Raw genomic sequence first — 115,343 nt, 5'->3', positions numbered from 1 at the left:
GGTACTGCAGGCAATGGCTGACCAGGGATCGATTGTGGCTAATAAAAATGTGACTTCAGATGATGCAAACTATCAGCTGTACAGCAGGGATGCGGATAAAGTATATCCGGATGAGGTGATCAATCTTTCTTCTGAAATATTTGATAATCTTGTTTATAATGAGCCCGCTAATTACCTCTTTAATGGAGAGTCAGCATTAGATGAACTGGAAGCACTGAGGGAGGCTGCGGCAGCAAAATAGAGCAGCCTGATGTTAAAAGCAGACGGGGACGGGGAGGATTCTTCCGTCCCTGTTTTGAATTAGGAGGTACTGCGTGAAGAATAGGAAAAAACAATCAGGTGTAAACCGGAAAGTAGTCATCGCGGGGCTTTTTTTCATGCTTCCCGCATTTGTGGTGATACTTATCACCATACTGATCCCTTTAATATGGAACATATACCTATCCTTTTGTGACTGGAAGGGCGGCGGGAGCATCTCTTTTGTAGGGATGCAGAATTATATCCAGTCATTCACCACAGCTGCAACAAGAGATGCCATTCTGCATTCTGTATTTATTGGAATCATTTCCACACTAGTATCAGTCGTGCTGGGGGTTCTGCTGGCTCTTGCCCTGTACAGGATCCAGGGAAGGCTGGGGGGAGTTGCCAGAGTCATCTTTTACAGCCCGAGTATGATGCCCATGACAGTACTGGGCCTGCTTTTTACATTTATATTTGCCGCGTCGGACAAGGGACTGCTCAATGCCCTCCTGGGGGCCATGGGGCTGGGAACCCTGCAGCATGCCTGGCTGTCTGATAAGGGGACGGTGCTGTGGGTGATCGCAATGATACAGGGCTGGAGGGCCAGCGGCACGATCATGATGCTCAGCTATACTGCCATGCTGAATATCCCCCACTCGCTTTTTGAAAGTGCAGAGCTGGAGGGATGCAATTTCAGGAAAAAGGCATGTCATATCATACTGCCGCTGATCAAGCCCACTGTACGTCTTGCCCTGTCCATGACGCTTGTTTGGGCTTTTAAGACATATGACCTTGTATGGACCATGACAAAGGGCGGTCCGGCAAATATGTCTATGACTGCCCCTATTATGATGATCAAGACAGGCTTCTCTTATAATCAGTACGGATATGCCGCTGCCATCGGAATGATCTCTACTGTTTTGATCGGCATCTGTATCCTTTCAGGCAGATTTATACTAAGGGGGGAAAGCTATGAATATTAAGACGAAAAAGAAAATTCCCGCCGGGTATATCCTGCTGTGCCTTGCAGTAGTCCTCTGTCTTGCAGTATACATATTTCCCGTAGCATTTGCGGCAATAACATCGCTGAAATCCACAGATGAATTCTATGCCAGCATATGGGCGCTTCCAAAAGAATTTCTCGTCAGCAACTATGCAAAGGCTTTCAGTGTTGGAAAAATAGGCACATATATGATGAACAGCGTGATCATCAGCGCGGCATCCCTGGTGAGCATCCAGGTTCTGGCCCTGCTGGCTGCCTATGCGCTGTCAAGGCTTAAGATCCCCCATGTGGAGATATTTCTTATGGCTCTCCTGCTGATGCAGGTGCTGCCTACAGAGTCCATGATCATCCCGCTGTATATAATCGTGTCAAAGCTGCATCTTTTAAATATTCCTTACATCTCTACGATACTGGGATATGTAGGATGGTCCCTTCCTGGTACTATTATTATACTGAAGAATTTCTTCGACACAGTGCCCTCTGATCTGCTGGAGGCTGCCAGGATAGACGGGAGCGGTGAGCTGAATACTATGGGACGGATCATACTGCCTCTGATGAAAGGGCCTATGGTGACATGCCTGATCATGAATTTTACATATGTATGGGGGGAACTGATGTGGGCCCAGGTAACTACGCTGTTGACAGACAAGGGAGTGACGATCACGGTAGGACTCCTAAACTTCCAGGGGCAGTACGGGACAAACTGGCCGCTTCTCACCGCGGCGATCGTAATGATCTTAGTGCCGCTGATAGTGATCTTTGTAGTGCTGCAGAAATATTTTGTGGCAGGACTGACGGCAGGAGGAGTAAAAGGATAGAATGGAGAATACAGAAAATATGGAAAATTTCCAAAAAATCAAAGAATTATTTGCAGAACCCACGTCCAGATACAGGACGGCCCCTCTGTGGGTATGGAATTCTGATATGACAGATTCAGAGATAGAAAAGTCCTTAACGGAACTGAAGACACACGGTTTCGGGGGCGCCTTTGTCCATCCAAGGCCGGGCATGCGCGTATCTTATATGGATGAGAACTGGTTCCGGGTCTGGGGAAAAGCATTAAAGAAGGCAAAAGAACTGGGACTCAAGCTGAATATATATGATGAGAACTCTTATCCATCAGGCTTTGGAGGAGGTCATGTGTCTGCCCAGCTTCCTGACTGCCTGGCAGAATCTGTGGGATACAGGGTGGTTTCTGCAGATGAGATGGATTATACAGATGAAGAAGAGTCCTGGATGGGAAATAAGAAAACAATTGCTGTATATGCCTGCGACAGGAAAGACGGCAGGATGAGTCTTACCCGGGAGGTGACGGATCTGCCGAGGAGCAGATGGAGGGGGACTGGCAGTTACTTTGCCATTCTGGAGCATCAGCCCTCCCAGACAGAGGGGTGGCTGGCGGGCTTTGCAAATGTGGATCTGCTGAGACCGGAGGTGACAAAGAAATTTCTGGAGATAGTATACGATGGGTATGCCAGCCATTTTCAGGAGGATTTTGGAGATACCATCCAGGCCATTTTCACGGATGAACCGTCCCTTCCGGGCAGCTCAGTTTACGGGCGTGACGGTGCAGTCAATATCCCAGTGAATCACTGGTTTGGATATGAGTTCCAAAAGAGGAAGGGGTATGACCTGATGGGATGCCTTCCTGCTCTGTTTGAAGACTGGGATAACCTGGACAATGAAAAGATCAGGCATGATTATTATGAGGTAGCCCAGGAGTTATGGGCTGAAAATTATCTGACACCCGTGCAGGAATGGTGCCGCAGACATCATCTGCCGTTCACGGGTCATTTTATGGAGGATGGCTGGCCTAAGCCTTTCTATGATGTGGTATCGCCGAGTGTGATGTCCAGCTATGAATATCAGGACTGGCCGGGAATTGACCTGCTCCAGTCAGGCAGGCTTAAAGGCCAGGCCAGCGAAGTGCAGCAGATCAGTATGCTGGAGGTCATGAGCGCAGCCCACCAGTTTGGCAAGGAGAGGGTATTCTGTGAGGCATATGGAGCGGGAGGATACGATTCAGGTCTGGAGGATTATAAAAGAATAGGGGATTATCTGCTGGTCAACGGAGTGAACTTTATTAACGAACATCTGAGTTACACCTCATATATCGGCGCCAGGAAGCGTGACCATCCCCAATCCTTTGACTGGAGGCAGCCATGGTGGGATGAATATACAGAGCTGAATGATTATCTGGGACGTCTGTCAGCAGTCTTAAGCCAGGGAGAGACAAGAGAGAGGATACTTGTGTTAAATCCCACGATGACAGGCTATCTCTATCCAAGGAACAAGGATACTTCTCAGCTGGTCCACAATAAGATAGCACAGGAGCCGGACACAACAGGCTACCTGCAGATGATACAGGATTTCCGCCGTCTGCAGTGGGATATCAGCCTGGGTGATGAGGTTATTATGAAACGTCACGGGAAGGCAGAGAAAGGAAAGTTGAGGATTGTAAGACAGGAATATGACACGGTCATCCTCCATAAATGTATGGGCAACATGCTTCCCTCTACGCTGCAGCTGCTCTCAGACTATATGGAGCAGGGAGGTCTCGTTTTGAGTGTAGGAAAGCCTGGTCCCTGCGTGGCCGGAGTGAGGAAAAAGGAGGAGTACGAAAAGCTCACTCTGTCCCCTGGATTTATGGAATTTAAGGATGAGCAGGAAATGCTCAGTTATCTGAAACATGTAAGGAAACCATACTTTACTACAGACAGAGAGCTGCCTGAGGGAGTAGAAAGTATAAGACGGATGCTGCCGGGAGGAAGAGAGCTGTATTTCATAGTAAATCACAGTACAAAAGATATATCGGTAAGAGCATTCTTTAACGGAAGAATGGCAGAGAACTGGGACCCGTGGACAGGCAGGATAAGCAGGCTGCCGCAGGAAGACTGCAATGGACAGATCAGTCTTTTGCTGGAATTGAAGGACGGAGGCTCTGTACTGCTCTGTATCTGTCAGGATGAGAGTCAGGCATGCTGCACGGATGGGGCATCTGAAACGGGTAAGGAGGCCGGAGCTGCCGGGTCAGAAGAAGAAAATAAAGTATGTGAAAACTGCGGTAGTTCTGCAGAAGAACTGCAGATAGGAAGCATCAGGGCAGAGGAGTGCAACGTGTGGCCTCTTGAATATTGTGACCTGTATATTGATGGTGAGATCTATCAGGACTGCTCTGCCATAGCGGCAGGAAATAAAGTATTTAAGAAAAGGGGATTCCTTGCAAATCCCTGGGATAATGAGGTACAGTTTAAGACGAGGACATATGAAAGGAATCAATTCTATACTGAGAACAGCGGATTTGCCGCTGTGTACCATTTTGAGGCCGCTCCGGGGTTCAGGCCCGGGAAGGTAAGCCTGGCGGTAGAGTATGGGAGCCGTTATGATATTACAGTGAATGGAAAGAAGCCTCAGCCTGCAGAGGGAGAATACTTTCTGGATGAGCTTATTAAGTCGTATGATATTGGCTGTCTTATACAGGAGGGCAGAAACGAGATCAGGATAGAAGCAGCTAAATTTGATGTGGAATTAGAAGTAGAGCCGGTGACCCTCAGAGGTGATTTCGGGGTATATGCGCGGGATGACTGCTGGGTGATGGATACACTGCGTCCTCTGGAGATGGGAAGCTGGAAAGGGCAGGGATATCCATTCTACTATGGCGCAGTCTTATATAAAGGAAAATATGACTATGACGGCAAGGGTGAGGTAAAGGTACATGTGGCTAAGGAAGAGGCGACTGCTGTCTCACTTCGTATAAACGGTGAGTATGCAGGGGCGCTCAACCTAAACGGGGAACAGGGAAAACTTATCACCTCCTTACTAAAGACAGGAGAAAACAAGCTGTCTGTCAGAGTCTGCGGCAGCATGAAAAACTGCCTGGGTCCCCATTTTGACCCTTCACGCCCACGCAGGACAGCCTGGCCGGATATGTGGAGAAGGGCGCTTAAGCAGGGCAGCCCCCGCCCGGAGGAATATGATCTGATCGATTATGGGATGACAAAGCCGATGATAATAGAAAGAGCATAATTAAACAGGCATTTAAAAAAGGTCTGCTGCCAGATTCGCAGCAGACCTTTTGAATATGGAAAAGGAGCATTGTTGCTTGTCACACGGCGGACAGCAACAGAGTATTTTCGATGAGATTAAAAGACAGAATATGGAATGTCCATCAGCTCTGCCACTTTTGAAAACAGGCCTGCATTATGGCCTGTGGACAGGGCAAAATGATGGGTAGGAGCCTCAGCAAACCAGCGGTCCATATACTGTACAGGTTTTTCGCTGAATCGGATATGTGTGGAGGTATTGCCGTTTAAAAGTATGGGTGCGTCAATAGCCTCACCCTCACTGATATTGAATTTCAGCCGTCCGTCCCCAGTCTGGGTGACACCCAGCGTGGTGACTGCACCCGGGCGAACCTTTGCCTCCACAGATACCCCGCTGCCCCGTTTGCCATGGTAAACGCCCATACCTCTTAGGATGGGCTTTCCTTTGGAGATGGCAAAGTGGAAGGGACCGTCATGGCCCAGTATCATTGTGTCACGGTTAAAATCAGCTGCCACGATCTCACAGAAGCTGCCGCCCCTTCCCAGGATGTCACAGATCTTCATAGCCAGGGCGGTTTTGATATCACCCTCCCCGGAGCAGGCTATACCCTGGGCGTTCAGAAGAGAGAAGCCTACAATAAAACCGCTCTGGACCTCCTCAAAGTGGTCGTCATGTCCGTGGTAATAATAGGATACACTGTCCAGGTCACGGTCCAGGACCATCTTTTCCTGTGCAGCGGCAACCCGGGCTGACCAGAGGAGCTGGTCCTGAGTGGGCTTTTTGGCGATAGGGTCAGAGGGAGAGTCACCTGATATCTGGAAGAAATCTTCTATCTGTTTCAGCTTAAGGTCAATATCCTCATCTGTCACAGAACCCAGGAAGGCATCCAGATCGCTCATCTCAAGGATTTCCACATGTATGCCTGTCTGAGCCTGCAGCATGGTGAGATCACTGTACATGTCCAGCATTCCGCTGTAGTAGCCACCAAGGAAACCAAAACGGGAATTCTGGAGAGTATGCCTGACCTGGGCGGCCTGGCACCATTCCCGGATCTGCGTCCATGCGTGGACAGCTTCCGGCCTGTCACAAGTCACTTCATCTGCTTTTGCAAAATCAGGTGTCTCAGGAAGGCCAAGCAGACCGTTTACAGCCCTGTAAGTGATGCCTGCCCTGTTAAAGGCATTTGATATCTCAGGGACAGGACAGCCTACACACTGGGCCAGCCAGCGGTCGGTCCCGGTGGTCTCGTAAGACATTTCAGCAGCAGGCTGGAGGTTTAGTATGATCACAGGAGCCCTGCAGATCTGGTGGATGGGAAGCAGACATGCGCTTGTGCAGTAGGTGGCGGAATGAGAGAAGATGATATCAACGTTGTTCCGGTTAAAGTATTCTCCGGCTTCCCGGCCTTTCTCCTCTGTGTCTGCCATTCCGAAATTGTATACTTCGCCCCAGGCCTGAAGCCGGCTGCAGATAAATCTGTTGTACCCCATCAGACAGTCATAGAGCCCCTCAAACTGATCCCAGTAGGCATGCAGCCCGGCGCTGTAAAACCCAATACGCGCTTTTTTAGTTTCTTTCAACTTTTGAAGTTCACTCATAGAAATAGCTCCTTTTCTTTATTGTGTAATCTGATTTATGAAGTAACTATAATATCATTATAAATGATACAGCAGAGAAAGCATCCCAGAATTTTGTTTAAAAGTAACAGTATATTGCTGTTGAAAAAACAAAGGAGGAAATGTATGAAAGAATATCTGGAAAGGGCTTCCTACACATGGAGTTCAGACTCTGTGCGTCTGATCAATACTCCGACACAGACGGCCCGAAGCAAGTTTTTTTATGTTCAGGAGGTGGGGTATTTTAAGACTGAACCTCCATATTTTACAGAAAGAGAAAATCTGAACAGCTATCTGATCGTTTATACGATCTCAGGGAGAGGCGTTCTGGAATATGGAGGCCAGAAATATCCGATCTATCCGGGTCAGGCATTTTATATCAATTGTATTCCCCATCAATACTATGCATGTATGGGAGGAGAACACTGGGAAATACTGTGGCTGCACTTTAATGGGGGAACGGCGAGGGGATACTATGAGGAATTCGTCAAAAACAGGTTTGCGCCTGTGCGGTTACAAGATACTTTTTTTATAGAGAGCACCATGCGCAGGATACTTTCACTGACCCAGAAGAAAGATATCCATTCAGAGCTGATATCTTCTAATCTGATCGTCAACCTTCTGACAGAACTTCTGATACGCAGCAGCAGTGAAAGCCTTTCTCTGTCGGCCATGCCTGATTATCTGAAGCATCTTCTGAAGGATCTGGAAAACCGCTTTCTGGAGCCATTTTCACTGGAAGAATATGCAGGCAGGATCGGACTGAGCAAATACCACCTGTCAAGGGAATTCCGGAAATATGTGGGGACTACCATGAATGAATACGTCATTACCATGCGCCTTAACTATGCCAAGGAGCTTCTGCGCTATTCCAAAGAATCAGTGGGGGAGATCGCGTATGCCTGCGGGATGAACCATGTCAGCCACTTTATCAACCTGTTCAGAGAGCGTGAGGGGATGACTCCGCTGAAATACAGGAAGGAGTGGAACGGGGTATGAAAGAGAGGGATTGTGACAAAAATGTAAGGTGAGGTATAAAAAATGTAAGAGAAAGCGATTTCATTTTTTACTCTGCTCCTTTATGATAATACTATAAGAGAAAGGGGTATGAAAAAATGAATACAGTGTTAAAAGTAGAAAATATTGATAAGTATTATGGAAATAAAGGAAGCCTCACAAAGGCCATAGACGGGATCAGCTTCCAGATTGAAAAGGGAGAGTTCGTGGGGATCATGGGCGCTTCAGGAAGCGGGAAGACTACACTTTTAAACTGCATCTCTACAATTGACAGGGTGACAGCCGGAAATATTTTTATAAATTCGAAAAATATTACCCAGCTCAAAGGAAATAAATTAAATAAGTTCAGAAGGGAAGAGTTAGGATTTATCTTTCAGGACTTTAATCTGCTGGATACGCTGACTGCCTATGAGAATATTGCGCTGGCGCTGACCATACAGAAGGTTCCCTCAGGACAGATCGATCCCAGGGTGCAGGATGCGGCAGCAAAACTGGGCATCACAGATATACTCTGGAAATATCCGTATCAGATGTCAGGCGGACAGAGACAGAGGGTGGCATGCGCCAGGGCGATCATCACAAACCCTCAGCTGATTTTGGCGGATGAGCCTACAGGGGCGCTGGATTCCAAATCGGCAAGAATGCTTCTGGAGAGCTTCAAAGCCCTGAACGAACAAAACAGTGCGACAATCCTCATGGTGACACACGATGCATTTACCGCCAGCTATGCAGGTAGGATACTTTTCATCAAGGACGGGCAGATATTTAATGAGCTGGTAAGAGGCAGGGACAGCCGGAAAGTGTTCTTTAACAAGATCATAGAAGTGGTAAGTCTTCTGGGAGGTGAGTTAAACGATGTTATTTAAGCTTTCTGTTAAAAATATGAAGAAAAGCTTTGGGGATTATACGATTTATTTCCTGACCCTGATCCTGGGTGTGGCTATCTTCTATGTGTTTAACTCCATGGATTCCCAGCAGGCTATGATGCAGCTCTCCGCATCTACAAAGGCTATAGTGGACCTGCTGCTTCAGATGCTTGGGGGCGTGTCGGTTTTCGTATCCATCATATTGGGATTTCTGATCGTATATGCAAATAACTTCCTGATCAAGAGAAGAAAAAAGGAATTTGGCATTTATATGACCCTTGGTATGGGAAAAGGCCAGATATCCAGGATACTTTTTCTGGAAACTATAATCGTGGGGATCATGTCACTGGCAGTGGGGCTTTTGATTGGAGTATTTGCTTCGCAGGGAATGTCAGTTGTAGTGGCAAAGATGTTTGAAGCTGATATGAGCCGGTATGAATTTGTTTTTTCAAAAGCGGCCTGCATTAAGACAATAGTTTATTTTGGGATCATGTATCTGGCAGTCATTCTTATGAACATGATCTCAATCTCTAAGCTCAATCTCATTGACCTGCTGACTGCTGTTAAGAAATCGGAGAGCATAAAGGTAAAGAATGCGGCTGTGTCTGTGATCGTTTTCCTGGCATCAATAGGAATGCTGGTTTATGCCTACTATAATGTAGCATACAAAACATCGTCTATCGGTCCCGGCAGTATAATGCTCATGATCGCAATAGGTTCCTTGGGGACATTTCTGTTCTTCTGGTCACTGGCGGGCTTCTTGCTGAAGCTGGTCCAGACCAGCAGGAAGACTTACTTTAAAGGCCTGAACATGTTTATCATGAGACAGATAAACAGTAAGATAAATACCATGGTGTTCTCTATGACGATCATCTGCCTGATGCTTTTTATGACAATAGGTGTGCTGTCCTCCGGTATGTCGCTCAATACTTCTGTAAAGGAAGGCCTGAAGGAAAACGCACCGGTTGATGTAAACTTGTGGATCCCCGTAAGGGAGGATGGAAAGACGGCAGCAGATATGATAGAAGAAGCCGGGTATTCCATGGATCATTTTAAACCTGATTATGCTCTGGTGACAGAATATGCCACCAATGAACTGACCCTCAAAGATACTTTGGGGTCTGCTGTAAAAGAAATGGAGGCCGCATACACGATGCTGGATGATAGTACGGCGGAATCGGTCATGAAGGTCTCGGAGTATAATAAAATCGCAGATATGTATGGCCAGCCCAAGATAGAAGTCGGGCAGAATGAATATGCTGTTATATGTAATTATGACAATATGAGGGTATGGCGGGACAAAGGCCTTGAACAGGGCACTAAGATAAGCCTTGGGGGAGTAGAGTATTTCCCCCATTATGATAAATGCCAGGATGGATTTATTAAAATGTCTGGTAATGCCACTAATTTTGGGATCATTGTGCTGCCTGACGAAGCAGTAAATGAAGCATGGAGTGTAAAGAGCCTGCTAATTGCCAATTACAGTGCAGATGACCAGCAGGGAAAGGAAAGCATGGAAGCAGAGCTTGCCGCCCTTGATTCCCCGGCAGCCGCGGAGATAGATGCGGTAACTAAAATAAGCCTCTATGAGGGATCCGTAGGCCTGGGCGCAATTGTAACATTTATAGCCATTTACCTGGGCGTGATCTTCCTTATTTCAAGCGCAGCGATCCTGGCGCTGAAAGAGCTTTCTGACAGTTCAGACAACAGGGAGAGATATGCAGTGCTGCGGCAGATTGGTACGGATGAGAAAATGATAAACAGGGCGCTGTTCACTCAGACAGCAATATTCTTCCTGATCCCGCTGGCCTTGGCTGCTGTCCATTCTATTTTCGGCATCAAATTTGTAAATGTGATCCTGGAATCAATGGGAGCTGAGAGCAGGGGAGAATCCATTGTGGGAACTGCAATTTTCATCATAGCCATTTACGGAGGATATTTTATAGCTACTTATTTTGGAAGCAAAAGGATCATAGCGGGGAAATAAGGAAATATACACCTCCGCGCATCCACAAATTCAGATCTTTGCGGGTGGGCGTGCTTCGCAAGATAATGTGTAAATTTAGCGGTGAAGAGTCATAATTCTAAGTGATTATGGCTTTTTACCGCTATATATGCTGCTGGCCCCGGAATTTTGTACTCAAATCTATACGGAGGAAACAATTTAGGCTATAATAAAATCATGAAGATAAAAAAGCAGAGGTCCAGCATTATATTAACTAACTGTGACAATTAAAATGCCGGATTATGGCAAAAGATGTTGACAGACTCCAATAATACAGTTACAATAATAGTAATTATTACTATTATATTAAGGGAGGTCAACTATGAGCAGACATTTATCAACGGAAATAAGGGTACCTATTGACAGTGACAATCCGGCAATCATGAGACACGAGGAAAAATGCATCAAATGCGGGCAGTGTAAAAGGATGTGTGAGGATTATATCTCAGTGCTGGGAATGTATGATCTTGCAAAAACAAATGACAGAGCTATCTGTATAAACTGCGGGCAGTGTGCGAATGTCTGTCCTGTGGAAAGCATCACAGAGGTATTCGAGTACCGGCAGGTAAGAGAAGCGGTACAGGATAAGGAAAAGATCGTGATCGTCAGCACATCCCCGTCTGTCAGGGCATCTCTGGGAGAAGAATTTGGAATGGAGGACGGCAGTTTTGTAGAGGGACGTATGGTGGGACTTCTGAAAGCGCTGGGTGCAGATTATGTGCTGGACACAAATTTTGCAGCAGATCTTACGATCATGGAAGAAGCCAGCGAACTTATCTCAAGGATTACGGAAGGGAGCGGACCGCTGCCGCAGTTTACCAGCTGCTGTCCTGCATGGGTTAAGTTTGCGGAGACATACTATCCTGAAATATTGCCGAATATCTCCACTGCAAAAAGCCCGATCGGAATGCAGGGACCTACGATTAAGACTTATTTTGCACAGAAGATGGGGATCGACCCGGAGCGGATCGTAAATGTGGCATTGACCCCCTGCACTGCTAAAAAATTTGAGATCCGCAGGGACGAGATGAAGGCAGCCGGAGAGTATCTGGGAAAAGAAGGTATCAGGGATATGGACCATGTCATCACAACAAGAGAGGCTGCAATGTGGGCCAGAGAAGAAGGGATTGATTTTGCTTCTGTACAGCCGGCAGAATTTGACAGACTGATGGGACAGGGCTCCGGCGCAGGGGTCATATTCGGGAATACAGGCGGTGTTATGGAAGCGGCCCTGAGGACTGCTTATGAATACATAACAAAAGAAGAGGCTCCATCCCAGCTGTATGAATTGACTCCGGTCAGAGGAATGGACGGAGTGAAGGAGGCCAGCCTGCTGGTTGGGGATATGACAGTGAATGTAGCTGTGGTATATGGAACAGGTAATGTGCGCAGAGTAATAGAGAGTGTCAAGTCAGGAGAGAAAAACTACCATTTTATCGAAGTAATGACATGTCCGGGCGGGTGCATCGGAGGCGGCGGACAGCCCAAGGATAAAAACTTCCAGGGTGATGTGCTGCGGTATAAAAGGATTGCGAGTCTGTACAACAGGGATAGAACCATGAAGGTGAGAAAGAGCCATGAAAATGAAGAAATCCTGGCTCTTTATAAAGAATTTTACGGAAAACCGTTAAGCGGACTTGCCGAGAAGATGCTCCATACTGTATATCAGGACAGGAGCGCTGACTTGGGCTAAGTATCTGGCCTGCATGGGATTTGACAGAGTACTGCCGCAGTAACAGTTCAGCCTTTCAATGTTCCGCGAGGTGTTTTCGTGCAGAAAAAGGAGGTTTATATGAGAATATTAAAAGCAGTAGGTAAAATTGCGGCAGTACTTTTTTTAATCTGTATCTGCGTGTGCGGATATTTCGCTTACCAGGGATATCAGATGTACCATAAGGCAGAGGCCGCGCAGAGCCTGGAGGCAAAGGTGGATGAGATCAGGTCACAGCCGGGTTATACAAGTATAAAGGACATGCCCCTGACATATTTAGAGGCTGTAGTGGCAGTAGAAGACCACAGGTTTTATGACCACTTTGGAATCGATATCATAGCCATCGGAAGAGCTGTAGTCAATAATGTGAAGGCGCTCTCTTTTGTGGAGGGCGGGAGTACGATCACGCAGCAGCTGGCTAAAAACCTGTATTTTACTCAGGAAAAGGAGATGACAAGAAAGGCAGCGGAAGTATTTGCCGCTTTTGACCTGGAGAGACATTATACAAAGGATGAGATACTGGAATTATATGTAAACACCATATATTTCGGCAGCGGATATTACGGGGTGGGAGAGGCCAGCGAGGGATATTTCGGAAAAGAGCCCAGGTATCTGACAGACGATGAATGCACCATGCTGGCTGGGATACCCAACGCTCCTTCCGTCTATGACCCCAGGGTGAACCCGGAGCTGGCAAAGGAGAGGCAGCAGCAGGTGGTAAACCAGATGATTGAAAACGGATTTGTACCGGCTCAGTAGCCAGGATTTTTAAATACCTAAAAAACTTGTACAAAATACTGAATAAAATGAACTTGTAAGAAGAAAATGTGGATATTATACTAGAAACAATAGGGATAATGTGGAAAACTATGTGTAAAAGTGCATAAAGGTGTGCATTAACCGCAAAAAAATGTGGAAAAGTTTGAAGCAGAGACAGGGAGGACGAAATGAAGCATTTATCTTACAAAGAGATCATTGAAAAATACAGAGCAGAAGACCCTGAAAGCCAGGCAGAGGCAGTCAGGGAAGAACTGCAGAGGGAGATCAGAAAGAGCCCGGTAAAATTTGTGGTTCTGGATGACGATCCCACAGGAGTCCAGGCGGTGCATGATGTGGCTGTCTATACGGACTGGTCGGAGGAGAGCCTGGAAAGAGGGTTTGCAGAAAAGGAAAAGCTGTTTTATATATTAACCAATTCCAGGGGAATGACTGAGGAAGAGACCTCCAGGGTACATGAGGAAATAGCAAGGAATGTAGATAAGGCCGCCAGGAAGGCAGGTATTCCCTACGCTGTCATCAGCAGAGGGGATTCCACCCTGCGCGGTCATTTCCCGTTGGAGACAGGGATCTTAAATGATACTTTGGTGAAATGCAGCAGAAAGAGCGCTGACGGAGAGATCATGATACCCTTCTTTAAGGCAGGCGGAAGGTTCACTGTTGGAAATGTGCACTATGTAAAATATGGAGATGAGCTGGTTCCCGCGGGAGAGACTGAATTTGCAGGGGATAAGACCTTCGGGTACAGCAGTTCCGACTTAAGGGAATACATAGAAGAAAAGACAAAAGGAAAATATCCGGCAGAATCAGTGACTGCCATAACCCTTGAGGAATTGAAAAATGCAGATATAGAATCTGTTTATCAGAAACTTATGGCGGCAGAGGGATTTAGTAAAATCATAGTCAATGCCACAGAGCCTGAGGACCTGGAAGTATTCTGCACTGCCCTGTACCGGGCTATGGCTGCGGGAAAGGATTTCCTGTTCCGCACGGCAGCTGATTTTGTGAAGGCTGTTGGTGGGATCAGCAGCCGTCCTCTTCTGAAACGCCGGGAGATGACAGGGGGATCTGCAGTGCACGGAGGCATAGTAGTGATCGGCTCTCATACAGCTAAGACTACACAGCAGCTGCAGAATTTAAGAGAACTGAAAAATCTGGAATTTATGGAGTTTAACTCTGATCTTGTCCTTGAAGACGGGCTTGAACAGGAGACAGAGTCTAAGGTGGCCCGGGCGGAGGCTCTTATCAGGCAGGGCAGGAGCGTGGTGATATACACAAAACGCCGCCTGCTGACGCTGGAAAATGATACGAAGGAAGCGGCGCTCCTGCGTTCAGTGAGGATCTCGGAAGCTGTGCAGCAGCTGGTGGGAAGGCTTAGTGTGCGCCCTGCCTTTGTGGTGGCAAAGGGCGGGATCACATCAAGTGACATAGGCGTAAAGGCCCTGGGCGTGAAGCGGGCGTGGGTGTTGGGTCAGGTGCAGCCGGGCATTCCTGTGTGGAAGACAGATGAGGGCAGTAAATTTCCGGGGATACCTTATGTGATCTTCCCTGGAAATGTAGGTGAGGCAGATACTCTGAAAAAGGTGGTGAAGGAATTGAGCAGCAGCAAAAGGAAAATTATGATATCAGTAGCCCCGGTGGCAGGTCCGGAACCGCTTGTGCCGGAAGAGCTGGCGGAGGACGTGGCAAAGTGTATTGATCTTGGGGCAGGCATCTGCCATCTCCACTGTAAGACGAGGGAGGGCGTTCTGACGCCTGATATCACCAATATGACCGAGGCCCTCGACATGATACGTGCAAAGCGGGATGTCGTTATCCAGGTATCAACAGGAGGAATCTCTGACATGGACATTGTGCAGCGCTGCAATCCCCTTGACTATAAGTGGGCCGAGAGCGGGTCACTCAATGGAGGCTCCACCAACCTGGGGGAAGCTGTCTATGTAAATTCCTTTGATGATATCCGCTATTGCGCGGGCCAATGTTATGAAAAGAATGTGATTCCGGAAATAGAAGTTTTTGATATCGGCATGATCAACAATATGAAACTTGTATTTGAGGAAGTGCCCTACAGGACCCCGGTATGGTTTAACCTGGTCTTCGGCCATAAGGGAGGGATGCAGCCCACCATAGAAGCGCTTGCCGCCTTCCGTTCATTTGTGCCCGAGGGATGTCTGTGGGGTGTGACGCATTTTGGAAGGGATAACTGGACCTTCCTTGCAGCTGCCATCGCCATGGGAGCGTCTCTTGTGAGGATCGGATTCGAAGACAGCCGCTTCTTGTCAAATGACAGGGATGCAGTATATAATTATGAACTGGTAGAGAAGCTTGTAAGACTGGTGAGAGAAATGGACCTGGAAGTGGCTTCTCCTGACGAAGTGCGCGAGATCATTTCATCTGTAAAGAAGATCAGATAGCGCGGAAGGCTTTGGGAGAAGGCCTGCTTCCCGGATATGAGGGAATGATGAAAAAGTGGGTTAAAAAAATGCGTGGTCTCAGCATCAGAAATCAAATATTCTGGTCAATGGCAGTCGTGTCGATCCTGACAACGGCTGTTCTTGGCGTTGTCATATTTATCCTGTCTAAAAAAACAATGGAGAATAATTACCAGAATCTGCACCTGAATAACCTTCAGGTCTCCAGCAATATCATAGATATCCAGCTAAAGCCCATGATCGAACAGTCCAGGGGGCTTTTGACAGATGAGAGTTTTGTGGATGTTATGGAGAATGAGACGAGCACTAATGCATATTTTTCCAGCTACAACAACCTGAAGCTGGAACGCATACTGGGCGAGATCGTGTCATATGAATCAGCTATCCAGTCAGCTCTGGTGGTGAACAGTAATGGAAACATGCGCTATTATACAAAGAACAGCAGGACTACGTCGAAAGTAAACCATTACTACAGAACGGACAATATCCTGGAAGAGGACTGGGTAGAGACAGCCGGGGAGGCACGGGGAAAGGAAGTCTTCTTCGGTTATAATGTGCTCTATGATGATGAGGCGAATGACTGCTTCTCCATGGTCAAGATGCTCATCAATCCGTACAGCCACAAGACTATGGGGTATCTTGTGCTGAATACCAGGAAGACTATGTTTGAGAAGGCATTTGGCACAAAAAATGAAGGATATGTCACTAACAGGTATATGATACTTGATGTGCAGAAGACGAAATGGGATGGGGAGGCCCCTGTCCCCCTTGTCTATTATAATGGCGCCCAGGAAGCGAAGGACGATATCCTTGAAGATTATACGGAAGACAGGGAGAACAGATATCTGTACAGCGCTTACCAGAATATAACTACAGGCTGGGAGATCATAAATGTAATTGAAAAGAGCGAACTGAGCCATGACAGCAGTTATATAGGATGGATCACGCTTTTGGCGGGTATCAGCCTGATAGCTTTCAGTTTCTATGTATCAGCTGCTATCTCAAGGAGGATCATCCATCCGCTGGATGCCCTGGAGAAGACTATTGAGGCAGTGGGTGAAGGAAATTATAAGATAGAGGCGGAGTTTGACGACAGTGAGATCGGTAAGATAGGAAATAAATTCAAGGGCATGGTGACAAATAATCTGGAGCTGCGCGAACGCCTGCTGAATACTGAGATCAAGGAGAGGGAGGCGGAGCTGCTGCTCCTCCAGTCCCAGATCAATCCACATTTCCTTTATAATACTCTGGATTCACTCTATTTTATGGCGGTCATCCACAATGCTGACGATATGGCGGAGATGGTCATGGCGCTGTCTGACACCTTTAAACTGAGCCTGAACCAGGGAAACAAGCTGATCTATGTTAAGGACGAGATAGCGAAGATAAAGGCTTATATGAAGATCCAGAACATGCGTTATCACGGGAGATTTGAATTTGTGCTGGACGTGGCTGAGGACATCATGGATCTGAAGATACTCAGCTTTATCCTTCAGCCTGTTGTGGAAAACTCCATGTACCACGGCCTGGAGGCAAAACGCGGAAACGGAAGGATAAGCGTGAAGGGATACAGGGACGGTGATTCTCTGCATTTCATCCTGAGCGACAATGGTGTGGGGATAAAGGATATGGCAGAGCTGGAGAAAGGCTACGGAGTACGCAATATCAGAGAGCGCATCAGGCTGTTTTATGGGGACGGATATACGGTAAACTTTACAAGTGAGGTGAATGTGGGAACAACGGCAACCTTTATTTTGCCGATAGTAAAGGAGGAGAAAGATGCACCGGTTAGTGGTAATTGATGATGAGTATATTGTAGTGGAGGGGATAAAGGCCATTATCCAGAGGGAGAAGCTCAACTGTGAGGTGGTGGGATTTGCTTATGACGGAATAGAGGCCCTGGAAGTGATACGCAGAGAGAGGCCCGACATTGTCATTACAGATATCAGGATACCTGGTCTGGACGGATTGTCCCTCATAGAGGAGGCGAAGGAATTCCTGCCGGATACCAGTTTTATTGTGATCAGCGGGTATACAGAGTTTGAATACGCCAGAAGGGCGCTGACGCTTGGGGTAAAGAGCTATATAGACAAGCCTGTGACCATAGAGAAGGTATCAGAAGTGATCTCTATGATCGATACGGAAAATGAGAGGAAGGAAGAGAAAGAAAAAGAGAGGGATGCTGCCAGGAAATACAGGACTGCCCTGGAAGGCAGGACAGAGCTTATGATCTGCAGCATACTGGATGAGAAGGCAGGGGAATTCGCGGATGCGGTGGAGGAGAACCTGCGTCTCATAGGAAGCTACGCTTCTGATATAGATGTATATAAGAAAGAAGCCTACAGGATGATCTGCGTAGCTGTGGAGGTCTTTGTGGACCAGAGGAGTGACAGGCGCATCCATGTCTCCTACTCTGAATTTGAGAAATGTGAGAATGAGGAGCAGATAGCAGGGTATATCAGAGAGCTGGTAAAGCAGATGACAGAGGTTCTGGAATCCAGAAAGACAGCCAGCAGCCACAGGATCATCAGCAGGCTTCTGGAGTATATTGACAGCCACTATAATGAGGATTTCGGACTAAATGAGCTGGCAGAGCAGGTAAGCCTGAATCCGGCGTATCTGAGCATCCTGTTTAAATCAGAGGTGGGCATGAGTTTTGTGAAGTATCTGACGGGGATGAGGATCGAGAAGGCCAAGGGCTATCTGCTGGACGGCCATAAGGTGGCGGAAGTGAGCGAGATGGTAGGCTATAATAACTACAGGTACTTCTGCGATATCTTCAAAAAGCATGTGGGAGTGACTCCGAGTGAATTTAAGGGGATGAAGAAATAAAGGAAAATGACGGCAAAATATGTACAGAATATATAAAATCTGTACATATTATTAAAAAATCCTGACTTTAAAATAAAAAAACCATGTGATATTATACATACATAAGAAAAACCTGCGCAGGTGATTCGTGAAAATGCTTAAAAACAACGTATAATTAGGGAGGAAACAAAATGAAGAAAAAGTTACTTGCTACAATGCTTTCTGCATCTATGATTATGACAATGGCAGCCGGATCAGTATCACTTGCAGCTGAAAATACTGAGGATCCTCAGTTAGAGAAAACAATCAAGATCCTTTCAATCTGGGCAGAGGACAATGACAATGGCGTGCTCATCAAATCTATCTGTGACCAGTATAAAGAGATCAATCCGAATTTCAACTATGAGTATGAGCTGGTATCAGCAGATAACTTAAAACAGAAGGTTGCTACACTGGCAGCTTCTAATGACCTTCCTGACATCTTCGTATATGAAGCAGGCAAGCCGATCGTGGAGCTGATCGAAGCAGACAAGATCGTGGACGTGGGAGCTGAATTAAAGACACTCGGTATCGAGGACAACCTGAATCCGTCAGCAGTAGCTCTTCTGAAGAACCTTTCCGGCACAGATACGATCTATGACCTTCCTCTTGGACATAACGTAGAAGGCTTCTGGTACAACAAGGCTCTCTTTGAGGAAGCAGGCGTGGAAGTTCCAAATACATGGGATGAATTCGAAGATGTACTTAAAACTCTGAGTGATAAAGGAATCCAGCCTCTTGCAGCAGGCGGATCTGACAAATGGGGCGTTACACGTCTGATCAATGCTTACGCAGTACGTACTATGGGAGCTGACGCTCTTTCAAAAGCAGACCAGGGTGAGGCAAGCTATACAGACGAAGGATATGTTGCAGCAGCTCAGAAGATCCAGGACTGGGCAACAGCAGGATACTTCGGAGAAGGCGTTACAACAGTTGATATGAATACAGCAGGCACAATGCTTATGTCCGGTGATGCAGCGATCTTCTACAACGGCAGCTGGTTCACATCTAACCTGAACAATGAATCTGAAAACCTGGCAGGAGCAGACGGAATCGGATTCTTCAATGTACCGGTAGTAGATGAGACAATCAGCCCGGCAGATGAGTACTCCATGAACTGCGGAAACATCCTCTGCTTCAGCAAAGACAAATATGACGAAGCAAGCAGCTATTTCCTGAAATATTTCGTAGAGAATATCGGAAATGAAGCTATGGAAAAACAGGGATCTTTAAAAGGATATACATATGATGTATCTGATGATTCTGTAAGCGGATATACAAAAGTTGTCCTGGATGAAATCGGAAAAGCACAGTCTGCATTCACATGGTGGGAAGCAACTATGAACAGTGAGACATCAACAGTTGCTCAGGAAAATGTACAGACATTATTAAATGGTGATATGACAGCTCTGGAATACATGGAGTCCATCCAGGACGCACATGATATGAGCGCTCTGTAAGAGAGCATACAGTAACTGAGATGAGGCACCGGGTGTTCCCCAAACATCCGGTGCCTTTCTTAAAGAAGAAGGAAGGTAGAGAGATGAAAAATGTACTAGCAAATAAAAAGGCGATCGCGCTTTTTGTTGTCCCGGCTCTTGTTCTCTATACAGCCATCGTTGCACTGCCGGTAGTATGGTCCCTGTATTATTCCCTGTATTCCGGTTCACCGGGACTGAAGTGGGAATTCTGCGGGCTGGACAATTATAAGATGCTTTTTAATGATAAAAACTTTAAAGCAGCCCTTATTGTAAATGTTAAATACATAGCCGTGGTTATGTTTGGCCAGGTGGGCCTGGGGCTTCTTCTGGCGCTGATGTTTAAGTTCTGGCTGAAGAAATTTAAAACAATCGTCAGGACACTTGTATTCTTCCCGGTAGTATTGCCGACAGTGGCAGTAGGACAGCTGTTTGCAAAGATTTATGAGATCCAGCCAAACTATGGCCTGTTAAACAGCCTTCTGGATGGTATCGGACTTAAAAGCCTGGTACAGCCCTGGATCGGTCAGGCGTCCACAGCGCTTGGCTCCCTGTGCGTGATGGATATCTGGGTAGCTATGGGCTTTTATTCTGTTATCTTCTACGGTGCGCTGCTGGATATCTCAGAGGATGTTGTGGAGGCAGCCAGGATAGACGGGGCACACGGCTTCAGCCTGTTCCGCTATGTATTAGCGCCGCTGCTGAGACCTGTCATCATCACCTCGCTTGTATTCAGCTTCTCAGGTACAGTGAAGATGTTTGAGTCAGCCCTGGCGCTCACAAACGGCGGGCCTGGAAATGCCACCAAGTCACTATCCATGTACATGTATAATGTTTCCTTCTCCTACAGCAAGGTGGGGTACGGCAGTGTTATTGCCATTGTCATATTCCTGATCTGTGTCATTGGAGCGACAATCATAGGCAAGTTTGACAAGAAAGATTAAGGAGGCGTGAAAATGAAGAAGAAGTTTAAAGTAAGTTCTGTACTGATTAAAGTATTTATCCTGTTATTAGTGATCGTAGAAGTTTACCCCCTCTTCTGGATGCTCACAGCTTCCTTTAAGCAGGGGTTTGAGTGGAGCAGCAAGCCTGCTTACGCGCTCAATGAGGGATTTTATGTCCAGAACTATATTGATGCATGGACAAGGGGACATATGTCCACTTTCTTTAAGAACAGTTTGATCAATACCCTGGTATCTCTTGTGTTTATCGTGATCTTTGCAGTGACAGTGGGATTCGCGGTGACTAAGATGGACTGGAAGTGGAAAGACAGGGTGGCAAAATATTTCCAGCTGGGAATCATGGTGCCTGTAGCCATTGCCCTGATACCTCTGTTCCAGATCTACAATAATGTGGGGCTGATCAATACAAGAGCAAGCCTTATCCTGGCCTACATAGCATTCGGACTGTCACTGTCCATATACCTGGTGACAGGCTATCTGAGATCTCTGCCGGATGAGATCATGGAGGCGTCAGTTATCGACGGCTGCGGTATCTATAAGATGATGTGGCACGTGGTTGTGCCTCTGATGAAGAACGCGATCGTGACAGTACTCGTCCTTCAGTTCTTCTTTAAATGGAACGACCTGCTCTTCTCAATGACATTTATCAATGACACATCCCTGAAGACAGTACAGACAGGTCTGCTCTATTTCCAGAATGAGTTTGGGGCAAAGAACTGGGGAGCTATCTTCGCATCAGTATCAATGAGCGTTATGCCTATGCTTGTCATCTATATGTTCCTGAATAAAACAGTTATGGAAGGTATGGCAGCAGGGGCTGTTAAGGGCTAACACAATGGAGGGCAGTATCAAGATGGAAAAAGCTTTGCTGGAAGAATACAGAAAAAGGATATACGGCTATATAGAAGAGAACGTTGACACAGTACTGAAAAAGCCGGTGGGATTCATCCATTATCCCTTCATTGACCCGGGTTCCGTATATGATGGAAATGTGTGGGACTGGGACACCTTCTGGTCAGTTTACGGTCTGCTGAATCTGGCTAAGAAGTTAAAGGGCGGTGCGCTTGAGGATAAGATCATAGAGCACGCCAAGGGAAATGTGAGGAATTTTATGGACCACCAGCTCCCTGACGGTTATATCCCCATGATGATAGAGCTGGGGAAATGGCCTGAACCATATCTGAATATGAAGCATAAGGAAGGGATACTCATGAATATGCACAAGCCCTTCCTGTGCCAGCAGATCTGCCTTATCTCAGACTACTGCAAAGACTATGGATGGGCAGCGGGGTATATAGGCCAGCTGGAGAAATATTTCGAGTGCTATGACAAGAATTACTATTTTGAAAATCCGCAGCTCTATGTGTGGTGCGATGACATCATGATAGGGATGGATAATGACCCGGCTTCCTTTGGGCGGCCGAAATTCTCCACAGCCAATATTTTCCTGAACAGCTTCATGACGGAGGAGCTTAAATGCATGGCCAGGATCCTGGAGGCAGTGAACCAGGACCATGACAGGGCAGTCTGGTACAAGGAGAAGGCGGCAAGACTTGAGAAGGCCATACAGAGGGAATGCTATGACAAGCGTGATAAATTCTTTTATTCTGTAGATGTTGACATCAAGACTAGAAAATTCGACTGGTTCCATGAAGGGCTGGGCGTGTTCTGGAAGACACTTCCCATCAAGATACGCACATGGTCCGGCTTTCTTCCAATGTGGGCGGGATTTGCCACAGAGGAGCAGGCAGCGGAGCTGGTAAAACACTTTGAGGATGAGAGTACATTCTCCTCCCCCTGGGGGATCACCACTCTGGCAAAGGATGAGAAGATGTTTGACCTCTCAGTGACAAATAATCCCTCCAACTGGCTTGGGCCTGTATGGCTGGTAGCCAACTACATTGTTTTCAGGGGACTGCTCAACTACGGCTACAGGGAAGAGGCGGCCAGGATATGCGGGCAGAGCCTGAAGCTGCTGGGACAGGACCTGGAAAAGACAGGAAGTATGCATGAGTATTACAATCCGTTTTCAGGAGAGCCGATCATGAACGGGGGATTCATAAACTGGAATATACTTGCCCTGAACATGGCGGATGAACTGGAAGCACAGAAATAAGAAGGAGACTTAAGAATGAAAGCAGCACTTGTATATACAAGCACGACTCCGGAGCTTATAGAACTGCTGGAGTCTGAGGTCAGGAAAAATCTGGGCGAAGACGCAGAGATCCTGAGTTATCAGAATCCCGATATCCTGGCAAAGGCCAGGGAAGCGGGATATGTGACAACAGAGGCGGCCGCGCTTCTGGCGGAGCTTTTTGTGCAGGCTATGAAGGACGGGGCTGACGCTATACTGAATGTGTGCTCCTCTGTGGGCGAGGCAGCTGATTCTATGCAGGATTTTGCCAGGTATGCAGGCGTGCCCATCGTCCGCATCGATGAGGAAATGTGCAGGGACGCAGTGCGTAGGGGCAGGAGGATAGGCCTCATGGCCACGCTCCCCACAACACTGGAGCCTACAAAGAACACTGTAAAACGTGTCAGCAGGGAGCTTGGACGCCATGTGGAGATAGTGGACTGCCTTGTGGAAGGGGCTTTCGGCCTTGACCAGGAAAAGTTTAAAGAGCTTATGGTATCATATGCGGGAAAGATAGCGGAAGATGTGGATGTCATCCTGCTCTGCCAGGGGTCAATGGCTTACTGCGAGGAACTGATATCACAGACATATGGAAAAACTGTTGTCTCAAGCCCCAGATACGGGGCTGCAGAGCTGAAGAAAGCATTGGAGAATAAAGGATGTTAACAGATACCACGAGATCAAAATACGCGAAAGCCGCCCAGCTGCCCTGGAATGCGGTCAGATGGACAGCAGGCTTCTGGGCGGATTGTGAGAAGATGTGTGCACAGGGCATGGTTCCCCAGCTGAAGCACATGTTTGACAGTAAGGATATCAGCCATGTGGTTGAGAACTTTAAAATCTGTGCAGGGGAGGCAGAAGGAGATTTTGACGGCACCGTATTCGGTGACGGAGATTTCTATAAATGGATGGAGTCTGCCATCTATACGGCAGCCAGAAATAAGGATGAGTCCCTGCAAAAAGAGATAGACAGCTACATTGAGCTGATCGGGAAGGCACAGCAGGAGGACGGTTATCTGTCCACTAAGCAGATCATTGGAGAGCGCAGCGCAAACGGGATCTCCAGGATGGGTGATGTGAACGATTTTGAGGTGTATAATTTCGGGCATATGTTTACTGCAGCCTGCCTTCATAAGCGAGTTACAGGCAAAGATAATTTCCTGAATATAGCTGTAAGGACAGCTGATTACCTGAAGAATCTGTATGAAGAGGCAGCCAGGACAGGTGAAGTGCAGACAGCAGTCTGCCCGTCGCATTACATGGGGCTGGTAGAGATGTACCGCACTACGAATGACAGGAAGTACCTGGAGCTTGCCAGAATGGCCATCGAACTGAGAGATTCCGTCAAGGACGGGACAGATGACAACCAGGACAGGCTGCCGTTAAAGAAGCATGAGAAGATCGTGGGCCATGCTGTCCGCGCCAATTATCTGTATGCAGGCGTGGCTGACCTGCTGTCTGAGGAATGGGATGAGGAGTATGACGCAGTCCTGGATAAGATGTGGGACAGCTTAAATGCCCATAAGATCTATATAACAGGAGGCTGCGGCGCCCTCTATAACGGAGTGTCCCCATATGGGAATTTCTTCGTTGACCAGAAGATCCACCAGGCATACGGCTACGAGTATCAGCTGCCGAATATTACGGCTTACAATGAAACGTGCGCATCCATAGGCCTTGTCATGTGGGCCCTCAGGATGTTCAACATCAAGCGGGAAGCTAAATATTTTGACATGATCGAGAGGGCCATGCTCAATGTAAATATGGCAGCCGTCAGCCTGGACGGAAAGCGTTATTTCTATGAAAATATGCTGCGCCGTGCTAAGAAGCTGGAATATGAGATGATATGGCCGCTGACAAGGAGCGAATATATCCTGAGCTACTGCTGTCCGCCAAATCTCTCCCGTCTGCTCTCCCAGGCAAGTGAATATGCATACAGTGTGTCTGAGGATGCAGTGTGGCTGGGAATGTACGGTGCAAGTGAGGCGCAGATTGAGCTGAAAAACGGAGCTAAGTTCACCCTGAAGCAGTCTACGGGATACCCCTATGACGGCAGGATCGTGCTGGAGATCACTGATGTTGAGAAGGACGTCCCGTCAGGGTTCTGTGTGAGGATACCGGGATGGGCAGAAAAAGGCAGGATCGTGCTGCCTGACGGCTCCGAAAAGCAGATTTTAGGAGAAGATGCCTGTACATATTACAGAGTGGATGCAGAGAAGCTGGAAGGCACACGGATCGAGATCATATTTGACATGCCGGCCAGGTATACTGCCGCCAATCCCATGGTAGAGGAAGACAGCTGCCAGGTAGCAGTGGAGAGGGGGCCTCTTGTCTACTGTATGGAGACACCGGACGTGGATGTGGAGACAATGGATGACCTGCTCTTTGCCAGCAATGCAGTCTTTGAACCAGAACCCTTCGAAATACAGGGAAGGTCCATGACGGCTTTAAAAGGAAAGGCGCTGTGCCAGAACAGAGAAGGCTATGACAGAAATGCCCTCTATCAGAAATTCAGGTTTAGTGGCGTGCGGGAAGTGGATGTCAGGCTGATCCCATATTTCGCCTGGGACAACAGAGGCATGGGCGAAATGAGGATATGGATGCCCGTCATGTATGTAGAATAAGAATGCTTGTAAATGTTTTGCCTATTTGTTATAATAGAGCTCATGAATGGCATTTTCGGTTAAAATGCCGTGGAGAATGCAGATTACTGTTTAGCAAATAAGGAGGAAGAATATGAGCATCGAATTTGACAAGTCTTTGGAAACAGGTAATGAACTGATTGATACAGAACATAAAGAATTGATTGCAAGGGTAAATAAGCTGACGGATGCATGCGCGGCCGGCAAGGAAAAGAATATCGCAGTCCAGACTTTGGATTTCCTCATGGATTATACAGAATACCACTTTAGAGATGAGGAAAAGCTTCAGGAAGAGAACGGATATCCACTTCTGGAATCACACAAAGTACAGCATGGCAGATTTGTCAGGGCTGTAGAAGAATTAAAGGAAATGCTGGAGGAGGAAGAAGGCCCCAGTGATGCTTTTGTGGCAGCTGTCAAGAAAAATGTCGTAGACTGGCTGCTGAACCATATCCAGGTATGGGACAAACAGGTAGCACAGTTTATCAGGGAAAATTAAAGATATTTACAAATGACTCTTGGTGTCCTGCGGGGGACGCCGGGGTCATTTTTGCCATTTACAGGTTTCCAGACTCATACAGAAAGGGGAATGACTGCCAAAATAGCGGCAGTATACAATAAGAATGAAGACATTAGAACTGAGAAAAGGATTTTACTGGGCAGGGATAGCAGACCATGACCTGCGGGTGTTTGACATTATTATGTACACGGAATTCGGTACAACATATAATTCATATGTGATGAAAGCAGGAGACAAGGTAGTGCTTTTTGAGACTGCCAAAGTTAAATTTTTTGATGATTATATTGCTAAATTAAAAGAGCTTATAGATGTGGCAAAGATCGACTATCTTGTAGTCAGCCATACAGAGCCGGATCATGCCGGAAGCGTTGAGAAGCTGCTGGAATACAGCCCTCAGATGAAGATCATAGCTACAGGCTGTGCAATTAATTTCCTGAAAGAGATCGTCAATGGGGATTTCTGCAGCATAGCTGTCAGGGACAACCAGAGGATGCAGATCGGGGATAAAAACCTGAGGTTCTTTTTCGTGCCGAACCTGCACTGGCCGGATACGATGTATACTTATATTGAGGAGGAGCAGATCCTGGTCACATGTGATTCTTTCGGATCACATTATGCCTTTGACGATGTCCTTGTAAGTAAGGTGACAGACCATGAAGGCTACATGAGGGCAACAAAATATTATTTCGACTGTATCATCGGGCCGTTTAAGCCCTTTATGCTGAAAGCTTTGGACCGTATCAGGGATATTGATATTTCTATGATCTGCACCGGACACGGTCCTGTGCTGGATGAGAAGATAGATTTTATTATGAATACTTACCGGGAATGGTGCACAGTAGTCAACCCGAATCCCAGGAAGACCGTGATCATCCCTTACGTCAGCGCCTACGGCTACACAAAGAGCCTGGCGGAGAAAATAGCAGAGGGCATCAGGGACAGCGGCGATGTGGACGTGCGTTCATATGACCTGGTAGAAGCAGATCAGGCAGTGGTATTGGAGGAGCTGGGATTTGCCGACGGCATCCTGTTCGGGACGCCAACTATTGTAGGTGAAGCCCTGAAACCCATCTGGGACCTGACTACATCTATATTTGCCGGAACCCACGGCGGGAAGCTGGCAAGTGCCTTTGGAAGCTATGGATGGAGCGGGGAGGGCGTACCTCATATCATGGAGAGGCTGGAGCAGCTGAAGATGAAGGTTATGCCGCCTCTGAAAGTCCGGTTCAAACCAAGTGAGGCCCAGATGACAGATGCCTATGAATATGGATATAATTTTGGCTGCACTCTTCTGGAAAAAGAGAATCCAAAGAAAAAGACAGGGTCCAGGAAGCTGGTAAAGTGCCTTGTGTGCGGAGAGGTCTTTGATTCATCCCTGGATGTATGCCCTGTATGCGGAGTGGGAAAAGAGAATTTTATCCCGTGGGAGGAAGAAGAGAGCGGATACCGCAGGGATACGAACCAGGTGTACCTGATCCTGGGCAACGGGGCTGCAGGTATTTCTGCTGCGAAGGCTATACGGGAAAGAGACAAAACGGGATCTATAGTAATGGTTTCCAACGAGCCGTATCCTGCATATAACCGTCCTATGCTCACCAAATCCCTTGTGGCGGATCTGACTCCGGAGCAGGTGGCTATCGAGGAAGAGTCCTGGTATGAGGAGAATAAGATATACCAGATACTCGGCAGAACAGTTGTCTCTGTGGATGCGGCGCAGAAGGAAGTGAAGCTGGACGACGGAACTGTCCTCCAGTATGGCAGGCTGGTCTATGCCCTTGGCAGTGAATGCTTCATACCGCCGGTCACCGGACATGACAAACCGGAGGTGATCGCTATCCGCCGCCTTTCAGATACAGAAAAAATAGCTTCACTGCTTCCTGATATAAAGCAGGTGGCAGTTATAGGAGGCGGTGTCCTGGGGCTGGAGGCAGCCTGGGAGCTGAAGAAAGCTAAATGTGACGTGGCTGTACTGGAGGCAGCGCCCCAGCTCATGGGACGCCAGCTGGATGAGAGCGGCAGCAGTATGATAAAGGATATCTGTGAGTCACACGGGATCAGAGTGTATACCGGAGTCAATATACAGGAGATCGAGGGCGGTGAGCATGTGACAGGGGTGAGGCTCAGCGACGGAACGGTCTTCCCGGCCCAGATGGTGATCGTCTCAGCAGGCGTGAGGGCCAATGCCGCCCTGGCGGCGGATGCAGGCATTTCAGTGGAGCGTGCGGTGATAGTAGATGCTCAGATGAAGACAAACATAGAAGATATCTATGCCTGCGGTGACTGTGCCCAGTATGAGGGCGTCAATTATGCTATCTGGCCCCAGGCTGTGGAAGAGGGAAAGGTGGCAGGAGCCAATGCGGCGGGCGAAGAGCTTACTTATACAACAGTGCCGGCTGCTTTGACCTTCCACGGTATGAATACTGCGCTCTATGCCATAGGTGATACAGGCAAGAACCCATCTCTCATATATAAGACCCTGGAGATGAAAGACGGCAGCAAAAAGCAGTACCAGAAGTATTATTTCTTCAATAACAGACTCTGCGGAGTGATTTTGATCGGTGATATTTCCAGAATGGCGGCGCTTGCAGAAGCAGTGGAAAAGAAAATGACATTTAAAGAACTGAGCAGCGTGCTCTTCTGACATAGCGGGTAAAACAATCTGGCGGCGGCCCGGGAAGGGCCGCTGCCGTCATGAGGAGGGAAGTAAAATGAAAGACGGCAGGCAGTATCCCAGTCCGGAATATAAAACACTGTTCAACAGTATACCAGGCGGGGTACAGCAGTGTCTGAATGATGAATATTTTACCCTGATAGAAGTAAACCAGGGATTTATAGACATGTTTGGATTTGGATGGGATGAGATCGGAGAACGGTTTCAGTACCGTTTTATAGAAATGATACATCCTGATGACAGGCAGAGTGTTTTGGATGAAGTGTCAGAGCAGCTGAAGTCAGGTGAAAAGTCATCACAGAGCTACCGCGTCCTGTGCCGGGACGGGAGCTGTAAATGGGTGATGGACAATGCCCGGCTCATCAGCACAGATGGAGAAGAACAGCTCCTCTGTGTCATGATGGATGTGACAGAGACGAGAAATGCAAGAGAAGAGCTGCGCCTGTCATTAGAGCGCCACAGGATCATAATGGACCAGACAACTGACATTATTTTTGAGTGGAATATGCTGGCAGATACTATGATATATTCCGCAAACTGGGGAAAAAAATTTGGATATGAACCTGTGCACGAAAGGATCCTGGAAAGTCTTAAGCTGCGCTCTCATATCCATCCTGATGATCTGCACAGATTTCAGCAGCTCATAGCTGATGCAAGGAGCGGCAAGCCATACTCCACGGATGAGTTCAGGATACAGGATGCAAAGGGAAACTTTATCTGGTGCCGTATCCGTGCCACAGACCAGTATGATGCGTCCGGAAATCCGATCAAGGCCGTAGGTGTCATAACAGATATAGATAAAGAAAAGAGGCTGATAGATAATCTGAAGTACAGGGCAGAGAGAGACGCACTGACAGGGCTGTATAACAGGGAGGAGACTGTGACGCAGATCAGATGCCACCTCCAGGACAGGCCGGAGTGCTGCGGGGCCCTCTTCATGATCGATACTGATAATTTTAAACAGGTAAATGACAGCCAGGGGCATCTGTTTGGAGATGCCGTGCTGGCGGAACTCGCCTCGGGCATGAAAAGGCTGACACGCGGCAGTGATATTGTGGGACGCATAGGCGGGGATGAGTTTACTGTTTTCTTAAAAGATGTTCCTGACAGGAAACTGGCAAAGAGAAAGGCAGAGCTGTTTCTGGATATGTTCCGCCATCTCTTTGAGGATGAGAAGCAGAACATCGCCTTCAGCTGCAGTATAGGAGTTGCCATGTATCCGGAAGACGGCAGTGATTTTCAGTCCCTTTACCACTGTGCCGATCTCGCTTTATATCAGGCAAAGAGCAGGGGAAAGAATCAGTATGTCATCTATGAACCCGGCCAGTCAGTGCCTGTCCAGCAGTCAGCCTTCTCTTCACTGGGAGCGGCTATTGATTCGGATGAGAGGGGAACGGGTACAACGGGTGACCTGGCCAACTATGTATTTCAGATACTCTATGACACGAAAGATATAGACCAGGCAATTAATCTCATCCTGGAGATCGTGGGGAAGAGATTCGATGTCAGCAGGGCATATATATTTGAGAACAGTGATGATGGCAAATATTCCTATAATACATACGAGTGGTGTAATGCGGGGATAACTCCTGAGAAGGAAAATCTGCAGCAGATACCGTATGCTGATCTTGAAGGCTATGAAAACCTTTTTGGTGAAAATGCTATCTTCTACTGCCGTGATATACACGCGCTGGCGCCTTCACAGGTGGCACTTTTTGAAAGGCAGGGAATCAGATCCACACTGCAGTGCGCCATCAGAAGTGAGGATGAATCATTCAGGGGATTTGTGGGATTCGATGAATGTACAGGGACGAGACTGTGGACAAAGGATGAGATAGCTATCCTGTCACTTGTGTCCCAGCTGCTCACCACTTTCCTCCAGAAGAAGAGGGCAACTGACCGTGACCGTCAGCTGGCTGTTCAGCTGAACACTATACTGGATGTCCAGGATGCCTATATCTATGCGATCCGCAGGGATACTTATGAACTGCTCTATCTGAACCATAAGACGAAAGAGCTGGCTTTAAGTGCAAAGCCGGGGATGCCCTGTTACAAGGCATTTTTCAGAAAAGAAGAGCCATGTGAGAAATGTCCCCTCCGGCAGGGCGGTCCCAACGAGATCTATAATCCAATATATAATGTGTGGACAAAGGTACATGTTACTCCAATGCACTGGGGTGACAGTCCGGCGCTACTTCTGTCATGTTATGATATTACTGAATATAAAAAAATGGAAAAATAAACAGGCTGCCTGAGATCTTATCAGGCAGCCTGTTTTGCGAAATTGCGCAGATATATAATGTAATGATCTGCATTGAGTTAAATAAAATTTTCGGGCGCCTCATATGTTTTGTTAAATTCCAGGACGCGTATTACCTGCCGGCTGTCCGCCAGACCCTGTACATACAGCGCAGGATCTTCCGTATTTTCAGCAAACATGCCATAGTGGTTGGGGACTGCAGCGGCAGGACTCAGCATGCGGGTGAGGGTTACTGCCTCCCCCACATTCATATTGCCCAGCTTTCCGTTGATACAGACAAAAAGAATATCGATCCTGATGTCTTTTAATTCCCGTATGCTGCTTTCAAATTGAGGGGTAAACAGGGTATCTCCTGTGAAATAAAGAGTCAATCCCCCGTGGTTTATTATGTAGCCCACACTGTCATCAGTATGGTCTGCAAAGACAGCCCTGACCTTGAAATCACCAAAACTTCTCTCTTCGCCCCGGTCCAGGTTTATATATCTGGCAGCGGATATGCCCGCCTCTTCCAGTATTGGGAGGCCGCTTCCGGGACCTGCGAAGAGAACCTCTCTGCTCTTGATGCTTTTAACAGTATCCGGGTCCAGGTGGTCAATATGTGTATGTGTGTATAAAAGCACATCTGCAGTGATATCCTCAGGGTTGACTGGGGCTGTCACCATCCTTTTCAAGCCTTCTTCGCGCTCTACGATATCTGAGAGATATGGATCTAAAAGAATCGTAGTTGTACCGTCACTAAGTTCATATCCTGCCTGGCCAATCCAACGTATTTTCATGATGAAGCACCTCCGTATATAGTGTTTTGTGGTAATTATATCATGGGGGAGAACGAAAAGCCATATCCGCGTTTTTTTTGCTCTTTTTTCGTCCAGTTTTGCATAGAGAAAAAAATGCAGGGGGAGATTTGATATAATTTTGTGAATAGTAACTGAAAATATACCAACGACGAAAAGGGGGATTATGAAATGAAAAGAAAAATATTAATGGCAATGACAGCAATGCTCATGGCAGGTGTCCTGTTCTGCGGGGCAGATACAGATCTGCTTGCTGCCGGACCCGGGACAGGCTCTGAGACAGAAAATGCGGGGCCTGAAGCTTTAGGCTCAGAAGCAGTTGAACCGGAGGCTGAGGAAATCCCGGAAGATATTGAAATGCTTTGGGGAGTTTGGAGATATGTGTGGTATGAAAACCATGATTATGCCATTGAGGATGAAATTATATTAATGCCGGACGGAACAATTATTTTGCCGGATTTAGAAAAATCTGTTAAATTAGGCAATTATAAAATATCCGATAATAAATTTACAATCACAGATCTGAATGAAGAAACGGCCTCAGTGGCTGACAGTTTTACAGGTGAATTTCTGCCTGTTGAGAGCGGTGATCTTACTGCATATAAGCTGGATTCCTCCAATTCCAGATTTTGCCTGAATACAGATCAAGACAAAAAACTGATCATGACTGTAACTGTCACAGATACGGCAGATCCCCTTGCTCCCAAGTTAAATGAGTTTAGAACTGTTTTCATGAAAGAAAAGGTTCAGAGTGAGTTTCTGGAAGAACTGCTGCTGGGAAAGACGTGGGATATTGACGGTAAGGTTCTGACTATCACATCAGACGGCATGATGGATCTGGATAACGGATCAAGGACAGGTAAACTTGCTGTCATGCAAAATAATATTAAATTTCTTTGGGATGGAGGCGGCCGTATCAGCTATTCTGTAGAAAAAATAACAAAAGACAGTATTACACTGAGGAATGATGAGGATGCAGGACAGACAATTACTCTGACGCTGAACACTGAGGCTCCGGTCACTGAAACTGATACGAAATAACTGCGGGTATGGCCCGGCTGAAAAGGAGAGGATTATGAAACTTATGAAGAAAAACAGATTTGTTATTACGTTAACATTAATTTTGATTTTATTATGTATATCCGGATGCGGCAGAAAAGTAAAGGATGAGCAGGAGATACTAACGGATGTGCAAAATTATGAATCAGAAATAAACTTTGCGGACTTTAGTGAGACGGTAAAAATTGAAAAAAGACAGACAAATATGGATGACAAGGAAGATACGGTATATGTGACTATACGTGGTGAAAATGAGTATGCAATTCAATCATATTATTGCATTCTTTACTATAATTTTTATGACCAGGGCGGATGGATCCTTGATGACATGGAAGTAATCGATTTTTACGTGAAAGACTTAAGCACAAGGGATAATGAAGAGGTACTTGCCACTTTTAACAATGACCCGGATGCCTATGTGACGGGAACGTTTGATACAATTAATTTTACAAATGTTGAAGATGTAAATTTTGATGCTGAAACATTTTATTCCTATAAAAGGATATTCTTTGAGACGAGATGTGACAAAACATTAAAATATACCACAAAAAATACTTACGAATTAAATGAACTTTATAATCCGCAAACTGGCAAATGGGAGAATGAGTATTCCTATACCAGGATAGCAGCGCAAAGCCTTGATAATATGGATAATATAATCTGGCTTGGGACGCCTAATGAAAATGGGGTTTATTCTTATATGCAAATGCGGCCAGTTCCTGAAGGAATATACTATAACAGGGTGTCAACCCTCTATCTTTACAAAAGAGTATTTACCTCTGAAAATGAAGAAATCACAAATATTATGGGAGAAATGGATTCTGATGGCTATATTGTAGATGGAATACTTACTGAAATAGATCTGATCAATGGAACTGCTCAATATTGCCAAAACGGAAGAGAGGATGATTACCATATAGCCTATTTTGACTTTGATGCCGCAACTATTTATATTCCTGATTTTAACAGGACATATAGTATATATAATACAAATGGTGAACAGCCTCCTTTTGCGTACAAAGATTTTACAAGCGAGGAAGAGAAGCAGCTCGATTCAAGAAGGGCTCTTGATTTTGGTACACATTAAGACAGAAAATGAAAAATTGAAAATCCCGGATAATTTTTCTGTAATCTATTTGTATCAGAAGGGAGCACATATGGGAACAGTATATTTTATGGATACTATTTACAAGTATGATAATGGCATTATAAGGCACGATGAAAGAATAGGATACTGCAAATTCCGAAACGGAGGAGCAGAAGTCTATGGATATCGGGAAGGCGGGTCAAATATACTGGCAGATACAATTAGTGTCGGGTACGTAGAACAAAATGGTGAGTTATTGGATTCTCAAGGTTCTATGATTGCATATGTAGATTTCGAACGTCATGAAGTTTTAGAGAAGCGTGGATATGGAGGACGATTGGGATATTATTATCCAGATTCTTCAGATGATCAGCATGAAGGATTGCAGGCAGGCGCCGCTGTTTTACTTGGAATAGATGAACAGAAGAAAAAAAGAGAAAAAATTGGAAAAGAAGAAAGAGAATCTTATCGCCCGGTCAGAGAAGCATCTGATATTGATTCTACATTTCTAACAGTAATCTTTTTTGCATGTATAGCAGCAGTGGCGTTACTTTATAAATTTTTTGGTCCCTACATAAGAGAGTATTCATTTGAGATTATGATTGCCATCAATATAATAGTTGGTTTGTTAATGATCATAAGAAGCAAAAGTGGAATGAGGGAAAACATTGCAAGATTAATTATATTTTCTGTTTCTATTGCGCTGGGAGCATTTGCTCTTGCATATATACATGATTACTCTATTATTGAGGCTGGTGAAAAATGGATAAAATCGATAACAGACAGCTCTTTGCTTTCTCTCATAATATCCATGTCTCCTTTTGCAGCGGCATCATTAATTTGTGTAATAGCGCTCATTATTTCAGATGGAGATGATAAAGTCTTTCTTTACACGGTTACGGTTTTGCTGGCTAATGGCGCATTATATGCATTTAGCTCAGCATATATTTTTTTCACAAGCGAAACAATATTTGGAAAAACAATTGTATCTATACTGGTGTTTTTCTTTGCGGGTTTGATAATTTGTATAATGTATCTTCCATTTTGGCTGTACACATTGATTACAGACAAGAGTTTTTGAACGTTGCAAAAATCCGCCAAAATACTGGCCGTTACACCCTAAAACTGATATAATAAATAAAATGGAAAAACGACATAGTATTGAGGTGGATATATGCTGAGTGTGGCAGTGTGTGACAATGAGAAGATATTTTGCGACTATATGAAGTTATTGCTTGCAAAAACTGAGTATGTGCGGGAAACAGAATGCTATTCCAGTGTAACAGAATTGATAGAGGATATGTTGGAGGGATACCGGTTCCAGATTGTTTTTCTGGATATTGATCTGGAGGAAGAACGGGATGGGATTGATTATGCGGAAGAAATGTTCAGGATCGATCCCTCCATGAAAGTAATTTATGTAACAGGTTATAATGACCGCTATTCTCAGTTGATCTTTTTAAAGAAATCTAATCTGGCCGGATATCTGACAAAGCCTGTCAGCCAGGAATTACTTGTTAAGTATCTGCAAAAAACAGAGGAAGATATAAAAAGGGAAGAAGACGAAAAACTGGTCATATGCTCCGGAAGGAAGATCATTAATATTTTATATTCTGAAATCTACTTTATAGAGAGCCAGGGCCATAAAGTTATAATACATACAGAAAACAAAGAGTATACGGTGTATAAAAAGTTAAAAGAAATAATGGCGGGGCTTGGAGAAAGTTTTGTTCAGTGTCATAAAAGTTTTGCTGTTAATATGGATATGATAAAACGGATAGAATCAAAAACGATAATTTTAAAAGATGACACAGAAGTGGTAATCAGCAAAGCATATCTTTCTGCCGTAAAAGAGAGATATTTTTCTTACATGAGCCGCCTGATTTAAAATTGGCTGCAAAGATAAAGGAGTTTATATGTATACTGGTCTTCAGATTGGAATGTATCTGCTTAAAATTCTTGCTGTAGTTATTATTATAAAAGAAATGTATAGCGGTACAGATAAGGCGGAGAAAGAACTTCGCCTTAAAAATTCGTTGAAATATGTACAAATAACAGCCTGTGGTCTGGCAGAGTGTGCAGGCCGCTTTGTGTTTTATGGAGTTATAGAAAAATCTTATCTTCTTGCTTCAGGCACTGCGGCGGGTGAAACAAAGCTGCTCTGCTCATATCTGCCTTTCTATTTAATTATGGCTGCCGGGTGCGTGTTTTTGTATTTGTATAAACGTTATAAGAAGAAAGAAATAGTTAAAAATGCAGCGATTTATCCTGTATTTCTTGTGGGGCAGTTTTTAATCTGGCTTGGTTATATTCAGGGAGCAGGACAGCGGGCAGGGGAGTCAATTATGTTTTTTCATCTTGGCTTTCTGGCGGGTGCGGCTGCAGATGTTATTTTACTGTATATGGTATTTGAGAAAACCCGTAAGGACAGGCTGGAAAGAGAATTAAACAAGATGGAGGCGGCTCATGAACTAAAAAAGGAGCACTATGAAAATGTGACGCGTCTGCAGAGGGAAATGATATCTATAAAGCAGGAATTATCAGGCCAGCTCGACAGGCTCTGTTGGTTTATGGAGCAGCCGGACCAGCAGGAAATGGTGAAAAAGCAGCTGGAAGAAATGACACATCGTATTGAAAGCACCAGGATAACAAATTATACTCCTCTGCCGGTATTAAATGCGGTACTGGAGGAAAAGGCCCAGACGTGCAGAGAAAAGGGGATATCCCTGAAGACGGATATCCGGCTGGAGAAAGACCACGGTATTGACAAGGTCCATTTATGCAGTATTTTTTCTAATTTGCTGGACAACGCTGTTAATGCATGTGAGCTGCTTCCTGGGGAGACAGAAAAAGAAATATGGGTATATGCTGTGGTAATGCAGGACTATCTCTATATCAAAACAACGAACCCATGCGTAAATCAAAAAGTAAAAGCAAAAGTAAAAAGAAACTGGCATGGATACGGGATAAAAATCATGCAGGAAATATCCCGAAAATATAATGGCATTTATCAGGCGGATGTGAAGAATGGTGTGTACACTGCGCTTGTAACACTGCAGGTTGGGGAGAACAGCTGATGAATAGTACTGTGGTATTTTTAGCTCTTCATTTTGTTCAGATATTAACATATTATGGGTGCTTTGTATTGTCTCTTAATCTGAGATTCAGAAAAAAATATCCTTTGATTCTGGGTATTGGCGTAACTATAGCTCTGAGTATTTTGAAATGTTCGGATATAATAGCGGAACATGATGCGGCAGTCTTTTTGATCCAGGCCAACCAGCTGATCTTACTGATAAATGTTATAATATTATTTAAAGATTCTTTGAAATTAAAGCTTTTTTATTTTGTGCTTATGATAACCGCCAGTGCAGCCGCAGAATATTTAACGAGGGCGGCAGCAGTACTCAGAGGCGATAAAATTGTGTGGGATTTCACTGTCTGGCATCGGCCGGAACTGATTCCATACCATTATATGATGTGCTTCTTTTTTGTGCTGATGAATCTGGTGACAACTTATTTTTGGAATAAGAAGGTGCGTTATAAGAAGATTGTGGGAATAAATATTTATATTTTAGTCTCAATTAATTATGTATTTTTCATACTGGGTGCAGCCGTGATCGGAAGTTTACATATTTACGACAAAATTATTTATCAGCTGGGAATGATTATTTCCGGAGGCACCGGTATTTTATTATGTATATTGTGGAACTGGCAGGCGCAGAAAGAAGAGCTGCAGCGGGAAATTATGCGCGTAAGTTATTTGATGGAACAGGAGAAAGTGGAGTTTGACGATCTGGAGGAGCAGGTTGAATCCATGGCGCATCTGAGGCATGAATGGAATAATTGCCTTACTGTAGTTTACTATCTGCTGGATAATGAGGCGGACAGGGATGAGGCCCTTCAGGTACTGGATGAGCTAAAGAAAAAAATGTAACTGTGGAGAAAGGAGCACAATGGACAATAAATATTTCTGGATATATATGCTGCTTGAAGCAGTTGATGTTTTTGCAATTTGCGGCATGTGGGTCATGGTTTTGACTCCCCGGTATAAGAAGGGCTGTGTGTTTGTTGTCAGCCAGTTTATACTGATGTCTATTTGTGTCATAAAAATAGGAGTGTTTATACCCTGGGATGCATATACTGTATTAATAAGCCAGGCTGTCACACTTGCTATAGTGATATTTGGATTTAAGGATCCATTGCCTGTCAGATTGTTTGGCTTTGCAATTGTTCAGATGATAAGTTTCTGCAGTGAATTTATGGCACGGATTGTGATTATAGCAGCGGGCAAACCGTTTGACTGGGATGCTTTATTATGGAAAGGCCCCACATTAATTATGCCGATGATCATAATGGATATATTTTCTGTCTTTTTTGCTGTTACTATTTCATGGATCTGGAACAGTAATGTAAGAACAAGAAAAGTAGCAGGAATGTGGTACTATTTGTGTCTTCCGGTTTCCCAGCTGTTTTTTTTGTGCGGATTTACAGAATATAATGTTAATACGGTTATGAAGGATACAGTTATAATCCTTTTAGGACTCGCCCTCAGCAGCTGCGGGGCAATGCTTTTATGTGTTCTGTGGAAATGGCAGGCCCAGAGAGAAGAGCTGCAGAAGGAGTACGCAAGAGTCCAGAGCCTGATGGAACAGGAGCAAATATATTACCGTGATCTGGAAGACAGGATCGAAGCCTTTGCCCGTCTCAGGCATGAGTGGAATAATTATCTTTCTGCATTATATTACCTTTCTGAAAATATTGACAGTCAGGAGGAAGCATTGGGTATCTTAAGACACCTGCTAAAAGTCTGCAAAACTGATGAGTCATTTTGAACGATATATGGAGACAGTGAGCGCCAGGCTCTTCCGGACGGGAGGAGGCCTGGCGTTATTTAACAGTTACGTTTGACAAGGGACGCGGCAGGTATTAGAATGATTCCATATAAACATTTATGGAATTATACATTTAAGAAGGGGAAAAGTAACTGTGAAGGTGCCAAACAGTTGCGCGGAAAATTATGATTAAAGATATGACAGAGGGAAAGCCTTCAAGGATATTGTGGGCTTTTTCTATCCCTATGCTCATCAGCGTTATGTTCCAGCAGATATATAATATCGCGGACAGCATGATAGCAGGAAAATTTGTGGGAGAAGGGGCCCTGGCGGCCGTTGGGGCCTCTTACCCCATTACGATGATATTTATGGCGATAGCCATGGGGTGCAATATCGGCTGTTCAGTAGTGATCTCACAGCTGTTTGGAGCAAGAAAATACGGGGAAATGAAAACGGCGATCACCACCACATTTTTTTCATGCGGTGCGCTGAGTATACTCCTGACTCTTTTGGGGCTGCTGTTCTGCCATCCCATGCTGGAGATGATAAGGACGCCGGATAATATATTTTCAGATGCGGCTCTGTATCTGAACATCTATATAGGGGGCCTGGCCTTTTTGTTCCTCTATAATATATGTACAGGTATTTTTACAGCTCTGGGTGATTCCAGGACGCCCCTCTATTTTCTGATCGGTTCATCTATCGGGAATATCATATTAGATCTTGTATTTGTGATCTTTCTGAAAATGGGAGTGGCAGGCGTAGCCTGGGCGACTTTCATAGCACAGGGAATTTCATGTATCCTCTCTGCCGTTACCTTGACCAGCAGGGTCAGATCAGTCAGGACACAGGAGAAGCCGGCTCTGTTCTCACTTGCCATGCTCGGCAAGATAAGCTGGATCGCAGTGCCGAGTATCCTTCAGCAGAGCTTTATATCTGTGGGGAATATTTTTATCCAGTTTCTTGTCAATGGATTCGGGTCGGCGGCTATCGCCGGGTACTCTGCAGCTGTGAAGCTGAACACCTTTTCCATTACTTCAATTACAACTCTGGCAAACGGGCTGTCCAGCTTTACAGCACAGAATATAGGGGCAGGAAAGCTGGAAAGGGTCAGGAAGGGATTCAGGTCTTCCATTGTCATGCTGGCCTGTGTAGTGCTTCCATTCTTTATTGTCTATTTCTTCTTTGATGAACATATGCTTATGCTGTTCATGAACAAGGAAAGTGATGTGGCGATCGGGATAGGACGTGAATTCCTGCGTATCGTATCCCCATTTTATATCATAGTCGGTTTTAAGCTGATGGCAGACGGAGTGCTCCGGGGCGCAGGATCTATGAAATGCTTTATGATAGCTACATTCACAGACCTTCTGCTGAGAGTAATCCTGGCATTTGCTTTTTCAGGATCTTTTGGGACGACAGGAATCTGGATGGCATGGCCTGTAGGCTGGTCACTGGCCGCAGTTTTATCTGTAGCCTTTTACATGAAGGGCGTGTGGAAAGAAGGCATGCGGGCATAGATCCCCGCTGGAATAAGAGTATTTATTCATCACATAAAAAAAGGAGTGTAAAAATTATGAATACAACGACGCAGAAAGAAATGAAAGATCTTGTGGAAGAGCTGATGTCCAGCTATGAGCAGTACCCCGCTACCTGCAATATCGACTGCCAGAACAGGCTGAACCGTGATACGATACTGAATATCCTGGAGATGCTCAGGTGGGTCATATTTCCCGGATATTTTGAGATGAAAAACCTGAAGAGCTGTTCCATAGAATATCATGTGGGAGAACTCCTTGAGAATATCCAGTATCATCTTACAAAGCAGGTATCCAAGGCTCTGCTCCATGACCAGGAACATGCGCCCAGGACAAAGGAAGAGGCTGTGGATGCGGCTGATGATATAGTGAGCGCATTTCTTGAAAAGCTTCCAAGTCTCAGGGAGGTGCTCGCCACGGATGTACAGGCGGCATATGACGGAGACCCCGCAGCATTTAACACAGATGAAGTTATATTTTCTTATCCGGGGCTTCTGGCAATTACTGTAAACAGACTGGCTCATGAGCTGTTTCTGATGGGAGTGCCACTCATTCCGCGTATGATGACTGAGTATGCCCACAGTGTGACTGGAATAGATATCCATCCGGGAGCATCCATCGGCAGATATTTTTTCATTGACCATGGAACAGGTGTGGTAATCGGTGAGACGACTGTGATCGGTAATGGCGTGAAGCTTTACCAGGGAGTCACACTGGGTGCTTTGTCAACAAGAGGGGGGCAGAGCTTACGGCATAAGAAGCGCCATCCAACACTGGAAGATAATGTAACAGTATATTCCGGGGCGTCTATCCTGGGTGGAGAGACTGTCATAGGAACAGAGGCGGTTATCGGAAGTAACGCTTTTGTCACATCAAGTGTACCGGCCCATACCAGGGTAAGCATCAAGAATCCGGAGCTGCAGTTTAAAGACCGCTCCAGGACAGCAGAGCTTGGCCAGGAAGGCTTTTTCAACAGAAAAGAACAGGACTGATCCAGGGAGGGATCCACTATGAAAGCAATCGAAGAAATTGTCAGAGAGCAGCAGGAATTTTTTAAAAAGGGTAAGACATACAGCTATGAGTTCAGGAAGGAACAGCTGGATAAACTGCGTACTTCCATAAAGTCCCACGAACAGGAACTGCTGGATGCGCTGAAGAAGGACCTGAATAAGCCTGCTTTTGAAGCTTATGGGACTGAGATAGGGCTTGTGCTTGATGAATTGTCATTTGTGAGGCGGCATTTGAAAAATTGGATGAAGCCTGAAAGGGTACACACTTCACTGGTAAATTTTCCGTCTAAGAGCAGGATATTTAAGGATCCATACGGTGTGGCCCTGATCATGTCACCGTGGAATTATCCTGTGCTGCTCACTCTTGACCCGTTGATTGGGGCTATTGCGGCAGGAAACTGCGCGGCCGTGAAGCCGTCCAATTATTCCCCAAACGTATCTGCGCTTATTAAAAAAATGCTGGAGGAAATCTATCCGGCGGAATACGTGTCAGTGATAGAAGGAGGCCGGGAGGCCAACCAATCTCTCCTTTCCCAGAAGTTTGACTATATCTTCTTTACCGGAAGCGTAAAGGTAGGGAAGCTGGTCATGGAGTCCGCCTCCCATAACCTGACTCCGGTGAGTCTGGAACTGGGAGGAAAAAGCCCGTGTATTGTGGATGAAACGGCGGATCTGGAGCTGGCTGCCAAAAGGATAGTCTGGGGGAAATATATCAATGCCGGCCAGACATGTGTAGCTCCTGATTACCTTCTGGTACATGAGAAAGTGAAGGATGAACTGCTGGAGAAAATCGTATTTACTATCAAGAAATTTTACGGTCCTGCACCCCAGGCGTCCGAGAGCTTTCCTAAAATCGTGAACATGAAGCATTACGAAAGGCTCATGGGGCTGATGGGAAGCGGAAAGGTCATAATCGGTGGGAACGGTGATGCCAAACGTGTGCAGATCGCGCCTACAGTTCTGGATGAAGTAAGCTGGGACTCCCCGGTGATGCAGGAAGAGATATTCGGGCCTATCCTGCCGGTACTCACCTTCTCATCTATGAAGGAAGCTATGGAGCTTGTAAATGACAGGCCGAAACCCCTGGCCTGCTACTATTTCACCAGAAAGTCAGAGAGGGAAAGATCCCTTTTACAGAAGGTCTCCTTCGGCGGTGGCTGCATAAATGACACGATCATGCATCTGGTGAGCTCCCACATGCCATTCGGAGGAGTGGGGAACAGCGGGATGGGCGGTTACCACGGAAAGGACAGCTTTGACACATTCAGCCACAGAAAAAGCATCCTGAAGAAATCCAGCCTGATCGATATGCCGCTGCGCTATCCGCCTTATAAGGATTTATATTTTAAAATGATGAAGATGATAATGAAATAGGTAAATATTCAACAGGGCTGTGCATTTACCAAATAGATATTGGAAGGGGGCATTTATGGTATCGCTTGAAGAATTTGAGAATATGGCCAGGGAAATAGCAGACACATTGCCGGAGGAATTCTACAGGGAGTTAAACGGAGGCCTGATCGTACAGGAAAAGCGCAAGCTTCACCCAGCCAGTGTGGATGATAACCTGTGTATTTTGGGAGAATACCACAGGGACAAGTATCTGGGGCGTTTCATTGTACTGTACTATGGTTCCTACATGCAGATATACGGACATCTCTCCAGAAGTGACTTATCAAAAAGGCTCAGAAAGACCATCCTCCACGAATTCAGGCACCATCTGGAATCTCTGGCGGGGGAGAAGGAGCTGGAGGTGGAAGATGCTATTGAGATCGCGGAGTATAAGAGGCGGAACGGGTAGGGTTTCGCTGTATTTGCAGTAAAACAGAAAGAGGGATGAGTTATGTACAGGGTGGTCATTATAATATAATATTTTTAGATATCAACCTGCCAGGCGTCGGCGGGGTGGAGATAGGGGAAATCATAAGGCAAAAGATGGAAGATGAGATGACTCATATCGTCTATATCTCACAGCAGGCAGGGTATGCTATGGAATTGTTTAAAGTAAGGCCTCTTGATTTTCTGATCAAGTCTGTTAACAGGGAAATATTCAAAATAAAAACAATATTATATTGCTAAATCAGAAAAAGGGTTTGTCGGTTAATTATAGTTTTTAACCTTTCAACCCCGTATGTAACGGAGAGAAAGATGGTTGTCGTTAGCCATCTTTTTTTCTTTTTTGGAAAAATTTGAGGCCAGGTGTGACTATCTATTTCCCGACTGTCCCTTTCTTTTGTGTTCCAATATAAAAACAAATTTTCACATTCACATAGTGAATGAAATGTGAATTTTCACTCTGTGATATTGAAAAAAGTGAAAATCAGAGTATAATATAAGTATCAACAGGCGAACTGTTAAGAGGAGGGACAATGTATGCAATATGAAAGTGGGTGTATTGAATATAAATCTCAGATGATCGATGACATCTACAAGGAAGTCATTGCGTTTGCAAATACTGACGGCGGTGTTATCTACATCGGCATCGACGATAAAGGTAATCTGACCGGTATTGATAATGTGGATGAAACTTACACCCGCTTGACCAATGAAATCCGTGATGCTATTGCACCGGATGTTACCATGTTCGTGCGGTATGTCCTCCAAGATAATAAAGTGATTCAGATTGAAGTCGGTGAAGGCAGCTATAAGCCTTATTATCTGAAATCCAAGGGAATGAAGCCCAACGGTGTTTATGTTCGTCAGGGTGCATCCAGCGTACAGGCATCTCCGGATCAGATTCGCAGAATGATCAAAGATTCTGACGGCGATGTATTCGAGGAAATGCGTACAGCCCAGCAGGAGCTGTCCTTTGAGGAAGCAGAGCGTACCTTCAAGCGGTATAAGGTTGATTTCTCCGAAGCAAAGTACATTGCGCTCGGCCTACGAAACATCCATGACGATCAATACACCAACCTGGCTATGATCCTGTCAGACCAGTGCCAGCATACAACCAAGATTGCCGTGTTTGGTGATGATGCGAATATTACCTTCAAGGACGCAAAGGAGTTTGGTGGCTCCATCTTCAAGCAGCTGGATGACAGCTATGCATATCTGACGCTCTGCAACCGCACTGCCGCTACCTTCAAGGGTTTGGAGCGAGTGGAGCTTTCTGATTATCCTGAAGATGCTTTGCGTGAAGCATTGCTCAACGCCCTTGTCCATCGTGACTACAGTTACAGCGGCAGCATTATTATCAATGTCAACGACTCTTGCATAGAATTTATTTCTATTGGCGGCCTGCTGCCCGGTCTTTCTGCTGACGATATTCGTAATGGCATTTCTCAGCCCCGCAACCGCAAGTTGGCTGAAATCTTCCATCGTTTAAGGCTGATTGAATCCTACGGCATCGGTATCCGAAAAATCTATGCGCTCTATAAGGATTGTGCCGTGCAGCCACGCATTGAAGTGACCACCAACACATTTAAACTGGTGCTGCCTAACATGAATGCCAGTGGTTCTGTTGCCGAAAGCGTACCGGAAACAGCTGAAAAAGCACCTGTGGTAGTCACTCCGCAAATGAAAACGGTAATGGATTATTTAGCCGAGTACGGTGAAATGACCGACGAAGATCTGCAGGAGCTGCTGAATATTAAAAAGACAAGAGCATATTTGCTCGCCCGTCAGATGAGTGAATGTGGATTGATTGATATTATCGGCAGAGGTGCTGCGAAGAAGTATAAACTCAAATAGTTCAAGCACCGAAGTTTGAAAAATGATTTTATGCTCATGGCAAATTAGGAAGAGCAGCTGATTGGACTGGCGTTGAAACAGAGGAAGTAATCCATCTTCTACAAAGGAGAACATAACATGGTTGATAATGTTTTTGCCCAGTGCAATTACTGCAAAACTAAAATTCGGATGCGTTTTCAAATGGGCTTTTTCGATATTCCATTCGACTTTTGCTGCCCTGGTTGTGGTGTTCATATTCATGGATTAAGAGAACTTGAAAACGGTTTTTCTACCACTGTGAAAAATGCATCAATAATTGAATGTGAAATATGAACTGCCTTTTGTGGAGAGAGCTAAAATTATAAGCTCTCTCTTTTATAATGTCAGCTATACCAGGTGGACTGACAAATGTAACCTTTCAGGCTACAAAATAGCAGGGCAGTGTGATAGACTATATTCATAGCGGAGACAGAGGCAGGAGGAGGCGAAAATGGAAGATATAAGATATTATGACAGACTGGCCGCTGCCTATATCCGGGGCAGGGCTGAACAGAAGGGGACATCGGTATTTATAGAAAAAGAACTTTTAAGCAAAGCGCTGTCAGAGCTTACAGAAAAGGAAATTGAAGAAATTCTGGAAGCCGGCCGTAAAGCAGAAGAAAAGCTGTATGCTTTTAAAAGTATCCACAATGATATGCCCAGGGTGAAACGGGTGCTCGGTTTCCTGAAATCCGTACAGTTTCAAAGCCTGCTGGATGTAGGGAGCGGAAGGGGAGTTTTTCTCTTTCCATTTTTGGAAGAATTCCCTCAAGTACAGGTTACATCAGTGGACATTCTTCCCTACCGGGCAGAGTTCCTCCAGGCTCTGTGCGACGGCGGTATTGCACGGCTCCGTGTACTGGAAGAAAATATTTGTATGCAGCCGCTTCCAGATAAAGCTGTGGATGTGGTAACCATGCTGGAAGTGCTGGAGCATATCCCGGATGCGGAAAAGGCTGTGAAAGCGGCTGTACGGATGGCGCGGAAATATGTTGTTGTGACAGTGCCATCCAGGCCGGATAATAACCCGGAGCATATCTATCTGCTCACAAAGCAGATATTGACAGAGATGTTTGAGGCGGCAGGGTGCACCAGGCTTCACTTTGACGGTGTATCTGGACATTTGTTTATGGCTGCGGTAATGTAAAACAGAAGCCAGAAAAAGGAGTGAAAAAATGAGCGGGGAATTCAGTATCAGAAAATATCCGCGGACACCGCATTTGGAAGGCTCTCGGCTTCAGCCGGGCGATGAAGATTTATCCCAGATCCGGTTTTCAGAGATTGCAGGACGTTATCTTGTGGTGGAAGAAAAGTGTGACGGGGCTAATTCTGCCATATCCTTTTCGAAAAACGGGGAACTGCTTTTGCAGAGCAGGGGACATTATCTTACAGGAGGATACCGGGAACGGCATTATAATCTAATGAAACAGTGGGCCAATACACACAGGGATGCTTTTTACCAGGTGCTGGGGAGCAGATATATTATGTATGGGGAGTGGATGTACGCAAAGCATACAGTGTTTTATGATGCCCTGCCCCATTATTTTCTGGAGTTTGATATTTTTGACCGTGTCTATGGAATTTTTCTGGATACGCCGTCCAGAAAAAAGATGACAGAACAGATGTCGGTGGTATCTGTGCCGGTTTTGGCAGAAGGCATATTTACAGAACAGGAGAAACTATTGGCTTTATTAGGCCGGTCTTCCTATATTAGCGAGAAACATATTCAGTGTCTGCAGAAGGTATCCGCAGAAATGGGGCTGGATGTGCAGCGGCAGTGCAGGGAGACGGATGCATCCGATGCCATGGAAGGATTGTATATTAAGGAAGAAGAAGGCGGACAGGTGGTGTCAAGGATGAAATATGTAAGAGCATCGTTTTTACAGTGTGTGGACGTATCGGAGACCCACTGGCTCGACAGGCCAATAGTGCCTAATCAGCTGGCAGTGCCTGTGGAAAAACTATTTGAGGAATGAAGCTATGGAAAAATGGAAAGAACTGCTCTGCCTGGTTCCTTCGGCGCCGGAATGGCAGATTGACTGGAAGCAGATTGAAGATTCTGCATTGCCGCTTATAGTACAAAAGATGAAAATGACCATGCAGAATCCGTTATGGCACAGAGAAGGCGATGTATGGACACATACGCGCATGGTATGCGAATGTCTGCTCTCCTTTGAAGAATACAGGAAATTGGGAAGAAGAAAACAGGAAGAAGTATTCCTTGCGGCACTTTTGCATGATATAGGAAAGATTCCATGTACCCGAATAGAGGATGGCACATGGAAATCCCCCAACCATACTGCTGTGGGTGCCCGGATGGCGAGAAAAATTCTTTGGAGAGAGTATGGGTTCTGCGGGAAGAGAGAACTGCAGGAATTTCGTGAGACCGTGTGTACCCTTATACGATATCATTCAGTACCACCGCATATTCTGGAACAGAAGAACCCGGAACACCGGATTATTCAAATTGCATCCAATGGGGAGCTGATGCCTGACTTTTCTGTGGAATTGCTCTGTCTTTTGGAAAAGGCGGATATGTGCGGGCGCATATCGGATACGGAGGAAGCATCATTGGAAATGATTGAGTTATGTATTGCCCAGGCAGAAGAGTCGGGATGCCTGAAGGCTCCATTAAAATTTCCAACAGCATTTTCAGAATATGCATATCTGGAAGGGAGAAATATTATGCCGGGCCAGAAACTGTATGATGACACCTGGTGTGAAGTGATTATGATGGCAGGGCTGCCAGGAACAGGGAAGGATACCTGGATAAGGGAACACTATGGAAATTATTACTCTATTTCGTTGGATGAGATTAGAAAGCAGATGAAAATTAAACCCGCGGAGACACAGGGAGCGGTATTAAATGCCGCAAGGGAGCTTGCAAAAAGCTATATGCGAGAGAAAATGCCGTTTGTCTGGAATGCTACATGCCTGACACCGATACTACGTAGAAAACAGCTTTGTTTATTTAAAGACTACAATGCATCTGTGAAAATTGTGTTTCTGGAAACAGATTGGGAAGAACAGATGAGACGGAACCAGGGAAGAAAAGAAGAAGTTCCGGAGCAGATAATTGACGGCATGATGGGGAATATGGTACTGCCAGAGCGATTTGAAGCGCAGCGGGTGGAGTGGTACTGCATCTGAGAATATTCACGGGGACTACAGAAAACTGCCGGTTGATTTTGCAATGTATCCATATCTAAAAGAACAATTGGAAGCGGTTCAATGTGAACATTTCACTGAAGGAAGTAGGAAAGGACTTGGCAGATGGAGAATAACAAGGGATTTATGAACAGTATCCGGAGAATTTTGTTTGGAAGTACCGGCCGGTCCGGGCAGACGAAAAAGGCAAGAGACCGGAACGAAAGCTCAGATGAGGAGGCTAAACCTGTACATGACCAGCAGCTTTTTGACCCGGCGGAAATAAAGAAAAGGAACGAAGACTTTGTGAGAATTGCCGGACAATGTGCCATGGGGGACACGGAATCTATGATGGAGCTTGCAGAGTGGTTTCGTTCAGGATTTGAGCCTGGCTTAGAAGCTGTGATTTCGGCATATGAGGAAAATCCGGATGAGATAAATTGTGAGAAACTAAAAAAATATATAAATAATCTTTCAAATGGAAGTTTATCCATAGATGCATACACATTTTGGATTGGGCGCTCAGCATTGTATGGGAATGAGAAGGCCGGGGAAATGATAAAGAGATACGCATATTATGATACAAGATCGTATTCCTTTATGCCCCGCAAATTATTTTCTCCCGGAAACAGGGGATTTACAGATTACTGGTTTAGCGATGCACTGTTCCAGTTTGGGCTGGTTGAGATACCGTGGGGGGAGACAGACTGCCGGTTGTGTACCATAAAAGAGAATGGATGCTTTAATTTTTATTATGTCTCATGGTACTGCCCGGCAGATGAGGACGGCTTTGGACGGGAAATGGAATATACGGATATTTACTATGATGAATTTTTTAAACGGATCCCGGCCAGGGATGAAGAAGAAATCCAGTCGGGACTATTAAAAATAAAAGAGGAGCGGGAGCGCTATTGGCAGGTTCCGGAAAATAATGCGCAGATGAGGAAGTATAAGAAAAGTATATGCCCAGAAGCATGACATAATACATATGCGCTGCTATAGGGTTAAATGGAGGAAGGTGAAAGCATGGATTTAAAAATATTTTATGAAGCGGCTCCGGAACAGGAGGTCTTTCAGAAGGTGCTGGATAAATTTTTCCATGGAGAACGTGACAGCCGGACAATTCAGCTCCTTGGAGAAGAGTAATGCGACGGGCATATCTCTCCCTGCTATGTAGATTGATACAAATATACAATTTTTTGTGTTATTCTGTCAATTATCATTTACCTTCACTGGTCGTATAATACAGGTAAATAATATGGTCAGTTGATTCACCTAAATAATATGGCCAGGGAGGTATACTATGACATCTAGAGAACGTGTCCGGGCAGCAATCACCCACAGCAGGCCGGACCAGGTTCCGGCTGCTTTTGAAGCAGTGGGGAGCGTAACGGAAAAATTAATGAAGCATTATGGTTTTACCAGGTACAGCCAGCTTCTGGACAGATACGGGGTGGATGTGGCTCCGGTGACACCCAGATATATTGGTCCTAAATTAAAGGAATATACAAACGAAAAGGGCGAGCTGGTGAAAGAGAGTTACTGGGGCTTTGAAGAAACATATCATACAACGAATGTGGACACTTATGCAACAACCTCGTATTTTCCTTTTCATGGAGTGGAAAAAGTTGAAGACGTGGAGGCCCTTCGCTATCCTGATCCCGACTGGTTTGATTATGATTCTGTCAGAGAGCAGTGTGAACAATACCCGGATAAAGCCATTATTACAGGACATGAAGGTCCGTTTCAGATTGTTACATATCTTATTCAGATGGATGAGTTCTTTATGCTGATGATAGAGGAACCTGAAACAGCAGGGAGGCTGCTTGAGCGGATGGTGGAGTTTGAACTGGAATACTACCGCCGGATACTTGAAGCGGGGCAGGGAAGAATTGATATTATCCGGCCTCATGATGACTATGGAACTCAAATTTCCCTGCTGTTTGGTGTGGATATGTGGAAGCAGTTTTTTATGGAGAGCACGAAAAAGCTGACAGACCTGGTTCATCAGTATGGAGCCTTTTACCAGCAGCATTCCTGCGGAGCCGTCCGCCCGCTGATCCCTTATTTCATTCAGTGCGGAGTGGATGTTCTGGAGCCGGTACAGAAGGTACGCGGCCTGGAACCAGAGAGCCTGCAGAAAGAATTCGGAGGCCGGATTACTTTTCATGGCGGTATTGACACTCAGGATCTTCTGCCTCACGGAACAGCTGACGAGGTACGGGCAGAGACAGAACGCTTTATAAGGACACTTCACCGCGACGGCGGCTATATTCTGATGTCCAGCCAGGCATTTGAGGGAGACGTGCCTATAGAAAATATAGAAGCATTATATGATGTTGACAGAAGGAAATAAACCGGATACGGGACTTGAAACAGCATGATATCAAAAAGGGGGCAGAAAAATTCATCTGTCTCCTTTTTGATATCTGGAGGGAGATATGCGGAAGGCCTTTGTAAAACAGCGGTGAAAGTGGGCAGAATCATAAAACCCGGCTTTCTCCGCAATGATCTGGCAGGAAAGTTCTGTGGTTTCCAGAAGAAAGCAGGCATATTCAAGACGCTTCATAGAGATATACTGGTAAGGGGAAGTGCCCAGATATCTGCGGAATGAGGCCGTCAGATATGTATTGCTTACGTGAAGGGCTTTGGCAAGGCCGCTGACCTGGATATTTTGGGTGAAATTCTGCTGGATAAAATCCATGGCAGCTGTAATGACGGGAGAGATATCTTTGCTTGGGAGCTCCGAGGCCGTCTTCAGGAGATACATGATGAGGGCATACTGCATGGATGAGAGTTCATAGGGATCAGGATTGGAGTTATATTTTACATAGCTGAGTATTTTCAGGAGCTGTGCTGTGATTTTCTGAGTATAAAGTCCATCTATTGTCCTTATATTATTCAGACGGAGGCTGTTTAGCAGTTCCCGGCATCCATTGCCGGACAGTTCGATCCACATAAGTCCCAGACTGGAATTTTGTACATTACGGTAGCAGTGTTCCTCACCTGCTGCAATTAAAAATGCGTCTCCTTTTTTCAGGAGGTAATCGTGACCGTCAATATGGAAAAAACTGCAGCCCTCAAAAAGAATATGAAGAGTGAAATAGGGGTAGTCTTTTTCACGGACAATTTCAAAATCTCCTGAGCAGAGATCGCAGCCCATACGTGAAGAGCAGATCAGGAAAGGATTGATCTTTGAATGGGCAGGAAGATGCTGCGAGTAAGGATAGCCCAGGAGATCCTGAAATTTATATTTATCAGACATCCGTGTACACCTCCGGAAATAAAAAGTTTTCTTTTTGAAATAATGTAGCATATATAAAAGGAGAAATCAATCATCGTGTGTCGAAATATACAAAAAATAATGTAGATATGTAAATATTATCAGCAAAATCCATATGCTATAATGATTTCACAGCGGAGGTTATGGGCATTTATAGACCTGTAAAGAAGGAGGAAATGAAACATATGAAACGGAGAGTCTTAGCTGCAGGATGTGCGGCAATGGTGGCAGCGGTCAGCCTGGCGGGCTGCGGTGGGTCAGGAAGTGAACCGGAAACACCTCAGGAGAAGAATGTATCTGAAAACGTCACTGAAAAAAAGGAAGCAAGTGCAAAAAAGGAAATTGTATTAAAGGTTGCATCACGGTATTCTAATGATAATCCAGATGAGAATTTTTACAGGAAAAAGGTGCAGGAATTCAGCGATTTGGATAATGGGATCAAAATCGAGATGGATAATATTTCTACGGAGGCGGACTATTTTGACAAGATTAGAACAAGTTTTGCCAATGGTGACGTTCCTAATGTATTTCTGGAGTATGGAGGAAGCAGATGTCTGGACTATATGGAAGCCGATGCACTGGTGGATCTGCGGCCATATCTGGAGGAGAATAATAAGGAGTGGTACAATCAATTTTACGAATCAATGTGGAGAGAAACGCAGTACGAAGGATACGATGGAATCTATGCTGTACCTTTTAAGTGTTACTTTGTAGCGCTTTACTATAATAAAGAAATATTTAATGAAGCCGGGCTTGAGCCGCCCAAAAGTGTTGAAGAGATGATGGATGTTTGTGAGAAGCTTCTGGAAAAGGGTATCCAGCCCTTCCAGGTGGGAGAAAAGGATGCGTATCGTTTCGGACACTTTAATAATAATCTTATTATCAAAACATATGGCATTGAAGCGGTAGAAAAACTGGCCAGCCGGGAGCTGTCTTATGACAGTGATGAGATGAAAAGTACATATCAGGTCATTGCAGACATGGTAGCGAAAGGCTATCTGGGAAAAGATCTGCTCGCTACAGATTCGACCACTGAGAACGCTGTATTTGAGCAAGGGAAAGCAGCCATGCATTATGATGGAACATGGTATATAGCCAATAACCTGTTTGGAACAGAGTTTTATGATAAAGTAGGTGTGGTGCCTTTTCCCTATGGTGATGAATCATGCAAAAACTATGCACAGGGCGGTTCCTCAGACATGTTCTATGTAAGTAAGCTGAATAAATCAGATGAAGAGATCCAGGCGTCAATTGAATTTTTGAAATGGCTGACGGATCCATCATATTATCAGGAACTGGATCAGGTGGCCCAGACCATCCAGCCGGTGAAGTTTGAAAGAACTTCTAAGACAGAAAATCCTCTTCTGGATGAGGCGATTGCTATCCAAAGTGAAATTACAGATATGCGCACAGATGTACAGAATTATGACCCGGAATCTCATATGATGGATACAGTGAGAAGTTCTCTCCAAAGCCTGGCTATGGGTGATACACCGGAGCAGTGTGCACAGAATATAATGGATAGAATGCAAGAATATAAACAATAGGAATATATAAGATTATAAACGATAAGAAAAGAGCGTTCCAAGGGAGCGCTCTTTTCTTGAAACTATCCGGCTGTCAAACTGCCGGATAGTTTTATAACTCCGTATAATACCACATATTGCTTATCTGGTCCTTTAATCTGTCAAAACTCCAGGTCTTGCTGCTGCGTATCTTGCTGTTGGGGTCATTGACAGTAAAGCCTCCATCCTCATAACCTGTGAGCACGATAAAGTGTCCGTTAGAGGTGAAGTCTCCCGGTCCTACGCTGCAGATGATAGGATAACCGTTATTCAGTGTATTGATCATTGCATTTTCATCAAGTCCCAGCATGGTCCCTGTTATTCCAAGGCCCTCGGCCCCTGACGTCATCAGATCCCAGGAGGTATCCAGACTCTGTGTGAGATATCCGTTTTCTTCACTGTAGGCGGCTACAGCGGCAGGAGTGAGATCATCCCTGCCGGTCAGACCCGATGCCACCATGGCTATGCAGGTGGGACCGCAGCCGCTGACGGCTACCATGGAACTCCCATAAGGCGCATAGCCCCAGCGCTCGTCCCACTGGAGCAGAAGAGGGATGGTTCCCTTTGTCACAGGTCCTATTGTGGTGGCGGCCGGTGTATCCTTCTTGGAGGGGTAATCCAGCACAAAATTAAGTGTTTCAGGATTTTTTGTGAGTATTTTGAAAAGAGGCTCAGGGTATTCCTTATAATGCTCTATAAGAGAACTGATTTCAGGATAGTCGCTGACCATAGCTTTCAGATCATCTACATATTCTCCCTGTACATTTCCCACAACTGAAACGGATGATGAAGTATTTTGAAATCCGGCGTCCTCCACATTGGCAGATATGGCGGCGGGTTTATTTTCAGCTTTGCCTTCCGGGGATGTAATATTTCTGAAAAGGCAGACAGCAAAAACTATGACCAGGCAAACGCTGCCGGTTTTGATAATACGCTTAATACGCCTGATTTTTTTTAACCGCATGGCTTTCTGATGTCTGAGCTTCTTTTCACGCTGGGTCAGGTGTGCAGTCTTCTGGTTCATATAGAGTCTCCTTCTGTATAATAATATATTAATCGTGCGTATTCTGTAATAATCATTGTATACTTAAGCCGGAGCAAAGTCATAAGTGTTTTGTAAATAATTTATAAAATATATTTTAAGATAAACTTATGAAGCTGTATGTAATGGCGGAATCTTGAATTATTCTTCAGCTCATTGTATAATCTTTTGTAAGTGATAAATGTGTATATGCAGAGAAGGGAGGTACAGGCCTGATGCTTCTGATAGGGATTCTGGTGTTGGTTTTATTTGTGGCAGCAGCAAGGGGAACATTGGAAGCATTTCATATCCTGCTTCCTAAAAATATTTTCAGAAGGATAGCCGGCATTGCGCTGATAGTGGCAGCTGTGTCAGCGGGATTTTGGACAAAGCTTCCGCTTCCTCTATTTTATATGACAGTATACTTCACAGCGGGCTGTGTTTTAATATCATCACATGACAAGAGACAGAAGACTTTTTTTATTATCAATATAAGATTTTTGCTTTTTACGGCAATTCATATGATCGTGCTGGGGATTATAGCGCTGCTGAAGGACAGGGGAATTGCGGAAGTTTTAAAAGATTTTGACTTGAGAGGCATGAGTGTGTCAGCCGCTCTGGCGGTAAACACATTGACTGACTTTGTGTTTGCCAGGCTCATGCGCCGTTCCACGGCTTCCATATTAGACTATGATGGAGAAGAATTCAGTCTTCTGGCGGGATCAATGTGGTTCTGGGTAGTATTTTTGATGGTTGACAGCCTGCCTTCCATGTTCAGCCTGCCAGACGCCCTGGTATCGCTGTTCCTGATCGGAAGCAGTTTTCTGATGCTGGTCATGGTGGGATTTTATATTCTCCATGTTTACAGGATCATAAAAAACGCCTATCTGGAGGAGGAATACATTCGACTGAAGCAGGAAGAGGAGCGCCAGCGGCAGCGTGTAGCCAGAATCGAGAAGAGGGCCTGCACGGACGAGCTGACTGGTGTTTACAGCAGGGCATATGTGATGAACTGCCTGACTACTATGATGGAGGCCGGAGAAGCGTTTTCTATTGTATATATCGATATCAATTCTTTGAAGCATATAAATGATACAAAGGGGCACCGCGCTGGTGATGAATATCTGAAGACATTTGCAGCTGAATTCGGAAGTCATCTTCGAGGAAGCGATATCTTTGGACGGATCGGCGGGGATGAGTTCCTGGTAGCCATGCCGGACTGCCCGGCAGAAACGGCTGCCAGGCGGCTGAAGGAGATAAGGGATACAGTGGCCGGGCAGGATCAGTCTAAAGGCCCTTTCAGCTATGGCATCGTTTATGTTCCGGCGCATACAGAAAAGAAGATAAAGGAATATCTGTCTGAAGCTGACAGTCTCATGTACGAGGACAAGAAAGCAGGACGCCGGTAATAAAAAGGAGATGACGCCATGGTTGTGATCATAGTTTCTATTGCTTATTTTTACTACAATTGGTATTTTTTTAAATACGCTGAAGATATTCTTGAAAAGCCGGGAACAAGGACAAGAGATATAGTGCTATCTTTTTTTATTAACTATGCCCTGTTTTATGTATGCACCATACTTCAGTTCCATCTTATTGTAAACTGGAGTATTTTTTTCTTTTTCCTGCTGGCGGAAACTGTCTTTATCTACCGGGGGAGGTGGCTTCCCGATGCGGCGGCAGCTCTTGGGGGAACGCTGATAGGGCTTGCATTAAATATATTATTCCGTGATGTACTTGCCATTCTTATGAATGTGCCTCTGGCCGCTTTCGATAATAATACTGCAAGTCCGGGCAATTATAAAAGGTATCCCATCATCCTGGGATTTGCCGCAGCTGGTCTTGTATTTCAGGCTGCGCACAGGAGAAGTGACAGGAGCAGGGTGAAGGTCATCCTGAAGGATCAGAAGAATCTTCATTTTCTGGCAGGTCTCATGGTTGTTATGTACGCATATCTCTGTCTGAACCTTCTGGTGTATTATGCCCCGGGCAATTCACTTGTTCTCAAGCTCTGGACAATAAAATCAAGTGCTGCAGTGCTCATCGGCTTCGGACTTGCCGCTGTATTTACATACAGAATGTGTATGCTGGATAAGTACCGCAGAGAAAATCTGGAGACAAGGCAGGCGCTGGAGAATGAAAAGAAGGAAGAGCAGGAGCTTCGGTCAGTGATCTATCAGGATCCGCTGACAGGCTGCGGGAACAGGCTGGGAGCAAGAAAGGCGATACTGAATGCCATCAGGGAGAAACGGGATTTCTGCCTGTGCTTTGTGGACCTGAACGGACTAAAGCCAGTCAACGATAATCTGGGACACAGCAGGGGAGATGATTATCTGTTGGCGGCAGTGAGGCATCTGCGCTCGCAGTGCAGAAAAGACTGTGATGAAATCTTCCGGTACGGGGGAGATGAGTTTATTGTCATTTACTATGATACCGGTCTGAAGACGGCAGAAGAGCGTATGCGCCGGGCTGCAGACGCCCTGTCGGCAGAGGGAGATTCTGAAGCTTATCCGTTTCCCATGTCCATCAGTGCGGGCATAGTTGAGGGCAGGGGAAGGAATGATCTGGACGGGCTTATAGAGGAGGCGGACAGGAGGATGTATAAGGAGAAAAAGGCATTTTCAGAAAAAGTATAGGAATCTGGCAGAAAAATACTTGACGAATGGGCCTCATAGTAATAAAATAGCAGTTAGCAAACAAATATGTTTGTCAGACGCACAAATGTATTTGATATGAAGACAACAGTGAAATGAGGAGGAACATTATGCCAGCGTACAGGGATTTGAGCAAAGAGGAGCTATTAGAAGAAAAAGCAAGTTTAGAAGCAAAGTTTCAGGAAGTTAAAGAAAAAGGAATGAAACTGGATATGACCCGCGGAAAGCCATCAGCAGCACAGCTTGATCTGGCTATGGGAATGATGGATGTCCTGAACAGTACATCTGACCTGAAGTGTATAGAAGGTGTGGACTGCAGGAATTACGGTGTATTAGACGGTATCAGAGAAGCAAAACAGCTTTTGGCGGATATGACAGAGGTGGCTCCTGATAATATTATTATCTATGGCAATTCTAGCTTGAATGTAATGTTCGATACGGTATCACGTTCTATGACTCATGGTGTTATGGGCAGCACTCCATGGTGCAAATTGGATAAGGTAAAATTCCTCTGTCCGGTACCGGGCTATGACAGGCATTTTAAGATCACAGAATATTTTGGCATTGAGATGGTAAATATCCCTATGACGGCAGACGGTCCGGATATGGATATGGTAGAGAAATATGTCAATGAGGATCCTACTGTAAAAGGAATCTGGTGTGTGCCTAAATATTCCAATCCTCAGGGGCTTACGTATTCAGATGAGACTGTCAGAAGATTTGCCCGCCTGAACCCGGCGGCAGAGGATTTCAGGATTTATTGGGATAATGCATATGGGATCCATCATCTTTATGATGATAAGCAGGACCATCTGATCGAGATCCTTATGGAGTGCAAAAAGGAAGGCCATCCGGATATGGTATATAAATTCTGCTCCACATCCAAAGTAAGCTTCCCGGGCTCAGGTGTTGCGGCCATCGCGGCGTCTGAGGCAAACTTAAAGTATATCAGGAAGCATATGACCATCCAGACGATCGGACATGACAAGTTAAACCAGCTGAGGCATGTGCGCTTCTTCAAGGATATCCATGGGATGGTAGAGCACATGAGAAAGCATGCTGATATCATCCGCCCCAAATTCGAAGCGGTTCTTTCAAGCATGGAGAAGAATCTGGAAGGGCTGGAGATCGGTTCCTGGATACAGCCAAGAGGAGGATATTTTATTTCCTTTGATGCTCTGCCCGGATGCGCTAAAGCTATCGTTGCAAAGGCAAAAGAAGCAGGCCTTGTTATGACAGAGGCGGGAGCTACTTTCCCATACGGAAAGGACCCTGAAGACAGCAATATCCGTATTGCGCCTACATTCCCCACGCTGGATGAAGTGAAGACAGCTATGGAGATATTTATCCTCAGTGTAAAGCTTGTAAGTATTGATAAAATATTAATGGAAAAATAGTAACGAAAAGCAGGTCTGTGCATTTACTGCACAGATGCAGATAAGGTGAAGGCTGTGCTTTAGGGCACAGCCTTTTATGTCTGGGTATGCCGGAAAGCAGTAATATGGGGCATGAAGGGGGATAATATGTTTACAAATAAGGAACTAAAGAGGCTGATAGTACCTCTTATCATTGAGCAGATCCTGGCAGTGACAGTGGGGATGGCAGATGTGATCATGGTATCAAGAGTGGGGGAGGCGGCTGTCTCAGGCGTCTCTCTGGTGGATATGATCAATGTACTTATCATCAATATCTTTGCAGCGTTGGCTACAGGGGGCGCTGTGATAACAGCCCAGTTTATAGGGAAGCAGAAGAGGGAGCTGGCCTGCCGTTCAGTGAACCAGCTGTTCTTCTCCACGGCGGTAATTTCGATGACGGTCATGGCTGTGGTCCTGCTGTTCAGGCATGGGCTGCTCAGGCTGTTTTTTGGCAGTATAGATGATGATGTCATGGGGAATGCACTTGTCTATCTTGTGCTGTCAGCATGCTCATACCCGTTCTTGGCTGTCTACAATTCCGGGGCGGCAGTTTTCAGGTCCATGGGGAATTCCAAGGTCCCCATGCTGATCTCACTCATGATGAATATTGTAAATATAGGCGGAAACGCTGTCTTTATCTTCGGATTCAGGATGGGGGTGGCAGGCGCTGCCACAGCATCACTGATATCCAGAATGATGGCTGCAGCTGTTGTCTTTATTCTGCTGAGACAGCAGAAGCATGAGGTCCATCTGGCAAGAGGCATCAGCGAATGGAAACCTGACTTTTACCTGATAAAGAAAATACTGTATATAGGAATCCCAAATGGTCTAGAAAACAGCTTTTTCCAGCTGGGACGTGTTCTGGTAGTCAGTATCATATCATGCTTTGGCACAGTGCAGATAGCTGCAAATGCTGTGGCAAATAATATTGACTCCTTAGGAGTGCTGCCAGGACAGGCGATCAGCTACGCTATGATCACTGTAGTCGGGCAGTGTGTCGGCGCAGGTGATTTTAAACAGGCCAGGGAATATGGAAAGAAGCTGCTGGGTATCACCTACGCAGTTACTTTTGGCCTGGGAGCCGTTGTGCTCACGGCGCTTCCGTGGATCCTGAAGATATACAATCTGTCACCGGAGACGCTAAAGCTGGCTACGGTCCTGATCTTTATACATAATGGCTGTGCCATGCTTATGTGGCCGGCTTCCTTTGTGCTGCCAAATGCCCTGCGTGCAGCAAATGATGTGAATTATACCATGGGTGTGTCCATCTTTTCCATGCTTGTTTTCAGGATACTGTTCAGCTATATCATAGGACTGAAGATGGGATATGGAGCAGTTGGCGTATGGATCGCCATGATCATGGACTGGATATTCAGGATGACTATGTTCCTCATCAGATTCTCAGGAAATAAATGGCAGACTCACAGGATCTAATATCCAAATGCTTAAATAGTAACCTTAAATATTTCAAAAGAATTTACAATTTTTCCGGAGCTTATTTACATTTTGACAAGACGTGTTAAAATATAACATGTATATTGAAGAGTAACATGTTGACGAAGGAATAAGCAAAGGATAAATAAATGATATGAGGAAATCCACAAAGATAACTTTAATAAGCCTGATCACCCTGCTGGCCGCTATGGCGGCGCTGTATATCGGGGTAGGCATATATTTCGGCACCCATTTTATGCCCGGCTCCGTGATCAATGGGATCGACTGTTCCAGGAAAACCGTGGAGGAGGCGGAGAAACTGATCGCTGAGAAGGTACAGGACTATTCTATTACGCTGGCAGAGCTGAATGGGGTGACTGAGACAATATCAGGAAACCAGATTGGGTTTGAATATGTCTCAGACGGTGAGGTACAGAAGCTCAAGGATGATCAGAGTCCTTTTCTCTGGATCGTGTCGTATTTTAAGTCAGAGAATTATACGATGACAGCCAGGACTACATATAATAAGGACATGTTAAAGCAGGCCATGCTTGCACTTGATTGTTTTGACCCGGGTAAGGTCACAAAACCTCAGGACGCCTACATCAGTGAAACAGCCTCAGGTTACAGCCTGGTGCCCGAAGTGACGGGAAATGAGCTGGATCAGGACAAGACATACACCCTTCTCACAGAAGCTGTTGACAGGGGGGACAGGAGCGTGGACCTTGCCTCAGGGGACTGCTACAAAAAGCCCGCTGTATATTCAAATGATACAAGCCTTAATGCAAAGCTGGCCACATTGCAGAAGTATGCCCGGATGTCAGTGACATATGATATGGGAAACCAGCAGGAGGTTCTTGACAGTGTGACCATCCGGGAGTGGATGGATGTAAAAGAGGACGGCAGCGTATCCTTCGACTGGGACAAAGCGTCTGAGTTCGTGGCATCGCTGGCCGGCAAGTACGATACAATAGGCACTGAGGAGCCGTTCACCACATCTCTTGGCGAATACATCACGGTGCTTTCCAGGACTTATGGATGGATGATCAACCAGGAGGAAGAGCTCTATGCGCTGATGGATGTCCTGGAACAGGGAGAGTCTGTCACGCGTACACCGGTCTATTCTGAGACTGCCATGACCCGGGGTGAAAATGATATAGGCGATACATATGTGGAGATAGACTATACAAATCAGAGAATGTGGTACTATAAAGACGGACAGCTGATGGTGGATACACCAATAGTTACCGGCAATGTGAGCGCCGATATGGCATCGCCGGAGGGGCTGTTCTGTCTCGTGGGCAAGGAAGAGGATGCCACCCTTGTGGGGGAAGGCTACAGGACGCCTGTGGATTACTGGATGCCGTTCTTTGACGGCGTGGGCATCCATGATGCCAATACATGGAGAAATGCCTACGGCGGTGATATCTACCAGACAAACGGATCACACGGATGTATCAACACGCCGACAGATAAGGCAGCCATCATATTTGCAAATATAGATGTTGGGACTCCTATCGTGTGTTACAGCAGCTCTTTCAGGCAGGGTGATAACACGATCTATACAGGAGGACAGCCCACGGAGCAGACGGATGCCGGCACGGGAGACTCATCCCAGACATCAGGCGGTGAAGACGGGACTCAGACATCAGGCGGTGAAGGCACAGGTTCGGATGAGGCGCCGGAGGGTACTGACGGCGGGAACGGAGAGGATCCGGGAAATGGCGAAGCTGATCAGGGTGACGCCCAGGACTATCAGGAGTAACACAAAATAAGCCGTATCATGGTCGCAGAGCATGTCCGGTGAATATAAATAAGTAAATAATACAAGGGGCGGCAGAACCCTTGAGTTTTAGAGGAGGAGCATTATGAATATCGTAGTTTTGGCAGGAGGGATCAGCACAGAGAGGGAGATATCCATTGTATCGGGGACTCAGGTATGCAAAGCCCTCAGAGAAAAGGGACACCGTGCCATACTTATGGACGTATATTTTGGCAATGTGGAGATACAGCCGGCGAATGCATTTCCGGAGAATTATGATACAGATGCGGCAGCTGCATACATGAGAGGCTTTGATGGAAACATAGAGGCGGCGAAGGCAGCCCAGAAGGAATTCTTCGGCCCCAAGGTACTGGAGATATGCAGGGAAGCAGATGTTGTATTCCTGGCACTGCACGGTGAAAACGGTGAGAACGGTAAAGTCCAGGCGGCATTTGACCTGCTGGGAATTGTCTATACAGGTTCAGGATATTTAGGAAGTGCGCTGGCTATGGATAAGGCTCTCTCTAAGAAGCTGTTCAGGGAAGGCGGGGTTCCCACTCCTGGCGGAGTGACCCTGCATCAGGGTGAGACGGTCAAAAGTACAGCAGGGTATAACGTGGGCCTGCCATGTGTGGTGAAGCCCAGCTGCGGAGGGTCAAGTGTGGGAGTGTTCATAGCGGAGACAGAAGAGGCATTTCAGGCAGCTGTGGCGGAGGCTTTTTCCTATGAGAGTGAAATAGTGGTAGAATCGTACATTAAGGGCAGGGAGTTCTCTGTGGGAGTAGTGGATGGAGAAGCATATCCTGTCATTGAGATTGCCCCTATAGAAGGCTTTTACGACTATAAAAATAAATATCAGGCCGGAAGCACCATAGAGACATGTCCGGCCGAAATCAGTGCCGAACAGACAGCCAGAATGCAGGAATATGCTGTGCTTGCCTATAATGTGCTGAAGCTGGAGAATTATGCGAGAGTAGATTTTATGATGGATGATAATGGAGACATGTACTGTCTGGAAGCCAATACCCTGCCGGGAATGACCCCCACCAGCCTTCTGCCCCAGGAAGCAGCCGCTCTGGGAATGACATTTGCTGATCTCTGTGAAAAGCTGATTCAGGTATCACTTAAAAAGTAAGGTACCGTAACAGCAGACGGCTGACCTATAACAAAATACCCGCTGCCCTCCGGGCCGGGAATACAGAGTGAGGATAGGTGATTAATATGAAAAATATGTCTCTGGAAAATATAGCTGCTGCGTGCGGCGGACGCTATTATGGGGATGAAAATAAAAAGAAGCAGATAGTCACATCAATCACGACAGACAGCCGTAAAGCAGAAAACGGCTGTCTGTTTGTGGCAATAAAGGGCGAACGTGTGGATGGGCATGACTTTGTCTCTCAGGTGTACCGGGAGGGAGCGCTGTGCGTGCTCTCCGAGAGAGAGCTTACAGGTGATGAGCTGGGAGGCAGTTATATCCTTGTGGAATCATCCCTTCAGGCTGTGAAGGATATAGCTGAGTTTTACAGGCAGCAGCTGGATGTAAAGGTGGTAGGCATCACAGGCAGTGTGGGCAAGACAAGTACAAAGGAAATGATCGCGTCTGTCCTCTCAGAGAAGTACAATGTACTGAAGACAATAGGAAATTTTAATAATGAGCTTGGCCTTCCGCTGACTATCTTCCGGCTCAGGGAAGAGCATGAGATCGCAGTCCTGGAAATGGGGATCAGTGATTTTGGCGAGATGCACCGTCTCAGCAAGATAGCGCGGCCGGATATCTGTGTCATAACGAATATTGGCCAGTGCCACCTGGAATTTTTAAAGAGCAGGGACGGCATTCTGAAGGCCAAGTCAGAGATATTCGACTTCATCGCCGGGGACGGCAGCATCGTGCTGAATGGAGATGATGATAAGCTGGCGGGGATCAGCAGTGTGAAGGGAATACGCCCTGTGTTTTTCGGCATTGAGAGCGGACGGGAGATATATGCTGACAATATTGAAAGCAGAGGACTGTCCGGAATACAGTGTACCATCCATGTATGTGAAGAGAAGAGTGAGGAGAGCTTTACGGTGCTCATTCCCATACCGGGACGCCATATGGTTTTGAATGCCATGGCAGGAACAGCTGTGGGGCGCCTTCTGGGGCTTGGCCTGGAAGAGATCAGGAACGGCATCGGGAAACTGGAATCCCTGAAGGGCAGATTCCATATCATAGAGCATGCGGGCCGGACAATTGTGGATGACTGCTATAATGCAAGTCCGGCAGCCATGAAGGCGTCACTTGATGTGCTGTCAGAGGCGCAGGGACGAAGGGTTGCCATACTGGGAGACATGTTTGAACTGGGGGAGGATTCTGCTCTGCTCCATGCGGGAGTGGGGGAGCATGCCTCTGACAACAGGATAGATCTTCTGATCTGCGTGGGAGATATGTGCCGTCACATGGCTGAAGCTGCGTTTAACAGCGGAGGCTGCCGGGAGGTGCTTCAGGTCCCAACACTTGAGGCGCTGCTTCAGACGCTGCCAAAGCTGACGGAGGAGGGCGACACGATTCTTGTAAAAGCATCCCACGGTATGCATTTTGAGAAGGTTATAGAGAAATTACAGGAGCTTTAAATAAGATGACAGAAAAACTATTTTATAAAGATCCATATGCCAGGAAATTTGAAGGCAGGGTCATTTCATGTGAGGAAGGAAAGAAGGGCTGGGAGGTCGTGCTGGATAAGACTGTTTTTTATCCGGAGGGAGGCGGACAGCCCGGAGATACGGGATATCTGGGTAAAACCAGGGTGCTTGATACGATCGAAAGAGAGGGTCAGCTGATCCATATCTGTGATTCTCCTCTGGAAAAGGGGAGCGCTGCAGAGGGCAGGATCGACTGGGAGCGCCGTTTCATGCTGATGCAGCAGCATACAGGGGAGCATATCTATTCCGGAATCGTACACAGGATATACGGCTATGACAATGTGGGATTCCACATGGGAAAGGACTGTATAACTGTTGATTTTAATGGGGCGCTTACCTGGGAGCAGGCTATTTGTGTGGAAAAGGAGGCCAATGCCGTAATTTTCGCAGATGAGGCGGTTTCTGTGAGCTTTCCTGACAGGCAGGAGCTGGAGAAAACAGAATACCGCAGCAAGAAGGAACTGGAAGGACAGGTGCGGATCGTGACAGTTCCGGGCGCTGATGTATGTGCCTGCTGCGGGCTCCATGTGGCGGGGACAGGGGAGGCCGGGTGTATCAAAACAGTTTCTCTCATTAATTATAAAGGCGGGGTGCGTATTGGCCTGTTGATAGGATGGAGCGCTCTGTATGATTATGAAGAGAAGACAGAGGGTATCCGCAGGATATCTAACCTGCTTTCTTCTAAGCCGCAGGCTGTGCCTGAAGCTGTGGAAAAGCTTTACCAGACATGCCAGGAGCAGAAGCAGGAGATCAACGGCCTGAAAAGACAGATATTTGCCATGAGGGCAGAGCAGGTGGAGAAAGGCACTCCGCTTATATATTTCATTGAGGATGGGATGACTCCCGTGGAAGCGCGCCAGTTCTGCGATATGCTGGCAGAGCGCGCAGTGGTGGCGGCAGTGTTCTCAGGAAATGATGAGAATGGATATAAGTATGCCGTAGTCAGCCACAGCAGTGATGTGCGTCCCATTGGGAAGGCGCTGGCTCAGCGGTGTATGGGACGGGGAGGCGGCAGTGCAGAGCTTGTTCAGGGCTCTGCCTCTGGTGATTCTGGTTCCATCGAAGAGTGCATGAGGCTGTTTTCATAATTTCGTTTCATCCAGTAGAATTGACTGGCTGTAAGCCCCAGATGCTGCATTGCATCTGCGGGCTTAAACTTTTTCATTTTCCAGAGTCTGTAGTAGTCCGGGAACTGAGGCGGTACCTGCAGGGGAGGGCGTCCGAAACGAACTCCTCTGCTTTTTGCCGCAGCTATGCCCTCGGCCTGGCGCTGGCGTATATTCTCACGTTCTACCTGGGCTACATAGGAAAGCAGCTGGAGGACAATGTCCGAGATCAGTGTGCCTATGAGATCCCTGTCCCGCCGTGTATCCAGCAGAGGCATATCCAGGATCAGGATGTCCACCTGTTTTTTCTTAGTTAGAAATCCCCACTCAGCAATAATGTCATTATAATTCCTCCCAAGCCGGTCCAGGCTTTTTACCACCAGCAGATCACCAGGACGGCATTTGCGGCGCAGCTTCTGGTAGCCGGGCCTGTTAAAATCCTTGCCTGACATCTTATCCATGTAGATATTTTCGTCAGCCACACCAAATTTTCTGAGTTCGATCAGCTGCCGGTCTTCATTTTGATCTATTGAGGATACTCTCATATAACCATAGATAATTGACATAAAAAAACCTCCCGTTGTATATTCTGCAAAACAGGAGATAATTATAATCAATTTTTTGGAAATGTACACTTTTACAAATCTTCCATTGTATTCCATACTTTCCAAGAACCGTTTGCTTTTTAAGGTTCTTTATTATATAATTAATATTATAAATTTTCATTTTATTGTTTTGTAAAAGTGTACCTTTCTAAAATTGGAGAATAATATGGAGCGTTCAAAGGATAAAATAATCGTTTTAAAAGGGAAAGACAGCGGTACAGATGCAATGCTTAAAATTTACCAGGGATGCACTGAGATCATAGAAGTATATGAGGAGGAGGAGATCTGCAGCCTGCTCAGGGAGTATGGCGGCCAGATCAAAATGATAGTTGCCGATGCCGGCAGAGCGGAGCAGGAAACCGGGAAATTTTTGGAAAGGCTTAGGGAAAGCGGCTACAGGGAGGATTATCCTGTCATAGGAGTGGCAGTAGAAGAATCTAATCTCATACGTGTCCTGAAAAATGAAGCGGACACAGATCCGCTCACAAAGCTCTATAACAGAAGAGCTTTCAAACGTCTTGTCCAGAAAGAATTAGAAAAGGAGCCTGTGAAGGCAGCGTTTGGAATTGTTGATATTGATGATTTTAAAGTATTGAATGACAAGTTCGGACACAAATTTGGAGATGAGATACTCTTCCAGCTCTCAAAACAGCTTCGGGAATGTCTGGGGAAAGATGTACTGGCAGGCAGATTCGGAGGAGATGAATTCGTACTTTTCTGGACGAATCTGGAATCCCGGCAGGATGAGAGGGTTATAATGGAGGAGGCTGAGCACATCTGCGGTGTCATGAGGCAGGAATTTATGGGCATAAGGATCACAGGCAGCCTTGGGATAGCATGTTTCCCATATGACGGGGAGACATATGATGAGCTGTTCAGGCTGGCTGACAAAGCGCTCTATCTGGCAAAGGACAGAGGAAAAGACAGGTTTGTGATATATGGAAGGGAGCTTGTATAGTGACTATACAAGCTCCGCATTTTTGTCCAGCATTTCCTGGATAATATTCTGCGTGTAGGCCCCGAGAAATTTTCTGTCCTCTTTGGGGAGTTCTTTTGGGTAAATAGGTTTGCCGTATTCCAGAATGATATGTCTGGAACGGATCTTTGGGAACTGGTCCTCAAAAATAGCGGATGTGTTAGTCAGCGCCATAGGTATGATGGCGCATCCGGTCTTCTCAGCCATCTTAAGGCTTCCCTCCTTGAAGGGACGCATAGGAGCCTTGGGGTCCTTGTTTCTTGTGCCTTCAGGGAAGATGCACATTGAGATCCCGGCCTTTATCTGGTCGATTCCTTTTAAAATGGTCTTCAGTCCCTCTTTAATATCATCCCTGTTCAGGAAAAGACAGTAGAGGCGTTTCATCCAGTGAGACAGAAGGGGGATCTTGATCATCCCGTCCTTAGCCACATAACCGGTCAGGTCAGGGCAGCGGGAATATGTAATCAGAATATCGAAGAAGCTTCTGTGGTTCCCGACATAGAGAACAGCTTCACCCTTTGGCACGTTCTCTTCCCCGATGACAGTTGTTTTGACTCCGGAAATGAACATAACAAGTTTAAATACATACTGGACCAGGCGCAGGGATGTGATATCCCTGAACCTGGGGGCAAATTTACCGATCAGCCATTCCAGGATCAGAATGGGGATGGAAAGGATCAGAAATCCTACAACTACAATAACGACAAGTATAAACCGTATCATAACAATCTCTTTTCTGTATTTAATTTATATTTATTTTACCTTCCAAAAAGCTCTGTGGTAGCCTTCAGCCAGCCAATCCGCCATGCAGCCAGATCTGAGGCCTCATACCTGAACATCCAGTTGCCTTCTGCAGCTCCGGGAGTGTTCATGCGGGCTTCACTGCCCAGCTGGAGCAGGTCCTGGATAGGAAAGATGGCATACCTGGCGATGGATCCCATGCAGAAACGGATGAAATCAAGACTTACAGAACCCCCGTCTGTGTTGCCGTAGCGGCGTATCTTATCACGGCATTCTTCCGGGAGGCCCGCATACCAGCCGGCTGTGGTATCATTGTCATGTGTGCCTGTGTAGCAGATGCAGTTTGTTGTAGTAAACTGGTGGGGCAGATAAGTACTCTCACCTGTTCCCTGGAAGGCGAACTGAAGGACCTTCATACCCGGAAAGCCGAACATATCCCGGAGCCATTCTACTTCAGGCGTTATGATCCCCAGATCTTCCGCAAAGATAGGCAGGTTTTTCCCGAATTCTTTCTGCAGGGCCAGGAAAAAGTCTTCTCTTGGTCCCTTTACCCATTTTCCGTTTATGGCAGTCTCCTCATCCGCTGGAACAGCCCAGTATGCCTCAAGTCCGCGGAAGTGGTCGATCCTGAGGTAATCTACGAGCTCCATCTGGGAGCGGATACGGGATATCCACCAGCTGTAACCGTCCTTCTTGTGGGCTGCCCAGTCATAGAGCGGGTTGCCCCAGAGCTGTCCGGTGGCGCTGAAATAATCAGGCGGGACTCCTGCTACAGAAGTGGGATGTCCTGTCTCATCCAGCTGGAACAGCTTCTGGTGGGACCAGACATCTGCGCTGTCAAGGGACATGAAAATAGGGATATCTCCGATGATCTCAATTTCCCTCTCATTAGCATATGCCTTTAATTTCAGCCACTGGCGGCGGAACATAAACTGAAGGAATTTATAATACTTGATTTCTTCTGAAAGCTTTTTAGTCCATTTTTTCCGGGAAATGGCATCCGGAGTCTGAAGGTCATCCTCCCAGTCAAGCCAGCATTTTCCTTCATGGGCGTCTTTCCCTGCCATAAAGAGGGCATAATCGTCCAGCCAGAAAGAATTTTCTGCACAGAATGCCTCATATTCTTCCAGAAGCATGATATCGGGAGATGTGGGAAATGCGGCAAAGGCCAGATGGAACAGCTCGTTCTTATAATTGAGGACAGCGCCGTAGTCCACCTGGCGGGGGTCCCACTTGGGGGCAGGAACGCTGTTGAGGTCCTCTTCAGTTAAAAGCTTCAGTTCAAGAAGATCCTCGATGCTGATAATAAGAGGCTGTCCGGCAAAGGCAGAAAAACCCTGATAGGGGGAATCGCCGAACCCGGTAGGCCCAAGGGGGAGTACCTGCCAGAGATGCTGGCCGCTGGCCTCCAGAAAATCGATGAATTCATATGCGCCTGTGCCAAGCTCGCCGATTCCATAAGGTGATGGAAAGGATGTGGGATGGACAAGGATGCCTGACAGGCGTTCTTTTGCAGTGTTCATAATTGTGTCTCCTTTGATTGGATTGTACCAAAATATGTATTATTATTATACCGAATAGTACACAAGGATTCAAGAAGAATTAAACGATTGACATCTCATAAAAATCCGTTAAAATAGAATCATGCAAGTTACGGACCCGCAGGCGTGGGATTAACGACTTTCGTATAACACTAAAATGTTGATGAGAAAGCGAGGGAAGCCTGTGTATGTAATGATCGATAATTATGATTCTTTTGTCTATAACCTGTCCTCTTATTTTCTGGAATTCGGGCGGGACATCCTTGTCAGGCGGTGTGATACACTGTCAATTGAAGAAATAGAAGAGACAGCGCCTGAGGGGATCATCATTTCCCCAGGACCGGGGCGGCCGGAGGAGGCAGCGCTGTCAATGGAGGCTGTAAAGCGGTTTAAGGGAAGGATCCCCATACTTGGAGTGTGCCTGGGCCATCAGGTCATAGGGAAAGCCTTTGGTGCGGACGTGCACAAAGGAGGAAGGCCCATGCACGGAAAGGTGACAAAGGCCTTCCATGACGGACAGGGTCTGTTTGAAGGGCTGCCGGATGGGATGGAAGTGACCAGATATCATTCACTTGTAGTGGAGGAGAAGAATCTGCCTGAATGTCTGAGGGTAGATGCCAGGGCCGGTGACGGAGCTGTGATGGCTGTCACACATAAGGAATATCCCATCTATGGAGTGCAGTTTCACCCGGAAGCAGTGCTCAGCCAGTGGGGACATGAACTCCTGATGAATTTTGACAGAATCTGCAGAGACTGGAGGGATGGACATGCGCCGGATAAGAGAGCTTAAAGACTATATACCTGTACATGAGATTTTTTCTCTGTTTGCACATGAGGAGGACGCTGTATTTCTGGATTCTTCACTGGAGAATGAGCTTGGCCGCCATTCAGTCATAGCGCGGAGAAGTTACCTGAAGCTGGTGAACGGGAAGCATTTCACAGTGAATGGGGTCAGGCAGGAGATATCCTTTGAAGAATATCTGAAGACATATTTAAATGAAAACAAAGAGGAAAACCCCACAGATCTGCCAATCGTATCAGGTGCGGTCGGGTATTTCTCTTATGATTACGGCATGCGCAAGGAAGGGATCCTGTCAGAGAAGGAGGCCGGTCCGGCAGAGATACCGGATTGTATCATTAATTTCTATGATGAATTCATAGTGGAGGATTTGAGGGCCAGAAAAGTATGGCTCATTGCAAACGGACACCTGGAGGAGGCAGGGGCAGCTCTTGACCGTCTGGAAGAGGAAATTAAAAATAGAGGGGAACAGCCTGCCGCGCGGACTGCAGCAGGGAATAGCCATACTTCAGACTTTACGAAAGAGGAGTATTTAAAAGCGATCCAGGATATGATAGACTATATTGTGGAGGGTGATATTTATATTGCCAACATGACAAGGCAGCTGATGGCGGCAGGGAACAGGAGTCCCTATGAGGTATTTAAAAGGCTGAGGAAGGCGAATCCGTCCCCGTTCGGAGGATACCTGAACTATGGTGAGTTCCAGGTTGTCTGCGCTTCTCCTGAACGTTTTCTGAGAATGAAAAATGGAATAGCAGAGACACGGCCCATTAAAGGTACCAGGAAAAGAGGGTGTACAGCCGAAGAGGATGAAAGCCTCAGGCAGGAGCTGTCAGACTCCCAAAAGGACAGGAGTGAGCTTCTGATGATCGTGGATCTGGAGCGCAATGACCTGAATAAGGTGTGCAGGCCTGGAAGCGTGAAAGTTACTGAGCTGTTTTCAGTGGAGACGTATGCCACAGTATTCCACCTGTCAGCAAATATCAGAGGTGAACTGGAAAATGGAAGGAATGCCGTGGATCTGATAGAGGCGGCATTTCCGGGAGGTTCTATCACGGGAGCGCCAAAGCGGAGAGCCATGGAGATCATAGAAGAGCTGGAACACTCAAGGCGCGGCCTTTATACAGGCACCATTGGCTATATCAGCCTGGATGGAGCCTGCGATTTTAATATTGTTATCAGGACTGCTGTATTCTGCCGGGGCAGGTACACTCTTGGGGCAGGCGGCGGGATAACATGTGAATCAGAGCTGGAATTTGAATATGAAGAGACGCTCCAGAAGGCAAGGGCTGTGCTGGAGGCAATCTGTTAAAAAGTTACAGTTCTGCCGTCTGCCCTGTTACGTTAAAAAGTCAGTGCCGCTAAACAGCGGCGGAATGGAGATAAAATGTTAAATAAACAAGTTTTTTTATTTGATTTAGACGGGACATTGACCGATCCGGAGATGGGTATAACAAATTCTGTGGCGTATGCCCTGGAATATTATGGAATACATGTGGAAGAGAGAAAAACGCTTCATCCCTTTATAGGTCCGCCTCTGCGGGATTCATTCCAGAAGTATTACAATTTTTCGGAAGAGCAGGCCGGGGAAGCTGTCTGGAAGTACAGAGAGTATTTCAGCACAAAAGGTTTGTTTGAAAACGAAGTATATGAGGGAATTGCATCTATGTTAAAAAAACTGAAGGATGCAGGCAGGACTCTGATCGTGGCGACTTCCAAGCCAACTGTTTATTCCGGACAGATACTGGAGCATTTTGGGCTTTCTGAGTATTTTGATGATATACAGGGCAGCTGCCTGGACGGGACGAGAGACGCCAAGGACGAGGTGATCGCCTATGCACTTGAACAGAACTGTGTGACAGACCTGGATTCGGCAGTTATGATCGGCGACAGATGCTATGACATTGCAGGGGCAAAAAAATGCGGCCTGGAATCTATAGGGGTCCTCTATGGCTATGGGGACAGGCAGGAGCTGGAATCAGCCGGAGCTGATCACATAGTAAATACCGTGGCGGAGCTGGAAAAGCTTTTGCTGGAGTAAATGCTGCGGGAGGATGGGACAGGAATGAAGATTGAACTTGACGAAGGATATATGTTTGGGCTGGGGGCTTTTGAGACAGCAGCTGTAGAAGATGGAAAGCCTGTATTTCTGGAAGAGCATCTGATGCGGCTTGAAAATACGCTGCTTTTTCTGGGAATCCGGCCCAGTGTGAATAAAGATGAGATATATGAGTATCTGGAAAGCCATTATATGGAGCACGGAGCCCTGAAGATCATGGCATCCCAGGATAACCTGGTATTTACGGTGAGAGAAAACCCTTATAAAGAAGAAGACTATGCCAGAGGCTTTGATCTTGGCTTTTCTATGACAAGGCGCAATGAGACGTCAAAGCTGACTTATCACAAGACACTTAATTACGGGGACAGCATTATGGCCAGGCGTGAGGCTAAGGATCAGGGACTTGATGACCTTGTCTTTGTGAATTCAAAAGGCGCCGTCTGTGAGAGCTCCGCAGCAAATCTCTTTTTTGTAAAGGATGATATATTGTATTCACCCCAGGTAAACTGCGGACTGCTTCATGGAATTGTAAGGGATTATGTATACAGGACGGAAAGAGTTGAGGATTCAGTCATATATCCGGCTGACCTGATACACTTTGACGAGTGCTTTCTGACGAATTCCCTGATGGGGATCATGCCTGTGAGAAGGCTTGGCAACAGGGTATTTGAAGGCAGGAAAACGGCAGAACGGCTGCTTTGCAGATATAAGAAAGAGGTTTTGGGCATAAAAGGGGAAGCCTGGAAATAAAAATGGAATAAAGAAGACACAGGCGGTGTCCTATGAAAAGGATTATTGCGTTGTTAATCGGAATCTGCTGTTTCCTGACAGGCTGCAGCGTGACGGATACAAATGAAGAAAAGATAAAAGACCTGGAATTTACAGTGGTGGAAAATGAAAAGGTACCGGAAGAACTGAAAGCGATCATCGAGAAGAACAAGGAGAGTGAAATCAAGATGACCTATCAGATCGGCCAGTACCTTTATGTTATCCGGGGATATGCCATGCAGAAGACAGGAGGATACAGTATCTCCGTAAACCAGTGCTTTCTCACAGAGGATGCCATTCATGTTGAGACAAACCTGATCGGTCCGGATTCGGAAAAGAAAACGGCAAATGAACCTTCTTATCCTGTAATTGTGCTTAAGCTGCAATATATGGATAAACCTGTGGTATTTGACTGAGCATCTGCATAAAATGATAATGGTAATGTGTAACTGTTCAGTACCTCACAGATATGCTGACTGGTTACGGCAATATTAACTGATTATGGGAGGGGTGTACCATGGAATTATTAAAGAAAAATATCCATATGAACCGTCAGAAGAGCCAGGCTGTCATGCAGGTAACGCTGGAAGAAGATTTTAATGTTCCTGACAGCAAGGCCGATGTGGGAAGCATCATTCAAGACGAGGCAGGAGTAAAGATCGAAGATATGAAGGTGGCAAACGGCCAGGTAATGGTTACTGGCGCCATGGAGGTTGAAGTCCTGTATGTGGCTGACAACAAAGAGAGGAAGGTACATAGGCTCACTGAGCGCCTGCCTTTTGAGGAACAGATCAACATGGAAGGGGCGGAGACAGGTGACAATGTCCAGCTGAAGTGGGACATAGAAGACTTGTCTGTTTCACTGATCAATTCCAGGAAACTGAGCACGAGGGCCCTGCTGACATTTTCAGCGGCTGTGGAGGAGATATATGATGTATCAGCAGCTGTGGAGATCCATGGGGACGGGGAGATCAGCAGCCTTTCCAAGAATCTGGATATGCTGCAGCTCACAGTCCAGAAAAAAGATATTCTAAGGATAAAGGATGAGATAACCCTGGCGTCTAATAAGCCTAACATTCAGGAAGTTCTGTGGAAGAGCATACAGCTGCGCGGCACTGATATCCGCATTTTGGACGGTCAGCTGGATGTTAAGGGAGAGTTCTTTATATTTGTGCTGTATGCCGGAGATGATGAGAACGGCACTATGCAGTGGGTGGAGACAGCGCTGCCTTTTGCAGGGACTGTGGACTGTTCAGGCTGCAGCCCGTCCATGGTAGATGACGTAGAGCTGTCGGTGGCCTCTGTGAGCCTGGAACCCAGGCCAGACTATGACGGCGAGGAGAGGATACTTGCCCTGGAGATCGTCCTGGATCTGGACATAAAGCTTTATGAAGAAGATAAGGTGGAGATCCTGGAGGATGTCTATTCCCCGGCAAAGGAATTGAAGCCGGTCACGATGCAGCAGGTGTATGAGAGCCTTGTAATGAAAAACTTTGCCAAGTGCCGGAGCAGTGAGCGGGTCAGGATGGAGAATAACCAGCCAAGGATGCTTCAGATCTGCCATAGCAGGGGAGATGTGAAGATCGATGATACACAGGTTGTGGAAAACGGCCTTAAGGTAGAAGGTGCGGTATTTGCGGATATCCTGTATATCACTTCTGACGATACCCTGCCGTTTGCGCTGATGCATGGTGTAGTGCCATTTTCTCATGTGATAGAGGTTCCGGGGATAGACGGCACGTGCAGGTATTCTCTGAAGACACAGCTGGAGCAGCTCTCCACAACTATGATCGACAGCGAAGAGCTGGAGGTCAAGGTGGGAATAAACCTGAATGCCTTGGTTGTGCGTGTGCATAAAGAGGACTGCATCGTGGATATGGAGGAGGCACAGCTGGATATGAAAAAGCTTGCCGAGCTGCCGGGTATCGTGGGATATATCGTACAGCCGGGCGACAGCCTGTGGAGTATCGCGAAGCAGTATTATACCACACCGGACAGGATATGCAGGCTGAATAATCTGGAGTCAGAGGATGTGCAGGCAGGCAATAAGCTGATAATAATGAAAACGGTAGAAATTACAGATTGACTTTTGTATTTTTAGTGATACAATAGGAAGGAAAACAAAATACTGTATACAAAGTGCAAATGAGGTAAGCAATGAGAGAGGTACGTTTAAAAGCCATGGCCAAGATCAATCTGGGGCTTGACGTGGTGAGGAAAAGAGAGGATGGGTATCATGAGGTGCGCATGATCATGCAGACCATACGCATGTATGATCAGATCCGGTTAAGGGCTGTTAGCGAAGCGGGAATTAAGGTGCGGACTAATCTGAGCTATCTGCCCTGCAATGAGGATAATCTTGTGCACAAAGCGGCAAAACTCCTTATGGAGGAATTTGAGGTCAGGGAAGGATTATCGATTGAACTGAAAAAATATATACCTGTAGCGGCAGGCATGGCCGGCGGCAGTTCTGATGCGGCGGCTGTCATGGTTGGAGTCAACAGGATGTTTGGCCTGGGCCTGACGAAGGCACAGCTGATGGAGCGGGGAGTGAAGATCGGCGCAGATGTCCCGTACTGTATTATGAGGGGAACCGTCCTTGCGGAAGGAATCGGGGAAATACTGACTCCGCTGCCTCCCATGCCGAAGTGCCATGTGCTCATCGCCAAGCCGGGCATCCATGTCTCCACAAAATTTGTCTATGGAGGCCTTCATCTGGATGAGGTGACGGTGCATCCTGACATCGACGGCCAGGCAGCGGCTATTAAAGCAGGTGATTTAAATGAAGCGGCCAGACTTATGGGGAATGTGCTGGAGAGCGTGACTGTCAGCACTTATCCTGTCATTGATGAGATTAAAGAATTTATGGTACAGCATGGGGCCCTGGGGGCCATGATGAGCGGGAGCGGCCCGACAGTTTTTGGATTGTTTGAAGATGAGAGGACTGCAAAACGTGCATATGAGAAACTGAGGAGAGGGAAACTGGCAAAACAGGTTTTTCTTACCAGCATTTTTAATATCGGAGGGAATACAAATGAAAGATGAATTTCAGATACAGATGAACGAATACCTGCCTCTTCGTGATGTAGTGTTTAATACGCTGCGCCAGGCTATCCTGAAAGGTGAACTCAGGCCGGGAGAAAGGCTTATGGAGATCCAGCTGGCACAGAGGCTGGGGGTGAGCCGCACTCCTGTCAGAGAAGCGATCAGGAAGCTGGAGCTGGAAGGCCTGGTCCTGATGGTGCCCAGAAAAGGCGCTGAGGTTGCGGAGATCACCGTGAAAGACCTGGAGGATGTTCTGGAAGTGAGAGCTGCTTTAGAAGAACTGGCTGCAAAGATCGCATGCGATCATATCACAGATGAACAGCTGCAGGAATTAAAAAGGGCAGCAGGTGATTTTAAGAAGGTGCTGGATACAGATGACCTGACTTCATGTGTCCAGGCGGATATGAGGTTCCACGAGATTATTTATAATGCCACAGACAATGCCAGACTTCTGCAGATATTAAATAATCTGAGGGAGCAGATGTACCGCTACCGCATGGAATATCTGAAAGACAAGAGTATGCACAAAACTCTGGTAGAGGAACACGATGCGATCAGAAGGGCGCTTAAAAAGAGAGATAAAGAGAAGGCAGCCCAGGCAATCTGCGTACATATTGAAAACCAGAAGCAGTCCATAATCGACAGCCTTGTAGAAAGATAGATGGCTGAGTTAAGCGGGCATGGATTTGGCCCGCAGCCCGAGTGAATAAAGATTCCAGAAACTGCATATGCTAGGACAAAGAAAGGATAGGCAAAAGCCTATCCTTATTTTTGTCCCACAAACAAGATCTTCCTGTGGGACAAAACATTCCGCGCAGGAATGCGCAGCTGCGAAAAGCTTCTGCCGGATAAGAGGAGGTGCCTGGTAATGAATGAAAAAGCAGAAAATAAGAAAGAGGATCCTAAAGCCATATCCCGCAGCCTGAGGGACTCCGAACAGATACTTGGAAAACTGTGCGAAGGCTGCGATGATATCCTGCTCAGGAAGATGAGGCTGGGGCAGGGTGAGGGGATAGACTGCCTGATCGTATATATAGAGACAGCCGTGAGCAATATGATGCTGCAGGATTCTATGATCGGAAAGATGATAAACAGCCTTCAGGCTTCCCGGCCTGAAGAAATCTACAGAGAGTTAAAAGAGAACAGCCTTGGCATATCAGACGCAAAAGATCTGATGACCATGGATGAGGCCCTGGCCGCTATGCTGGCCGGAAATGCTGTATTTTTTATCGACGGGTTTGACAGGGCTCTGAAGATAAGCAGCAAAGGATACCCTGCCATGGGAGTGTCAAAGGCGGAAACGGAAAAGGCCATGCGCGGTTCCCGGGAAGCCTTCAGTGAATCAGTAAAGGTAAACACTGCCCTGGTCAGGAAACGTATAAGGGATACACGTCTGAAGGTAAAGGAAAAGATGGTGGGGGAGGCTTCCCATACAATGACTGCAGTCGTATATATGGAAGGAGTGGCATACCCCTCCATGGTGGAAAAATTCCAGGAGCGTCTTGATTCTTTTGTGATCGATGGCTTTATGGACAGCGGAGTCATAGAACAGCTGACAGAAGACACATGGTACTCACCCTTCCCCCAGTTCCAGACGACAGAAAGGCCGGACAGGGCGGCCATGGCTGTGCTGGAGGGCAGGGTGGTGTTCTTCAGCGACAACTCCCCTGAGGCGATCATCCTGCCGGCCACATATAACAGCCTGTTCCAGACAAGTGATGACTATTTCAGGCATTTTGGGATCGTGTCGTTTCTCAGGATCATCAGATATATTGCTGCATTTCTGGCAGTATCTCTTCCGGGGCTTTATATAGCTGTGACGAATTTTCAGACTCAGATCCTTCCAACTAACCTGATCATATCTTTGGCAAAGGCCAGGGAAGGCGTTCCATTTCCCGGTGTCCTGGAGATCCTGCTGCTGGAGCTTTCCTTTGAGCTGCTCCGGGAGGCGGGTGTGAGGATGCCCGGCACCATAGGAAACACCATAGGCATAGTGGGGGGACTGATCATAGGACAGGCAGCCGTGAGTGCGAATATTGTAAGTCCCATAGTGGTGGTCATAGTGGCGCTCACAGCCTTGGGATCCTTCTCAGTGCCCAGTGAAGAATTATCTGAAGCCTTCAGGCTATTAAAGTACGGGATGATCCTGCTGTGCTCTGTCTTTGGCATACTGGGTCTGGCGCTGGGCTGGATGCTGGTGCTGATACACCTCTCCGGGCTGAAAAGCTTTGGCATCCCTTACCTGATGCCATTTAGCGGGAATGACATGAACAGGCGGCAGGATGGCAAAGACAGCATTATCAGGATGCCCCTGTGGATGATAAGAAAACGACCTGTCTTTGCCAGAAGGGACAACAGAACAAAACTCAGATGGAAGGAGTGAGACTATGTTTTCAGATAATCACAAGATATCGGCGAGACAGCTTAACCGGCTGCTCGTTCTGGATCTGATAGGCAAGGTGAGCCTTCTGCTGCCTGCTTTCGCGGGAGTGAGCTCCGGGCGCGACTTTATGGTGAGCCTGATAGGGGGGCTCATACTGTCCATGCTTTATGTATTCTCAGTGGGGTATCTGGCAAAATACGTGGAAAATGATTTCGGAGGGTTTGTAGAAGCAAGGCTGGGCCATGTCTGCGCTTATCTGCTGAGATTCTTCTATCTGGCATATGTATTTATAAACCTGACATACCTGTGCTGGCTTTTTGCCGCTGTGACAAAGAACTTCCTGCTTCCTGAAATGAATGTGGCGGCGCTTGCGGCAGTGATGCTCCTGTGCGGATATTACGGCGCATCCAAGGGGATCGAAGGAAGAGGCAGGACTGCTGAGGTCCTTTATAAGCTGATTCTTATACCGCTCCTTGTCATGCTGCTCTTTGGCGCCTTTTCCATTGATTCTAAATACCTGGCTCCGGGAACGGCAGATATAAGCTCTATGACCCTGAAACAGGGATTTCTGGTGTTCACAGCCTTTGGCGGGGCAGGGCTGCTGCTGTATGAAGCCCCCATGTGCAGCCAGAAGGAAAGGCTTAAGCGGACAGTCCTGCACGGTACGGGCCTTGTGGCAGGCAGCGTATTTGCAGCTTTTGTTGTAATGATAGGGGCTTTTGGAGAGGAAGGGCTGAGGGCTCTGCCCTGGCCGGCTGTCACCCTCATGAGCAATGTGAATCTGCCGGGGGATTTCCTTCAGAGATGGGATGCCATCTTTCTTTCTCTGCTGCTTCTCAGTTTTTTTGTGGCTGCATCCACACAGATATATTATATGGGATTTCTGGCTCAGGGCTTTTTCTCTGCCGAAGAGAAAGAAGCAAAAAAGAGAAGGGGACGGTGCCAGAGCATCTGCATGGCTGCCGGCGCTCTGCTGGTTTTTATGGCATTTAATTTTTCCGGGACATATGATACAGCTTTTTATCTGTTCAGGATATTGAACTGCTATATCCTGGTGCCTCTCACGGCAGGATTTACTCTGCTCCTCTGCGTGATAGAGAGAGTGAGGCAGGGGAGGAAGCTGAAGAAAAGAACAGCCGCTGCTGCTCTGTTGCTGTGCATGGGAGCCTTCTGTTCCGTGTTTGCCAGCGGATGCGGGAGAGAGCTGGAGGACAGGACATTTCCTTCCATGCTTATTGTCCGGGGCGGAAATATGGATGAGGTTCTGAAAGGGTGGCAGCAGGAAGAAGATAAATATACAGACTTCGGCCATGTCAAGGCTGTTGTTTTTGACGAGAAGTATGCTGAAGACAGGCCCTTACTCAAGGAAGTGCTCCGGTATATGGAGCAGGATCCTGTATTTGCCAGGAATATGCTTGTCTTTTTTGCAGACGATACAGCGCTGGATTCCATTACCTATAAGTCCAGCTCCTTTGGGTCCTACCTGGCGGACAGATATAAAAACGGGACGGCTAAGGAAGAAAAGGCAAAATCAAAACAGGCCAGAAAGAAGGGAAAAGAAGGGGAGGTCACTTTGGGAGACCTGCTGAATTTCCTCCATAACAAGGAGGATGAGATCAGTGTCCCGAGACTGGTAAGGACAGAGGACGGCTATTCCCTGGCTGAAAGCATCAGCCTGACAAATGGGGATGAGAAAGAAGCGGAGTAAAAGTAATCAGGCCCTGCATAAATACGGCGGGGCTGTCAATACTCCTGATAGAAAAGTATGGAGCCTGCCGTTTCAGTTCAATCTGTTTGAACGCAGGGCAGAGATCAGAATATCAGGAGGTTACATAAAGTGAAAATCAGAGTATTCAGAGACAGAGCTCTGGACAGAGTCAGAGCATGGATCATAAACAATCAAAGAAAGGCAGCAGGGATGCTCACCGTTCTCACCATCCTGGGCTTCTGGACGGCGGCATCGCTTATGGGCAGAGCGGCGGAGCCTGTCCATGTTCAGGAAGGGATAGCAAAAGAGATCATCCGGTTCCACGTGATCGCAAACAGCGACAGTGAAGAAGACCAGGCGTTAAAATTAGAAGTCAAAGACGAGATGGTGGATTATCTGAAGGGCATCCTGGAAGGCGCTGATACAGTGGAGGCTGTAAAGGAAGCCATAGAGGAGAATCTTGAGATCATAGAATCAAGGGCGGGGGAGGCAGTGCGCTCCCGCGGCTGCGGGTACCAGGTCAGAGCGGAAATGACAAACTGTTATTTTCCTGTCAAGACCTACGGGGACTGTACGTTCCCGGCAGGTTATTACGATGCACTGAGGATTACTATCGGAAAGGCCGAAGGTAAAAACTGGTGGTGCGTGCTCTTCCCTAATCTGTGCTTTATCGATTCCATACACGGCATTGTGCCGGAGGAAGAAAAAGAAGAACTGAAGAATGTGCTCACAGAAGATGAGTATGACAGCCTTTTTACCAGGGATAAAGAGTACAGGGTAAAATGGAGATTTCTGAACTGTAACTTCCTGGGCATGGATTGACTTTTTGCTGCAAACCTTTTATCATGATAACAGATGAAGATCGTAACTATTCAGCAGGTCTGTGCATTTACTGCACAGACCGTAAGATCATAATTCAGCGGCTATACAGACTAAATTAAATAAGCAGGAGGATAGTATATGAATCAGGCATATGAGAAATTATTGCGTTGTTATGAGAGCTTTAAGAGCAGGATAGATTTCAAACCGGAGGTGGCTCTGATACTGGGTTCGGGCCTCGGGGACTACGGCGAGAGCATACAGATAGAAGCCGTACTGGATTATCACGATATTGAGGGCTTCCCGGTGTCCACTGTGCCGGGACATAAGGGGCGTTTCCTGTTTGGGTATGTGGGTGAGGTGCCTGTAGTTATCATGCAGGGAAGGGTCCATTATTATGAAGGTTATGCCATGGAGGACGTAGTGCTGCCCACAAGGCTTATGAAGATGATGGGAGCGCGGGTGCTCTTCCTGACAAACGCAGCAGGCGGCGTCAACTATGACTTTGCGGCAGGCGATTTCATGATGATAACAGACCAGATCTCAAATTTCGTGCCCTCTCCGCTGATAGGGCCAAATATAGATGAGCTGGGGCTGAGATTTTCTGATATGAGCGAGATCTACGATAAAGATCTGCGTGAGATTTTAAGGAGCACTGCCAGGGAACTGGATATACCACTGAAGGAGGGCGTATATGTGCAGCTGACAGGGCCTAACTTCGAGACTCCAAGTGAAGTGAAAATGTGCAGGATATTGGGCGGTGACGCCGTGGGAATGAGTACTGCCTGCGAAGCTGTGGCAGCGAATCATATGGGAATGAAGATCTGCGGGATATCCTGCATCTCCAATCTGGGCTGCGGCATGACAGATGAACCTCTGAGCCATGAAGAAGTGCAGGAGACTGCAGACAGGGTGGCGCCTCTGTTTAAGGAACTGATAACGGCCTCCATTATCAGGATCGGAAAAATGCTGGAAAAGGAGAAGAAAGGGGAATAAAATGAAAGCACTTTATTTTGACGGGGAGAGGGCCATCTACCGGGAAGATATGCCTCTTCCTGTCCCCCGGGAGGGGGAGAGCCTGATACGTATCCTTATGAGCGCTGTCTGCAGTACTGATAAAGAGATACTTAAAGGCTACAAGCCTGACTTTACAGGAATCATGGGCCATGAGTTCGTGGGTGTGGTGGAGGAATCACCTGACCCCGGCCTGGTGGGAAAAACAGTTGTCGGAGAGCTCAATGCGGGCTGCGGCACCTGTCTTTACTGCAGAACGGGACGTGAAAAACACTGCGTCAGCAGGCGCGTCATCGGAATGGAAAAGCATGACGGCTGTTTTGCGGAATATATGACACTTGCTACCCATCTAATCCATCAGGTACCTGACGGACTGCCCGCAGAACAGGCTATTTTCACTGAGCCTCTGGCGGCGGCTCTGGAGATTCCTTCCATGATACATATAGATCCTGCCAAAAATATTGCAGTGATAGGCGACGGCCGTCTGGCCTTTATGATAACGCAGGTACTGTCCCTCACAGGCGCTGATGTTACAGTTATCGGCAAACATGAGGAAAAACTGCAGCAGTTTTCACCGTATGCCAGGACGGCAGTGAAGGCTGATGACACTTATGAATATGTGGTGGAGGCAACAGGCTCACCGTCAGGCCTTCTTCTGGCGAAAGACCTGGTGCGCAAGCAGGGAACTATCATATTAAAGAGCACATATGCCGGGGAAATCTCCATAGACATGAGCTACATGGTAGTAAATGAAATTACTGTTGCAGGGAGCAGATGCGGCCCGTTTGAGCCTGCGCTGAACCTTCTTAACAAATCCCTTGTCAAACTGCCGCCCATAGAACTGTATGAATTGAAGGATTATGAGAAAGCATTTCATTCCAGAGCCTTCAAGGCAGGGTTTAAGTTTTGATTATCCGGGGAAGAATATCAGAGGAGAAAAAAGAATGGATGAATTAACTAAGGTTACACATATTGACAATGTCAAGCTGAGTGAGGACAAAAGGAGCGTGGTCATACTTGACCAGACGCAGCTTCCCAACAGAACTGTATATCTGACCCTTGGCAGTGCAGAGGATATCTATGATGCTATCTTTGAACTTAAAGTCAGGGGAGCGCCCGCGATCGGCATATGTGCAGCATACGGCATCTATTGTCTGGCTGCGGCAGCCAAGACTGATGACTTTGAAAAATTTTACATGCAGTTTAAAAAGGACAAGGAGTATCTGGACTCTTCCAGGCCCACGGCAGTGAATCTGAGCTGGGCCCTGAACAGGATGGAAGGAGTGGTACTGGCAAATAAAGAGAAGCCGGTAAGTGAGATCATCTCCCTGCTTAAAACGGAGGCATGTGAAATACAGGCAGAGGACATCCGCATGTGCCGGGCTATATCGGAATACGGCCTGTCCCTGATAAAGGATGGGGACGGAATCCTGACCCACTGCAATGCAGGCCCTCTCGCCACTTCCCGATATGGCACTGCTCTGGGCCCTTTGTTTCTGGGAAAAGAAAGAGGCATGGAGTTTAAGGTATTTGCTGATGAGACAAGACCCCTGCTTCAGGGCGCCAGGCTTACCTCCTACGAGCTGGCAAAGGGCGGCCTGGATGTGACCCTTATCTGTGACAATATGGCCAGCCTGGTGATGAAGAACGGCTGGGTGCAGGCCTGCTTTGTGGGATGCGACAGGATCGCGGCCAATGGAGATGCGGCTAACAAGATCGGCACCAGCGGTGTGGCCATCCTGGCAAAATACTATGGAATCCCGTTTTATGTGCTTGGCCCTACTTCCACCATCGATATGGACTGCGCTACAGGTGAGGATATCAGGATAGAGCTGCGTGATGAGAATGAGATCAAAGAGAAATTCTATTCAGAGCCCATGGCATTAAAAGAAGTAAAATGCTATAATCCTGCGTTCGATGTGACAGACCATAGTCTGATAGCGGGGATTGTGACAGAATATGGTATCTGCAGGGCTCCATTTAACGAGAGTTTCCAGGAAATATTTCGAAAAAAGAGAGAAAATAGATTGTAAAGAATTTTGGAAAGTGTTAAAATTATTTAAGTCACTATAATTTATAAATGCCGTTATCCGACCGTTTTGCGGAATACCGGCAGAATATCTCAGGAGGTAGAAAAAGTATGAAAAAATTGTTATCTGTAGTCTTATGTACAGCAATGGTTTCAGCAATGATTGCCGGCTGCGGAAGTGCAGGCGGGGATACTGAAAAATCTACGAATGCCCAGACAGAGGCTGAGACAGCAGCAAAGGAAGAGACAGAAGCTGCCAAGACAAAAGAAGCGGCCGGCAAAGGTGACGCACTTAACATTGCTATCGTGAGCAGTCCTTCAGGCGTAGATGACGGATCCTTTAACCAGGACAACTACAATGGTATCCTGGCGTTTATTGAGAACCATTCAGATTCTAAGGTAACACCTGTTAAAGAGCCGACAGGCGACGTGGCAGCAGCTATCCAGGCAGTTGCAGATATCGTTGCAGATTACGATGTTATTGTCTGCTGCGGATTCCAGTTTGCAGGCATTGCAACAATTGCCCAGGACAATCCTGATGTGGATTTCATTCTTGTAGACAGCAATCCGGCTGATGCTGAAGGAAATGAAGTGGAAGTAGATAATATCTATGCCATGACATTTGCTGAGCAGGAGAGCGGTTTCTTCGCAGGAATGGCGGCAGCTTTAGAATCACAGTCCAAGAAAGTGGCAGTTGTTAACGGTATCGCTTATCCGTCAAACGTAAACTACCAGTATGGATTTGAATCAGGCGTTAATTATGCAAACAAGAAATATGATACAGGCGTTGAAATGATAGAGCTTCCTTCTTACGCAGGAACAGATGTTACAAATGCGGATGTTGGAGGAAACTATATCGGAAGCTTTGCTGATGAAGCTACAGGAAAAGTTGTCGGCAATGCACTGATCCAGGAAGGCTGCGATATTATCTTTGTGGCAGCAGGCGCTTCAGGAAACGGTGTGTTCACAGCAGCAAAAGAAGCTAAAGATGTAAAAGTTATCGGATGTGATGTTGACCAGTATGATGATGGTGCAAATGGTGACAGCAATATCATCCTTACATCAGGTCTGAAGGTCATGAGCACAAATGTGGAGAAACAGTTAGAAGCAATCGCAGCAGGTACATTCAAAGGCGGAAATGAACTGCTTAAGGCTGATACAGATTCAACAGGATATGTAAAGGCAGAAGGAAGGAACCAGTTGTCAGCTGATACAATCTCTAAGCTTGATGAAGCTTATGAGCTGGTGAAAGACGGAACGATCGTTCCGGCATCCAACTTCAGCGAATCTACTCCGGACAGCTTCCCGGGACTTGAGTAAGTCAGAGATAAGGCAGGGGGTTGTTGTGTAAGCAACAACCCCCTTTTTAAGTTTTTCCTGCGTCTGCAGAGGCTGTGCATACAGAGGAAAGATTTAAAGGAAAGCAGATAAAAGGAGGAAAGCCATGTCAGAATATATTGTGGAGATGAAGCACATCACGAAGCGCTTCCCTGGAATAGTTGCGAATGATGATGTGACCCTGCAGATTAAAAAAGGCGAGATATTTGCCCTCTTAGGGGAGAATGGAGCAGGAAAATCTACGCTCATGAGCATGCTGTTCGGTATGTATGAACCGGATGAGGGGGAGATCTATATCCGGGGAAAGAAGGAGCGCATCTCTTCACCAAGCTATGCGTCAAAGCTGAATATCGGAATGGTGCATCAGCATTTTAAACTCGTATCTAATTACACGATCGCGGAAAATATTATAATGGGCATGGAGCCGAAAAAGAAAGCTCTGGGCCTGTTTCCCTATGTAGATCTGAAGTCGGCCAACAAGGAGATCGCACAGCTTTCTAAAAAATACGGGCTGGAGGTGGATCCGGAAAAAGTGATCGAGGATATCAATGTCTCCACCCAGCAGAGAGTAGAGATCCTGAAAATGCTGTACAGGGAAGCGGAAATACTTATATTTGACGAGCCCACGGCGGTGCTGACCCCGCAGGAGATAGAATTCCTTCTGGATATCATAAAGGGACTGAGGAAAAATGGGAAGACTATCATACTGATCACCCATAAGCTGGAAGAGATCAAGCAGGTGGCAGACAGATGTGCCATCCTAAACAGGGGACGGCTGATAGATGTGCTGGATGTGGCGTCTACAAGTACGAAGCAGATGGCTAACCTTATGGTAGGGCGGGAGGTGTCCTTTGAGACAGAGAAAAGTGCGCCCCAATTTAAGGAAAAGATACTGGAGGTTGAAAATCTCTCCGTGCGCAACAGCGATAACTTTGAAGTAGTTAAAAATGTCTCTTTCTCCATAAGAGGAGGCGAGATCTTTGCAATCGCCGGTGTATCGGGCAACGGGCAGGTGGAGATCGCGGATGCGATCGCAGGTCTGCTCAAGGCAAGTTCAGGTTCCATAAAATTAAACGGAAAAGAGATCACACACTATTCCATCCGAAAAAGGACAATGGAGGGGATCTCCTATATTCCGGAGGACCGGCAGAGCTACGGACTTGTGATGGACTTTACACTGGAGGATAACCTGGCTCTGAAGAATTACTACAAAGAGCCGTTCTGCCACAGGGGAATCCTGAGGCAGGCGGAATTTACCAGATATGCAGAAAAATTAATAGCAGACTATGATGTGAGAAGCGGCCAGGGGAATAAGACTATGGTCCGTTCTATGAGCGGAGGTAACCAGCAGAAGGCTATTATCGCCCGGGAGATAGAGCTGTCGTCACCGCTCATGATATTTGTACAGCCAACAAGAGGACTGGATATAGGAGCCATAGAGAATATCCACAGGCAGATCATTGGTGAGAGGGACAAGGGCAGGGCTATCCTGCTCATATCGCTGGAGCTGGATGAGATAATGAACTGTGCCGATACTATAGGCGTCATTTATAATGGAGAGCTGAAGAAGATAGCGCCGGCGTCTGAACTGACGACAAATGAGGTCGGAGAATTTATGATGGGTGTAAAGGGGTGATGACATGAAGAAATTAATTGTAAAACTGCTGGGAAATGAAAAAAGACAGAGCATGACCATCCCCATCTTTGCAATTCTGGTCAGCCTTGTGGCAGGCGCTGTAGTTTTGGGGCTGCTTGGAAAGAATCCGCTGTCGGCTTATATGAACCTTCTTCAGGGGTCCGGACTGTGGCCGAAGGCCTCCTATGCGGGCGGCAAGAATATGCTGACTGATTTCACCAGTTTCCTGAATGCGCTGACACCCATGCTTTTTGCTTCTCTTGCAGTAGCGGTGGCGCTCAAAGGCGGGCTGTTCAATATCGGTATATCAGGGCAGATGCTCTGTGCCGGCTTTGTCACCACTGTCGTCATCGGCTACAGCGGACTTTCATCAGGAATTGCAAAGCCGCTTGTTCTGCTGCTTGGAATAGTGACAGGTGCTCTTGTTGGCGGACTTGTAGGATGGCTGAAGTTTAAATTTAATATAAACGAAGTAGTTTCTACGATCATGATCAATTATATAGCCCAGTATGTCATCAGCTTCTGTATCAATACCTTCTATGTAAATCCGGTGTCCAGGCAGTCTAACCCTGTAAGCAAGGCTGCCAGGCTGACGCTTATGGAGACACAGGTGGGGGATCTGAAGATGGATATACCTCTGGGAATCATTTTAGCAGTCATAGCTGCCTTTATTATCAGATTCCTTTTTAATAAGACGAAGCTGGGATATGAGATCAAGACGGTAGGTTCCAGCATCACGGCAGCCAGATATGCGGGGATCAGCGTAGGCAGGAACATGGTCCTGACTATGGTGATATCAGGCGCTCTTGCAGGACTTGCCGGCGTCACATACTATCTGGGATATTTTGGATCTATCCAGCCAAAGGTGCTCCCAAGTACGGGATTTGACGCCATAGCAGTATCACTGCTGGGAAACAGCAATCCCATAGGGATCATATTCTCATCCTTCCTGATCACGATCATCAGCAAGGGAAGTACTTATATGAGCTCTGCCGCAGGTGTGGAGGCGGAGATTGCATCTGTAATAACAGGCCTGATCCTGCTGTTTTCAGCCTGCAGCGCATATATTGCATATAAAGTGAAGAGAGCCAAGAGTTCTCTTGAGGAAGAGAAGATCCTGCAGGAGAAAGAAAAGACAAATGACAGGGCAGATTCCGGAAAGGGGGCTGAATAATGGATAATATAATTATAGATGGTTTATCATTCGCGCTGCCTCTTTTTATCATGGCGATTGGAGGCATTTACAGTGAGAAGAGCGGGATCACTAACCTGGCGCTGGAGGGCTTACAGGGATTTGGGGCGTTTACGGGCGCTCTTGTGGCTGTGCTCACTGCGTCCTGGTTTTCAGGCGGTTCCCAGATACCCTTTTATCTGGCGATACTGTTTGCGGTACTTGGAGGGGCATTGTACTCTCTGCTCCATGCCCTGCTCTGTATTAAATTTAAGGCGAACCAGGTGATCAGCGGCGTCGTGATCAACATACTGGCCACAGCCCTGACGGCTTTTCTGACGAAACAGATAAACAGCGCCGTATTTGGAAGTCCTTCTGATAAGTTCGTGCTTGGTGTATCCAACAGGATCACAGTGCCGGGGCTGTCACAGATTCCTGTGCTTGGGGCGGTATTTACAAATATTTATCCTTTTGAGATCATTATTGTGGTTGTTGCATTTATTGCCTGGTATGTGCTTTATAAGACACGTTTTGGCCTGCATCTGCGTGCCTGCGGGGACAATCCCCATGCAGTTGATGCCGCCGGAATAGATGTATCAAGAGTGCGCTTTATTGCTGTCATGGTATCAGGCGCGCTTTCAGGGATAGCGGGTATCAGCTTCGCATATTCTATCTCTGCGAATTTTTCAGGAAACATTTACGTGGGCTACGGCTATCTGTCCATTGCCGCTCTTATTTTCGGAAACTGGACGATCCTTCCCACGCTTGGGGCATGCCTGCTCTTTGGTTTCGCAAAATCTGGCGGTTATGAGATCGTCAAGATGCTGAAGATGCCCAGCAGCTATTCAGACCTTGTAATGATACTGCCGTATGTGCTCACGCTGCTTTTACTGATCTTCTTCTCAAAGCATAATAAATCTCCGCGTGCTCTTGGGGAGATATACGATAAGGGGAAACGTTAGAGCCGGAAGCCTAAAGGAGAATGATATGAATATAAGATTTTACAATGCAAGGATACTGACAATGGCAGACGGGTGCCGGATGGAAACGGGCGAAGTCTGGGTAGAGGGAAACAGGATATCATATGCCGGGCCGTCAAGGCCTGCCGGCTGCTGCCCGGCAATGCCGGAAGGGCAGAAACAGGAAAAGAAGTGGGACAGGGAGATCGATGCAGAAGGAAATGTGCTGATGCCGGGTTTTAAAAATGCCCATACCCATTCTGCCATGACATTCCTGCGTTCCTATGCGGATGACATGCCGCTGCTGGACTGGCTGAATAAACAGGTTTTTCCCATGGAGGCGAAGCTGACGGCAGGGGATATCTACCATCTCTCTAAGCTGGCTATCCTGGAGTATCTGACAAGCGGGATAACGGCGAATTTTGATATGTATCTCACTCCCTCAACTATCGCGCAGGCATCTGCAGACTGTGGATTTAGGACGGTGATGACGGGAGGGCTGAACGATTTTTCACAGTCCCTGGAGGATATTGACCGGTGGTACAGGCAGTATAATAGTGAGAATGAACTGATCAGCTTCGAGCTGGGGTTCCATGCAGAATACACCACTTCCAGGAATCTTCTGGAGGGAATGGCCGCCCTTGCAGAGAAATATAAAGCCCCTGTGTATACACATAATTCCGAGAGTCTCTCCGAGGTGGAGCAGTGTATGGAGCGCAATCATATGACGCCCACAGCTTATTTGGACAGCCTTGGAATGTTCAATTACGGGGGAGGCGGATATCACTGTGTCCATGTGACAGAGGAAGACATGGATATCTTTAAAGAAAGAGGGATGTCTGTGGTCACGAACCCCGGCTCCAATACGAAGCTCGCCAGCGGAATTGCCCCGGTCTCACGTATGATAGAGAAGGGGATCAATATCGCCATAGGCACAGACGGTCCGGCCAGCAATAACTGCCTTGATATGTTCAGGGAAATGTTTCTTGCTACCGGACTGGCAAAGCTGCGGGAGAAGGATGCATCTGTGGTGGATGCGGACCTGGTCCTTTATATGGCGACAGCCGGAGGCGCCAAAGCCATGAATCTGAAGGACTGTGACACTCTGACAGAAGGAAAGTATGCAGATATGATCATGATAGATCTTCACCAGCCTAATATGCAGCCGCTGAATAACATTTCAAAAAATATTGTATACAGCGGAAGCAAACAAAATGTGAAGATGACTATGGTAAACGGCAGAATCCTGTATGAAGACGGTAAATTTAATATAGGAACGTCACCTGAGGAAATTTATAGAAAGGCCAATGAGATAATTGGACGGATGCGTGGGTGAACTGTTATATGAAAAAAGTAAGTCTGTGGAGAAGGGCGGGATGTTTTCTTTTAACTGGAGGGCTTGTTTTAAGCATGAGCTTCGCCGGTGTGCAGCCGGCTGCTGCGGCCTCTTCTGCTGTCACAGCGGCCAGGGAACCGGAAGAAGAGCAGCAGGCTTTTGATGAATACATGGATGAGCTGTTTATTGATTTGTTAAACGGTGATTACTATAGTTTACATCTGATGCTTGAGAATCCTTCTGAATACGGGATCGACCTGAAGAGGCATGCATTTGATAAAACATTGTTCAAAGAGGCAGGAGCCAGAGATGATGAATGGCAGGAGGAAGTGACGGCTGTGACAGACAGACTGTCGGAATTTGATTTTGACCTTCTGGATGAAGAGCAGCAGAGGACATACAGAGTAGTCTGGGAATATTTCAAGAATGAAGAGGCTGCGGCAGATCTGGGCCTTTATTATGAGCCGCTTTCCTATGTTCAGGGCGTCCACAGTGAGATGCCGGTTTTGCTGTCTGTATTTACTATTATGTCAAGAGAGGATGCCAGGAACTATCTGGAACTTGTAGCGGATCTTGATGAATATTTCAGGGCAGTTCTCGAGTATGAACAGAGGCGTTCAGAGGCAGGGCTGTTTATGAGCGATGATGCCCTGGATATGGTGCTTGAGGACTGCAGGACATTTGCAGACAGGGAGGCAGAAAATATTTTAGTTGCATGCTTCCCTGACCAGCTTGACAGTATCGAATGCATAACGGAGGAAGAGAAGCAGGAATATGTGGAATGCCTGCAAACAGTAGTGGATGAGAATTTTTATCCGGCCTATGAGGAGCTGATTGAAGGCCTGGAGAAACTCAGGGGCACAGGGAAGAATGATGAAGGCATATGCTACTTTGAGAAGGGGAAAGAGTACTATGAATACCTGGTGAATTCAAAAGTGGCCACATCCTATGAGATGGATGAAGTTTCTGAAATTATAAATGAAAGTTTACAAAACATTACTGATGAATTAAATACTTTTGATTCAGATACGGCGGGTAAACTCCTCAGTGAAGAATTTGATTCATTAGATCCTGATGAAATATTGAAACTCATGCAGGAGAGGAGCAGAGAGGACTGGCCTGATATAGGGGAACTGGTTTATGAGTTCAGGGAGGTGCCTGAAAAGCTGGAGGATAGTATGAATCTTGCCTTTTATATGCTGCCTCAGTTAGATATCCCCGTGCGGAATATTATTTATGTGAACAATGCATATATTCAGGAAGACTTTTGGACTACCGTATCCCATGAAGGAGTGCCGGGGCATATGTATCAGACAAATTATAATAATTTGAATAATAATGGAAAAGGATACGGGCCAATACGGCGGATGCTGGAGAATAACGGCTATGCTGAAGGATGGGGAACTTATGCAGAAATATACTCCCTTTCCTATGCGGGTCTGTCCGGGGAGGCTGCCAGGCTCAGGAAGCTGATAAGCCTTCAGGGGCTTGGGATAGCCGCCATGCTGGATGTAGGCATAAATTATGAGGGCTGGAGCAGGGAAGAGGTATATAACAAGCTCCATGAGCTGTTTGATGAGGAGAACAGCGCCTTTTTAGCAGAATATTACTATGACTATGTTATAAACAACCCGGCAGGAATGCTGCCTTATTACCTGGGCTACCTGGAAATCACGGATATGCGGGATGAGGCGGAAGAGACACTTGGAAAGAAGTTCAGCCTCAGAGATTTCCATACATTTATGCTTGATGAGGGGAATGCTCCGTTTACGGTCATCAGAGAAGATTTCAAAAAATGGGTCTCTGAGCAGAAAGCCTGCTCAGACAGATAAAAAATACCAGACAGGATTTACGGCGCCGCCGCTTTTCTGTCTGGTATTTTTATATATTCCTGTGAGGCATCCTGCTATTTTCTGGCTGCCCGCTTACGCAGTGTGGGATCCAGGATTTTCTTGCGGATACGCAGGCTTTCAGGAGTGATCTCCAGAAGCTCATCTGTATCGATAAATTCAAGCGCCTGCTCCAGGCTTAAGATCCTTGGAGGACTCAGCTTCAGGGCGTCATCAGAGCCTGATGCACGTGTGTTTGTCAGGTGCTTCATCTTACATACATTTAATTCGATATCTTCAGGCTTTCCGCTCTGGCCAATGACCATACCTGCATATACCTTTTCACCTGGTGAAATGAAGAGGGTTCCTCTGTCCTGTGCATTGAACAGGCCGTATGCAACAGCTTCTCCACTCTCAAATGCAATCAGGGAGCCCTGCTTGCGGTACTGGATGTCTCCCTTGTACGGGCCATATCCGTCATAAGTGGCATTCATGATACCATTTCCCTTTGTATCAGTTAAAAACTCTCCTCTGTAACCGATGAGCCCGCGTGAGGGGATGGAGAACTCCAGCCTTGTGTAGCCGCCGCCTGCGATGCTCATGCCCTGCAGTTCGCCCTTTCTGAGGCTCAGCTTCTGGATGACATTACCTGAAAATTCTTCAGGGACGTCGATGTACACCACTTCCATAGGCTCAAGCAGATGGCCGCGCTCGTCATGCTTGTAGAGGACCTCTGCCTTGCTCACTGCAAATTCGTAACCTTCACGGCGCATATTCTCTATGAGGACAGAGAGATGGAGTTCACCGCGGCCTGAAACTTTAAATGATTCTGTTGTGTCTGTTTCTTCAACCCTGAGGCTGACATCCGTGTTCAGCTCTCTGAAGAGGCGGTCACGCAGATGGCGGCTTGTCACGTATTTTCCTTCTTTGCCGGCCAGCGGGCTGTCGTTAACAATGAAATGCATAGCGATAGTCGGTTCAGAGATCTTCTGGAACGGGATGGCATCCACATCCTCGGGGGAACACAGGGTATCACCGATATGGAGGTCAGCGATTCCTGAGATTGCCACGATGGATCCGATTGTTGCCTCCTGTACTTCTATCTTATTTAATCCGTCAAACTCATAGAGCTTGCTTATTTTAACTCTTTTTTGTTTGTCAGGCTCGTGGTGGTTGACAAGCATCACATCCTGGTTAACACGGATGGTTCCGCGGTCTACTTTACCAACACCGATCCTTCCCACATATTCATTATAGTCGATAGTGCTGATGAGCATCTGTGTAGAACCTTCAGGATCACCCTCAGGAGCCGGGATGTAGTCCATGATCGTCTCAAAGAGGGGAACCATATCCTTAGGTTCATCATTTAAATCCTTCATTGCATATCCGGCTTTTGCAGAAGCATAGACAAACGGGCAGTCCAGCTGCTCATCAGATGCGTCCAGATCCATGAAGAGCTCTAAGATCTCATCGATCACTTCATCAGGGCGGGCTTCAGGACGGTCGATCTTGTTGATACAGACTATGACAGGCAGATCCAGCTCAAGAGCCTTTCTGAGTACGAATTTAGTCTGGGGCATAGCGCCTTCAAATGCATCCACTACCAGTACGACACCGTTTACCATTTTCAGTACACGTTCCACCTCGCCGCCGAAGTCAGCATGACCAGGTGTATCGATGATATTGATTTTAGTATCTTTATAGGTAACAGCTGTATTCTTCGACAGGATCGTGATACCTCGCTCACGCTCGATGTCGTTGGAGTCCATAACACGTTCTGCCACTTCCTGATTTGCACGGAATACACCGCTCTGTTTTAACAGTTCATCCACGAGTGTTGTCTTACCGTGGTCAACATGGGCGATGATGGCAATGTTACGGATATCTTGTCTTTTCATAAAATAAATTTCCTTCTTTCTTCCTTTGCTAAAATACAGGTTTTACGGTCTTTCCCGCGTATTTTCGGGGAATTAACTTCTACAGTTTACCATAAATTTTAAAGATTACAAGGGGTTCTTGGCGATATTCAAAAAAAATCTAAAAATAAATTAAATTTTTGGTTCTAAGGTTCGGGACATGCGCATAGATATATTTATATACAAAATACGAAAAGAGTGCTTCGTTAAGAAGAAGGGAGAACATTTATTCATGGCGGATAAGATTATCGAAAACAATCAGGTATCAATAATGGGAGAAATTATTTCAGGCTTCACGTTCAGTCACGAGGTCTTTGGAGAGGGTTTCTACATGATGGATGTGCTGGTCAAAAGGCTCAGCGATTCTGCAGACAGGATCCCGGTTATGATTTCAGAACGCTTGATTGATGTGACACAGGATTATCAGGGAGAGTACATACAGATCCAGGGGCAGTTCCGCTCCTATAACAGACATGAGGAAAAGAAGAACAGGCTGGTGCTGTCCGTATTTGCCAGGGAGGTCAGCTTCGTGGAAGAAGAGACTGACAAAATGAAGAGCAATCAAATCTATCTTGACGGTTACATATGTAAGATGCCTGTCTACCGCAAGACACCTCTTGGCAGGGAGATAGCGGATATGCTGGTTGCAGTTAACAGGCCCTACGGCAAATCTGATTATATACCATGCATATGCTGGGGAAGAAATGCCAGATTTACATCAGGCTTCGAGGTGGGAGGCCATGTCCAGGTATGGGGCCGCATACAGAGCAGGGAGTATGTGAAAAAGCTGGAGGGAGATGATACTGAGAAGCGTATAGCTTATGAGGTTTCAGTGAGCAAGCTGGAATATGAGCAGTGATGGCAGCTGTAAATGTAACTAACTATTGCAATGTTCGGGCGTTTGTAGTAATATGTATAAACTGATAGATAAGTTTTCTGATTAATAGAGAGGTGCATTATGGATAAGAAACCCGTACATATATTTTGCGGTGAAGGAAAAGGAAAGACAACTGCAGCGCTGGGCCAGGGAATTCGTGCAGCCAGTCAGGGACAATCCGTAATTATCATTCAGTTTTTAAAAGGAAGTTATACAGAAGATATTAATTTTATACAAAGGCTCGAACCAGAAATAAAATTATTCCGCTTTGAAAAGTCGGAGATACCCTTTGAGGAGCTTCCGGAGGAACTCAGAAAAGAAGAGGTCCAGAATATCAGAAACGGGCTTAATTTTGCTAAAAAGGTCATGGTGACAGAAGAGTGCGATGTGCTCATCCTGGATGAGGTGCTTGGTCTTCTGCAGTATGATATTGCCACTCCGGATGAACTTAAGAACCTGCTGATGGCAAGGAACCGGGATATGGAGCTTATCCTGACAGGTATTGATGACGGACGTGAGCTTTGGGATTATGTGGATGTAGTCACAAAGCTTTCAACTGTGTATAAAAGCGTGGAAGAATAGAATAAGTTACTGTTCACACGCCACCATCCCGCGAGGTGTTTTCGTGCGTATTTTGCACGAAAATCCCGAGTTTTGCAGCGCGGAACGGCGTTCTTTGCCGTTTCTGTGCATCGCGGAGCGTGTTACTGGTCACGGAGTGAACAGTAAATAGAGTAAACATACGTTGACAAGTAATTTCAATAATGCTATAGTTATGGTATGTAAATTAAATAGTCTTTTAGTAGAGGTTGCGCAATTTATGAGTATGCGGCTGGATGTGTTCAGGCACAGCTGATGGCCGTCAGAAAGGGGAGAGCGCCGAAAGGAAAGAACACCTGAAAGTTCTGGCCTTGGGCATAAGGTTAAGAGCCGTATGACTGTCACCGGAGATTCGGTGGGGCGCTATCTGAAGAGTATTGTAAAAGAGAATCTTTGGGGGCAGACTCATTTAGTCTGACCCCTATTTTTAAGGAGGAAAAAGCTATGGCAATTTTTAAAGGAGCTGGCGTGGCAATTGTTACACCGATGAAGGACAACGGAGAAGTGAACTTTGAAAAGTTAGGCGAGATTCTTGAAGAGCAGATTGCAGGCTCCACAGATGCCATTATTATCTGCGGAACTACAGGAGAATCGTCTACACTGACACATGAAGAACATCTTGAAACAATCAGGTATACAGTTGACAAAGTGGCAAAGAGGATACCTGTCATCGCAGGTACAGGCTCTAATTGCACAGAGACAGCAATCTATCTGTCAAAAGAGGCAGAGAAGATGGGAGCGGACGGTCTGCTCCTGGTGACTCCATATTATAATAAAGCCACCCAGAAAGGCCTGATCGCTCATTATACCAGTATTGCAAATGCAGTTACGCTGCCGATCATCCTCTATAATGTACCCAGCCGTACAGGATGTAATATACAGCCTGAGACAGCGGCATATCTGGCTAAAAATGTAGAAAATATCGTGGGTATCAAAGAGGCGTCAGGAAATATCTCACAGATCGCAAAGCTGATGCAGCTGGCGGAGGGAAGCATCGACCTGTACTCAGGAAATGACGACCAGATCGTACCCCTTCTGTCACTTGGCGGAGTTGGAGTTATCTCTGTGCTGTCCAATATTGCGCCTCAGCAGACTCATGACATAGTAGAGCTGTTTCTGGAAGGAAAGATCAAAGAGAGCTGCGACCTTCAGTTAAAAGCGCTTCCTCTTGTGAATGCACTGTTCTGCGAGGTAAATCCTATACCAGTTAAAAAGGCCATGAATCTGATGGGCAAAGAAGTAGGGCCGCTGAGAGCGCCGCTTACTGAGATGGAAGAAGAGAATGCCGGGAAGCTGGCAAAGGCGATGGTGGATTTTGGACTGACACTTGCTTAAAAAGGAAGGTACAGATATGATAAGAATAATAATGAATGGCTGCAACGGCAAGATGGGTCAGGTCATCTCACAGATCGTGCGGGATGACGGGGAGACCGAGATTGTTGCGGGCATAGATATTGTTGACTGCAGGGATAATGGATATCCTGTATTTACAGATATTACAAAGTGTGATGTAGAGGCTGATGTTATAATTGACTTTTCATCAGCAAAGGCAGTAGACACTCTTCTGGATTACTGTGAGGAGAAAAAGATCCCGGCAGTAGTCTGTACAACAGGCCTGTCAGCAGAACAGACAGCCAGGATAGGAGAACTGAGCGGCAAGATCCCGGTGCTCCGTTCAGCCAATATGTCCCTGGGGGTGAATGTACTTCTGAAGCTTCTTCAGGACGCAGCGAAAGTGCTGGCGCCGGCGGGATTTGATATGGAGATCGTGGAGAAGCACCATAAGCACAAAGTAGATGCTCCAAGCGGAACGGCTCTTGTCATGGCGGACAGCTTAAACGAGGCTCTTGGCAATGAATATACATATACATACGACCGCAGCCAGGTACGGCAGGAAAGAGATCCCAGGGAGATAGGAATCTCGGCTGTGCGCGGAGGCAACATCGTAGGTGAACACGAGGTCATCTTTGCCGGGGTGGATGAGGTGATTGAATTTAAGCATACAGCATATTCGAAGGCTATATTCGGGAATGGAGCTGTCCAGGCCGCAAAGTTTTTGGCAGGCAAGCCCGCCGGGTTCTATAATATGAGTGATGTGATTGCTTCACAGTGCTGATATATAGCTGCAGTTCACCCGATACTATCCCGATCTATAAAAAGTAAGGGGGATATTTTTGTGAAATATGATTATGAACTTAAGTATTTAAAGAGCCTGGCCATGCAGTATCCGAATATAGCCAGCGCTTCAACAGAAATAATTAACCTCCAGTCTATCTTGAATCTGCCGAAAGGTACAGAACACTTCCTGACAGATATACACGGTGAATATGAGCAGTTCCTTCATGTGCTGAAGAACGGCTCAGGATCCGTGCGCAGGAAAATTGATGAAGAATTTGGGAATACTATCAGTAGCCGGGACAAAAAGAGCCTGGCTACTTTAATTTATTATCCCAAACTGAAACTGGACCTGGTGGAGAAAACAGAAGAGAATCTGGAGGACTGGTATACTATCACACTGCACCGTCTGGTGCAGATATGCAAGAGGGTGGCGTCAAAGTATACCAGGTCCAAGGTGCGCAAGGCCCTGCCCAAGGATTTCGCCTATGTCATCGAAGAGCTGATCACGGAAAAAGAAGAGATACAGGATAAAGAGGCATATTATAATTCTATCCTCAGTACCATTATAAGGATCGGCAGTGCTTCTGATTTTATAATAGCCATGAGCAATCTGATCCAGCGTCTTGTGGTGGACCATATACATATAGTGGGTGATATTTTTGACAGGGGGCCTGGGCCTCATATCATTATGGATACTCTTATTAATCATCATTCTGTGGATATCCAGTGGGGAAATCATGATGTGGTGTGGATGGGAGCAGCGTCAGGGCACATGGCCAGCATAGCGAATGTTATCAGGATCACCGCCAGATACGGAAATCTGGATATGCTGGAGGAAGGCTATGGAATCAATCTGATCCCTCTGGCCAACTTTGCCATGAATGTCTACGGGAATGACAAATGCAGCTGCTTTAATATCAATTATAATGCTGACGAGTATAACACGAAGGATCTGGAATGGGACTGCAGGATGCAGAAGGCTATCGCTGTCATCCAGTTCAAACTGGAGGGCCAGCTCATCATGCGCCGCCCGGAATTTGCCATGGAGAGCAGGCTGCTGCTTGATAAGATGGATCTGTCTGCGGGGACTGTGGTCATAGAAGGCGAGACATATGAACTGAAGGATACAGATTTCCCGACTATTGATCCGGAGCATCCTTATGAACTCTCTGATGAAGAGCGGGAGATCATGGAAAGGCTGCAGACGGCCTTCATGAAATGCGAGAAGCTGCAGAAGCATATACGTTTTCTCTATTCCCACGGCAGTATGTACAAAGTATACAATTCAAATCTCCTCTACCATGGCTGTGTCCCGCTGAACGAGGACGGCAGTTTCCGGGAGGTAGAAGTGTTTGGGAAGAAATACAGCGGTAAAGCGCTGTATGATATACTTGAGGTATATGCCAGGAAGGGGTATTATGCTGTTGATAAAGAGGAGAAGTCCAAGGGACAGGATATCCTCTGGTACATATGGAGCAACGGCAATTCTCCTGTATTCGGAAAAGATAAGATGACTACGTTTGAAAGATATCTGGTAGCTGATTCCAGGACTCACCACGAGGAAAAGAATCCCTATTACACATATATCGAGAAGGTGGAGACAGTAAATAAGATACTGGAGGAATTCGGGCTGGATACTGAAAATTCCCATATTATCAACGGGCATATGCCGGTACAGCTGTCTAAAGGAGAGACTCCGGTGAAATGTAACGGGAAGCTGTTTATCATTGACGGCGGATTTTCTAAGGCATATCAGAAAGTAACAGGAATAGCCGGCTACACTCTCGTATATAATTCATATGGGCTCCGTCTTGTCGCCCATGATCCGTTTGTGTCTGTGGAAGATGCCATTGCAAATGAGAGTGACATCCATTCAGAAAGTATGATAGTGGAGACTGTGCGCCAGAGAAGGCTGGTTGCGGATACAGACATCGGACAGGAGCTCTCAGAGCGCATCCAGGAGCTGGAGCATCTGCTGGAAGCATACAGGCAGGGCGCTATCATAGAAAAAATGTAATGAAAGAATTAAAGTTGTGAGGATAATCCATTGGAAAGACAAAAGAAAATAAATATACTCTCCAGAGCGGCGCTGTTTGCAGCAGCGCTTATCTGGGGGAGTTCCTTTTTTGTTGTAAAGGATACTGTAAATACGATACCGCCTAATTTTCTCCTTGCAGTCAGGTTTACCATTGGCTGTCTGGCGCTCGCCCTGATTTTCAGGAAAAGGCTTAAGAAACTGAACAAAGAATATATCTGGCAGGGTGCCGTTATAGGCCTCTGCCTGTTTGCGGCTTACTCCAGCCAGACGATCGGGATCACAGATACCACTCCCGGAAAAAATGCTTTTCTGACAGCAGTCTACTGTGTAATTGTTCCATTCCTGTTCTGGATAGTCAATAAAACACGCCCTGATATCTATAATATGGCTGCAGCCGCCCTGTGTCTCACAGGGATCGGGCTTGTATCCCTGACGGAAGGATTTTCAATCAGGATGGGGGATGCCCTGACGCTCCTGGGCGGATTCTTCTATGCCCTGCATATCGTCATGGTTGCAAAACTGGCAAAAGACAAAGATCCTGTCCTCATCTCCATACTTCAGTTTGGCTTCGCGGCACTGGCGGCATGGGTCGTGACTCTTGCGGCGGAACCTTTCCCGGAGACTTTGACAGGAAGCACAATAGGGGCTATACTATTCTTAGCTTTAGGGTGTACCGCACTTGCGCTCCTGCTGCAGAATATAGGACAGAAGTATACCCACCCCGCAGCCGCGTCGATCATACTCAGTCTGGAATCTGTGTTCGGGGTGTTCTTCTCAGTGATATTCTACGGAGAAGAGCTGACGGTCAGGCTGGCGGCTGGATTTGTACTGATATTTGCGGCAATCATTATTTCAGAGACAAAGCTTAATTTTCTGAGAAAGGAAGCATGCGGGCGATGATCCGCTACAGTCAAAAAGGGGAGCCCGCTGAATGTGTTCCCCTTTTTGGTATACTTGGCATAAGGGAGAGAGACAGTTGTGAGTTGGAAAAATAACAAAAATCCGGCTATTTACAAGAGGATAAGGGAGGCAGTGCTGGAGGATGGAAGTCTTCCAAAAGGCTTTGGGCTGCATGTAAATCATCTGGAATGGTATCTGTGTTATGTGGACGGCGCCTATGACAGCCGTTTGCACTATCAGCCGGCATTGATACCGGAACAGCCATTCGGGCCTGTAAAGGGTGTGATAAAGGCAGTGGGCCAGGGCAATATAAAGAAAGCTTCCATAAAGGCAGAGAGGTACTTCAGGAAATATAAATGTCTGCCCATCATGGAGCCGTTCAGAAAATGGATCAACGGTCAGACAATGTATCTGAAGCATGTCATGAACTTCTGCTGGAATATTATTACACAGTCAGACAATGCGGAAACAGTCAAATTTGGACTTGTGTTTATGGAGGTGCTGGATACAGGAGCTAATCCGGAACTGGTAAAAGTGATCCGCTGCCTTGCAGTGTGTGAAGAATTTACATTCTACTGCCTCTATCTGATGGGAAGATGGAAGAACAGCAATGATGAGATTTTCAGACTGGCCCAAAAGCTGAGAGGATGGGGGAAGACTTATGCTGTCAGGCTTCTCAGGCCGGAAACTGAGGTCATGAAACGATGGATCGTCACGGAGGGCTGCATCTGTTCTGCAGGCTCAGCCTTCCTGGCTCTGGACTGTGCCAGAAAAGTGGATCTGGCAGAATATCTCTCAAGGGAGAACATTTCCAGAGAAGAGGTGAATGGGGCGGAGATGATTATCGGAGGGATCATGGATGAGAGCCAGTTAAAGGGAATCTCACTCTATCCTGAACCGGTCCCCATGCTTTTAGCATATCTCTGGAGGCGGAAGGAATTTATCCCTTCTGCGGAAGGCTTTGATGTGATAGCTAAGATTGCCCTCTATGCGGAAAAAAAGGAGGGTGAAGGCTGGGCCGTATGCCTGGGACTGGCAAGAGAGCTGATGGAGCAGACATTGGGACGTGAGATCATCAGCAAAGGGCTCTGCCGGGGGGCAGGCTTTGGCGCCGCAACTTACCTGGACATAGATTATGCTCCTTTTGTATTTGAGCTGATGCAGGAAGAGTTTGACAGGTATTTTTATTTGTGCCAGAATCTGATGGCAAAAAATAAAATGGTAGACGAATGTGTTTCCCTCTTTGAGGAGAGGCTTCCGCTGGAAGAGATGGAGCAGGGCATGGGCGGCAGATGGTATTTTGAAGCTAATTATAAGCTGTACCAGAGGCTGAACTTTATCACAAGTCTTCTGGGGCTGCATCCGGGAAAGGGAATAAGGCTGCTCCAGTGCGCGTTTGTCTCACCGGCCTCTTCCAGCAGGAAGATCGCGCTCGTAGTCCTGGAGATCTGGATGCTGGATAAGGAAGAATCATTAAGGCATGCATATCCGCAGCTGTATACGAGTGTGAGAAAGGCCATACTGAGGGAAAAGAAGAGGGATATGAGAAGGAAGCTGGAAGAGCTTATATTTACAAGCGGGAAAAAGAGAAGAAAAGCAGAATAACATATCTGTAAAAATAAATATTGACATCTAATTTAGTGTGTGATAAGTTAACAGATGTATGGAAGATAGTTCCTGGATTAGAGCTTTCCATGCAAATAATTACTGACCACTCTTCGGAGTTAAGGCCATACGGACAGCCGGGTCAACTGCCGAGTGGCGGATCTATACCGCCTTATTGATTGAGTTAAAAGCTCAAATTTTATAAGTTGGTTACTCATAACCGGTGCATGATGCACGTCAACTTGTGAAACGGTCAATAAGAGTAGTAAAAGTAAATTGTTTGCTATATAGACTCTAATTCTTCATTCTATATCCTGAATACCAGATCAGGCCGGTATACGGCAGTATCTTAAAATAACGGAGAAAGTCTGAGACACAAGTGACGGGCATTTAATGCCAGTCATTTGTGTCTTTTTTTGGTACACAGAGCGTGCATGCACATAAAAGGAGAAAAGATGAAGGAAAAGCTGAGGCTGTATGGTTTTAATAACCTGACGAAATCATTGAGTTTTAACATCTATGATGTCTGCTATGCAAAATCTCCAAGGGAGCAGAGAGATTACATCGCTTATATTGATGAACAGTATAATTCGGAGCGTCTGACTAAGATACTGACACATGTATCTGATATGATAGGCGCAAAAGTGCTGAACATATCCAGCCAGGACTATGACCCTCAGGGGGCGAGCGTGACACTGCTGATCGCGGATGAATCAATGATACCTGTGAATACGGATACGGTCGTTGCCCATCTGGACAAAAGCCATGTCACAGTGCATACATACCCGGAATATCATCCTGATACAAGCATTGCCACTTTCAGGGTAGATATAGATGTGGCCACATGCGGTGAGATCACGCCGCTGTCCACACTTGATTTCCTGATAGGAAGCTTTGACTCGGATATTATCACCATGGACTACCGGGTGCGGGGGTTCACAAGGGATATGGAAGGCCAGAAGCTCTTTATGGACCATGAGATCACATCTATTCAGAATTATATAGACGGGGGAATACTGGAGCGGTATGACGCAGTGGATATCAATGTCTACGAGGCAAAGCTGTTCCACACAAAAATGCTGATAAAGGACGTGGATCTGCAGAACTATCTGTTTAACACAGATATCTACGAGCTGCCGCCCAGGGTCCGGCTGGAGATAACAAAAAATCTCCGGCAGGAGATGATAGAGATATTCAGCGGCAGAAATCTCTATACTGTTGAGAGATAGGGAAAGAAGGGGAGACGGATGAGCCTTACACAGGAAAGGGCGCCTATCTATGAGGCGCTGGAAAAGTTCAGGAAAATGAGGGTAGTGCCCTTTGATGTCCCGGGACATAAGCGCGGCAAGGGAAACAGGGAACTGAGAGATTTTTTAGGTGAGCGGTGTTTGTCTATAGATGTTAATTCCATGAAGCCTCTGGATAACCTCTGCCACCCTGTGTCTGTGATAAAGGAGGCGGAGGAGCTCGCAGCCAGCGCATTTGGAGCAGCACATGCTTTTCTGATGGTGGGGGGCACCACCTCAGCAGTACAGAGCATGGTGCTGACTGCGTGTAAAAGAGGGGATAAAATAATACTTCCCAGGAATGTCCACCGCAGCGTCATCAATGCGCTTGTTCTCTGCGGGGCTGTTCCTGTCTATGTGAATCCTGATGTGGACCGGAGACTTGGCATTGCTCTGGGGATGAAGGTGCCCCAGGTCGAGCAGGCCATAGAGGAAAATCCCGATGCCGTGGCAGTACTTGTCAATAATCCCACATATTATGGTATCTGTTCTGATATCACATCGATCATTGAACTTGCCCACAGGCATAACATGCTGGTGCTGGCTGATGAAGCCCACGGGACACATTTTTATTTTGGGGAGAATATGCCTCCGGCTGCCATGAGGGCCGGTGCAGATATGGCGGCAGTAAGCATGCACAAATCAGGGGGAAGCCTGACACAGAGCTCACTGCTGCTGTCAGGCGAGAATGTGAATCCGGGCTATGTCCACCAGATCATCAACCTGACCCAGACTACGAGCGGTTCGTATCTGCTGCTGTCAAGCCTGGATATATCAAGGAGGAACCTGGCTATGAACGGCCGGGAGATATTCCGGCATGTGGCAGAGCTGGCTGGCTATGCCAGAGATGAGATCAACAGGATAGGAGGATATTACGCGTATTCCAGGGAACTGATAAACGGGGACAGCATATTTGATTTTGACGTGACCAAGCTGTCTGTATATACACTGGACATTGGGCTGGCCGGCATAGAAGTGTATGATATTTTAAGAGATGATTATGATATCCAGATCGAGTTCGGGGATATCGGCAATATCCTGGCCTACATCTCCATAGGAGACAGAAAACAGGATATAGAGAGGCTGGCCAGTGCCCTTGCGGAGATCAAAAGGCTCTGCAGAAAAAGCAGAAACGGGATGATGACCCAGGAATACATAAACCCGCAGGTGGCAGTGTCTCCCCAGGAGGCTTTCTATGCGCCTAAGGAGCAGCTGCCTATAGAAAAAACAGCGGGGCGCGTATGCAGTGAGTTTGTTATGTGCTATCCGCCTGGCATCCCCATCCTGGCTCCTGGTGAGAGGATCACACAGGAGATCCTGGAATATATCAGCTATGCCAGGGAAAAGGGCTGCCAGCTGACAGGACCTGAGGATCCTAAGATCAGGCTGCTGAATGTTCTAGAGCCTGTTTGAAAAATCATTCCCGCGATCTGCACGCCCCACCTTGCGGTATATTTGCCCCTCATTCAGTCGACGTAGCCCGCTACGCCTCCTTCATTCGGGACAAATCTCCCACAAACTGTGACGCACATCTCACGGAAAGCATTTTTCAAACACGCTCTACGCAGATATGACATATATGATCCCATAAAAGAAAGGAGAACAGTATATGGAATTGTGGTTTACAGAAAGGCATACGTCAAACGTAAAGTTTTCTATCAGGGTGGACCGCCAGCTTTACAGCGCACAGAGTGAATTCCAGAGGATCGATGTATTTGATTCTAAAGAATTCGGCAGGTTTCTCACATTGGACGGGTATATGATGCTGACAGAGAAGGATGAGTTTATTTATCATGAGATGATCACGCATGTTCCCATGGCTGTCCACCCGGGTGTAAAGAGAGTGCTTGTGATCGGCGCCGGGGACGGAGGGGTGATCAGGGAGCTGACAAGATATCATGGGGTGGAGCATATTGACATGGTGGAGATAGATCCTCTTGTTGTGGAAGTGTGCAGGAAATATCTGCCCCGGACAGCCTGCCGGCTGGATGATCCCAGAGTCAGCATACATTATGAGGATGGACTTAAATTTGTGCGTTCTGTTGAGAATGAGTATGATCTTATCATAGTGGACTCTACAGATCCCTTTGGCCCGGGGGAAGGCCTGTTCACGAAGGAATTTTATGGGAACTGTTATAAAGCGCTCCGGGAAGACGGCATCATGGTAAACCAGCATGAGAGTCCATTCTACGAAGATGATGCGGTGGCTATGCAGCGCGCGCACAAGAGGATCGTGGAGAGCTTTGACATCAGCAGGGTGTACCAGGCACATATCCCCACGTATCCTTCAGGCCACTGGCTGTTCGGGTTTGCATCAAAAAAATACCATCCGGTGAGAAACCTGAATGCAGTAGCCTGGAATATGCTGGGCCTGTCAACACGTTATTATACTACGCAGCTGCATGCAGGAGCATTTGCGCTGCCATATTATGTGGAGGAGCTCTTAAGAGATGTTGAATAGGAATATTGAGAATTTTATAGGATGTGACGCCAGTTATGAGGAATCGAAGATCGTGATCTTCGGAGCTCCTTTTGATTCCACCACTTCCTTCAGGCCCGGGACCAGATTTGCAAGCAGGGCCATGAGGGCTGATTCCTTTGGTCTGGAGACTTACAGTCCTTATCTGGACAGGGATCTGGAGGATGCGGCTGTGTTTGACAGCGGGGATCTGGAGCTGTGCATAGGGGATGCGAAAATGGCGCTTAAGGATATAGAGGAAAGAGCCGGGATCATACTGGAGGACGGAAAGCTGCCGGTGATGATAGGAGGGGAGCACCTGGTCACACTTGGTGCATTTAAGGCAGCGCTGAGTAAATATCCTGATCTGCATATTATTCATTTTGACGCCCATGCAGACCTGAGGGAAGATTATCTGGGAGCCGGGCTGTCACACGCCTGTGTCCTCAGACGGTGCTGGGAACTGACAGGAGATGGCAGGATACATCAGTTTGGAATCAGATCGGGCGACAGGTCAGAATTTATGTGGGCACAAGAGGGTCATGTGGAAATGAGAAAGTTTGATTTTGACGGCCTGGAAAAATGCCTTGAAAGTATACAGGGAAAGCCGGTTTATCTGACTGTGGATCTGGATGTGCTGGACCCGTCAGTATTTCCGGGAACAGGAACTCCCGAAGCGGGAGGCGTCACTTTCACTGAGCTGTTGGAGGCCCTGGGCAAAGTATGCAGGATGGCGGATGTGAAAGCATGTGACGTGAATGAGCTGTGCCCCTCATACGATGCAAGCGGCGTGTCTACAGCTGTAGCATGCAAGGTGCTGAGAGAGCTTCTGCTTATGCTGAGAGTATGAGGATCATTGAATCTATGAAACTGTGAAGGTACTTAACATTTACGAATCTACAAATAACAGGAGGATTAAAAAATGGGAAAAGCTTTAATAATCGGATGCGGCGGAGTGGCAGGTGTGGCTATTCAAAAATGCTGCCAGAACAGCGGAGTATTTGAAGAAATCTGTATTGCAAGCAGGACGAAATCTAAATGTGACGCGCTGAAGGCAAAACTGGACGGGACGACAAAGACAAAAATCACTACAGCACAGGTGGATGCAGATAAGGTAGAGGAACTGACAGCTCTCATAGAGAAGGAGCGGCCTGATGTTGTCTTAAATCTCGCGCTTCCGTACCAGGATCTGACTATAATGGATGCTTGCCTGGCGACCAGGACACATTATGTGGATACAGCTAACTATGAGCCTGAGGATACGGCTAAATTTGAATATAAATGGCAGTGGGCCTATAAGAAGAAATTCGAGGAGGCAGGTATTACAGCCCTGCTTGGCAGCGGGTTTGATCCGGGGGTCACGGGGGTATTCTCCGCCTATGCCCAGAAATACTATTTTGATGAGATCAATTATATAGATATACTGGACTGTAATGCAGGCGACCATGGATATCCTTTTGCCACAAATTTTAATCCTGAGATCAATATCAGGGAAGTATCTGCCAAGGGAAGCTACTGGGAAGAAGGCAGATGGGTGGAGACGGAACCTATGGAGATCAAAAAGGTCTATGATTTTCCGGAAATCGGTGAGAAGGATATGTATCTGCTCCACCACGAGGAGCTGGAGTCACTGGCCCTGAACATAAAGGGGATCAAACGGATAAGATTCTTTATGACTTTTGGACAGAGCTATCTGACCCATCTGCGCTGCCTGGAGAATGTGGGGATGACTTCTATAGAGCCTATTGAATTTGAAGGGAAACAGATCGTGCCTCTTCAGTTTTTGAAGGCGGTGCTGCCTGATCCGTCCTCTCTCGGACCGAGGACAGTAGGGAAGACTAATATCGGGTGTATCTTCAGGGGAAAGCGCGAAGGAAAAGAGAGAAACCTGTATATCTACAATGTCTGTGACCATCAGGAATGCTATAAAGAAGTAGGTTCACAGGCGGTAGCCTATACAACAGGCGTGCCTGCCATGATAGGCGCTATGCTTGTCATGAATGGGACATGGCAGAAACCGGGTGTTTACAATGTAGAGGAATTTGATCCCACACCTTTCATGGATGCCCTGAACCGCTTTGGGCTGCCCTGGAAGATCAGTGAGGCCCCTAAACTGGTGGACTAGATGGAAGAGAAAATGAAAGAGAAAAGCAGTGTATCCATGGGGAATGGACAGGAAGGCCTTCCGACTCCGTGTTTTGTTGTAGACGAGGGGCTCATCAGACATAATATGGCAATATTAAAGGGGGTCTCTGACAGGACGGGGTGCAGGATCCTCCTGGCACAGAAGGCGTTTTCCATGTATGCCCTTTATCCCTTCATGGGCAGGTATTTAGACGGCTGTACAGCCAGCGGTCTCTTTGAGGCCAGGCTTGGCGCGGAAGCGATGGGAAAGGAAAACCATATTTATTCGCCTGCGTACAGAGAAGACGAGATAGAGGAAATCTGCCGGCTCTGCGGGCATATTGTATTTAATTCCTTCCCTCAGCTTATGAAATATGGGAAAACAGCCGCAGCCCATGGCTGCAGCATAGGGCTCAGGATCAATCCGGAATGTTCCACGCAGAAGGGGACAGGCATCTATGACCCCTGCTCACCCTGTTCCCGGCTTGGGATCACGGCTGGGAATTTCAGGCCGGATATGCTGGAATTAGTGGATGGCCTCCATTTCCACACTCTGTGCGAGCAGGATGCGGATGCGCTGGAGAGGACTCTGGCAGCAGTGGAGGAGAAGTTTGGCAGATGGCTTAAGGGGTTGAAATGGATCAACTTCGGAGGAGGACATCATATTACAAAGCCGGGGTATGATATTCAGCTTCTGGAATCGTGCATAATGAGGATACAGAGCAGGTACGGAGTGCAGGTCTATCTGGAGCCAGGGGAGGCTGCTGCCCTGAATGCAGGCTTTTTGAGGACAAGGGTGCTGGAGATAGTCCGAAACGGCATGGACATTGCCATACTGGATGCTTCAGCAGCCTGCCATATGCCGGATGTCCTGGAGATGCCATACAGGCCGCCTCTTAAAGGGGCAGGGATGCCGGGAGATAAAGCGTTTACATACAGGCTGGCGGGACCTACCTGTCTGGCAGGCGATGTGATCGGGGATTATTCTTTTGATGCACCCCTGAAGGAGGGAGACGTGCTGCTTTTTGAAGATATGGCGATATATACAATGGTAAAGACGAATACATTTAACGGTATGAGGCTGCCTGCCATTGCACTGCAGAAGGAGGACGGCACCTGCAGCCTGTTACGGGAATTCGGATACGAAGATTTTAAAGACAGGCTTTGTTAATACTTAAGTATGATATCCTTGTGTGCCACCCGGCCAAGGAGAGCACGGTCTTGTATCAGGACATTCTGACCGTGCCGGATGATGCAGCCCCGTTCCTTCAGAGCTATCATCACCCGTGATACAGTGACGGGATGGATGCTGAGGTAGTTGGCTATCTCTGTATATGTAAAAAAGTGCGGGAGCATGTATTCTCCATCCTGAAGGACACAGTAGTCCAGAAGCAGGGTACAGATGCGGACAGGCACTGAGGCTTCTTCCATCTGTATATAGCGCTGGAAGATATTCAGGTAGTTCTCTGTGAGGATATCATACATCAGATTACAGAAGGCAAGGTCTTCTTTCATTAATTGGTGGAAGACTGAGCCTTTCATTTTATATATGACACAATCAGTTTTTGCAATTATGGATATGGGCTGGTCAGTCAGCTGTTTCATGCATTCGGAGAGACGCTCCTCACCGAGCTGGGCAAAGCCCACCATTCTTTTAGGGGCAAAATAGAGATGTATTTTGTTCTCCCCTTCTCTTGTCAATGTTGTCAGGGCACAGATACCGCTGTCCAGCAGACAGGCGTGCTGTCTCTTGAAGTCATCATCAGAATCATAAATATAATTTCCCCTGGGAATTTCCAGCCTCTCGGCATAGCGGTAATAGTCTTCTATTTTTCTGTTAAGCATCCTCATTACATCCCTTCATATTTCTTAATTCCGATTTTATCATGTATATGAGCTTTATGTACAGATGTTTCATTATAAACTTAACCTGAAACTTAACCTGAAACTTAACCTGGGCTATTTTCTGACGGGAAGTCCCGGAACTATAATAGACGTAGAAATCGGAGGAAACAGTTCAGAGAAAGGGATGACATGTATGAAGGAATATGACGTGATAATAATCGGCGCCGGGCCGGCGGGTATGACAGCGGGCATCTATGCTGTGAGGGCCGGCATGCGCGTTCTTATGCTGGATAAACTGTCTTATGGGGGACAGATCATAAATACTAATGAGATCCAGAATTATACGGGGTTTGGAAGTATTAACGGAGCTGATCTGGCTTATAAGATGTATACGCACACTCAGGAGATGGGGGTGGAATTTGATTACAGGACAGTTGTAAAGATAGAAGATGCAGGTGAACGCAAACTGGTATATTGTGAGGAGGATGACGCGGTATTTTCAGCAAAAAGTCTTATCATCGCTACTGGTACAAGGCCCAGATGCCTGGGTGTGCCGGGAGAAGAAAGGTTCCGGGGGAATGGTGTCAGCTGGTGCGCAATATGCGACGGGGCACAATACAGAGACCGGGATGTGGTGGTGATCGGAGGAGGCAATTCGGCGGTGCAGGAATCTATTTATCTGGCCGGAACAGTAAAATTCCTGACTATTGTCACCATGCTGGATCTGACTGCTGATCCGCTGGCCTGCGACAGGCTGAGATCATTTGCAAATGTGAAAATCTATCCCTGGCAGGAGGTGATAGAATTTACAGGAGATAAAAAGCTGGAGGGAGTCCGGTTTAAGTCTGCAAAGACCGGACAGGAACAATTTGTGGAATGTGAGGGTATTTTTGAATATATCGGCCTTAAACCCACAACAGAATTTCTCAAGGGAAGCTCTGTTCTGGATGATCAGGCGTATGTAAAGGTAAACCAGGAGATGGAAACAAGTATTCCGGGGATATATGCGGCAGGAGACTGTATAGAAAAGAGCCTGAGACAGGTTATTACGGCCTGCGGCGATGGGGCAGTGGCAGCCCAGAACGCTTCCCGCTATGTCCTTAGGTAGGAAACTTCGTTCCTTTATAATATAGATATAGAAAATTATAGAAAGAAGGATCCATATGTTAAAAGAGATAACAGAAAAAGAATATGAACAATACAGAGGCAGCAGTCTTGTGCTGGCAGATTTTTTCTCATCAACCTGCGGACCATGCAAGATGCTTTCTTATGTGCTGAAAGATATTGAGGCCCAGTACGGGGATTCACTTATAATATTAAAGGTGGATTTTGATGAGAATAAAGAGCTTGTGGAGGAATTTCAGGTGACAGCCTATCCGACCCTGATCCTGCTCAAAGAAGGAAAAGAAGTTGAGAGGATGCAGGGACTTGCGGCGAAGCCGGCTATCATAAAGATGATAGAAAAATATAAGGAGGAAAAATAATATGGCAGGAAGGATCTCATATTCATATCAGCGCAGCCTTATAGAGCGGCAGCAGGAGTCAGAAGATAAAATGCTCAAAGAGTTTGAGGCGGGCAATTATACAATTGATAACCCGATGGTAGTGGTGAATCCTTATTTGATCGTGCCTCTCTCAGCAGTTGTGCTGTTTATGACAGATACGGAGACGGCGGTGACTGTCACAGTCCGTGGAAAAGAAAGGTACGGGGATATACGCCATACCTTCCCAAAAGCCCAAAAGCATATTCTGCCTGTCCTGGGACTATATGCCGGATACGAAAATAAGGTAGAGATAGAACTCTACAGGGGAAAGAAAAAGACAATCACGATCCAGACGGAAGAGCTGGATAAGGATGTGCCTGTATGTATTTCTATGAAGACTTCACCCGGATATCTTCGTGACCAGATGATATTTATATCACCGGCCCTGAACCAGCTGGCTACAGCGTATGATTATAGAGGGGATATCAGATGGCATATTAATGTGCCCACAGTGTTTGATATTAAGAGACTCAGGAACGGGAATCTGCTGATGAGCACAGAGAGACTGATCGAGATGCCTTATTATATGAGCGGCCTTTATGAAATGAGTATGACAGGCAAGATCTACAGGGAATACAGCCTGCCCGGGGGTACGCACCATGATGATTTTGAGATGCCGGACGGCAGCCTGCTTGTACTGACTGAAGACCTGAGAAGTGATACAGTAGAGGATATGTGTGTATTGATCGACAGGGAGTCAGGGGAAATACTGAAAACCTGGGATTTTAAGGATGTCCTCACACCGGGGGAGGGCAGGAGCGGAAGCGCCACGTCAAAGGACTGGTTCCATAATAATGCAGTCTGGTATGATGAAAAAACAAACTCCCTGACATTTTCTGGCCGCCATGTGGATGCTATGATAAATCTGGATTTTGATACAGGAAAATTGAACTGGATCATAGGTGATCCGACTGGCTGGCCTGAAGAAAAGCTTCCTTACTTTTTTAAACCTGTCAATGAGCCTTTTGAATGGCAGTATGAACAGCATGCATGCGTAGTGACACCTGATGGAGATGTCATGTGCTTTGACAATGGGCATTACCGCTCCAAGATAAAGGAACATTATCTGAAGAATAAGGATAATTACTCCAGAGGGGTCCGGTACCATATAAATACAGATGAGATGACGATTGAACAGGTATGGCAGTATGGAAAAGAGCGGGGAGCAGATTTCTTTTCACAGTATATCAGCAATGTGGAATATTACGGAGAAGGCCATTATATGGTACACTCCGGGGGGATCCAATATTATAAGGGAGAGGCCTATGAAGGATTTGCGGCGAATATGCAGGGAGATCCCGATATCTCTACCAGAAGCGTGACGCTGGAAGTCCTGAATGATGAAGTAGTGCTGGAGCTGGTGGTGGAGGGTAACTATTACAGAGGTGAAAAACTGAGTCTCTACCATGATATGTGTAATCTTAAGACGGGGCCGGCGAAGAGGCTGGGGCATATGGGCGTCACGAAGGAATTTGACACTATCATTGAAATGGATTCCTGTTATCAGGTACTGCCGGACAGATACGCAGCTTCTATAAAAGAAGAGGATGACAGATTTACATTCAAGGCTACGTTTGAAAAAGGGCAGCTGGTCATGCTGACTCTGGAGAAGGGAGAAGAAAAGCATGGCTATTATATCTCCACCTCTGCAAATCAGCTGACGGCATTGTGCTGCGGGACGTTTGTAAGCAAGGATGACAGGGATGTGACTCTGAGTGTAAACAAGGCGGGACTTAGGGGGCTATATGCAATAAAGGTTATCGTGGACGATGAGAAATACGAAACAGGCATTACAGTTGACTGCGGCCGTCCGTAGACAGCGGCTGCATCCATCCTGGTCAGACCGGGATGGACGCAGCTTTTATGATCTTTCTGTATTCATTGCCGAGCATAAGAAATTCATCCAGAAAGATGCAGTGATCAAGGGAACCATCCTTAAGGCGGTCCAGGCACTCGTCATAATCCATCCAGATAACAGATTCCACCTCTTCGGGCTGAAGTGACAGGCTGTCATCTGCCACAGGACTGTCGTAAACATAGACAGCGCTGTGTTCACAATTATGGAATGTTCTGTTGTAGAAACTTCCTTTATATTCCGCATCATGTATTCCTATGAAAGTAAGGTCTTCGGGCTGGGCTGTGATGCCCAGCTCTTCTTTCAGCTCTCTTAAGGCTGTGGGCAGACAGGTATCACCTGCATTTACATGTCCGGCAGAGGAAATATCATAGGAGCCGGGAAAAGAATCTTTGCAGGAAGAGCGCTTCTGCAGAAGCACATCAAATTTCAGACCGGACTTCCGCCTGACGACCCAGATATGGGAAGTGGCATGCCAGTCACCATTCTCGTGAATGGTACCACGTTCGCCTGTCCTTCCAGACGGGGTCATATCTGGCAGGAGGATATCAAATAGTTCAAGCTCTCTGCCGTCCAGACATGCCTCTTTCAGGACATTATTGATATAGCAGAGCTTAAGGGAGAAAAAAGGAGCATTTTCGTCAAGAAGCCTGAAAAATATTTTATCTCCTTCCCAGAGATTAAGCTCTCTGATCTTATTCTTTGGAACCCATTCTAATATTCCTTCATTGCAGGAGATCATCTCACCTTCAAACTCATCCGCAGTATACAGACACATATACTCAGGCTGATAATCGTCTGAGATAAATGTAATAAGCCCGCGAAAATTATAATGGAGCAGTGTCAGGCCTGTCTCCTCTCTGACTTCACGGAGCAGGCACTCTTCAGGGCTTTCCCCATATTCAAAATGTCCTCCGATTCCGATCCATTTGTCTTTATTTACGTCATTTTTTTTGAGGACTCTGTGAAGCATGAGATACTCACCATCTTTTTCTATATAGCAGAGTGTAGTCATATTTCTCGGCTGTGCCTTTAATTCTTCCATGTTTAACCTTCTTTCTTTATTCCCGCAGGCAATGAGCCAAGTTAACATGCTCATAGAATGTGCAGTAAATGCACCCTGCAGTACAGTTACGAAAATTCTAACATATTTATATATAATAAGGCAAGAAATGTTATAGACTTCTGCTTCACCTGTAACTTTTTGTTGCAATGGAGGCAGTATCCACGTATAATTGTAACAACAACGATCCGGTGCCGCAGAGCCCTGGCTCAAGAAGGAGAGACGAGTTATGAAATTATTATTTAAGCAGAGGCTTTTTTCGTGGTTTGACAGCTACGATATATACGATGAAAATGGAAATACAGTATTTGTTGTAAAAGGTGAGCTGGCCTGGGGGCACAGACTGCGAATATATGATGCTTCGGGAAATGAACTTGGCCTTGTAGAAGAAAAGGTACTGACCTTTATGCCGCGCTTCCGTCTGTATGTGGGAGAGGAGATGGTTGGAGAGATACGTAAGGAAATTACATTGTTCAGGCCCAGATTTACTCTTGACTGTAACGGCTGGCAGGTAGACGGTGATATTTTTGAATGGAATTATGCAGTTACAGACAGCTGGCAGAATATAGTATGCAGCGTGAGCAAGCAGGTACTGCGCCTTACAGATACATATGAAATGGAGATCTTCAACCCGGAGGATGCACTGTGTTCCCTCATGATTGTGCTGGCTATCGATGCAGCTAAGTGTTCACGTGGAGATTAATCCGCATGAACAGGGGCAAAAATGTGTTTTTAACCGTAAATGGAAAAAAACAGAAAAAATTGAAAAAAGTTGTTGACATTTGTTGGAGGGGATGATATTATATCAAAGTTGCCTCAAGCGAGGAAACAACAAAGCTCAGACAACTCAATAAAAACTTTAAAAAAGTTAAAAAAAGAGTTGACAAACAAGAAACAATCTGATATGATATCAGAGTTGCACTTGAGAGATGAGAAAGCAACAAAACAAAGAAATAACAAAGAACCTTGATAATTGAATAGTGAGACAACCTTGAAAATTCAAGAGAAAATTCAAGAACAGATGGAACGGAAG

The 115,343-nt window shown here is 46.5% G+C and carries 97 protein-coding genes, 4 pseudogenes and 1 riboswitch (1 of these 102 running past the window's edge); of the genes and pseudogenes, 90 read left to right on the top strand and 11 right to left on the bottom strand.

Annotation, left to right across the window (positions count from 1 at the left end; all coding sequences use genetic code 11):
- The 4 genes from NSB28_RS08365 to NSB28_RS08350 all read left to right on the top strand — a co-directional run.
- A protein-coding gene (locus tag NSB28_RS08365) for an ABC transporter substrate-binding protein (RefSeq protein WP_109626472.1) crosses the window boundary here: on the top strand, positions 1-241 show its end. It extends 1,085 nt beyond the left edge of the window; the window shows 241 of its 1,326 coding nt (coding positions 1,086-1,326); its start codon lies beyond the left edge, outside the window; the stop codon is at positions 239-241.
- Positions 242-314: 73 nt separating this feature from the next.
- A complete protein-coding gene (locus NSB28_RS08360) occupies positions 315-1,223 on the top strand; it encodes a carbohydrate ABC transporter permease (protein WP_109626471.1) in 909 nt (302 codons plus the stop codon).
- On the top strand, positions 1,213-2,061 hold the full coding sequence (locus tag NSB28_RS08355) for a carbohydrate ABC transporter permease (RefSeq protein WP_109626470.1): 849 nt from the start codon (positions 1,213-1,215) through the stop codon (positions 2,059-2,061). The genes NSB28_RS08360 and NSB28_RS08355 overlap by 11 nt, the downstream gene beginning before the upstream one ends.
- A 1-nt stretch (position 2,062) precedes the next feature.
- A complete protein-coding gene (locus NSB28_RS08350) occupies positions 2,063-5,269 on the top strand; it encodes a glycosyl hydrolase (protein ID WP_109626469.1) in 3,207 nt (1,068 codons plus the stop codon).
- A gap of 116 nt (positions 5,270-5,385) precedes the next feature.
- Here the strand turns inward: NSB28_RS08350 and NSB28_RS08345 are convergent, their stop codons facing one another.
- A complete protein-coding gene (locus NSB28_RS08345; protein WP_109626468.1) occupies positions 5,386-6,885 on the bottom strand; it encodes an L-fucose/L-arabinose isomerase family protein in 1,500 nt (499 codons plus the stop codon).
- Between the two features lie 144 nt (positions 6,886-7,029).
- Between NSB28_RS08345 and NSB28_RS08340 the strand changes: the two genes are divergently transcribed.
- From NSB28_RS08340 to NSB28_RS08255, 18 genes and pseudogenes are all read left to right on the top strand, one after another.
- The gene (locus NSB28_RS08340) at positions 7,030-7,902 is read left to right on the top strand and encodes an AraC family transcriptional regulator (RefSeq protein WP_109626467.1); all 873 of its coding nucleotides are present in this window, start codon (positions 7,030-7,032) and stop codon (positions 7,900-7,902) included.
- 116 nt (positions 7,903-8,018) lie between these two features.
- Positions 8,019-8,786, top strand: coding sequence for an ABC transporter ATP-binding protein (locus NSB28_RS08335; RefSeq protein ID WP_109626466.1), 768 nt, complete (start codon positions 8,019-8,021; stop codon positions 8,784-8,786).
- Positions 8,776-10,773, top strand: a complete 1,998-nt coding sequence (locus NSB28_RS08330) for an ABC transporter permease (protein WP_109626465.1) — start codon at positions 8,776-8,778, stop codon at positions 10,771-10,773. Before NSB28_RS08335 ends, NSB28_RS08330 begins: the two co-directional genes overlap by 11 nt.
- Before the next feature lie 340 nt (positions 10,774-11,113).
- Positions 11,114-12,484, top strand: coding sequence for a [FeFe] hydrogenase, group A (locus tag NSB28_RS08325; protein WP_109626464.1), 1,371 nt, complete (start codon positions 11,114-11,116; stop codon positions 12,482-12,484).
- 99 nt (positions 12,485-12,583) lie between these two features.
- Positions 12,584-13,261 (top strand): transglycosylase domain-containing protein, encoded by a 678-nt coding sequence (locus NSB28_RS08320; RefSeq protein WP_109626463.1) that lies wholly within the window; start codon positions 12,584-12,586, stop codon positions 13,259-13,261.
- 188 nt (positions 13,262-13,449) lie between these two features.
- A pseudogene (locus tag NSB28_RS25095) lies at positions 13,450-14,877 on the top strand (four-carbon acid sugar kinase family protein); the annotation flags it as partial.
- Between the two features lie 21 nt (positions 14,878-14,898).
- Positions 14,899-15,693: a beta-keto acid cleavage family enzyme gene (locus NSB28_RS25090; protein WP_257497665.1), complete on the top strand. Its 795-nt coding sequence runs from the start codon at positions 14,899-14,901 to the stop codon at positions 15,691-15,693.
- A 44-nt stretch (positions 15,694-15,737) separates the two neighbouring features.
- Positions 15,738-17,513, top strand: a complete 1,776-nt coding sequence (locus NSB28_RS08305) for a sensor histidine kinase (RefSeq protein ID WP_148410643.1) — start codon at positions 15,738-15,740, stop codon at positions 17,511-17,513.
- Complete coding sequence (locus NSB28_RS08300; RefSeq protein ID WP_109626460.1) at positions 17,491-18,543, top strand: response regulator; 1,053 nt, start codon at positions 17,491-17,493, stop codon at positions 18,541-18,543. The genes NSB28_RS08305 and NSB28_RS08300 overlap by 23 nt, the downstream gene beginning before the upstream one ends.
- Positions 18,544-18,713: 170 nt before the next feature.
- A complete protein-coding gene (locus NSB28_RS08295; protein WP_109626459.1) occupies positions 18,714-20,021 on the top strand; it encodes an ABC transporter substrate-binding protein in 1,308 nt (435 codons plus the stop codon).
- An 83-nt stretch (positions 20,022-20,104) separates the two neighbouring features.
- The gene (locus NSB28_RS08290) at positions 20,105-20,983 is read left to right on the top strand and encodes a carbohydrate ABC transporter permease (protein WP_109626458.1); all 879 of its coding nucleotides are present in this window, start codon (positions 20,105-20,107) and stop codon (positions 20,981-20,983) included.
- A gap of 12 nt (positions 20,984-20,995) precedes the next feature.
- Positions 20,996-21,832 carry a carbohydrate ABC transporter permease gene (locus tag NSB28_RS08285; RefSeq protein ID WP_109626457.1) on the top strand — a complete coding sequence of 279 codons (837 nt, stop codon included), beginning with the start codon at positions 20,996-20,998 and terminating at the stop codon, positions 21,830-21,832.
- Positions 21,833-21,854: 22 nt separating this feature from the next.
- Positions 21,855-23,117 carry an MGH1-like glycoside hydrolase domain-containing protein gene (locus NSB28_RS08280; protein ID WP_109626663.1) on the top strand — a complete coding sequence of 421 codons (1,263 nt, stop codon included), beginning with the start codon at positions 21,855-21,857 and terminating at the stop codon, positions 23,115-23,117.
- A 15-nt stretch (positions 23,118-23,132) separates the two neighbouring features.
- Positions 23,133-23,801 carry an aspartate/glutamate racemase family protein gene (locus tag NSB28_RS08275; RefSeq protein ID WP_109626456.1) on the top strand — a complete coding sequence of 223 codons (669 nt, stop codon included), beginning with the start codon at positions 23,133-23,135 and terminating at the stop codon, positions 23,799-23,801.
- On the top strand, positions 23,795-25,759 hold the full coding sequence (locus NSB28_RS08270) for a glycoside hydrolase family 127 protein (protein WP_109626455.1): 1,965 nt from the start codon (positions 23,795-23,797) through the stop codon (positions 25,757-25,759). The genes NSB28_RS08275 and NSB28_RS08270 overlap by 7 nt, the downstream gene beginning before the upstream one ends.
- 112 nt (positions 25,760-25,871) lie before the next feature.
- Positions 25,872-26,276, top strand: a complete 405-nt coding sequence (locus tag NSB28_RS08265) for a bacteriohemerythrin (protein ID WP_109626454.1) — start codon at positions 25,872-25,874, stop codon at positions 26,274-26,276.
- A gap of 124 nt (positions 26,277-26,400) precedes the next feature.
- Positions 26,401-28,938, top strand: coding sequence for an FAD-dependent oxidoreductase (locus tag NSB28_RS08260; protein WP_109626453.1), 2,538 nt, complete (start codon positions 26,401-26,403; stop codon positions 28,936-28,938).
- A 67-nt stretch (positions 28,939-29,005) separates the two neighbouring features.
- The gene (locus tag NSB28_RS08255) at positions 29,006-31,210 is read left to right on the top strand and encodes a diguanylate cyclase domain-containing protein (protein ID WP_109626452.1); all 2,205 of its coding nucleotides are present in this window, start codon (positions 29,006-29,008) and stop codon (positions 31,208-31,210) included.
- Positions 31,211-31,287: 77 nt separating this feature from the next.
- On the opposite strand, the gene NSB28_RS08250 is transcribed toward NSB28_RS08255, so the two are convergent.
- Positions 31,288-32,004, bottom strand: a complete 717-nt coding sequence (locus tag NSB28_RS08250) for an MBL fold metallo-hydrolase (protein ID WP_109626451.1) — start codon at positions 32,002-32,004, stop codon at positions 31,288-31,290.
- A 189-nt stretch (positions 32,005-32,193) separates the two neighbouring features.
- Here NSB28_RS08250 and NSB28_RS08245 point away from each other — a divergent pair, with 189 nt between their 5' ends.
- From NSB28_RS08245 to NSB28_RS08150, 20 genes are all read left to right on the top strand, one after another.
- Complete coding sequence (locus NSB28_RS08245; protein WP_109626450.1) at positions 32,194-33,063, top strand: hypothetical protein; 870 nt, start codon at positions 32,194-32,196, stop codon at positions 33,061-33,063.
- Between the two features lie 34 nt (positions 33,064-33,097).
- Positions 33,098-34,168 (top strand): hypothetical protein, encoded by a 1,071-nt coding sequence (locus tag NSB28_RS08240; RefSeq protein WP_109626449.1) that lies wholly within the window; start codon positions 33,098-33,100, stop codon positions 34,166-34,168.
- A 70-nt stretch (positions 34,169-34,238) separates the two neighbouring features.
- Positions 34,239-35,249 carry a hypothetical protein gene (locus tag NSB28_RS08235; protein WP_148410635.1) on the top strand — a complete coding sequence of 337 codons (1,011 nt, stop codon included), beginning with the start codon at positions 34,239-34,241 and terminating at the stop codon, positions 35,247-35,249.
- Positions 35,250-35,342: 93 nt separating this feature from the next.
- Complete coding sequence (locus NSB28_RS08230) at positions 35,343-36,056, top strand: LytR/AlgR family response regulator transcription factor (protein ID WP_109626447.1); 714 nt, start codon at positions 35,343-35,345, stop codon at positions 36,054-36,056.
- A gap of 28 nt (positions 36,057-36,084) precedes the next feature.
- Positions 36,085-37,245, top strand: coding sequence for a sensor histidine kinase (locus NSB28_RS08225; RefSeq protein WP_109626446.1), 1,161 nt, complete (start codon positions 36,085-36,087; stop codon positions 37,243-37,245).
- Positions 37,245-38,105 carry a hypothetical protein gene (locus NSB28_RS08220; protein WP_109626445.1) on the top strand — a complete coding sequence of 287 codons (861 nt, stop codon included), beginning with the start codon at positions 37,245-37,247 and terminating at the stop codon, positions 38,103-38,105. The genes NSB28_RS08225 and NSB28_RS08220 overlap by 1 nt, the downstream gene beginning before the upstream one ends.
- A 19-nt stretch (positions 38,106-38,124) precedes the next feature.
- On the top strand, positions 38,125-39,003 hold the full coding sequence (locus NSB28_RS08215) for a hypothetical protein (RefSeq protein WP_109626444.1): 879 nt from the start codon (positions 38,125-38,127) through the stop codon (positions 39,001-39,003).
- A 185-nt stretch (positions 39,004-39,188) separates the two neighbouring features.
- Positions 39,189-40,523 carry an MATE family efflux transporter gene (locus tag NSB28_RS08210; RefSeq protein ID WP_109626443.1) on the top strand — a complete coding sequence of 445 codons (1,335 nt, stop codon included), beginning with the start codon at positions 39,189-39,191 and terminating at the stop codon, positions 40,521-40,523.
- A gap of 56 nt (positions 40,524-40,579) precedes the next feature.
- Positions 40,580-41,533, top strand: a complete 954-nt coding sequence (gene epsC / locus NSB28_RS08205) for a serine O-acetyltransferase EpsC (RefSeq protein ID WP_109626442.1) — start codon at positions 40,580-40,582, stop codon at positions 41,531-41,533.
- A gap of 18 nt (positions 41,534-41,551) precedes the next feature.
- On the top strand, positions 41,552-42,925 hold the full coding sequence (locus NSB28_RS08200) for an aldehyde dehydrogenase (protein WP_109626441.1): 1,374 nt from the start codon (positions 41,552-41,554) through the stop codon (positions 42,923-42,925).
- A 55-nt stretch (positions 42,926-42,980) separates the two neighbouring features.
- Positions 42,981-43,352 carry a metallopeptidase family protein gene (locus NSB28_RS08195; RefSeq protein ID WP_109626440.1) on the top strand — a complete coding sequence of 124 codons (372 nt, stop codon included), beginning with the start codon at positions 42,981-42,983 and terminating at the stop codon, positions 43,350-43,352.
- A gap of 11 nt (positions 43,353-43,363) precedes the next feature.
- Positions 43,364-43,630 carry a response regulator gene (locus NSB28_RS08190; RefSeq protein WP_257497666.1) on the top strand — a complete coding sequence of 89 codons (267 nt, stop codon included), beginning with the start codon at positions 43,364-43,366 and terminating at the stop codon, positions 43,628-43,630.
- A 294-nt stretch (positions 43,631-43,924) separates the two neighbouring features.
- On the top strand, positions 43,925-45,241 hold the full coding sequence (locus NSB28_RS08185; protein WP_109626438.1) for an RNA-binding domain-containing protein: 1,317 nt from the start codon (positions 43,925-43,927) through the stop codon (positions 45,239-45,241).
- A gap of 117 nt (positions 45,242-45,358) precedes the next feature.
- Positions 45,359-45,553, top strand: a complete 195-nt coding sequence (locus NSB28_RS08180; protein WP_109626437.1) for a hypothetical protein — start codon at positions 45,359-45,361, stop codon at positions 45,551-45,553.
- Between the two features lie 157 nt (positions 45,554-45,710).
- Positions 45,711-46,406 carry a class I SAM-dependent methyltransferase gene (locus tag NSB28_RS08175; RefSeq protein WP_109626436.1) on the top strand — a complete coding sequence of 232 codons (696 nt, stop codon included), beginning with the start codon at positions 45,711-45,713 and terminating at the stop codon, positions 46,404-46,406.
- 28 nt (positions 46,407-46,434) lie between these two features.
- Entirely contained in the window at positions 46,435-47,235 is an 801-nt protein-coding gene (locus tag NSB28_RS08170; RefSeq protein ID WP_109626435.1) for an RNA ligase family protein, read from the top strand.
- A gap of 4 nt (positions 47,236-47,239) precedes the next feature.
- Positions 47,240-48,409: an AAA family ATPase gene (locus tag NSB28_RS08165; RefSeq protein WP_109626434.1), complete on the top strand. Its 1,170-nt coding sequence runs from the start codon at positions 47,240-47,242 to the stop codon at positions 48,407-48,409.
- 123 nt (positions 48,410-48,532) lie between these two features.
- Positions 48,533-49,384: a hypothetical protein gene (locus NSB28_RS08160; RefSeq protein ID WP_109626433.1), complete on the top strand. Its 852-nt coding sequence runs from the start codon at positions 48,533-48,535 to the stop codon at positions 49,382-49,384.
- A gap of 48 nt (positions 49,385-49,432) precedes the next feature.
- Positions 49,433-49,552: a DUF1810 family protein gene (locus tag NSB28_RS08155; RefSeq protein ID WP_187374299.1), complete on the top strand. Its 120-nt coding sequence runs from the start codon at positions 49,433-49,435 to the stop codon at positions 49,550-49,552.
- Between the two features lie 157 nt (positions 49,553-49,709).
- The gene (locus NSB28_RS08150; protein ID WP_109626431.1) at positions 49,710-50,762 is read left to right on the top strand and encodes a uroporphyrinogen decarboxylase family protein; all 1,053 of its coding nucleotides are present in this window, start codon (positions 49,710-49,712) and stop codon (positions 50,760-50,762) included.
- Positions 50,763-50,813: 51 nt separating this feature from the next.
- Here NSB28_RS08150 and NSB28_RS08145 read toward each other — a convergent pair whose 3' ends face one another.
- Positions 50,814-51,671 carry an AraC family transcriptional regulator gene (locus NSB28_RS08145; protein ID WP_257497655.1) on the bottom strand — a complete coding sequence of 286 codons (858 nt, stop codon included), beginning with the start codon at positions 51,669-51,671 and terminating at the stop codon, positions 50,814-50,816.
- Positions 51,672-51,874: 203 nt separating this feature from the next.
- On the opposite strand from NSB28_RS08145, the gene NSB28_RS08140 reads away from it, so the two are divergent.
- On the top strand, positions 51,875-53,236 hold the full coding sequence (locus NSB28_RS08140; RefSeq protein ID WP_257497656.1) for an ABC transporter substrate-binding protein: 1,362 nt from the start codon (positions 51,875-51,877) through the stop codon (positions 53,234-53,236).
- Between the two features lie 91 nt (positions 53,237-53,327).
- On the opposite strand, the gene NSB28_RS08135 is transcribed toward NSB28_RS08140, so the two are convergent.
- The gene (locus NSB28_RS08135) at positions 53,328-54,278 is read right to left on the bottom strand and encodes a C39 family peptidase (RefSeq protein WP_257497657.1); all 951 of its coding nucleotides are present in this window, start codon (positions 54,276-54,278) and stop codon (positions 53,328-53,330) included.
- Between the two features lie 233 nt (positions 54,279-54,511).
- Here NSB28_RS08135 and NSB28_RS08130 point away from each other — a divergent pair, with 233 nt between their 5' ends.
- From NSB28_RS08130 to NSB28_RS08095, 8 genes are all read left to right on the top strand, one after another.
- Positions 54,512-55,684 (top strand): GGDEF domain-containing protein, encoded by a 1,173-nt coding sequence (locus NSB28_RS08130; RefSeq protein ID WP_109626428.1) that lies wholly within the window; start codon positions 54,512-54,514, stop codon positions 55,682-55,684.
- Positions 55,685-55,702: 18 nt separating this feature from the next.
- On the top strand, positions 55,703-56,911 hold the full coding sequence (locus tag NSB28_RS08125; RefSeq protein WP_109626427.1) for a GGDEF domain-containing protein: 1,209 nt from the start codon (positions 55,703-55,705) through the stop codon (positions 56,909-56,911).
- A gap of 128 nt (positions 56,912-57,039) precedes the next feature.
- Positions 57,040-58,326 (top strand): aspartate aminotransferase type Ic, encoded by a 1,287-nt coding sequence (locus NSB28_RS08120; RefSeq protein WP_109626426.1) that lies wholly within the window; start codon positions 57,040-57,042, stop codon positions 58,324-58,326.
- A gap of 126 nt (positions 58,327-58,452) precedes the next feature.
- Positions 58,453-59,778, top strand: a complete 1,326-nt coding sequence (locus NSB28_RS08115; RefSeq protein WP_109626425.1) for an MATE family efflux transporter — start codon at positions 58,453-58,455, stop codon at positions 59,776-59,778.
- A gap of 154 nt (positions 59,779-59,932) precedes the next feature.
- The gene (locus NSB28_RS08110; protein WP_109626424.1) at positions 59,933-61,543 is read left to right on the top strand and encodes a L,D-transpeptidase family protein; all 1,611 of its coding nucleotides are present in this window, start codon (positions 59,933-59,935) and stop codon (positions 61,541-61,543) included.
- 103 nt (positions 61,544-61,646) lie between these two features.
- Complete coding sequence (locus tag NSB28_RS08105) at positions 61,647-62,675, top strand: D-alanine--D-alanine ligase family protein (RefSeq protein ID WP_109626423.1); 1,029 nt, start codon at positions 61,647-61,649, stop codon at positions 62,673-62,675.
- A gap of 86 nt (positions 62,676-62,761) precedes the next feature.
- Positions 62,762-64,150 carry a UDP-N-acetylmuramoyl-tripeptide--D-alanyl-D-alanine ligase gene (locus NSB28_RS08100; RefSeq protein WP_109626422.1) on the top strand — a complete coding sequence of 463 codons (1,389 nt, stop codon included), beginning with the start codon at positions 62,762-62,764 and terminating at the stop codon, positions 64,148-64,150.
- 5 nt (positions 64,151-64,155) lie between these two features.
- Complete coding sequence (locus NSB28_RS08095) at positions 64,156-65,307, top strand: alanyl-tRNA editing protein (protein ID WP_109626421.1); 1,152 nt, start codon at positions 64,156-64,158, stop codon at positions 65,305-65,307.
- Here NSB28_RS08095 and NSB28_RS08090 read toward each other — a convergent pair.
- On the bottom strand, positions 65,247-65,891 hold the full coding sequence (locus NSB28_RS08090) for a recombinase family protein (protein WP_109626661.1): 645 nt from the start codon (positions 65,889-65,891) through the stop codon (positions 65,247-65,249). The two genes, NSB28_RS08095 and NSB28_RS08090, sit on opposite strands and share 61 nt — an antisense overlap.
- A gap of 205 nt (positions 65,892-66,096) precedes the next feature.
- Here NSB28_RS08090 and NSB28_RS08085 point away from each other — a divergent pair, with 205 nt between their 5' ends.
- The gene (locus NSB28_RS08085; RefSeq protein ID WP_109626420.1) at positions 66,097-66,888 is read left to right on the top strand and encodes a GGDEF domain-containing protein; all 792 of its coding nucleotides are present in this window, start codon (positions 66,097-66,099) and stop codon (positions 66,886-66,888) included.
- A 3-nt stretch (positions 66,889-66,891) separates the two neighbouring features.
- Here NSB28_RS08085 and NSB28_RS08080 read toward each other — a convergent pair whose 3' ends face one another.
- Positions 66,892-67,629, bottom strand: coding sequence for a lysophospholipid acyltransferase family protein (locus NSB28_RS08080; RefSeq protein WP_109626419.1), 738 nt, complete (start codon positions 67,627-67,629; stop codon positions 66,892-66,894).
- Between the two features lie 35 nt (positions 67,630-67,664).
- On the bottom strand, positions 67,665-69,170 hold the full coding sequence (gene malQ / locus NSB28_RS08075) for a 4-alpha-glucanotransferase (protein ID WP_109626418.1): 1,506 nt from the start codon (positions 69,168-69,170) through the stop codon (positions 67,665-67,667).
- Between the two features lie 211 nt (positions 69,171-69,381).
- Between malQ and NSB28_RS08070 the strand changes: the two genes are divergently transcribed.
- From NSB28_RS08070 to NSB28_RS07975, 20 genes are all read left to right on the top strand, one after another.
- The gene (locus NSB28_RS08070; protein ID WP_276538753.1) at positions 69,382-69,978 is read left to right on the top strand and encodes an anthranilate synthase component II; all 597 of its coding nucleotides are present in this window, start codon (positions 69,382-69,384) and stop codon (positions 69,976-69,978) included.
- Positions 69,956-71,299, top strand: a complete 1,344-nt coding sequence (pabB, locus tag NSB28_RS08065) for an aminodeoxychorismate synthase component I (RefSeq protein ID WP_109626417.1) — start codon at positions 69,956-69,958, stop codon at positions 71,297-71,299. The genes NSB28_RS08070 and pabB overlap by 23 nt, the downstream gene beginning before the upstream one ends.
- A 75-nt stretch (positions 71,300-71,374) precedes the next feature.
- The gene (locus NSB28_RS08060) at positions 71,375-72,028 is read left to right on the top strand and encodes an HAD family hydrolase (RefSeq protein ID WP_109626416.1); all 654 of its coding nucleotides are present in this window, start codon (positions 71,375-71,377) and stop codon (positions 72,026-72,028) included.
- A 24-nt stretch (positions 72,029-72,052) separates the two neighbouring features.
- Positions 72,053-72,796, top strand: a complete 744-nt coding sequence (locus tag NSB28_RS08055) for an aminotransferase class IV (RefSeq protein ID WP_257497658.1) — start codon at positions 72,053-72,055, stop codon at positions 72,794-72,796.
- Between the two features lie 32 nt (positions 72,797-72,828).
- Positions 72,829-73,230, top strand: coding sequence for a protease complex subunit PrcB family protein (locus tag NSB28_RS08050; RefSeq protein WP_109626414.1), 402 nt, complete (start codon positions 72,829-72,831; stop codon positions 73,228-73,230).
- A 101-nt stretch (positions 73,231-73,331) separates the two neighbouring features.
- Complete coding sequence (locus NSB28_RS08045; RefSeq protein WP_109626413.1) at positions 73,332-74,900, top strand: DUF3794 and LysM peptidoglycan-binding domain-containing protein; 1,569 nt, start codon at positions 73,332-73,334, stop codon at positions 74,898-74,900.
- Positions 74,901-74,971: 71 nt separating this feature from the next.
- Positions 74,972-75,859 carry a 4-(cytidine 5'-diphospho)-2-C-methyl-D-erythritol kinase gene (gene ispE / locus NSB28_RS08040; RefSeq protein ID WP_109626412.1) on the top strand — a complete coding sequence of 296 codons (888 nt, stop codon included), beginning with the start codon at positions 74,972-74,974 and terminating at the stop codon, positions 75,857-75,859.
- Positions 75,849-76,520 (top strand): GntR family transcriptional regulator, encoded by a 672-nt coding sequence (locus NSB28_RS08035; protein ID WP_109626411.1) that lies wholly within the window; start codon positions 75,849-75,851, stop codon positions 76,518-76,520. The genes ispE and NSB28_RS08035 overlap by 11 nt, the downstream gene beginning before the upstream one ends.
- A 207-nt stretch (positions 76,521-76,727) precedes the next feature.
- A complete protein-coding gene (locus NSB28_RS08030; RefSeq protein ID WP_109626410.1) occupies positions 76,728-78,242 on the top strand; it encodes a spore germination protein in 1,515 nt (504 codons plus the stop codon).
- Positions 78,243-78,246: 4 nt separating this feature from the next.
- Positions 78,247-79,950 carry a GerAB/ArcD/ProY family transporter gene (locus tag NSB28_RS08025; protein ID WP_109626409.1) on the top strand — a complete coding sequence of 568 codons (1,704 nt, stop codon included), beginning with the start codon at positions 78,247-78,249 and terminating at the stop codon, positions 79,948-79,950.
- Between the two features lie 129 nt (positions 79,951-80,079).
- A complete protein-coding gene (spoIIR, locus tag NSB28_RS08020) occupies positions 80,080-80,772 on the top strand; it encodes a stage II sporulation protein R (protein ID WP_109626408.1) in 693 nt (230 codons plus the stop codon).
- A 138-nt stretch (positions 80,773-80,910) separates the two neighbouring features.
- A complete protein-coding gene (locus NSB28_RS08015) occupies positions 80,911-81,765 on the top strand; it encodes a purine-nucleoside phosphorylase (RefSeq protein ID WP_109626407.1) in 855 nt (284 codons plus the stop codon).
- A 1-nt stretch (position 81,766) separates the two neighbouring features.
- Positions 81,767-82,693, top strand: a complete 927-nt coding sequence (locus NSB28_RS08010) for an MDR/zinc-dependent alcohol dehydrogenase-like family protein (RefSeq protein WP_109626406.1) — start codon at positions 81,767-81,769, stop codon at positions 82,691-82,693.
- A gap of 34 nt (positions 82,694-82,727) precedes the next feature.
- Complete coding sequence (gene mtnA / locus NSB28_RS08005; protein WP_109626405.1) at positions 82,728-83,816, top strand: S-methyl-5-thioribose-1-phosphate isomerase; 1,089 nt, start codon at positions 82,728-82,730, stop codon at positions 83,814-83,816.
- 107 nt (positions 83,817-83,923) lie between these two features.
- Positions 83,924-85,132 carry a BMP family lipoprotein gene (locus tag NSB28_RS08000; RefSeq protein WP_109626404.1) on the top strand — a complete coding sequence of 403 codons (1,209 nt, stop codon included), beginning with the start codon at positions 83,924-83,926 and terminating at the stop codon, positions 85,130-85,132.
- A gap of 124 nt (positions 85,133-85,256) precedes the next feature.
- The gene (locus tag NSB28_RS07995) at positions 85,257-86,786 is read left to right on the top strand and encodes an ABC transporter ATP-binding protein (protein WP_109626403.1); all 1,530 of its coding nucleotides are present in this window, start codon (positions 85,257-85,259) and stop codon (positions 86,784-86,786) included.
- 4 nt (positions 86,787-86,790) lie between these two features.
- Positions 86,791-87,960 carry an ABC transporter permease gene (locus NSB28_RS07990; RefSeq protein ID WP_109626402.1) on the top strand — a complete coding sequence of 390 codons (1,170 nt, stop codon included), beginning with the start codon at positions 86,791-86,793 and terminating at the stop codon, positions 87,958-87,960.
- Positions 87,960-88,919, top strand: a complete 960-nt coding sequence (locus NSB28_RS07985) for an ABC transporter permease (RefSeq protein WP_109626401.1) — start codon at positions 87,960-87,962, stop codon at positions 88,917-88,919. The genes NSB28_RS07990 and NSB28_RS07985 overlap by 1 nt, the downstream gene beginning before the upstream one ends.
- A 25-nt stretch (positions 88,920-88,944) precedes the next feature.
- The gene (locus tag NSB28_RS07980; RefSeq protein ID WP_109626400.1) at positions 88,945-90,252 is read left to right on the top strand and encodes an amidohydrolase; all 1,308 of its coding nucleotides are present in this window, start codon (positions 88,945-88,947) and stop codon (positions 90,250-90,252) included.
- A gap of 8 nt (positions 90,253-90,260) precedes the next feature.
- Entirely contained in the window at positions 90,261-92,084 is a 1,824-nt protein-coding gene (locus tag NSB28_RS07975) for a DUF885 domain-containing protein (protein ID WP_109626399.1), read from the top strand.
- 74 nt (positions 92,085-92,158) lie between these two features.
- Here the strand turns inward: NSB28_RS07975 and typA are convergent, their stop codons facing one another.
- Positions 92,159-93,979, bottom strand: a complete 1,821-nt coding sequence (gene typA, locus NSB28_RS07970; protein WP_109626398.1) for a translational GTPase TypA — start codon at positions 93,977-93,979, stop codon at positions 92,159-92,161.
- 250 nt (positions 93,980-94,229) lie between these two features.
- On the opposite strand from typA, the gene NSB28_RS07965 reads away from it, so the two are divergent.
- The 9 genes and pseudogenes from NSB28_RS07965 to NSB28_RS07925 all read left to right on the top strand — a co-directional run.
- Positions 94,230-94,856: a single-stranded DNA-binding protein gene (locus tag NSB28_RS07965; protein WP_109626397.1), complete on the top strand. Its 627-nt coding sequence runs from the start codon at positions 94,230-94,232 to the stop codon at positions 94,854-94,856.
- A gap of 99 nt (positions 94,857-94,955) precedes the next feature.
- On the top strand, positions 94,956-95,456 hold the full coding sequence (locus tag NSB28_RS07960) for a cob(I)yrinic acid a,c-diamide adenosyltransferase (RefSeq protein WP_109626396.1): 501 nt from the start codon (positions 94,956-94,958) through the stop codon (positions 95,454-95,456).
- Positions 95,457-95,669: 213 nt separating this feature from the next.
- A riboswitch (Lysine riboswitch) is annotated at positions 95,670-95,848 on the top strand.
- A 70-nt stretch (positions 95,849-95,918) separates the two neighbouring features.
- Positions 95,919-96,809: a 4-hydroxy-tetrahydrodipicolinate synthase gene (gene dapA / locus NSB28_RS07955; RefSeq protein WP_109626395.1), complete on the top strand. Its 891-nt coding sequence runs from the start codon at positions 95,919-95,921 to the stop codon at positions 96,807-96,809.
- 16 nt (positions 96,810-96,825) lie between these two features.
- Positions 96,826-97,590, top strand: a complete 765-nt coding sequence (gene dapB / locus NSB28_RS07950; protein WP_109626394.1) for a 4-hydroxy-tetrahydrodipicolinate reductase — start codon at positions 96,826-96,828, stop codon at positions 97,588-97,590.
- A 60-nt stretch (positions 97,591-97,650) separates the two neighbouring features.
- Positions 97,651-99,609 (top strand): fructose-1,6-bisphosphatase, encoded by a 1,959-nt coding sequence (locus tag NSB28_RS07945; RefSeq protein ID WP_257497660.1) that lies wholly within the window; start codon positions 97,651-97,653, stop codon positions 99,607-99,609.
- Between the two features lie 30 nt (positions 99,610-99,639).
- Entirely contained in the window at positions 99,640-100,530 is an 891-nt protein-coding gene (locus NSB28_RS07940) for a DMT family transporter (RefSeq protein ID WP_109626393.1), read from the top strand.
- 78 nt (positions 100,531-100,608) lie between these two features.
- A complete protein-coding gene (locus tag NSB28_RS07935; RefSeq protein ID WP_109626392.1) occupies positions 100,609-102,135 on the top strand; it encodes a hypothetical protein in 1,527 nt (508 codons plus the stop codon).
- 455 nt (positions 102,136-102,590) lie between these two features.
- A complete protein-coding gene (gene speD / locus NSB28_RS07930; protein ID WP_109626391.1) occupies positions 102,591-103,364 on the top strand; it encodes an adenosylmethionine decarboxylase in 774 nt (257 codons plus the stop codon).
- A gap of 18 nt (positions 103,365-103,382) precedes the next feature.
- A pseudogene (locus NSB28_RS07925) lies at positions 103,383-104,825 on the top strand (aminotransferase class I/II-fold pyridoxal phosphate-dependent enzyme); the annotation flags it as partial.
- Here the strand turns inward: NSB28_RS07925 and NSB28_RS24975 are convergent.
- Positions 104,753-104,914: pseudogene (locus NSB28_RS24975) on the bottom strand (DUF6783 domain-containing protein); the annotation flags it as partial. The pseudogenes NSB28_RS07925 and NSB28_RS24975 sit on opposite strands and share 73 nt — an antisense overlap.
- On the opposite strand from NSB28_RS24975, the pseudogene NSB28_RS24970 reads away from it, so the two are divergent.
- From NSB28_RS24970 to nspC, 5 genes and pseudogenes are all read left to right on the top strand, one after another.
- Positions 104,891-104,995 (top strand): annotated as a pseudogene (locus tag NSB28_RS24970) (DUF6783 domain-containing protein); the annotation flags it as partial. The pseudogenes NSB28_RS24975 and NSB28_RS24970 sit on opposite strands and share 24 nt — an antisense overlap.
- Before the next feature lie 35 nt (positions 104,996-105,030).
- Complete coding sequence (gene speE, locus NSB28_RS07920) at positions 105,031-105,882, top strand: polyamine aminopropyltransferase (RefSeq protein ID WP_109626389.1); 852 nt, start codon at positions 105,031-105,033, stop codon at positions 105,880-105,882.
- Positions 105,872-106,729 (top strand): agmatinase, encoded by an 858-nt coding sequence (gene speB / locus NSB28_RS07915; RefSeq protein WP_109626388.1) that lies wholly within the window; start codon positions 105,872-105,874, stop codon positions 106,727-106,729. The genes speE and speB overlap by 11 nt, the downstream gene beginning before the upstream one ends.
- Positions 106,730-106,801: 72 nt before the next feature.
- Positions 106,802-108,004: a saccharopine dehydrogenase family protein gene (locus tag NSB28_RS07910; protein WP_109626387.1), complete on the top strand. Its 1,203-nt coding sequence runs from the start codon at positions 106,802-106,804 to the stop codon at positions 108,002-108,004.
- Positions 108,005-109,174 carry a carboxynorspermidine decarboxylase gene (gene nspC, locus NSB28_RS07905; protein WP_243134901.1) on the top strand — a complete coding sequence of 390 codons (1,170 nt, stop codon included), beginning with the start codon at positions 108,005-108,007 and terminating at the stop codon, positions 109,172-109,174.
- Here the strand turns inward: nspC and NSB28_RS07900 are convergent.
- The gene (locus NSB28_RS07900) at positions 109,171-109,848 is read right to left on the bottom strand and encodes a Crp/Fnr family transcriptional regulator (RefSeq protein ID WP_187374297.1); all 678 of its coding nucleotides are present in this window, start codon (positions 109,846-109,848) and stop codon (positions 109,171-109,173) included. The genes nspC and NSB28_RS07900 overlap by 4 nt on opposite strands.
- Before the next feature lie 64 nt (positions 109,849-109,912).
- On the opposite strand from NSB28_RS07900, the gene NSB28_RS07895 reads away from it, so the two are divergent.
- The 3 genes from NSB28_RS07895 to NSB28_RS07885 are packed head-to-tail and all read left to right on the top strand — an operon-like array spanning position 109,913 to position 113,208.
- Positions 109,913-110,956, top strand: a complete 1,044-nt coding sequence (locus NSB28_RS07895; protein ID WP_257497661.1) for an NAD(P)/FAD-dependent oxidoreductase — start codon at positions 109,913-109,915, stop codon at positions 110,954-110,956.
- 55 nt (positions 110,957-111,011) lie between these two features.
- Positions 111,012-111,332: a thioredoxin family protein gene (locus NSB28_RS07890; RefSeq protein WP_109626385.1), complete on the top strand. Its 321-nt coding sequence runs from the start codon at positions 111,012-111,014 to the stop codon at positions 111,330-111,332.
- A 1-nt stretch (position 111,333) separates the two neighbouring features.
- On the top strand, positions 111,334-113,208 hold the full coding sequence (locus NSB28_RS07885) for an aryl-sulfate sulfotransferase (RefSeq protein ID WP_109626384.1): 1,875 nt from the start codon (positions 111,334-111,336) through the stop codon (positions 113,206-113,208).
- A 22-nt stretch (positions 113,209-113,230) separates the two neighbouring features.
- Here the strand turns inward: NSB28_RS07885 and NSB28_RS07880 are convergent, their stop codons facing one another.
- The gene (locus NSB28_RS07880) at positions 113,231-114,292 is read right to left on the bottom strand and encodes an NUDIX domain-containing protein (RefSeq protein WP_243134899.1); all 1,062 of its coding nucleotides are present in this window, start codon (positions 114,290-114,292) and stop codon (positions 113,231-113,233) included.
- A gap of 247 nt (positions 114,293-114,539) precedes the next feature.
- Here NSB28_RS07880 and NSB28_RS07875 point away from each other — a divergent pair, with 247 nt between their 5' ends.
- Positions 114,540-115,013, top strand: a complete 474-nt coding sequence (locus NSB28_RS07875) for an LURP-one-related/scramblase family protein (RefSeq protein ID WP_109626383.1) — start codon at positions 114,540-114,542, stop codon at positions 115,011-115,013.
- The last annotated feature ends 330 nt before the right edge of the window (positions 115,014-115,343 follow it).

It is taken from the genome of Murimonas intestini (assembly GCF_024622195.1).
Taxonomy (GTDB): Bacteria; Bacillota; Clostridia; order Lachnospirales; family Lachnospiraceae; genus Murimonas; species Murimonas intestini.
This window is presented reverse-complemented; position numbering and strand designations above follow the sequence as displayed.

What these genes read in the sequence shown, in the direction of transcription:
- NSB28_RS08355 (WP_109626470.1), top strand. Translation starts at nt 1,213, where the DNA reads ATGAATATTAAGACGAAAAAGAAAATTCCCGCCGGGTATATCCTGCTG.
- NSB28_RS08350 (WP_109626469.1), top strand. Translation starts at nt 2,063, where the DNA reads ATGGAGAATACAGAAAATATGGAAAATTTCCAAAAAATCAAAGAATTA.
- NSB28_RS08345 (WP_109626468.1), bottom strand. Translation starts at nt 6,885, where the DNA reads ATGAGTGAACTTCAAAAGTTGAAAGAAACTAAAAAAGCGCGTATTGGG.
- NSB28_RS08340 (WP_109626467.1), top strand. Translation starts at nt 7,030, where the DNA reads ATGAAAGAATATCTGGAAAGGGCTTCCTACACATGGAGTTCAGACTCT.
- NSB28_RS08335 (WP_109626466.1), top strand. Translation starts at nt 8,019, where the DNA reads ATGAATACAGTGTTAAAAGTAGAAAATATTGATAAGTATTATGGAAAT.
- NSB28_RS08330 (WP_109626465.1), top strand. Translation starts at nt 8,776, where the DNA reads ATGTTATTTAAGCTTTCTGTTAAAAATATGAAGAAAAGCTTTGGGGAT.
- NSB28_RS08325 (WP_109626464.1), top strand. Translation starts at nt 11,114, where the DNA reads ATGAGCAGACATTTATCAACGGAAATAAGGGTACCTATTGACAGTGAC.
- NSB28_RS08320 (WP_109626463.1), top strand. Translation starts at nt 12,584, where the DNA reads ATGAGAATATTAAAAGCAGTAGGTAAAATTGCGGCAGTACTTTTTTTA.
- NSB28_RS25090 (WP_257497665.1), top strand. Translation starts at nt 14,899, where the DNA reads ATGATATCAGTAGCCCCGGTGGCAGGTCCGGAACCGCTTGTGCCGGAA.
- NSB28_RS08305 (WP_148410643.1), top strand. Translation starts at nt 15,738, where the DNA reads ATGATGAAAAAGTGGGTTAAAAAAATGCGTGGTCTCAGCATCAGAAAT.
- NSB28_RS08300 (WP_109626460.1), top strand. Translation starts at nt 17,491, where the DNA reads ATGCACCGGTTAGTGGTAATTGATGATGAGTATATTGTAGTGGAGGGG.
- NSB28_RS08295 (WP_109626459.1), top strand. Translation starts at nt 18,714, where the DNA reads ATGAAGAAAAAGTTACTTGCTACAATGCTTTCTGCATCTATGATTATG.
- NSB28_RS08290 (WP_109626458.1), top strand. Translation starts at nt 20,105, where the DNA reads ATGAAAAATGTACTAGCAAATAAAAAGGCGATCGCGCTTTTTGTTGTC.
- NSB28_RS08285 (WP_109626457.1), top strand. Translation starts at nt 20,996, where the DNA reads ATGAAGAAGAAGTTTAAAGTAAGTTCTGTACTGATTAAAGTATTTATC.
- NSB28_RS08280 (WP_109626663.1), top strand. Translation starts at nt 21,855, where the DNA reads ATGGAAAAAGCTTTGCTGGAAGAATACAGAAAAAGGATATACGGCTAT.
- NSB28_RS08275 (WP_109626456.1), top strand. Translation starts at nt 23,133, where the DNA reads ATGAAAGCAGCACTTGTATATACAAGCACGACTCCGGAGCTTATAGAA.
- NSB28_RS08270 (WP_109626455.1), top strand. Translation starts at nt 23,795, where the DNA reads ATGTTAACAGATACCACGAGATCAAAATACGCGAAAGCCGCCCAGCTG.
- NSB28_RS08265 (WP_109626454.1), top strand. Translation starts at nt 25,872, where the DNA reads ATGAGCATCGAATTTGACAAGTCTTTGGAAACAGGTAATGAACTGATT.
- NSB28_RS08260 (WP_109626453.1), top strand. Translation starts at nt 26,401, where the DNA reads ATGAAGACATTAGAACTGAGAAAAGGATTTTACTGGGCAGGGATAGCA.
- NSB28_RS08255 (WP_109626452.1), top strand. Translation starts at nt 29,006, where the DNA reads ATGAAAGACGGCAGGCAGTATCCCAGTCCGGAATATAAAACACTGTTC.
- NSB28_RS08250 (WP_109626451.1), bottom strand. Translation starts at nt 32,004, where the DNA reads ATGAAAATACGTTGGATTGGCCAGGCAGGATATGAACTTAGTGACGGT.
- NSB28_RS08245 (WP_109626450.1), top strand. Translation starts at nt 32,194, where the DNA reads ATGAAAAGAAAAATATTAATGGCAATGACAGCAATGCTCATGGCAGGT.
- NSB28_RS08240 (WP_109626449.1), top strand. Translation starts at nt 33,098, where the DNA reads ATGAAACTTATGAAGAAAAACAGATTTGTTATTACGTTAACATTAATT.
- NSB28_RS08235 (WP_148410635.1), top strand. Translation starts at nt 34,239, where the DNA reads ATGGGAACAGTATATTTTATGGATACTATTTACAAGTATGATAATGGC.
- NSB28_RS08230 (WP_109626447.1), top strand. Translation starts at nt 35,343, where the DNA reads ATGCTGAGTGTGGCAGTGTGTGACAATGAGAAGATATTTTGCGACTAT.
- NSB28_RS08225 (WP_109626446.1), top strand. Translation starts at nt 36,085, where the DNA reads ATGTATACTGGTCTTCAGATTGGAATGTATCTGCTTAAAATTCTTGCT.
- NSB28_RS08220 (WP_109626445.1), top strand. Translation starts at nt 37,245, where the DNA reads ATGAATAGTACTGTGGTATTTTTAGCTCTTCATTTTGTTCAGATATTA.
- NSB28_RS08215 (WP_109626444.1), top strand. Translation starts at nt 38,125, where the DNA reads ATGGACAATAAATATTTCTGGATATATATGCTGCTTGAAGCAGTTGAT.
- NSB28_RS08210 (WP_109626443.1), top strand. Translation starts at nt 39,189, where the DNA reads ATGATTAAAGATATGACAGAGGGAAAGCCTTCAAGGATATTGTGGGCT.
- epsC (WP_109626442.1), top strand. Translation starts at nt 40,580, where the DNA reads ATGAATACAACGACGCAGAAAGAAATGAAAGATCTTGTGGAAGAGCTG.
- NSB28_RS08200 (WP_109626441.1), top strand. Translation starts at nt 41,552, where the DNA reads ATGAAAGCAATCGAAGAAATTGTCAGAGAGCAGCAGGAATTTTTTAAA.
- NSB28_RS08195 (WP_109626440.1), top strand. Translation starts at nt 42,981, where the DNA reads ATGGTATCGCTTGAAGAATTTGAGAATATGGCCAGGGAAATAGCAGAC.
- NSB28_RS08185 (WP_109626438.1), top strand. Translation starts at nt 43,925, where the DNA reads ATGCAATATGAAAGTGGGTGTATTGAATATAAATCTCAGATGATCGAT.
- NSB28_RS08180 (WP_109626437.1), top strand. Translation starts at nt 45,359, where the DNA reads ATGGTTGATAATGTTTTTGCCCAGTGCAATTACTGCAAAACTAAAATT.
- NSB28_RS08175 (WP_109626436.1), top strand. Translation starts at nt 45,711, where the DNA reads ATGGAAGATATAAGATATTATGACAGACTGGCCGCTGCCTATATCCGG.
- NSB28_RS08170 (WP_109626435.1), top strand. Translation starts at nt 46,435, where the DNA reads ATGAGCGGGGAATTCAGTATCAGAAAATATCCGCGGACACCGCATTTG.
- NSB28_RS08165 (WP_109626434.1), top strand. Translation starts at nt 47,240, where the DNA reads ATGGAAAAATGGAAAGAACTGCTCTGCCTGGTTCCTTCGGCGCCGGAA.
- NSB28_RS08160 (WP_109626433.1), top strand. Translation starts at nt 48,533, where the DNA reads ATGGAGAATAACAAGGGATTTATGAACAGTATCCGGAGAATTTTGTTT.
- NSB28_RS08155 (WP_187374299.1), top strand. Translation starts at nt 49,433, where the DNA reads ATGGATTTAAAAATATTTTATGAAGCGGCTCCGGAACAGGAGGTCTTT.
- NSB28_RS08150 (WP_109626431.1), top strand. Translation starts at nt 49,710, where the DNA reads ATGACATCTAGAGAACGTGTCCGGGCAGCAATCACCCACAGCAGGCCG.
- NSB28_RS08145 (WP_257497655.1), bottom strand. Translation starts at nt 51,671, where the DNA reads ATGTCTGATAAATATAAATTTCAGGATCTCCTGGGCTATCCTTACTCG.
- NSB28_RS08140 (WP_257497656.1), top strand. Translation starts at nt 51,875, where the DNA reads ATGAAACGGAGAGTCTTAGCTGCAGGATGTGCGGCAATGGTGGCAGCG.
- NSB28_RS08135 (WP_257497657.1), bottom strand. Translation starts at nt 54,278, where the DNA reads ATGAACCAGAAGACTGCACACCTGACCCAGCGTGAAAAGAAGCTCAGA.
- NSB28_RS08130 (WP_109626428.1), top strand. Translation starts at nt 54,512, where the DNA reads ATGCTTCTGATAGGGATTCTGGTGTTGGTTTTATTTGTGGCAGCAGCA.
- NSB28_RS08125 (WP_109626427.1), top strand. Translation starts at nt 55,703, where the DNA reads ATGGTTGTGATCATAGTTTCTATTGCTTATTTTTACTACAATTGGTAT.
- NSB28_RS08120 (WP_109626426.1), top strand. Translation starts at nt 57,040, where the DNA reads ATGCCAGCGTACAGGGATTTGAGCAAAGAGGAGCTATTAGAAGAAAAA.
- NSB28_RS08115 (WP_109626425.1), top strand. Translation starts at nt 58,453, where the DNA reads ATGTTTACAAATAAGGAACTAAAGAGGCTGATAGTACCTCTTATCATT.
- NSB28_RS08110 (WP_109626424.1), top strand. Translation starts at nt 59,933, where the DNA reads ATGAGGAAATCCACAAAGATAACTTTAATAAGCCTGATCACCCTGCTG.
- NSB28_RS08105 (WP_109626423.1), top strand. Translation starts at nt 61,647, where the DNA reads ATGAATATCGTAGTTTTGGCAGGAGGGATCAGCACAGAGAGGGAGATA.
- NSB28_RS08100 (WP_109626422.1), top strand. Translation starts at nt 62,762, where the DNA reads ATGAAAAATATGTCTCTGGAAAATATAGCTGCTGCGTGCGGCGGACGC.
- NSB28_RS08095 (WP_109626421.1), top strand. Translation starts at nt 64,156, where the DNA reads ATGACAGAAAAACTATTTTATAAAGATCCATATGCCAGGAAATTTGAA.
- NSB28_RS08090 (WP_109626661.1), bottom strand. Translation starts at nt 65,891, where the DNA reads ATGTCAATTATCTATGGTTATATGAGAGTATCCTCAATAGATCAAAAT.
- NSB28_RS08085 (WP_109626420.1), top strand. Translation starts at nt 66,097, where the DNA reads ATGGAGCGTTCAAAGGATAAAATAATCGTTTTAAAAGGGAAAGACAGC.
- NSB28_RS08080 (WP_109626419.1), bottom strand. Translation starts at nt 67,629, where the DNA reads ATGATACGGTTTATACTTGTCGTTATTGTAGTTGTAGGATTTCTGATC.
- malQ (WP_109626418.1), bottom strand. Translation starts at nt 69,170, where the DNA reads ATGAACACTGCAAAAGAACGCCTGTCAGGCATCCTTGTCCATCCCACA.
- NSB28_RS08070 (WP_276538753.1), top strand. Translation starts at nt 69,382, where the DNA reads ATGATCGATAATTATGATTCTTTTGTCTATAACCTGTCCTCTTATTTT.
- pabB (WP_109626417.1), top strand. Translation starts at nt 69,956, where the DNA reads ATGCGCCGGATAAGAGAGCTTAAAGACTATATACCTGTACATGAGATT.
- NSB28_RS08060 (WP_109626416.1), top strand. Translation starts at nt 71,375, where the DNA reads ATGTTAAATAAACAAGTTTTTTTATTTGATTTAGACGGGACATTGACC.
- NSB28_RS08055 (WP_257497658.1), top strand. Translation starts at nt 72,053, where the DNA reads ATGAAGATTGAACTTGACGAAGGATATATGTTTGGGCTGGGGGCTTTT.
- NSB28_RS08050 (WP_109626414.1), top strand. Translation starts at nt 72,829, where the DNA reads ATGAAAAGGATTATTGCGTTGTTAATCGGAATCTGCTGTTTCCTGACA.
- NSB28_RS08045 (WP_109626413.1), top strand. Translation starts at nt 73,332, where the DNA reads ATGGAATTATTAAAGAAAAATATCCATATGAACCGTCAGAAGAGCCAG.
- ispE (WP_109626412.1), top strand. Translation starts at nt 74,972, where the DNA reads ATGAGAGAGGTACGTTTAAAAGCCATGGCCAAGATCAATCTGGGGCTT.
- NSB28_RS08035 (WP_109626411.1), top strand. Translation starts at nt 75,849, where the DNA reads ATGAAAGATGAATTTCAGATACAGATGAACGAATACCTGCCTCTTCGT.
- NSB28_RS08030 (WP_109626410.1), top strand. Translation starts at nt 76,728, where the DNA reads ATGAATGAAAAAGCAGAAAATAAGAAAGAGGATCCTAAAGCCATATCC.
- NSB28_RS08025 (WP_109626409.1), top strand. Translation starts at nt 78,247, where the DNA reads ATGTTTTCAGATAATCACAAGATATCGGCGAGACAGCTTAACCGGCTG.
- NSB28_RS08015 (WP_109626407.1), top strand. Translation starts at nt 80,911, where the DNA reads ATGAATCAGGCATATGAGAAATTATTGCGTTGTTATGAGAGCTTTAAG.
- NSB28_RS08010 (WP_109626406.1), top strand. Translation starts at nt 81,767, where the DNA reads ATGAAAGCACTTTATTTTGACGGGGAGAGGGCCATCTACCGGGAAGAT.
- mtnA (WP_109626405.1), top strand. Translation starts at nt 82,728, where the DNA reads ATGGATGAATTAACTAAGGTTACACATATTGACAATGTCAAGCTGAGT.
- NSB28_RS08000 (WP_109626404.1), top strand. Translation starts at nt 83,924, where the DNA reads ATGAAAAAATTGTTATCTGTAGTCTTATGTACAGCAATGGTTTCAGCA.
- NSB28_RS07995 (WP_109626403.1), top strand. Translation starts at nt 85,257, where the DNA reads ATGTCAGAATATATTGTGGAGATGAAGCACATCACGAAGCGCTTCCCT.
- NSB28_RS07990 (WP_109626402.1), top strand. Translation starts at nt 86,791, where the DNA reads ATGAAGAAATTAATTGTAAAACTGCTGGGAAATGAAAAAAGACAGAGC.
- NSB28_RS07985 (WP_109626401.1), top strand. Translation starts at nt 87,960, where the DNA reads ATGGATAATATAATTATAGATGGTTTATCATTCGCGCTGCCTCTTTTT.
- NSB28_RS07980 (WP_109626400.1), top strand. Translation starts at nt 88,945, where the DNA reads ATGAATATAAGATTTTACAATGCAAGGATACTGACAATGGCAGACGGG.
- NSB28_RS07975 (WP_109626399.1), top strand. Translation starts at nt 90,261, where the DNA reads ATGAAAAAAGTAAGTCTGTGGAGAAGGGCGGGATGTTTTCTTTTAACT.
- typA (WP_109626398.1), bottom strand. Translation starts at nt 93,979, where the DNA reads ATGAAAAGACAAGATATCCGTAACATTGCCATCATCGCCCATGTTGAC.
- NSB28_RS07965 (WP_109626397.1), top strand. Translation starts at nt 94,230, where the DNA reads ATGGCGGATAAGATTATCGAAAACAATCAGGTATCAATAATGGGAGAA.
- NSB28_RS07960 (WP_109626396.1), top strand. Translation starts at nt 94,956, where the DNA reads ATGGATAAGAAACCCGTACATATATTTTGCGGTGAAGGAAAAGGAAAG.
- dapA (WP_109626395.1), top strand. Translation starts at nt 95,919, where the DNA reads ATGGCAATTTTTAAAGGAGCTGGCGTGGCAATTGTTACACCGATGAAG.
- dapB (WP_109626394.1), top strand. Translation starts at nt 96,826, where the DNA reads ATGATAAGAATAATAATGAATGGCTGCAACGGCAAGATGGGTCAGGTC.
- speD (WP_109626391.1), top strand. Translation starts at nt 102,591, where the DNA reads ATGAAGGAAAAGCTGAGGCTGTATGGTTTTAATAACCTGACGAAATCA.
- speE (WP_109626389.1), top strand. Translation starts at nt 105,031, where the DNA reads ATGGAATTGTGGTTTACAGAAAGGCATACGTCAAACGTAAAGTTTTCT.
- speB (WP_109626388.1), top strand. Translation starts at nt 105,872, where the DNA reads ATGTTGAATAGGAATATTGAGAATTTTATAGGATGTGACGCCAGTTAT.
- NSB28_RS07910 (WP_109626387.1), top strand. Translation starts at nt 106,802, where the DNA reads ATGGGAAAAGCTTTAATAATCGGATGCGGCGGAGTGGCAGGTGTGGCT.
- nspC (WP_243134901.1), top strand. Translation starts at nt 108,005, where the DNA reads ATGGAAGAGAAAATGAAAGAGAAAAGCAGTGTATCCATGGGGAATGGA.
- NSB28_RS07900 (WP_187374297.1), bottom strand. Translation starts at nt 109,848, where the DNA reads ATGCTTAACAGAAAAATAGAAGACTATTACCGCTATGCCGAGAGGCTG.
- NSB28_RS07895 (WP_257497661.1), top strand. Translation starts at nt 109,913, where the DNA reads ATGTTTCATTATAAACTTAACCTGAAACTTAACCTGAAACTTAACCTG.
- NSB28_RS07890 (WP_109626385.1), top strand. Translation starts at nt 111,012, where the DNA reads ATGTTAAAAGAGATAACAGAAAAAGAATATGAACAATACAGAGGCAGC.
- NSB28_RS07885 (WP_109626384.1), top strand. Translation starts at nt 111,334, where the DNA reads ATGGCAGGAAGGATCTCATATTCATATCAGCGCAGCCTTATAGAGCGG.
- NSB28_RS07880 (WP_243134899.1), bottom strand. Translation starts at nt 114,292, where the DNA reads ATGGAAGAATTAAAGGCACAGCCGAGAAATATGACTACACTCTGCTAT.
- NSB28_RS07875 (WP_109626383.1), top strand. Translation starts at nt 114,540, where the DNA reads ATGAAATTATTATTTAAGCAGAGGCTTTTTTCGTGGTTTGACAGCTAC.